Origin of the sequence: Roseicyclus sp. (assembly GCF_018402035.1) — a bacterium.
Lineage (GTDB): Bacteria > Pseudomonadota > Alphaproteobacteria > Rhodobacterales > Rhodobacteraceae > Roseicyclus.
The window spans coordinates 113,581-228,923 of sequence record NZ_JAGYJN010000005.1; the positions used below are offsets into that span (position 1 = coordinate 113,581).

The 115,343-nt window shown below is 61.6% G+C and carries 103 protein-coding genes, 2 tRNA genes and 3 pseudogenes (1 of these 108 running past the window's edge); 60 read left to right on the forward strand and 48 right to left on the reverse strand.

Going from position 1 to position 115,343, the window contains the following annotated elements; all coding sequences use genetic code 11:
• The 3 genes in view from mrdA to KG698_RS10050 are tightly spaced (at most 18 nt apart) and all read left to right on the forward strand, a layout consistent with a single transcriptional unit that may run on beyond the window.
• A protein-coding gene (gene mrdA, locus KG698_RS10040) for a penicillin-binding protein 2 (protein WP_213685435.1) crosses the window boundary here: on the forward strand, positions 1-405 show its 3' portion. The gene continues 1,548 nt to the left of window position 1, outside the view; the window shows 405 of its 1,953 coding nt (coding positions 1,549-1,953); its start codon lies beyond the left edge, outside the window; it ends in the stop codon at positions 403-405.
• Positions 402-1,541, forward strand: a complete 1,140-nt coding sequence (rodA, locus tag KG698_RS10045) for a rod shape-determining protein RodA (protein WP_213685436.1) — start codon at positions 402-404, stop codon at positions 1,539-1,541. Before mrdA ends, rodA begins: the two co-directional genes overlap by 4 nt.
• Positions 1,542-1,559: 18 nt before the next feature.
• Positions 1,560-2,495 carry a glyoxylate/hydroxypyruvate reductase A gene (locus KG698_RS10050; protein ID WP_213685437.1) on the forward strand — a complete coding sequence of 312 codons (936 nt, stop codon included), beginning with the start codon at positions 1,560-1,562 and terminating at the stop codon, positions 2,493-2,495.
• A 59-nt stretch (positions 2,496-2,554) separates the two neighbouring features.
• Here the strand turns inward: KG698_RS10050 and KG698_RS10055 are convergent, their stop codons facing one another.
• The gene (locus tag KG698_RS10055) at positions 2,555-3,346 is read right to left on the reverse strand and encodes an SseB family protein (protein ID WP_213685548.1); all 792 of its coding nucleotides are present in this window, start codon (positions 3,344-3,346) and stop codon (positions 2,555-2,557) included.
• 253 nt (positions 3,347-3,599) lie between these two features.
• On the opposite strand from KG698_RS10055, the gene KG698_RS10060 reads away from it, so the two are divergent.
• From KG698_RS10060 to KG698_RS10085, 6 genes are all read left to right on the forward strand, one after another.
• Positions 3,600-4,262, forward strand: coding sequence for an ABC transporter ATP-binding protein (locus KG698_RS10060; protein ID WP_213685438.1), 663 nt, complete (start codon positions 3,600-3,602; stop codon positions 4,260-4,262).
• Positions 4,237-5,961, forward strand: a complete 1,725-nt coding sequence (locus KG698_RS10065; RefSeq protein ID WP_213685439.1) for a capsule biosynthesis protein — start codon at positions 4,237-4,239, stop codon at positions 5,959-5,961. The genes KG698_RS10060 and KG698_RS10065 overlap by 26 nt, the downstream gene beginning before the upstream one ends.
• A 30-nt stretch (positions 5,962-5,991) precedes the next feature.
• On the forward strand, positions 5,992-6,825 hold the full coding sequence (kdsA, locus tag KG698_RS10070) for a 3-deoxy-8-phosphooctulonate synthase (protein WP_213685440.1): 834 nt from the start codon (positions 5,992-5,994) through the stop codon (positions 6,823-6,825).
• A gap of 92 nt (positions 6,826-6,917) precedes the next feature.
• Positions 6,918-6,992, forward strand: a tRNA-Gln gene (locus tag KG698_RS10075).
• 167 nt (positions 6,993-7,159) lie between these two features.
• Complete coding sequence (locus KG698_RS10080; protein WP_213685441.1) at positions 7,160-10,324, forward strand: glycosyltransferase; 3,165 nt, start codon at positions 7,160-7,162, stop codon at positions 10,322-10,324.
• Positions 10,325-10,329: 5 nt separating this feature from the next.
• Positions 10,330-11,016 carry a sulfotransferase family 2 domain-containing protein gene (locus KG698_RS10085; RefSeq protein WP_300983588.1) on the forward strand — a complete coding sequence of 229 codons (687 nt, stop codon included), beginning with the start codon at positions 10,330-10,332 and terminating at the stop codon, positions 11,014-11,016.
• 28 nt (positions 11,017-11,044) lie between these two features.
• Here the strand turns inward: KG698_RS10085 and KG698_RS10090 are convergent, their stop codons facing one another.
• From KG698_RS10090 to glpD, 7 genes and pseudogenes are all read right to left on the reverse strand, one after another.
• Entirely contained in the window at positions 11,045-12,070 is a 1,026-nt protein-coding gene (locus KG698_RS10090; RefSeq protein ID WP_300983518.1) for a class I SAM-dependent methyltransferase, read from the reverse strand.
• Positions 12,051-12,146, reverse strand: a pseudogene (locus tag KG698_RS10095) (hypothetical protein); the annotation flags it as partial. The pseudogene KG698_RS10095 and the gene KG698_RS10090, both read right to left, overlap by 20 nt.
• Before the next feature lie 369 nt (positions 12,147-12,515).
• A complete protein-coding gene (locus KG698_RS10100) occupies positions 12,516-13,943 on the reverse strand; it encodes a mannose-1-phosphate guanylyltransferase/mannose-6-phosphate isomerase (protein ID WP_213685444.1) in 1,428 nt (475 codons plus the stop codon).
• A 124-nt stretch (positions 13,944-14,067) separates the two neighbouring features.
• A complete protein-coding gene (locus KG698_RS10105) occupies positions 14,068-16,233 on the reverse strand; it encodes a tetratricopeptide repeat protein (protein ID WP_213685445.1) in 2,166 nt (721 codons plus the stop codon).
• Positions 16,234-16,296: 63 nt separating this feature from the next.
• On the reverse strand, positions 16,297-17,145 hold the full coding sequence (locus tag KG698_RS10110) for a carbon-nitrogen hydrolase family protein (protein ID WP_213685446.1): 849 nt from the start codon (positions 17,143-17,145) through the stop codon (positions 16,297-16,299).
• Positions 17,142-18,644: a glycerol kinase GlpK gene (glpK, locus tag KG698_RS10115; protein WP_213685447.1), complete on the reverse strand. Its 1,503-nt coding sequence runs from the start codon at positions 18,642-18,644 to the stop codon at positions 17,142-17,144. Before glpK ends, KG698_RS10110 begins: the two co-directional genes overlap by 4 nt.
• A gap of 55 nt (positions 18,645-18,699) precedes the next feature.
• A complete protein-coding gene (gene glpD / locus KG698_RS10120) occupies positions 18,700-20,247 on the reverse strand; it encodes a glycerol-3-phosphate dehydrogenase (RefSeq protein WP_213685448.1) in 1,548 nt (515 codons plus the stop codon).
• Positions 20,248-20,320: 73 nt separating this feature from the next.
• Here glpD and KG698_RS10125 point away from each other — a divergent pair, with 73 nt between their 5' ends.
• Entirely contained in the window at positions 20,321-21,121 is an 801-nt protein-coding gene (locus tag KG698_RS10125) for a DeoR/GlpR family DNA-binding transcription regulator (RefSeq protein ID WP_300983521.1), read from the forward strand.
• Here KG698_RS10125 and KG698_RS10130 read toward each other — a convergent pair.
• Positions 21,096-21,791, reverse strand: coding sequence for an arylesterase (locus KG698_RS10130; protein WP_213685449.1), 696 nt, complete (start codon positions 21,789-21,791; stop codon positions 21,096-21,098). The genes KG698_RS10125 and KG698_RS10130 overlap by 26 nt on opposite strands.
• Here KG698_RS10130 and KG698_RS10135 point away from each other — a divergent pair.
• From KG698_RS10135 to KG698_RS10230, 20 genes are all read left to right on the forward strand, one after another.
• Positions 21,790-22,485 carry an ABC transporter ATP-binding protein gene (locus KG698_RS10135; protein WP_213685450.1) on the forward strand — a complete coding sequence of 232 codons (696 nt, stop codon included), beginning with the start codon at positions 21,790-21,792 and terminating at the stop codon, positions 22,483-22,485. The two genes, KG698_RS10130 and KG698_RS10135, sit on opposite strands and share 2 nt — an antisense overlap.
• Positions 22,482-25,007, forward strand: a complete 2,526-nt coding sequence (locus KG698_RS10140) for an FtsX-like permease family protein (RefSeq protein WP_213685451.1) — start codon at positions 22,482-22,484, stop codon at positions 25,005-25,007. The genes KG698_RS10135 and KG698_RS10140 overlap by 4 nt, the downstream gene beginning before the upstream one ends.
• A 62-nt stretch (positions 25,008-25,069) precedes the next feature.
• Positions 25,070-25,867, forward strand: coding sequence for a metallophosphoesterase family protein (locus tag KG698_RS10145; RefSeq protein WP_213685452.1), 798 nt, complete (start codon positions 25,070-25,072; stop codon positions 25,865-25,867).
• Positions 25,868-26,350: 483 nt separating this feature from the next.
• Positions 26,351-29,221: a monovalent cation/H+ antiporter subunit A gene (locus KG698_RS10150; protein WP_213685453.1), complete on the forward strand. Its 2,871-nt coding sequence runs from the start codon at positions 26,351-26,353 to the stop codon at positions 29,219-29,221.
• Position 29,222: 1 nt separating this feature from the next.
• Positions 29,223-29,654 (forward strand): Na+/H+ antiporter subunit C, encoded by a 432-nt coding sequence (locus KG698_RS10155; RefSeq protein ID WP_213685454.1) that lies wholly within the window; start codon positions 29,223-29,225, stop codon positions 29,652-29,654.
• A complete protein-coding gene (locus KG698_RS10160; RefSeq protein ID WP_213685455.1) occupies positions 29,651-31,216 on the forward strand; it encodes a monovalent cation/H+ antiporter subunit D in 1,566 nt (521 codons plus the stop codon). The genes KG698_RS10155 and KG698_RS10160 overlap by 4 nt, the downstream gene beginning before the upstream one ends.
• Positions 31,216-31,707 carry a Na+/H+ antiporter subunit E gene (locus KG698_RS10165; protein WP_213685456.1) on the forward strand — a complete coding sequence of 164 codons (492 nt, stop codon included), beginning with the start codon at positions 31,216-31,218 and terminating at the stop codon, positions 31,705-31,707. The genes KG698_RS10160 and KG698_RS10165 overlap by 1 nt, the downstream gene beginning before the upstream one ends.
• The gene (locus tag KG698_RS10170; protein ID WP_213685457.1) at positions 31,704-31,973 is read left to right on the forward strand and encodes a K+/H+ antiporter subunit F; all 270 of its coding nucleotides are present in this window, start codon (positions 31,704-31,706) and stop codon (positions 31,971-31,973) included. The genes KG698_RS10165 and KG698_RS10170 overlap by 4 nt, the downstream gene beginning before the upstream one ends.
• 9 nt (positions 31,974-31,982) lie before the next feature.
• The gene (locus KG698_RS10175) at positions 31,983-32,381 is read left to right on the forward strand and encodes a Na+/H+ antiporter subunit G (protein ID WP_213685458.1); all 399 of its coding nucleotides are present in this window, start codon (positions 31,983-31,985) and stop codon (positions 32,379-32,381) included.
• Positions 32,382-32,763: 382 nt separating this feature from the next.
• Complete coding sequence (locus tag KG698_RS10180; RefSeq protein ID WP_213685459.1) at positions 32,764-33,702, forward strand: hydrogen peroxide-inducible genes activator; 939 nt, start codon at positions 32,764-32,766, stop codon at positions 33,700-33,702.
• Between the two features lie 45 nt (positions 33,703-33,747).
• Complete coding sequence (locus KG698_RS10185) at positions 33,748-34,458, forward strand: Ldh family oxidoreductase (RefSeq protein WP_213685460.1); 711 nt, start codon at positions 33,748-33,750, stop codon at positions 34,456-34,458.
• Complete coding sequence (locus KG698_RS10190; RefSeq protein ID WP_213685461.1) at positions 34,458-35,456, forward strand: LysR family transcriptional regulator; 999 nt, start codon at positions 34,458-34,460, stop codon at positions 35,454-35,456. Before KG698_RS10185 ends, KG698_RS10190 begins: the two co-directional genes overlap by 1 nt.
• Before the next feature lie 383 nt (positions 35,457-35,839).
• A complete protein-coding gene (gene acs, locus KG698_RS10195; RefSeq protein ID WP_213685462.1) occupies positions 35,840-37,789 on the forward strand; it encodes an acetate--CoA ligase in 1,950 nt (649 codons plus the stop codon).
• An 8-nt stretch (positions 37,790-37,797) separates the two neighbouring features.
• Positions 37,798-38,487, forward strand: a complete 690-nt coding sequence (locus KG698_RS10200; RefSeq protein WP_213685463.1) for an adenylate kinase — start codon at positions 37,798-37,800, stop codon at positions 38,485-38,487.
• A 93-nt stretch (positions 38,488-38,580) separates the two neighbouring features.
• Positions 38,581-38,835 carry a DUF4212 domain-containing protein gene (locus tag KG698_RS10205; RefSeq protein ID WP_213685464.1) on the forward strand — a complete coding sequence of 85 codons (255 nt, stop codon included), beginning with the start codon at positions 38,581-38,583 and terminating at the stop codon, positions 38,833-38,835.
• A gap of 15 nt (positions 38,836-38,850) precedes the next feature.
• Complete coding sequence (locus KG698_RS10210; RefSeq protein ID WP_213685465.1) at positions 38,851-40,620, forward strand: sodium:solute symporter family protein; 1,770 nt, start codon at positions 38,851-38,853, stop codon at positions 40,618-40,620.
• 105 nt (positions 40,621-40,725) lie between these two features.
• Positions 40,726-42,540: a DUF294 nucleotidyltransferase-like domain-containing protein gene (locus KG698_RS10215; RefSeq protein WP_213685466.1), complete on the forward strand. Its 1,815-nt coding sequence runs from the start codon at positions 40,726-40,728 to the stop codon at positions 42,538-42,540.
• A 16-nt stretch (positions 42,541-42,556) separates the two neighbouring features.
• Complete coding sequence (locus tag KG698_RS10220) at positions 42,557-43,090, forward strand: hypothetical protein (protein WP_213685467.1); 534 nt, start codon at positions 42,557-42,559, stop codon at positions 43,088-43,090.
• Positions 43,091-43,119: 29 nt separating this feature from the next.
• Positions 43,120-45,126, forward strand: a complete 2,007-nt coding sequence (locus KG698_RS10225) for an exonuclease domain-containing protein (RefSeq protein WP_213685468.1) — start codon at positions 43,120-43,122, stop codon at positions 45,124-45,126.
• Between the two features lie 49 nt (positions 45,127-45,175).
• On the forward strand, positions 45,176-45,868 hold the full coding sequence (locus tag KG698_RS10230) for a GntR family transcriptional regulator (protein ID WP_213685469.1): 693 nt from the start codon (positions 45,176-45,178) through the stop codon (positions 45,866-45,868).
• Between the two features lie 105 nt (positions 45,869-45,973).
• Here the strand turns inward: KG698_RS10230 and KG698_RS10235 are convergent, their stop codons facing one another.
• Together KG698_RS10235 and KG698_RS10240 are read right to left on the reverse strand one after the other, a co-directional pair.
• On the reverse strand, positions 45,974-47,422 hold the full coding sequence (locus KG698_RS10235; RefSeq protein WP_213685470.1) for an NAD-dependent succinate-semialdehyde dehydrogenase: 1,449 nt from the start codon (positions 47,420-47,422) through the stop codon (positions 45,974-45,976).
• A complete protein-coding gene (locus KG698_RS10240) occupies positions 47,419-48,411 on the reverse strand; it encodes a glyceraldehyde 3-phosphate dehydrogenase NAD-binding domain-containing protein (protein ID WP_213685471.1) in 993 nt (330 codons plus the stop codon). The genes KG698_RS10235 and KG698_RS10240 overlap by 4 nt, the downstream gene beginning before the upstream one ends.
• 114 nt (positions 48,412-48,525) lie before the next feature.
• On the opposite strand from KG698_RS10240, the gene KG698_RS10245 reads away from it, so the two are divergent.
• Positions 48,526-50,769, forward strand: a complete 2,244-nt coding sequence (locus KG698_RS10245; protein WP_213685472.1) for a molybdopterin-dependent oxidoreductase — start codon at positions 48,526-48,528, stop codon at positions 50,767-50,769.
• A gap of 93 nt (positions 50,770-50,862) precedes the next feature.
• Here KG698_RS10245 and KG698_RS10250 read toward each other — a convergent pair whose 3' ends face one another.
• Positions 50,863-51,789, reverse strand: a complete 927-nt coding sequence (locus KG698_RS10250; RefSeq protein WP_213685473.1) for an aminotransferase class IV — start codon at positions 51,787-51,789, stop codon at positions 50,863-50,865.
• A 129-nt stretch (positions 51,790-51,918) separates the two neighbouring features.
• Here KG698_RS10250 and KG698_RS10255 point away from each other — a divergent pair, with 129 nt between their 5' ends.
• The 3 genes from KG698_RS10255 to KG698_RS10265 all read left to right on the forward strand — a co-directional run bounded on the left by KG698_RS10255 (position 51,919) and on the right by KG698_RS10265 (position 55,439).
• Positions 51,919-52,236, forward strand: coding sequence for a DUF6522 family protein (locus KG698_RS10255; RefSeq protein ID WP_300983542.1), 318 nt, complete (start codon positions 51,919-51,921; stop codon positions 52,234-52,236).
• Between the two features lie 54 nt (positions 52,237-52,290).
• Positions 52,291-53,502, forward strand: coding sequence for a chromate efflux transporter (gene chrA, locus KG698_RS10260; RefSeq protein WP_213685474.1), 1,212 nt, complete (start codon positions 52,291-52,293; stop codon positions 53,500-53,502).
• Positions 53,503-53,864: 362 nt separating this feature from the next.
• The gene (locus tag KG698_RS10265) at positions 53,865-55,439 is read left to right on the forward strand and encodes a hypothetical protein (protein WP_213685475.1); all 1,575 of its coding nucleotides are present in this window, start codon (positions 53,865-53,867) and stop codon (positions 55,437-55,439) included.
• On the opposite strand, the gene KG698_RS10270 is transcribed toward KG698_RS10265, so the two are convergent.
• Positions 55,440-56,714 (reverse strand): CaiB/BaiF CoA-transferase family protein, encoded by a 1,275-nt coding sequence (locus tag KG698_RS10270; protein WP_213685476.1) that lies wholly within the window; start codon positions 56,712-56,714, stop codon positions 55,440-55,442.
• Positions 56,715-57,070: 356 nt separating this feature from the next.
• On the opposite strand from KG698_RS10270, the gene KG698_RS10275 reads away from it, so the two are divergent.
• On the forward strand, positions 57,071-57,652 hold the full coding sequence (locus KG698_RS10275) for a hypothetical protein (RefSeq protein WP_213685477.1): 582 nt from the start codon (positions 57,071-57,073) through the stop codon (positions 57,650-57,652).
• On the opposite strand, the gene KG698_RS10280 is transcribed toward KG698_RS10275, so the two are convergent.
• Complete coding sequence (locus KG698_RS10280; RefSeq protein WP_213685478.1) at positions 57,632-57,898, reverse strand: hypothetical protein; 267 nt, start codon at positions 57,896-57,898, stop codon at positions 57,632-57,634. The two genes, KG698_RS10275 and KG698_RS10280, sit on opposite strands and share 21 nt — an antisense overlap.
• 207 nt (positions 57,899-58,105) lie before the next feature.
• Here KG698_RS10280 and KG698_RS10285 point away from each other — a divergent pair, with 207 nt between their 5' ends.
• Together KG698_RS10285 and KG698_RS10290 are read left to right on the forward strand one after the other, a co-directional pair.
• A complete protein-coding gene (locus tag KG698_RS10285) occupies positions 58,106-59,071 on the forward strand; it encodes a pectin acetylesterase-family hydrolase (protein ID WP_213685479.1) in 966 nt (321 codons plus the stop codon).
• Between the two features lie 21 nt (positions 59,072-59,092).
• Positions 59,093-60,541 carry a VCBS repeat-containing protein gene (locus KG698_RS10290; RefSeq protein ID WP_213685480.1) on the forward strand — a complete coding sequence of 483 codons (1,449 nt, stop codon included), beginning with the start codon at positions 59,093-59,095 and terminating at the stop codon, positions 60,539-60,541.
• 446 nt (positions 60,542-60,987) lie between these two features.
• Here the strand turns inward: KG698_RS10290 and KG698_RS10295 are convergent.
• Together KG698_RS10295 and KG698_RS10300 are read right to left on the reverse strand one after the other, a co-directional pair.
• A tRNA-Met gene (locus tag KG698_RS10295) sits at positions 60,988-61,064 on the reverse strand.
• 265 nt (positions 61,065-61,329) lie between these two features.
• Positions 61,330-61,809, reverse strand: coding sequence for an Lrp/AsnC family transcriptional regulator (locus KG698_RS10300; RefSeq protein WP_213685481.1), 480 nt, complete (start codon positions 61,807-61,809; stop codon positions 61,330-61,332).
• A 117-nt stretch (positions 61,810-61,926) separates the two neighbouring features.
• Between KG698_RS10300 and ald the strand changes: the two genes are divergently transcribed.
• Entirely contained in the window at positions 61,927-63,045 is a 1,119-nt protein-coding gene (gene ald, locus KG698_RS10305) for an alanine dehydrogenase (protein WP_213685482.1), read from the forward strand.
• Positions 63,046-63,098: 53 nt separating this feature from the next.
• Here the strand turns inward: ald and mscL are convergent, their stop codons facing one another.
• The 9 genes and pseudogenes from mscL to pyk all read right to left on the reverse strand — a co-directional run bounded on the left by mscL (position 63,099) and on the right by pyk (position 71,096).
• Positions 63,099-63,524: a large conductance mechanosensitive channel protein MscL gene (gene mscL / locus KG698_RS10310; protein ID WP_213685483.1), complete on the reverse strand. Its 426-nt coding sequence runs from the start codon at positions 63,522-63,524 to the stop codon at positions 63,099-63,101.
• Positions 63,525-63,752: 228 nt separating this feature from the next.
• Positions 63,753-66,162, reverse strand: a pseudogene (gene pheT / locus KG698_RS10315) (phenylalanine--tRNA ligase subunit beta).
• A gap of 42 nt (positions 66,163-66,204) precedes the next feature.
• Positions 66,205-67,269 carry a phenylalanine--tRNA ligase subunit alpha gene (gene pheS, locus KG698_RS10320; RefSeq protein ID WP_213685551.1) on the reverse strand — a complete coding sequence of 355 codons (1,065 nt, stop codon included), beginning with the start codon at positions 67,267-67,269 and terminating at the stop codon, positions 66,205-66,207.
• 81 nt (positions 67,270-67,350) lie between these two features.
• Positions 67,351-68,082 carry a class I SAM-dependent methyltransferase gene (locus KG698_RS10325; RefSeq protein WP_213685484.1) on the reverse strand — a complete coding sequence of 244 codons (732 nt, stop codon included), beginning with the start codon at positions 68,080-68,082 and terminating at the stop codon, positions 67,351-67,353.
• Positions 68,083-68,160: 78 nt separating this feature from the next.
• Positions 68,161-68,520, reverse strand: coding sequence for a 50S ribosomal protein L20 (gene rplT, locus KG698_RS10330; protein ID WP_213685485.1), 360 nt, complete (start codon positions 68,518-68,520; stop codon positions 68,161-68,163).
• Between the two features lie 12 nt (positions 68,521-68,532).
• Positions 68,533-68,733 (reverse strand): 50S ribosomal protein L35, encoded by a 201-nt coding sequence (gene rpmI, locus KG698_RS10335; protein ID WP_213685486.1) that lies wholly within the window; start codon positions 68,731-68,733, stop codon positions 68,533-68,535.
• 123 nt (positions 68,734-68,856) lie between these two features.
• Positions 68,857-69,417, reverse strand: a complete 561-nt coding sequence (locus tag KG698_RS10340) for a hypothetical protein (protein ID WP_213685487.1) — start codon at positions 69,415-69,417, stop codon at positions 68,857-68,859.
• The gene (locus KG698_RS10345; protein WP_213685488.1) at positions 69,418-69,651 is read right to left on the reverse strand and encodes a hypothetical protein; all 234 of its coding nucleotides are present in this window, start codon (positions 69,649-69,651) and stop codon (positions 69,418-69,420) included.
• Positions 69,648-71,096 (reverse strand): pyruvate kinase, encoded by a 1,449-nt coding sequence (pyk, locus tag KG698_RS10350; protein WP_213685489.1) that lies wholly within the window; start codon positions 71,094-71,096, stop codon positions 69,648-69,650. The genes KG698_RS10345 and pyk overlap by 4 nt, the downstream gene beginning before the upstream one ends.
• Before the next feature lie 200 nt (positions 71,097-71,296).
• Here pyk and KG698_RS10355 point away from each other — a divergent pair, with 200 nt between their 5' ends.
• The 3 genes from KG698_RS10355 to KG698_RS10365 are packed head-to-tail and all read left to right on the forward strand — an operon-like array spanning position 71,297 to position 73,020.
• The gene (locus KG698_RS10355) at positions 71,297-72,034 is read left to right on the forward strand and encodes an N-formylglutamate amidohydrolase (protein WP_213685490.1); all 738 of its coding nucleotides are present in this window, start codon (positions 71,297-71,299) and stop codon (positions 72,032-72,034) included.
• Between the two features lie 24 nt (positions 72,035-72,058).
• Positions 72,059-72,355, forward strand: a complete 297-nt coding sequence (locus KG698_RS10360) for a DUF1244 domain-containing protein (protein ID WP_213685491.1) — start codon at positions 72,059-72,061, stop codon at positions 72,353-72,355.
• On the forward strand, positions 72,352-73,020 hold the full coding sequence (locus KG698_RS10365) for a pseudouridine synthase (RefSeq protein ID WP_213685492.1): 669 nt from the start codon (positions 72,352-72,354) through the stop codon (positions 73,018-73,020). The genes KG698_RS10360 and KG698_RS10365 overlap by 4 nt, the downstream gene beginning before the upstream one ends.
• Here the strand turns inward: KG698_RS10365 and KG698_RS10370 are convergent.
• The 6 genes from KG698_RS10370 to rpsO form a co-directional block, all read right to left on the reverse strand.
• Complete coding sequence (locus KG698_RS10370; protein ID WP_300983551.1) at positions 72,938-73,732, reverse strand: hypothetical protein; 795 nt, start codon at positions 73,730-73,732, stop codon at positions 72,938-72,940. The genes KG698_RS10365 and KG698_RS10370 overlap by 83 nt on opposite strands.
• A gap of 91 nt (positions 73,733-73,823) precedes the next feature.
• Positions 73,824-75,257 (reverse strand): aldehyde dehydrogenase family protein, encoded by a 1,434-nt coding sequence (locus tag KG698_RS10375; RefSeq protein WP_213685493.1) that lies wholly within the window; start codon positions 75,255-75,257, stop codon positions 73,824-73,826.
• Positions 75,258-75,366: 109 nt separating this feature from the next.
• Positions 75,367-75,993, reverse strand: a complete 627-nt coding sequence (locus KG698_RS10380; RefSeq protein WP_213685494.1) for a L,D-transpeptidase — start codon at positions 75,991-75,993, stop codon at positions 75,367-75,369.
• A gap of 90 nt (positions 75,994-76,083) precedes the next feature.
• Positions 76,084-76,404 carry a hypothetical protein gene (locus KG698_RS10385; RefSeq protein WP_213685495.1) on the reverse strand — a complete coding sequence of 107 codons (321 nt, stop codon included), beginning with the start codon at positions 76,402-76,404 and terminating at the stop codon, positions 76,084-76,086.
• 40 nt (positions 76,405-76,444) lie between these two features.
• Positions 76,445-78,583, reverse strand: coding sequence for a polyribonucleotide nucleotidyltransferase (gene pnp / locus KG698_RS10390; protein ID WP_213685496.1), 2,139 nt, complete (start codon positions 78,581-78,583; stop codon positions 76,445-76,447).
• Between the two features lie 262 nt (positions 78,584-78,845).
• Positions 78,846-79,115, reverse strand: a complete 270-nt coding sequence (rpsO, locus tag KG698_RS10395; RefSeq protein WP_213685497.1) for a 30S ribosomal protein S15 — start codon at positions 79,113-79,115, stop codon at positions 78,846-78,848.
• A 411-nt stretch (positions 79,116-79,526) separates the two neighbouring features.
• Between rpsO and KG698_RS10400 the strand changes: the two genes are divergently transcribed.
• The gene (locus KG698_RS10400) at positions 79,527-80,648 is read left to right on the forward strand and encodes a calcium-binding protein (protein WP_213685498.1); all 1,122 of its coding nucleotides are present in this window, start codon (positions 79,527-79,529) and stop codon (positions 80,646-80,648) included.
• A 9-nt stretch (positions 80,649-80,657) separates the two neighbouring features.
• Here the strand turns inward: KG698_RS10400 and KG698_RS10405 are convergent, their stop codons facing one another.
• The 5 genes from KG698_RS10405 to rbfA are packed head-to-tail and all read right to left on the reverse strand — an operon-like array spanning position 80,658 to position 84,213.
• On the reverse strand, positions 80,658-81,551 hold the full coding sequence (locus tag KG698_RS10405; protein WP_300983557.1) for an alpha/beta hydrolase: 894 nt from the start codon (positions 81,549-81,551) through the stop codon (positions 80,658-80,660).
• The gene (locus KG698_RS10410; RefSeq protein ID WP_213685500.1) at positions 81,538-82,062 is read right to left on the reverse strand and encodes a DUF1643 domain-containing protein; all 525 of its coding nucleotides are present in this window, start codon (positions 82,060-82,062) and stop codon (positions 81,538-81,540) included. Before KG698_RS10410 ends, KG698_RS10405 begins: the two co-directional genes overlap by 14 nt.
• 43 nt (positions 82,063-82,105) lie before the next feature.
• Positions 82,106-83,011, reverse strand: a complete 906-nt coding sequence (gene truB, locus KG698_RS10415) for a tRNA pseudouridine(55) synthase TruB (RefSeq protein WP_213685501.1) — start codon at positions 83,009-83,011, stop codon at positions 82,106-82,108.
• Between the two features lie 33 nt (positions 83,012-83,044).
• Positions 83,045-83,800 (reverse strand): phosphodiester glycosidase family protein, encoded by a 756-nt coding sequence (locus tag KG698_RS10420; protein ID WP_213685502.1) that lies wholly within the window; start codon positions 83,798-83,800, stop codon positions 83,045-83,047.
• Complete coding sequence (rbfA, locus tag KG698_RS10425) at positions 83,797-84,213, reverse strand: 30S ribosome-binding factor RbfA (protein ID WP_213685503.1); 417 nt, start codon at positions 84,211-84,213, stop codon at positions 83,797-83,799. Before rbfA ends, KG698_RS10420 begins: the two co-directional genes overlap by 4 nt.
• Before the next feature lie 119 nt (positions 84,214-84,332).
• On the opposite strand from rbfA, the gene dapB reads away from it, so the two are divergent.
• Both dapB and KG698_RS10435 read left to right on the forward strand, forming a co-directional pair.
• The gene (gene dapB / locus KG698_RS10430; protein WP_213685504.1) at positions 84,333-85,145 is read left to right on the forward strand and encodes a 4-hydroxy-tetrahydrodipicolinate reductase; all 813 of its coding nucleotides are present in this window, start codon (positions 84,333-84,335) and stop codon (positions 85,143-85,145) included.
• A 74-nt stretch (positions 85,146-85,219) separates the two neighbouring features.
• On the forward strand, positions 85,220-85,594 hold the full coding sequence (locus KG698_RS10435; RefSeq protein WP_213685505.1) for a dihydrodipicolinate reductase: 375 nt from the start codon (positions 85,220-85,222) through the stop codon (positions 85,592-85,594).
• Positions 85,595-85,603: 9 nt separating this feature from the next.
• Here KG698_RS10435 and KG698_RS10440 read toward each other — a convergent pair whose 3' ends face one another.
• The gene (locus KG698_RS10440; RefSeq protein ID WP_213685506.1) at positions 85,604-85,795 is read right to left on the reverse strand and encodes a DUF1674 domain-containing protein; all 192 of its coding nucleotides are present in this window, start codon (positions 85,793-85,795) and stop codon (positions 85,604-85,606) included.
• An 80-nt stretch (positions 85,796-85,875) separates the two neighbouring features.
• Here KG698_RS10440 and KG698_RS10445 point away from each other — a divergent pair, with 80 nt between their 5' ends.
• The 9 genes and pseudogenes from KG698_RS10445 (at position 85,876) to KG698_RS10490 (ending at position 97,771) form a co-directional block, all read left to right on the forward strand.
• A complete protein-coding gene (locus KG698_RS10445; protein ID WP_213685507.1) occupies positions 85,876-87,126 on the forward strand; it encodes an RsmB/NOP family class I SAM-dependent RNA methyltransferase in 1,251 nt (416 codons plus the stop codon).
• A gap of 578 nt (positions 87,127-87,704) precedes the next feature.
• A pseudogene (locus tag KG698_RS10455) lies at positions 87,705-88,937 on the forward strand (heparinase II/III family protein).
• Positions 88,938-88,953: 16 nt separating this feature from the next.
• Entirely contained in the window at positions 88,954-90,537 is a 1,584-nt protein-coding gene (purH, locus tag KG698_RS10460) for a bifunctional phosphoribosylaminoimidazolecarboxamide formyltransferase/IMP cyclohydrolase (RefSeq protein WP_213685510.1), read from the forward strand.
• Positions 90,538-90,600: 63 nt separating this feature from the next.
• Positions 90,601-91,101: a signal peptidase II gene (gene lspA / locus KG698_RS10465; RefSeq protein WP_213685511.1), complete on the forward strand. Its 501-nt coding sequence runs from the start codon at positions 90,601-90,603 to the stop codon at positions 91,099-91,101.
• Between the two features lie 30 nt (positions 91,102-91,131).
• The gene (locus KG698_RS10470; protein ID WP_300983562.1) at positions 91,132-91,665 is read left to right on the forward strand and encodes a DUF3035 domain-containing protein; all 534 of its coding nucleotides are present in this window, start codon (positions 91,132-91,134) and stop codon (positions 91,663-91,665) included.
• 87 nt (positions 91,666-91,752) lie between these two features.
• Complete coding sequence (locus KG698_RS10475; RefSeq protein WP_213685512.1) at positions 91,753-93,102, forward strand: pitrilysin family protein; 1,350 nt, start codon at positions 91,753-91,755, stop codon at positions 93,100-93,102.
• On the forward strand, positions 93,099-94,412 hold the full coding sequence (locus KG698_RS10480; RefSeq protein WP_213685513.1) for a pitrilysin family protein: 1,314 nt from the start codon (positions 93,099-93,101) through the stop codon (positions 94,410-94,412). The genes KG698_RS10475 and KG698_RS10480 overlap by 4 nt, the downstream gene beginning before the upstream one ends.
• Positions 94,413-94,459: 47 nt before the next feature.
• Positions 94,460-96,280: a DNA mismatch repair endonuclease MutL gene (gene mutL / locus KG698_RS10485; protein ID WP_213685514.1), complete on the forward strand. Its 1,821-nt coding sequence runs from the start codon at positions 94,460-94,462 to the stop codon at positions 96,278-96,280.
• A gap of 3 nt (positions 96,281-96,283) precedes the next feature.
• Complete coding sequence (locus KG698_RS10490) at positions 96,284-97,771, forward strand: DNA recombination protein RmuC (RefSeq protein ID WP_300983565.1); 1,488 nt, start codon at positions 96,284-96,286, stop codon at positions 97,769-97,771.
• 77 nt (positions 97,772-97,848) lie between these two features.
• Here the strand turns inward: KG698_RS10490 and KG698_RS10495 are convergent, their stop codons facing one another.
• A complete protein-coding gene (locus KG698_RS10495) occupies positions 97,849-99,027 on the reverse strand; it encodes an acetyl-CoA C-acyltransferase (RefSeq protein WP_213685554.1) in 1,179 nt (392 codons plus the stop codon).
• An 84-nt stretch (positions 99,028-99,111) separates the two neighbouring features.
• Between KG698_RS10495 and KG698_RS10500 the strand changes: the two genes are divergently transcribed.
• The 4 genes from KG698_RS10500 (at position 99,112) to KG698_RS10515 (ending at position 102,169) form a co-directional block, all read left to right on the forward strand.
• Positions 99,112-99,468 (forward strand): STAS domain-containing protein, encoded by a 357-nt coding sequence (locus KG698_RS10500; protein ID WP_213685515.1) that lies wholly within the window; start codon positions 99,112-99,114, stop codon positions 99,466-99,468.
• Positions 99,465-99,944 carry an ATP-binding protein gene (locus tag KG698_RS10505; RefSeq protein WP_213685516.1) on the forward strand — a complete coding sequence of 160 codons (480 nt, stop codon included), beginning with the start codon at positions 99,465-99,467 and terminating at the stop codon, positions 99,942-99,944. The genes KG698_RS10500 and KG698_RS10505 overlap by 4 nt, the downstream gene beginning before the upstream one ends.
• A 257-nt stretch (positions 99,945-100,201) precedes the next feature.
• Positions 100,202-101,785, forward strand: coding sequence for a gamma-glutamyltransferase family protein (locus tag KG698_RS10510; RefSeq protein WP_213685517.1), 1,584 nt, complete (start codon positions 100,202-100,204; stop codon positions 101,783-101,785).
• 3 nt (positions 101,786-101,788) lie between these two features.
• Positions 101,789-102,169, forward strand: coding sequence for a rhodanese-like domain-containing protein (locus KG698_RS10515; RefSeq protein ID WP_213685518.1), 381 nt, complete (start codon positions 101,789-101,791; stop codon positions 102,167-102,169).
• Positions 102,170-102,180: 11 nt separating this feature from the next.
• Here the strand turns inward: KG698_RS10515 and hspQ are convergent, their stop codons facing one another.
• The gene (hspQ, locus tag KG698_RS10520) at positions 102,181-102,507 is read right to left on the reverse strand and encodes a heat shock protein HspQ (protein ID WP_213685519.1); all 327 of its coding nucleotides are present in this window, start codon (positions 102,505-102,507) and stop codon (positions 102,181-102,183) included.
• Between the two features lie 86 nt (positions 102,508-102,593).
• On the opposite strand from hspQ, the gene KG698_RS10525 reads away from it, so the two are divergent.
• Positions 102,594-103,475 (forward strand): AEC family transporter, encoded by an 882-nt coding sequence (locus KG698_RS10525; protein ID WP_213685520.1) that lies wholly within the window; start codon positions 102,594-102,596, stop codon positions 103,473-103,475.
• 87 nt (positions 103,476-103,562) lie between these two features.
• The gene (locus KG698_RS10530) at positions 103,563-104,153 is read left to right on the forward strand and encodes a lytic transglycosylase (protein ID WP_213685521.1); all 591 of its coding nucleotides are present in this window, start codon (positions 103,563-103,565) and stop codon (positions 104,151-104,153) included.
• Between the two features lie 13 nt (positions 104,154-104,166).
• Here KG698_RS10530 and KG698_RS10535 read toward each other — a convergent pair whose 3' ends face one another.
• The 4 genes from KG698_RS10535 to KG698_RS10550 form a co-directional block, all read right to left on the reverse strand.
• Positions 104,167-104,763, reverse strand: a complete 597-nt coding sequence (locus KG698_RS10535; protein WP_213685522.1) for an outer membrane lipoprotein carrier protein LolA — start codon at positions 104,761-104,763, stop codon at positions 104,167-104,169.
• 62 nt (positions 104,764-104,825) lie between these two features.
• Positions 104,826-107,720 (reverse strand): DNA translocase FtsK, encoded by a 2,895-nt coding sequence (locus KG698_RS10540; protein WP_213685523.1) that lies wholly within the window; start codon positions 107,718-107,720, stop codon positions 104,826-104,828.
• A gap of 12 nt (positions 107,721-107,732) precedes the next feature.
• Positions 107,733-108,917 carry an aminotransferase class I/II-fold pyridoxal phosphate-dependent enzyme gene (locus KG698_RS10545; RefSeq protein WP_213685524.1) on the reverse strand — a complete coding sequence of 395 codons (1,185 nt, stop codon included), beginning with the start codon at positions 108,915-108,917 and terminating at the stop codon, positions 107,733-107,735.
• Between the two features lie 106 nt (positions 108,918-109,023).
• On the reverse strand, positions 109,024-110,373 hold the full coding sequence (locus tag KG698_RS10550; RefSeq protein ID WP_213685525.1) for an amidase: 1,350 nt from the start codon (positions 110,371-110,373) through the stop codon (positions 109,024-109,026).
• An 87-nt stretch (positions 110,374-110,460) separates the two neighbouring features.
• Here KG698_RS10550 and KG698_RS10555 point away from each other — a divergent pair, with 87 nt between their 5' ends.
• The gene (locus KG698_RS10555; protein WP_213685526.1) at positions 110,461-111,684 is read left to right on the forward strand and encodes an FAD-dependent monooxygenase; all 1,224 of its coding nucleotides are present in this window, start codon (positions 110,461-110,463) and stop codon (positions 111,682-111,684) included.
• Between the two features lie 35 nt (positions 111,685-111,719).
• Here the strand turns inward: KG698_RS10555 and KG698_RS10560 are convergent, their stop codons facing one another.
• From KG698_RS10560 to KG698_RS10580, 5 genes are all read right to left on the reverse strand, one after another.
• On the reverse strand, positions 111,720-111,872 hold the full coding sequence (locus tag KG698_RS10560; RefSeq protein WP_213685555.1) for a Trm112 family protein: 153 nt from the start codon (positions 111,870-111,872) through the stop codon (positions 111,720-111,722).
• Positions 111,873-111,901: 29 nt separating this feature from the next.
• Positions 111,902-112,546: an LON peptidase substrate-binding domain-containing protein gene (locus KG698_RS10565; protein ID WP_213685527.1), complete on the reverse strand. Its 645-nt coding sequence runs from the start codon at positions 112,544-112,546 to the stop codon at positions 111,902-111,904.
• A 27-nt stretch (positions 112,547-112,573) separates the two neighbouring features.
• On the reverse strand, positions 112,574-113,500 hold the full coding sequence (locus KG698_RS10570; protein ID WP_213685528.1) for a co-chaperone YbbN: 927 nt from the start codon (positions 113,498-113,500) through the stop codon (positions 112,574-112,576).
• 69 nt (positions 113,501-113,569) lie between these two features.
• A complete protein-coding gene (locus tag KG698_RS10575) occupies positions 113,570-114,358 on the reverse strand; it encodes an exodeoxyribonuclease III (protein ID WP_213685529.1) in 789 nt (262 codons plus the stop codon).
• A gap of 181 nt (positions 114,359-114,539) precedes the next feature.
• Complete coding sequence (locus KG698_RS10580) at positions 114,540-115,226, reverse strand: response regulator transcription factor (RefSeq protein WP_213685530.1); 687 nt, start codon at positions 115,224-115,226, stop codon at positions 114,540-114,542.
• Positions 115,227-115,343 lie beyond the last annotated feature (117 nt).

Below are 115,343 nucleotides of genomic sequence, written 5' to 3' on the forward strand. Positions count from 1 at the left end.
GGCACCGCTTATGCCAGCCGGGTTGAGGTGGCCGATTACGCCATCGCGGGCAAAACAGGCACCAGCCAAGTGCGCAATATCACCGCCGCCGAACGGGCCTCGGGTGTGATCTCGAATGCCGATCTGCCTTGGGAACGGCGCGACCATGCGCTTTATGTGGGCTACGCGCCCTATGACAACCCACGCTACGCCTGTTCGGTCATCGTCGAACATGGTGGCGGCGGCTCGGCCGTGGCCGCGCCCATCGCGCGCGATATCTTGCTGCGCGCACAATTGGGCGAGGTGCCCCCCGCGTCGCTTTATCCCGCCAACCAACGCCCCGACATCGAACGTATGCATCGCGAATTGCCGATCTTGCGCACACCGCCCGCCCCCACGGGCCGCACGGTGCGGAGCCAAGCATGAGCTTTCTTGAATATAATGTGAAGTTCACGCCAACCGGCTGGCGCAAGATCTTGTATCTCAACTGGCCCTTGATCGTTTTGCTGATCGCAGTGGCGGGTGTGGGTTTCTTGATGCTCACCTCGGTGGCGGGTGGCCGCATCTCGCGTTGGGCCGAACCACAGATGGAGCGTTTCGCCCTTGGCTTTGTCTTGATGCTGATTGTCGCGATGGTGCCGATCTGGTTTTGGCGCAACGTCTCGGCCCTAGCCTTTGGCCTATCGGTGCTTTTGTTGCTTTTCGTGGAGTTTTTCGGCGCAGTCGGCATGGGTGCGCAGCGCTGGATCGATCTGGGTTTCATGCGGCTGCAACCCTCCGAGTTGACCAAGATCACCCTCGTGATGGTTCTGGCCGCCTATTACGATTGGCTGGATGTGACCAAGAAATCGCACCCGCTCTATGTGCTGATCCCGCTTCTGGTAATCGCCCTGCCCGTCGCGCTGACCTTGCGCCAACCCGATCTTGGCACGGCCTTGTTGCTCTTGATCGGCGGCGGTGCGGTGATGTTTCTGGCAGGCGTGCATTGGGCCTATTTCGCAGGTGTCATCGCATTGGGCGTGGGGGCGGTCTTTGCCGTTTTTACCTCGCGCGGGACCGGTTGGCAGCTGTTGCAAGATTATCAGTATCGCCGGATCGACACCTTTTTGAACCCGTCCAATGACCCGCTTGGCGCGGGCTATCACATCACACAAAGCCAGATCGCGCTGGGATCAGGCGGCTGGACAGGGCGCGGTTTCATGGAAGGGACGCAAAGCCGGCTGAACTTCTTGCCCGAGAAACATACCGATTTCATCTTCACCACCTTGGCCGAGGAATTCGGCTTTGTCGGCGCATCCTCTTTGCTGGTGCTCTATCTCTTGATCCTTGTGTTTTGCATCGTGATCGCACTGTCCACGCGCGACCGGTTTGCTGCACTTTTGGTGATGGGGATCGCGGTCGCCTTTTTCCTGTATTTCGCGGTCAACATGGCGATGGTGATGGGCTTGGCCCCGGTCGTCGGCGTGCCACTGCCGCTGGTCAGCTATGGCGGATCGGCGATGCTTGTGTTGATGATTGCCTTCGGGCTGGTGCAATCGGCCCATATCCATCGCCCGCGCTAACCACAGACAGGAGGCCCCATGCCCACCATCCTTTTCGCCGCCAAATCCGAGCGGTGGAGCACTTATGAGCCCCATCTGCGTACTGCCCTTGGCGAAAATGGCCTTGGTCATGCTCATCTGACGATTGAGGCCGATCCGGGCGATGTCGATTATATCATCTATGCCCCGAATTCCGGCCTGACCGATTTCACCCCTTACACAAGGCTCAAGGCGGTGTTGAATCTTTGGGCCGGGGTTGAGGATGTGGTGGGCAACGCCACGCTCAAGGTGCCATTGGCGCGGATGGTCGATGAGGGTCTGACCGAAGGTATGGTGGAATATGTCACGGGCCATGTCCTGCGCCACCATCTGGGGATGGATACACATATCCACGGCCAAGATGGGCGCTGGCGCGACGACAGCACGCCGCCCTTGGCGCGCGACCGCAGTGTTGCGGTGCTGGGTTTGGGGGTTCTGGGCACAGCTTGCGCACAAGCGCTGGCGGCGCTGAACTTCCCAACTCACGGCTGGTCGCGCAGCGCGAAATCTATCCCCGGCGTGACCTGCCATCATGGTACCGATGGGCTGGCGGATGCCTTGCGCGCCGCACAGATCGTGGTGCTGCTCTTGCCAAACACCCCCGCCACCGACAGCACGCTTAACGCACAAAGCCTTTCACTTTTGCCCAAGGGCGCGGTGATCGTGAACCCCGGTCGCGGGGCGCTTATCGACGATGACGCATTGCTTGCAGCGCTTGATCGCGGCCATATCGGCCATGCCACGCTTGACACGTTCCGCATCGAACCGCTGCCTGCCGACCATCGCTACTGGTCGCATCCGCGCGTGACTGTCACGCCCCATATCGCCTCGGCCACGCGGCCCGCATCGGCGGCGCGCACGCTGGTGCGCAATATCAAGCGCTGCGAGGCGGGCGAGGCGCTTCACCATCTGGTCGATCGCAATCTGGGCTACTGATGCGCAACCGCAAAAAGGCGCCGCAAGGATCGCGCCCATGGGTGCGCGACGCGCCGCCCCTAGCGCAGGCGCGGCGGCTTTTGCGGGTCCATCCCGGGTGCGGTTGGCGCGCTTGGCGCGGCTTGCGGTAGGCTGGGCAGATCAAAGCGCAAACCCACCCGCGCCAAACGCGCGGCGACCGGATCGGCCGCGCGGAAAAAGCCCACATCCAAACTTCCCGCCGCGATCCCAGAAAAGGTCAAGGCGGCGCTGACGGCACGCGCAAGCGCGGGTTCCGCCCCCGGCAGCGGATCGACAAAAGCCATCAAATGCCCACGCCGCCCACCGCGATAGGTGGTGGCGACCAAATAGGCCAAGCGCGCCATGCCACCGGCCGCCGCCAGCCGCGCATCAAGCGCGCTCAAAAGCGCTTCGGGAAGGCCACTTGGCGCAGTGATTTCCTCGGGGTGTTCCTCGACCTCCTCCGGGGCATCGGCAAGCGTCGCGGCCAGCCACGCGACCGAGGCAGCCTCGATCAAGATCGACGAGGGGGCCACGCCCAGATTGACCCCAAGCCCGATGGCTTGGCCCGCCAACATCTCGGCCAACCGCCGCCCCGAAAGCGCGGCATAGGGTGCTTGGCTGCCCACGAATTCGGCCAGCCGCTCCTCGCGGTCGAAGACGAGGACGAAATTCTGCCCTTCGACCGGAAAGACCTGCGGGCGGATACGTTCGCCCTCGGCCTCGGCTTCAAGCAGCAAGAACAATTCTGACCCGGCAAGCCGGTCGTAAAAACGCAATCGGGCCGCGTCATCGGCGGGTGCTGCCTCCATCTCGGCATGGGCGTGATCCAAGGGTGTCATGTCTGCGATACCTCCGCGCTCCGCGCAAAAAAGCCTGCCGCCCACTGCGCGGGTGCAGATCGACGACATAGACCTTTGCCCGCATGGCCAAAAGCATCAATTGACCGAAAAATGCGCGCACTGCAGCGCGCGCGCGGTGGGATTGGACATAATCCCGCCCCAAATCCCCGCTAGAGCTGCTATTGTAGACAAAGACGACAAGATCATCCCATGATCGGCGACACGGCGAAAGAGTAGCCAGTAGTAAGCAGCAGGCGCGTAAATGTTGGAATTCGCTGAGGTATCGAAATCCTTTTGGACAGGCGAGCGGCGCAAGGTGATCCTTGATCGCGCCTCTTTCCGTGTCGAGCTTGGAACTTCGCTGGGTATCCTTGCGCCTAATGGGGCGGGCAAGACCACATTGATCAAAATGATGGCGGGGCTGGAGAAACCCGATGAAGGGCGCATTTATCGCGATGCGCGCATCTCGTTTCCGCTGGGCTTCATGGGTGGCGTGATCAGCCGGCTGTCAGCTTGCGAGAATGCCCGCTACATCGCCCAGCTTTACGGGCTTGATTCCGACTATGTCGAGGCCTTCTGCCGCTGGGTTTGCGATATCGAGGAATATTTCGACATGCCCGTCGGCACCTATTCGGCCGGGATGCGGGCCCGGTTCAACTTTTCCCTGCTGTTGGCGCTGGATTTCGACATCTACCTGATCGACGAAGGCATGCCGATGACGACCGATACGGAATTCAACCGCCGCGCGGGCAGCATCCTGGCCGACCGATTGAAACATGCGACCGTGGTGATCGTGTCTCACCAGGCGCAAACGCTCGAGAAATTCGTACGCCGGGCTGCGGTGTTATGCGACGGGCAATTACACGCGTTCGACACGCTCGAAGAGGCGAAACAGCTTTATGACTACCAAACCCAAGGTGCGTAAATTCCGCATTCGCCGCAATGATGGCATGCGCGGCCTGATCGAAGATGACGTTGCCCAAACCCCGGCGACGGCCACGCCGCGCGTGGCAGAGCATGCGCCAACAGCCGAAGAGTTGATGGCCACCCCCACCCATATCGAGGATGGATTTGGCGATTTGGCGATGCCGGGGTCAGTGGCCGCCGCCCAAGCCGCGGCGACCACGCTGGCGCAGGCGCAGGCCGAGCAACATGCCGCAAACCCCGCTGAACAAGCCGAGCGTGATATCGCCGCGATCCGGGCCGAAGGGCTGACCGGCCGCCAATTGCGCATGGCGCGCCGTGTCGCGCAGAAAAACGGGTTGAGCCCGACATCGGATTTTGACGCTGTCAGATTGCTGCGCGCCCGCGGGCTTGATCCTTTCGCGACGTCAAACATGCTCGACATGGTCGTCCCCACCGCCCGCGGCGAGGAAGCGGGTGCTGCACCCAACACGCTTCCGGCGACGACCCGGCCGATACAGCCACCCGCCAATCCCGCCGCACCGCGCCCGCTTGGCAATGATGATCGCGCAGCCGAGATCATGAAGATCCAGCGCGATATCGCACGCCGCCGCCGCCGGCGGTTGGTGCTGTTGGCGACGCGCCTGTCACTGTTCGTGCTTTTGCCGACCTTGCTGGTCGCCTTTTACTATTACCGCGTCGCGACGCCGCTTTACGCCACCAATACGGAATTCGTGATTCAAAAGGCCGAGAGCGGCGGCACAAGCGCTGGTGGTGGGCTTGGCGGGCTATTGGGCGGTTCCAGCTTTGCAACCGTACAAGAAAGCATCGTAGTACAAAGCTATCTTGAAAGCCGTGAGGCCATGCTGCGGCTGGATGAAGAGCTGAGTTTCCGCGCCCATTTCTCGGCCGCGCACATGGACCCGCTGATCAGGCTTGAGCCCGACGCCGCGATCGAGTCGGTCTATTCGACCTATCGTAATCAACTGACCATCGGTTACGACCCGACCGAAGGCGTCATCAAGCTCGAGATGTTGGCCTCTGATCCCTTTACCAGCCAAGCCTTTTCCGAAGCGTTGATCCGCTACGCCGAAGAGCGCGTTGACCAGATGAGCCAACGCCTACGCGAAGACCAAATGGCCGGCGCGCGCGAAAGCTACGAAGATGCCGAGCGCCGGGTGAGCGAGGCACAGGCCCGTGTGCTGGAACTCCAAGAACGGCGCGGCGTGCTCTCGGCTGATGCCGAGGTGTCGGCGGTCTTTTCCCAGATCGCGACCTTCGAGCTTGAAGCGCAGCAAGAACGCCTGAGGCTGGCCGAGATCATGGCCGCCCGCAGCCCGAACGCAACCCGTGTCGAGATTGCGCAAAACAACATCGCGCGGCTTGAAACCCTGATTGCGCAATTGCGCAGCAGCCTGACAGAGACGCAAACAGACGGTGCATCGCTGGCGCGGATTCAATCCGAGTTGGTGATCGCGCAAGCCGATTTGGAAACGCGTCAAATGATGCTGGCCCAAGCGTTGCAACAGCTTGAAACCGCCCGGATCGAGGCTAATCGGCAAACGCTTTACCTGTCGATGGGTGTGTTTCCCGTGCCGCCAGACCGGGCCGCCTATCCGCGCGCATTCGAGAATACGCTGCTTGCCTTCCTCGTGTTTTCGGGCATTTACCTGATGGTGTCGATGACCGCATCGATCCTCAGGGAACAGGTCAGCTCTTGACCGCGCGCCCAAACCAAAACGGGAGAGCCCATGCAGATCGTGCAAACAGGCCGCTTGGCCATTGGCAATGACCGCCCGCTGGCGGTAATCGCAGGGCCATGCCAGCTTGAAAGCCGCGCGCACGCGCTGATGATCGCGCGCGCCATGGCCGAGGCTTGCGACAAGGCGGGCGCGGGCTTTGTGTTCAAGGGCAGCTATGACAAGGCCAACCGCACCAGCCTATCGGGCGTGCGTGGCCTTGGTATGGACGAGGGACTGCAAGTGCTGGCCGATGTGAAGGCAGAGCTTGGCTGCCCGGTGCTGACCGATGTGCATGGGGCCGATCACTGCGCGCCGGTGGCGGCTGTCTGCGACATCATCCAAATCCCGGCCTTCTTGTGCCGCCAGACCGATCTTTTGCTGGCCGCAGGCGAGACAGGGGCGGTGATCAACGTGAAAAAGGGCCAGTTCCTTGCCCCTTGGGACATGCCCAATGTCGTGGCCAAGATCGAATCGACCGGCAACCGGCAGATCCTTTTGACCGAACGTGGCACGAGTTTTGGCTACAACACGCTTGTCACGGACATGCGCGCGCTGCCCGAGATGATGAAAACGGGCTATCCCGTGATCATGGACGCCACTCATTCCGTGCAACAGCCCGGCGGCCAAGGCGGCAGTTCGGGCGGCCAGCGCGAGTTTGCCCCGGTGATGGCACGCGCGGCGGTATCGCTGGGAATCGCCGGTGTTTTCATCGAAACCCATGAAGACCCCGACCGCGCGCCATCGGATGGGCCGAACATGATTCCACTGGCGCAAATGCCCGCGTTGGTGGCGGGGCTGATGAAATTCGACCAATTGGCCAAGGCCGATCCCATCCGCCTGTGAACGAGGCGCAATCAGCCCGCAAAGCGACGTCAGAATTGTCGAAACGGGGTCTTGATCCCTCGCCGCGCACGGCGTAACTAGCGCGGCACGGTTGGGGTGTAGCCAAGTGGTAAGGCAACGGTTTTTGGTACCGCGTACCGTAGGTTCGAATCCTACCACCCCAGCCAGTTTCAATCAGCTTCACCACGACATATGGCCGGCCCCTTTGGGCGGCTAGGCTTTGCGTATCGCCCATGCAGCCAGCCATCCCTTGGGGGGTTGACTTGGCGCGGCACCTCCGGTCCAAAGATATCATCTTTCGTGGAGATTTTATCTTTTGATGAAGCTATCGAAAATGGTGCAGAGCGCCGTTCTGGTGAAGAACGAGTTGCTGATCCAAGCAAGCGACACCGCACTTGCCGATGGGCTTGTGGTGGAAGCGCAGGGCCAGATGATCGCGATGACCCCCGTCGCCGAAGATGACGGCCGATTGGCTGATCTGCCCTTTCGCCGCGTGTTCAGCTATCCGGACGGGCCACTACACCTGACCGAACGCATGCCCGATAGCACCAGTGCCACCTTCAATTCCGAGGGGCATATCAATTTGCTGCCCGATTGGGCGCTCGATAATGGCCAGACGGTTCAAATTCGGGTCGACGGAACCAATCAACCGCATCTGATCGATATCGAGCATCCGCTGACCCTTCCTGCCGTTGATCAAGCCCTCAACTTCGAGGCCTATGTTGCCGCGCATCGCTGCCGGGCATGCCTGGTGGTGCATTTCATCCCCGCCAAGGGCGGCAAAACGGAACAGATCGAGGTCAAGATCGACCCTGCGCGCTTGGGCGGCCATTTGGTTGATGGCTATCAAAAAGTGAGCATTCCAGTCCCGCGCAAAATGTCAGGCCTGCGGGTGGCGATGCAGATCAAATATGACGGCTATCATTCGGATGGTACGGACAATTACCCTTATGTCTTCATTGCCAATGCCCAGATCGCCAGCCCCAATATGGCCGACAACAGCCTGCAACCGCGCCAACAGGTCATCGGCAGCGCGCATGCAACCAGCGAACCTTGGTATCGCGCCTATATCCCGCTTTTTCACAGTGCCGCCGATCCGCCGATTACCCTCAAGCTCGGCAAGGAAAGCAAAACCGTTTTCCCGCCGATCGCAGGACAGATCAAACTGATCGATGACTACGGTCATTCCTTGGTACTCAAAGCCGACACGCCACGCAGCGTGATGCTTTTCGTCAATGGCGCAGCGGTGCATGAAGCCCATATTCGCAGCGATGACACGCTTGTCCGCTTGCCCATGCAATGCCTGCGCGGCGAGATCATTGAGGTCTCGATCCGCGATCTTTCCGGAAGCCAGATCTTTCTATCGCTTCCGGTGCTGGCCCCCCGGCTTTTGACCCCCCATGAGGTCATGGTGCGCGAGACGCGCGCACCGTTCCCGACCGAATTAACCATCCGCGCCAATCATCGGTATCGCGCAGCGCGGGCGCATCTGGCCAATCCCATCGCGGGGCTGGATGCCACCTCCATCGGCACCGCATTTGCGACGCTTGATCAGACCTATGAGACGCTCAAGCTCAGGCCCATCGCGTTTCCAAAGGTCGAGAACCCGACCGTCAGCGTGATCATCCCCGCCCATAACAAGGTCGAGGTGACATATTACGGGCTTTGCGCGCTTTTGGCGGCGCATAACGCAACCCCGTTCGAGGTGATCTTGGTCGATGACGCCTCGACCGACGCGACCGCCGAGATCGAGACAATCGTGTCGGGGATCACCGTCATCCGCAATACCGAGCCGCAGCGCTTTATCCGTGCCTGCAATGCCGGTGTGGCGGTGGCGCGCGGCACCTATGTCGTGCTGCTCAACAATGACACCGAACCGACCATTGGCTGGATCGACGCGCTTTGCGAGGCCTTCGCGCGCTTTGACAATGTGGGCCTTGTGGGGTCCAAGCTGCTGTACCCTGACGGCAAGCTGCAAGAGGCCGGCGGCATCATCTGGGGCAGTGGCAACCCTTGGAACTACGGCAACCGCGCCAACCCTTGGGAGCCGCGCTTTTGCTACGCGCGTCAGGCCGATTACCTGTCAGGTGCCGCGATGATGACGACCAAGGCGATCTGGGATCAGCTGGGCGGTCTGTCCGATTACCTTGAGCCGATGTATTTCGAAGATACCGATTTCGCCTTCAAGGTGCGCGAGGCGGGCTATACCACGTGGTTCGTCCCCTCCTCCATCGTCTATCACTTCGAAGGGATGACCAGCGGCACCGATACCTCGTCCGGCTTCAAAAGCTATCAAGAGGTCAACCGCCCCAAGTTCAAACGCCGCTGGGCGCGTGACTATGCCGGTTTCGGCCGTGAAGGGCATGAACCCGATCTTGAGAAGGATCGCGGCATCATCGGGCGCGTCTTGTTCATCGACTACACCACCCCGCGCGAGGATCGCGATGCCGGCTCCTACGCCGCCCATCGCGAGATCGAGCTGGTGCAATCGCTGGGCTACAAAGTCACCTTCCTGCCCCAGAACCTTGCCCATTTCGGAAGCCAAACCGACGTCTTGCAAGATAGCGGGGTCGAGGTAATCACCGCCCCCTTCTACCTGTCGGTGCCCGAATTCATCGAGAAACGCGGCGCAGAATTCGATGCCGTCTACATCACGCGCTACTACGTCGCCCAAGACAGCATCCCGCATATCCGCAAGGCCAATCCATCGGCGCGGATCATCCTGAACAATGCCGATCTGCACTTCTTGCGCGAATTGCGGGCAGCCCTCAGCGCCGATGACAGCGCGCGGCTTGCCACCATGCGCCGGGTCCGCGACGAAGAGCTTGAGATGATGCGCAACGCCGATCTGGTGCTGAGCTATAACGAGGTGGAACACGCCGTCATCGCCTCGCATACCGATGGCAAGGTGCGCGTCATGACCTGCCCTTGGGTCGTCGATATCCCGGCCAGCGTGCCGCCGCTCACCGATCGCGCGGGGCTGTCTTTCCTCGGTAGCTTCAACCACCACCCCAATGCCGAAGGGCTGCGCTGGTTCGCGGCCAATGTCATGCCCCGGCTCAAGGGGGCGCATCTGTCGATCTATGGCGCGGGCATGGGGCCGGATATCAAGGCGCTGTCCTCTGACATGATCGACCCGGTGGGCTATATCGACACGGTGGCCGATGCCTATGACAAACACCGCATCTTCATCGCACCGCTGCTGTCGGGGGCGGGGATCAAGGGCAAGGTGCTGGGCGCCATCGCGCATGGCATCCCTTGCGTGCTGACCCCCGTCGCGGCCGAGGGGACGGGGCTACGCCACGGCCATGACTGCCTGATCGCGGAGACGCCACAAGACTGGGCCGAGGCGATTGCCCGCCTCTCGCAAGACGACGCGCTCTGGTCCGCCATGTCAGGGGCCGCCCGCAGCTACGCCGCCGAGCGCTTCTCCTTCACCGCTGGCCGGGCCAAGATGAAAGCCGCCTTCGAGGCGCTGGATATGTTTGGGGCGGTGTGAGCGCGATGATCATTAATCAAACATATGGATTTACATTCATCCACATTCCAAAGTCGGCAGGGACGAGTGTCACACAGTTTCTAGCACCGCTGAATGGTCCGTTTGATCTAGAGATCGGTGGAACAGCATTTGGTGAGGAGATCCAGTCAGCGTATACGCGCCGCCACAAGCTACGAAAGCATTCAACGCTGAGCGAAGCTCAAGGTGCCATAAAAACAGCGCGGGCATCGGGTGAGATGTTCACATTCACTTTTGTGCGAAACCCTTATGACAGATTATCATCCGCGTTTTCGTTCTTGCGGAGATGGGAGGAGTACAATCCAGAATTACTCAAGATCATGAAGGGTTTTTCTAGTTTCCAAGAATTCATAGCATCTGGGATTTACGCTAAGATACCCGGCCCTGATGGTATGTTCAGAAATCAATGTGAGTGGCTAAAGATTAATGGAGAAGTTCCAAATCAGATGTATTGCTTTCGCATCGAAGACGCAGAAGAAGCCATCCAAGAGATTAAGTATAAACTCGAAAGGCGCGGCGCAGACATTAGTTTGCTAGGCACCACTCTGCCACACAAAAATAGCTCACAAAGTCAGCGCATCGAAGATATCGAGTTATCGAGTAAGCAACGATCATTAATTGTAGATCATTATGCTGAAGACTTCAGAAGTTTCGGTTATGTTCCTTTGAAATAGATTTTGAAATTGCATACCATTGCACAATCTAATCATCAGTCAATCGGACACAACTCTCAGGCGTGCGATCTAGCCAAACCTGCCCCCGCAACTTACGTTTCGAAAAATAAGCGACCATCTGGGTGGGCGTTATTTTCTTGTTGTCAATTAACTCATCATTAATTTTCTGAATCCCATCAACGAAATGTGTGTCTTCCTCCACTTTCGATGAATAGTTTGGCCCATATGCCCTGTTGATGAATCTCTCAACTATACCTCCAAAGGCATAGAAGTGTGAATATCCAAATCGTTCATTTATCAATGGAAGTATATCCTGACTTCTCGTCCCCTCAAAACCCCATTTGGAGAAATCAATATTTGGAAATTCCGCAGAATTTTCACCATTTCTACAGTTTAGTTTGTATCTTTCAGGCATTTCAGACCAAATTTTATCGACCACAGTTTTTGCTTCAGGCCAACACTGATGGCCATTCTTTCCAATCATGTCGCGAGTCATGAGAAGCCCATCATCCTTCAAGCTTGCATGGCAAGAATCAAGAAGTTGCTCCAAATTTATAATATGATGAAGCACTTGGTTTGCGATAATGAGATCAAACTTTGACGATGCGAACGATTTGTTTACATCAACACTTTTGAAAGAAACAATTTTTGAAACGCCAAGGGAACTTGCCTTATTCTTTGCTTTACTTACAAGTTCATTTGATAATTCAAATCCGACGATTTTGACATTTCTTATATTTCTTTCATGAAGCAGTTTCGCCAAGGCATTCTCTACTTCACCATCACCTGAACCAATACTTGCCACTGTCACACGTTTATTATTTTCGGCTGCGGCAAGAATTGGATTAAGATAGAACGTATAGCCGCCTGAGTAACCAAGTAACTCTTGAATTCGGGGGGCAAGATATTTGGATGACCACCAATTTACAATCTCTGGCAAAGCTGAAAAATTCGCCAGGCCTTCAAAGTGGCGCCTTTCTCCAGACACTCTCTTCTCATAATCCTTATTTTCACTTACTTGCGTCTCCATCCCCTCACCCTCTCCCATATCCATCCTCATACCGCACGATATCGTCCTCGCCCAAATAGCCGCCCGTCTGCACCTTGATCAGCACCATGGGCAGTTTGCCGCGCTGTAGGTCTCGGTCACATACTCCGCGACCTCGGCTGGAAAGGTCATCTCGGGCCGTTTCATCTCTACACTCACACCCCTTACCCCTTACCAAACCCACCCCGAACCCGGTGGTAAACGCGTTCCCCCGCCCCGCCCCGCGTGGCGCGGCGTGTAGCTACGCATGCACTACGGATAAACGACGGAATGTTGACACCGTTTTCCGACAGGAATCCGCCACCCTCACCCTCTCCCATATCCATCCTCATACCGCACGATGTCGTCCCCCCGCCGAACCCCGCCCCGCGTGGCGCGGCGCGTATGTACGCATGCTGTACGGATGTACGACGGGGAGTGTACACCGTTCCCGACAGGGATGGGCCGCTCATCACCCTCTCCCATATCCATCCTCATACCGCACGATATCGTCCTCGCCCAAATAGCCGCCCGTCTGCACCTCGATCAGGACCATTGGCAATTTCCCAGGGTTTTCAAGCCGATGGGTCACCCCCAGCGGGATGTAGATCGAGCTATTCTCGGACATCAGCCGCGTCTCACCGTCCACCGTCACCCGCGCGGTGCCTTGCACCACCACCCAATGCTCGGCCCGATGGTGGTGACTTTGCAAGCTAAGGCTCGCACCTGGATTCACATGAATGCGTTTAACCTGAAACCGCGGACCAAGGGCGAGGCTTTCGAACCACCCCCAAGGGCGGTGATCCTTGGGAAAGGTCGCGGCCTGTGACGCGCCGTTTTGCTTAAGATGCGCCACCGCCGCGCGCAAATCCTGCGCCCGGTGCATCGGGGCCACCAGCACCGCATCGGGCATGGCGACCGCGATCATATCCTCTAGCCCCAGCCCGATCAGCACTTGCCCCGGCGCTTCGGCGCGCAAAAGCGTGTTGGTGCAGTCGATCCCATGCGCCGGGCCGCTCTTGGCGAGCCCCTGCGCATCGGGTTCCATCACGCGCCAGACCGTCTCCCAGCCGCCAAGGTCGGACCAGCCGCCGTCGAATGGCACCACGCGCAGGTCGCGGCTTTGCTCCATCACCGCGTAGTCGATCGAGATATCGGCCGCCCCCGCCCAAGGCCCCTCGGCCAGCCGCAAAAAGCCCAGATCGGCGGTGGCTTGGTCCAGCGCAAGGCGCACCGGGTCGATCAGCGCGGGGGCATGGGTTTCAAAGCCCGCGATCAGCGCATCGGCCCGCGCCAAGAACAGCCCCGCGTTCCACAGGTAGCGCCCATCGGCCAGCATCGCCTCGGCACGCGCGCGGTCGGGTTTCTCGACAAAGCGGTTGAGCGTGATCGCCCCCCCGCCGTTGTCATCGCCCAGTTCCAGATAGCCGTAACCCGTTTCGGGCCGGTCGGGGCGGATGCCAAAGGTGACGATGGCCCCTGCCTCGGCCGCTTTGCTCGCCTGTGCGATGGCGCTGCGAAAGGCCGCGATGTCGCCCACCACATGATCGGATGGCGCGATCAAGACCACCGCCCCCGGATCACCCGCCACGATATGCAACAGCGCCGCCAGAACGGCCGGTGCCGTGTTGCGCGGGGCCGGTTCCAGCAAGACGGCGGCGGGGCTTACCCCGATCTCGTCAAGTTGCTGGGTCACGATGAAGCGGAAATCATTGCCGGTCACCACAACGGGCGGTGCAAAATCCGGCCCGCTGAGCCGCCGCACCGATGCTTGGAACAGGCTTTCCGCCCCAATCAGCGGCGAGAACTGCTTGGGGTAGCTGCGCCGCGACAAGGGCCACAACCGCGTGCCCGACCCGCCGCAGAGCAAAACGGGGGTGATGTGTTGCGATGTCGCCATGGCATACGCCCCGTACTATTCACGCGCGGCGCATCATCGCCCCGCTCGCCCCGACAAAAGCCGAATTCACGAAAGATGTAAACACTTCGCTTTTGCTGATATTCACACGCTTTATATTTTTGCGTCACTGGGCGATTGGGCCATAGGGATGCAGGTAGCGGCGCAAGATCTGTTCAGATGAAACAGGCGCAATATGCGCCCCAAGCGCGCCTTCAGCATGGCAGCGCGCCGCCGCGCGTGTCAAAAGGCCCGGCCCCGTCTTGAACCAGCGATGCTCATTCTCACGCGCCAAACAAGCGTTGATCGCCATCTCAAGCGCCAAGGCGATGACATTATGGCCGGGTGGGGCGATGATCACATCTGTCATCACTGCCCCCACCTCATCGCGGAAAAAGCGGGTGGAGCCCTGTTGATCCAGCCAGCGGGCGACATCATCCCCCGGCCATTGCGGCGCGCCCAGCGCAACACCGCCGCGCACAAGCAGCAGGCCGTAGCGCAAAAGATCGGCCTTTTGGTCGGGCGCAGTAACCGTGCGATAGGCCAGCGCGCTGCGCGATCCGTGGTGTTTGGCAAACCATGCGGCCCCGTCGTCAAGGCTTGCGGCCTCGATGACAAAGCCCGTGCGCTTGGCCCAGGCTGCGACAAGGCGCTGATCATCGACCGCCTCGGGGTCAAGGCCCGGCCAAACAAGATGGATGATGCGCGGCAGGGCGGGGTTGGGGGATAGATGTTCATCATCACCAAGCGACGCCACCACCGGCCGCGCGCGCAGGAAATAATCACCAACCAGCGCTGCGCTTGCCGCTGGGTCATCGACACCGCTCTCCGGCGTCACGGCTGCAAGGATACGCGCCTCGTTCAGCAAAGACCCCAGCCATGTGGCGCGCGGTTGGTGGATCAGGGCATGTTCCAGCTTCCCCTCATCGCCGCGCAGCTGCGCCAAGCATGCCTCGGCCGCGGCCAGATCGCCGCACAGCAGATGGGCCTTGATCATGACGCTCAAGGGCTGAACCTCTTGTGCTATAAGGCAGATATCGCGCAGCAAATCATCGCGCCCCATGCGCAGGGCCGACGTCAGCCGGTGGCCCATAACTGCGTCTGCATCTTGCGTCGCCCCGATCCGTGCAAGCAGGCGCGGCACAAGTGCCGCCTGTCCCGCGCAATGCAGCGCGTCACAGGTCAGTTGCATGATCACCGCATCATCCGGCCAGTGCAGGGCGCAAAACCACAGATACCGCGCCGCGTGCGCCCCGCATCCTGCGTAAAGCAAAACGCGCCCCAGACGCTCTGCCGCCTCTTGGTCGCGCCGCGCGACCGGGCTTTGGCGGATCAGTTCAAGCGCGGCGCGCGGACCATGGCGCAGCAAGCAATGCTCGATGGTAAAGGCGCGTTCTTCGGTCACGGACCAAGCGGAGCGATCAAACCCTTTCGCCATCTGATCGGCCAAGGTCAGATCGCCCGCATCAATGGCCTGCGCCACATCCGCAAGCGCGCGGTACCATGGCACATGGGTCACCGTGATGGTCGGTGCGGGGCTGGCTTGCGCAAGCGCATGGCGGAGCGCTGCGTATTCATCGCCAAGGCCCGGATCATCCGGCGCTGTTGCACAGACCATGGCGGCATCCGAAATTTGGCCCAAACGCAGATAGGCTTGCGCGGCGCGCAGCCTGATTTCCCCGTGCGTGGGATGCTGGTCAAGCGCAGCCATAGCCGCCGCAGTTGCACCTGCATCATCGCCATGGGCCAGCCGCGCCTCGATCTGGGCAAGAAGCGCTAGGGCGTGATTGGGCTGCACCGCCAATAGCGCATTGCAAAGTGGCGCGGCATCACCCACCCGTTGCGCGCTGCGCAACAGGCCGATCGCATAGGCGAGTTCGTCAACCTCGGTCGGGATCTGACCCAGCGGATCAAGAAAGGCGATGGCCGCCGCCGCCCCCTCGGCCTGTTCGACGGCCTCGGCCGTCTTGCGCCGGATCAGCGCCGCATCGGGCAGATGCAGCATCGCGGCGCGCCCGGCGTCAACGGCGGCATGCGCATCACCACGCGCCAACGCCAGCTCGATCAAGCCGATCCATGCCCAGAAATGCTGCGGCGTCTCAGACACGATATCGCGATAGAGGTCTTCGGCCATGGCGCTGTGATTGGTTTGGGCAAGGCCACCGGCCACGCCGAAACGCAACGCGGCAAGCCAGCCCTCCTCGCCCTTGGCGCGCCCGAGCCATTGGGCAAGATCGACAAGGGCCGTTGCGACCTCGGCCAAATCCGCCTTGCCATCGTCACCATTTTCCACAGCGTTACCCCTTACTCGGTAGGGATAGTGCCGTCATACGTGCAGGCGATCAATCGCCGCTTTTCAACCGATCTGCGCGGGGTCGAACCAATCGGGTGGGCGCACGCCCCATGCGGGGATCTGCGCCCTTGCCCGCGCCACAGCACCCAGATCAAGGTCGATCAGCCGGATCGCGGGCGCACCCTCGCCCAGATCGGCCAGCACCTCACCCCAAGGGCCAACAGCCAGCGCATGGCCATAGGTTTGGCGCCCATCGGCGTGATGGCCTGCTTGGGCGGCGGCCAAAACGAAGGCGCCGGTTTCAATCGCGCGGGCGCGCAAGAGCACCTCCCAATGGGCTTGTCCGGTCGGCACGGTGAAGGCCGAGGGGATGAACATCAGTACCGCGCCCGCCTGAGCATAGGCGCGGTAGAGATAGGGGAAACGCAGGTCGTAGCAGATCGACAGCCCGAATGGGCCCCAAGGGGTTTGGGCGAGGGTCGCGCGGGTTCCCGGCGCGAAGCGTTTGGATTCGCCGATGGGGGCTTGGCCCTCCAGCGCCACATCGAAAAGGTGGATCTTGTCGTATTCGGCTACGATCCCGCCCGTGGCATCGATCAAGGTGGCGTGGTTCAGAAACCGCCCATCGGGGCCGCGCACAGGCGTTGATCCGGTATGAATCCATAGCCCATGCCGGGCCGCCAGGTCGCGACAAGCGGCGATGAAGGGGTCATCTTCGGCCGCCACGACCTGTTTCGCCGATGTCTCGGGGTTGCGGTTCATGAGCCCCGCCACCTCGGGCAGGGCCAAAAGCTCTGCGCCGCCTGCCGCCGCCTCGGCGGCCAATGCGCTGACGGTCGCGATATTGGCCTCATGCGTGTCGGCCGAACACATCTGGGCTAAGGCAACGCGCAAGGTGGGGCTTTGGGTCATGGGCGGCTCAACGTGCGGGAGACAGCGTCTTTCCAACCGGCATAGCGGCTTTCGCGGGTCTTGGCCTCCATCCCCGGCGCGAAATTGCGATCCAGCGCCCAAATGGCGGCAAAGCCCGCCGCATCGGGATAAACCCCCGCGCGCATCCCCGCCAACCACGCCGCGCCAAGGGCGGTCGTCTCCAGCACCTTCGGGCGATCGACAGGGGCGCCAAGGATGTCGGCCAGAAACTGCATCGTCCAATCCGACGCGCTCATCCCCCCATCAACGCGCAGGGTGGCGGCATCCAGCGCGCGCCCTGTCTCGGCCTGCCAATCAGCGGCCATCGCCTCCCACAGGTCGCGGGTCTGGTGGCCCACGCTTTCAAGGGCGGCGCGGGCGAATTCGGCGGGGCCGGAATTGCGGGCAAGGCCAAAGATCGCGCCGCGACAGTCGGGGTCCCAATAGGGTGCACCAAGCCCGGTGAAGGCGGGCACAAGGTAAAGCTCTTGGGTGGGGTCGGCGGCTTCCGCCAAGCCTTGCGTCTGGGGCACATGATCGATGATCCCCAGCCCGTCGCGCAGCCATTGCACCACGGCGCCTGCGATGAAGATCGACCCCTCCAGCGCATAGGTGGGTTTTCCATCGAGCTGATAGGCGATGGTCCCCAGCATCCTGTTCTGTGAGCGGACCAGCGTCTCACCGGTATTGAGCAGCGCGAAACAGCCCGTGCCATAGGTCGATTTAATCATGCCGGGCTGGAAACAGGCCTGCCCGATGGTGGCGGCCTGTTGATCGCCCGCCACGCCCAGAATGGGGATCGCGCCGCCCAGAAGCGCGGGCTCGGTCATGCCGTAATTGGCGGCGCAATCGCGCACCTCGGGCAGGAGCGCCATGGGGATATCCAGCAGCGCGCAGATCTCCGCATCCCAGCAGCCCTCGCGGATATTATACAAGATCGTGCGTGAGGCGTTGGTGGCATCGGTCGCATGCACGGCACCAACTGTCAGCTTCCAGATCAGCCAGCTGTCGATGGTGCCAAAGGCCAGCTCGCCCGCCTCTGCCCGGGCGCGCGCACCTGCGATGTGATCCAAAAGCCAAGCCAGCTTGGTGCCCGAGAAATAGGGGTCGAGCAAAAGCCCGGTCTTTTCCTGCATCATCGCCTCGTGCCCCTCGGCCTTGAGGCGCGCGCAAAGATCGGCGGTGCGGCGATCTTGCCAGACAATGGCGTTATGCAAGGGTTTGCCCGTGGCGCGATCCCACAGCACGACAGTTTCGCGCTGGTTGGTGATGCCGATGGCCGCGATATCGCGGGCGCTCAGCCCACCCTTGGCCATCGCCGCACGACAGGTGGCCAAGACGGATCGCCAGATGTCTTCAGGGTCATGTTCGACCCAGCCCGAGGCCGGGTAGATCTGCGGGAATTCTTCTTGCGACGATGCGCCGGGGGCAAGGGAGGCGTCGAACAAGATCGCCCGGCTTGATGTTGTGCCTTGATCAATGGCCAGAATATGCGTCATCGCCGCCCCTTCCCTTTGTCGCCGCTAGCCTATCGCGTGGCGCGCGACCTGCAAGTCACTGTGCCGCCATGAAGCCGTCGATCGCGGCAATCTGATCGGCACCCAGCCTGAGGCCCAGCTTGCTGCGCCGCCACACGACATCTTGGGCCGTGCGCGCATATTCATGCGTCATGAGCCAGCGCAATTCTGCCTCGGTCAGCGTCGCGCCAAAATCTTGGCCCAGATCGGCGGCGGATGTTGCATCGCCCAAGATCAACCGCGCCTCAGTGCCATAGGCGCGGATCAGCCGTGTGGCCCAGCCTTGGGTCAAGAATGGGTAGCGGTCCAGCAAATCAGCAATCAAGCGGTCCACCCCATCCACAGGGAAATCCCCGCCGGGCAGGGACACACCGGCCGTCCAATGCGCGCGCCGACCGGGAAAATGAGGTTTGAGCTTGTCCCACGCATCTTCGGCCAGCTTGCGATAGGTGGTGATCTTGCCGCCGAAGATGTTGAGCAGCACGGGCCCGTTTTCATCCAGCGACAGCACATAGTCGCGCGTCGCCGCCGTGGCAGAGGTCGCTCCGTCATCATAAAGCGGGCGCACGCCGGAATAGGTCCAGACCACATCAGCTTGGGTGAGCTGCGTCTTGAGATACTGGTTGGCAAAAGCGATCAGGTAATCGCGCTCAACCTCGGTGCAATGCGCGGCCAGCGGATCGCCCTGATGATCGGCATCGGTTGTGCCGATCAAGGTGAAATCGTTCTCATAAGGGATGGCAAAGATGACCCGCCCATCGGCCCCTTGGAGAAAATACGCTTTGTCATGCTGTGCCACGCGCGGGACGACAATATGGCTGCCACGCACAAGGCGCACGGCCTCGCGGCTGTTTTGGCGGATCACGCCTTGGACAACATCGGCGACCCAAGGCCCGGCGGCATTGACCAGCGCGCGCGCTGTCACCACCTCGGCCAGGCCATCACGCTCCAGCGTCACTTGCCAATGATCGCCAGCACGGCTTGCTGCAATCACCTTGGTCCGCGTCAGGATACGCGCGCCCCGCGCTTCGGCATCGCGGGCGTTGAGGACGACAAGGCGCGCATCCTCGACCCAGCAATCGGAGTATTCATAGGCTTTGACAAACCGATCCTGCAGCGCCGCGCCCTCGGCCGTGCCTTGCAGCTGCAGTGTCTTGGTGCCGGGCAAAATCTTGCGCCCACCCAAATGGTCATAAAGGAACAGCCCCAGCCGGATCAGCCAATCGGGCCTGCGCCCACGCAACCAAGGCATGAGCGCGCCCAACAGCCGCGAGGTCGGCGTTTTGCTATCAAAGCGCATCTCAGGCGAGAGCGGCAGCACGAACCGCATGGGCCAGCTGATATGCGGCATGGCGCGCAGCAGCGTTTCGCGCTCGGCCAGCGCATGGCGCACCAGCGAAAACTCGAAGAACTCCAGATAGCGCAAGCCGCCATGGAACAGCTTGGTCGAGGCCGAGGAGGTGGCGCCGCCGAGATCGCCCATTTCGGCCAGACACACCGAGAGACCGCGCCCCGCCGCATCGCGCGCGATGCCGCAGCCGTTGATGCCACCGCCGATGATGAACAGATCGTATTGCGCGGCCATCGCGACTCCTTTGCCCAACACGGTGCATCACAGGGGCAGTCTTTTTCACTCCATGTTCGTTTTGTCAATTTTCATGTTCGCTTTTATTCGTTATCCATCGGCCATGCGCCTTAGCCCCCGCCAGTCGGATATCCTTGATCTTGCCCGCCAGATGGGTCGTGTTGGTGTGGATGATCTGGCCACGGGCTTTGGTGTTACCGTTCAAACGATCCGGCGCGATCTGTCCGAGCTCTGCGATGCGGGGCTATTGGCGCGCACCCATGGCGGCGCGATGCTGCCCTCGGGTGTGACCAATATCGCCTATGCCGAACGTCGCCGCCTTTCGGCCGATGCGAAAGAGGCGATTGGGCGCGCCACTGCCGCGCTGATCCCGCAAGGTGCCTCGCTCTTTCTCAACATCGGCACAACGACCGAAGCCGTGGCGCGCGCGCTGATCGACACGCCCAACCTGATGGTGGTGACCAACAATCTCAACGTGGCGCAGATCATGGCCAGCCACCCGACAGCCGAGGTGATCCTCACAGGGGGCCGCCTGCGCCGGGCCGATGGCGGGCTGACGGGCGATATGGCGGTCGAGACCATTCGCCAATTCAAGGTCGATGTCGCCGTAATCGGTGGCTCGGCCTTGGATGAGGAGGGCGACATTCTCGATTTCGACCCGGACGAGGTGCGCGTCTCGCGCGCGATCTTGTCGCAGGCGCGCGCGGCGATACTGGTGGCTGATTATGGCAAACTGGCGCGCGCGGCCCCGGTACGCATCGCCAATCTGCGCGATCTGGATCGTTGGATCACCGACGCACCGCCACCCGCACGCTTGCGCGATCTTTGTGACGCAGCGGGCACGGCAATCACGATTGCGGCAGACCCGCGATAAGCTTTTCCACGACGGGTCCAAGGGCGGACACGATCAGCGCCACACCAGCGGCATTGGGATGGATACCATCGGCTTGCATATAAGCGGCCAGCGCCGCGCGCGGGTCAGCTTCGGCTGCATCGGTGAGCGGGCCAAGAAAGCTTTCGGCATGCAGCGCGCCATATTGCGCGGCAAGCTCTGGATAGATGGCGTCAAAATCGGCTTTGAACTCTGGCCCGTAATTGCCGGGTGCCTCCATCCCGACCAGCAAAACCGGCACCCCGGCGGCCTTGGCGGCTTGCAATATCCCCTCCAGATTGGCGCGGCTGGCCTCGGGCGGCAGGCCGCGCAACAGGTCATTGCCCCCCAACGCCACGATCAGCGCATCGACATCGGGGCTAAGCGTCCAGCCGATCCGGGCAAGCCCGCCTGCCGTCGTATCACCCGACACACCGGCATTGATCATCGCGACCCCATGGCCGCGCGCGGCAAGCCAGCCCTGCAATTGCGGCACAAACCCTTCTTCCTGCACCAGACCGTAACCTTGGGTCAGGCTATCGCCCAAGGCTGCAATCGTGACCGTGTCCGCGCGCACTGGGGCTGCAAGCAACACCGCCAACATCAACGCCTTGCCCATCAGGCCCAAGGCCCCATATGCGATAGACCAAAGTAAACCGAGGCGTTCAGTCATGGCCGATCCTGTCTTTTCCCTTGTCGATGCCCGCCTCTCGCTTGATGGCAATGCCGGGCCTGTCGATATCTTGCACGGCATCACGCTTGAAATCCATGCCGGTGAAACCGTGGGGCTGACGGGGCCATCTGGATCAGGCAAATCTTCGCTCCTTATGCTGATGGGCGGGCTGGAACGCGCGACCGGCGGCAAGGTCATGGCATTGGGCCATGATCTGACCGCGATGAACGAAGACCAGCTTGCCCGCTTTCGTCGGGATCATATGGGCGTGGTGTTCCAATCCTTCCACCTGATCCCGACAATGACCGCGCTGGAAAACGTGGCGACACCCTTGGAACTGGCGGGTCATCGCGATGCCTTTGATCGCGCGGCCGCGGACCTTGAGGCGGTGGGGCTGGCCCATCGCGCCGATCATTACCCCAGTCAGCTTTCCGGCGGCGAGCAGCAGCGCGTGGCACTGGCGCGTGCCGCCGCACCCCGCCCGCGTATCTTGTTGGCCGATGAGCCGACCGGCAATCTTGATGGTGCCAATGGGCAGGCGATCATCGACATGCTTTTTGGCCTGCGCGACCGGCACGGGGCGACCTTGGTCTTGGTCACCCATGCCCCGGAACTGGCCGCGCGCTGTGACCGCGAACTGCGATTGCGCGATGGGCGCTTGCTGGGCGCGGTGATGCAGGACGCCGCGCAATGATCATCGCTTGGCGGATCGCGCGCCGCGAATTGCGCGGGGGCTTGCGGGATTTTCGGATTTTTCTGGCCTGTCTGGCCTTGGGCGTTGCAGCAATTGCCGCCGTCGGCTCTGTGCGCGCGGCGATCCAATCCGGGCTGACCCGCGAAGGGGCGACAATCCTTGGCGGTGATGCCGAGATGAGCTTTACCTACCGTTTCGCCGATGCCGCCGAGCGCGCCTTTATGGCGGGGATCGCCACACGCGTATCGGAAACCGTCGATTTCCGCTCGATGGTCGTGATCGACCGCGACGGCGTGACCGAGCGCGGCCTGACACAGGTGCGCGGGGTTGATGCAGCCTATCCGCTTTACGGCAGGGTCGTGCTTGACCCAGCCATCCCCTTGGCCGAGGCGCTGGCCACGACCGACAGGCCCGGTGCGGTGATGGACAGGTTGTTGATCGACCGGCTGGCGCTTGAAATCGGCGATGTGTTCCGGCTTGGCACGCAGGAGTTTGAATTGCGCGCCGTGCTTGTGGGTGAACCCGACAGCGCTTCGGGCGGTTTCGCGCTTGGCCCGCGCAGCATCGTGAGCTTGTCTGGGCTGGCAGGGGCGGGTTTGCTGGCACCCGGCACGCTTTATGACAGCCAATACCGGCTTGCCTTGCCCCCCGGCAGCGATCTGGCCAGCCTGCAACAGACCGCGCGCGCGCAGTTCGAAGAGACGGGCCTGCGCTGGCGCGACAGCCGCAATGGCGCGCCGGGGGTGCAAGCCTTTGTCGATCGCATCGGTGCCTTTTTGGTTCTGGTGGGGCTGGCCGGGCTGGCCGTGGGTGGTGTCGGCGTCGCATCGGCGGTGCGCGCCTATCTGGAGGGCAAGGTCGAGACCATCGCAACGCTCAAGACCTTGGGGGCCGAGGGGCGGATCATCTTTGCCGCTTACTTCATGCAGATCGGCCTTTTGACGCTGCTTGGTTTGGCCATGGGGCTTGTCTTGGGCGCGGCGCTGCCACTGATCTTTGCGCCGATCATCGCGGCGCAACTGCCGCTGCCTATCGCCTTTGCCATCTATCCCGGCCCCTTGGCCGAGGCCGCATTCTACGGCGCGCTGACCGCGCTGATCTTTACGCTTTGGCCGTTGGCGCGCACCGAAACCCTGCGCGCCGCCGCTCTTTACCGCGATGCATCCGGGTCAAGGCGGCACTGGCCCCGGCCCCTCTGGCTGGTCATCATCGCCTGTCTCACCTTGGCCCTTATCGGTGCTGCGACGCTTTTGTCGGGCATCCCGCGCTTGGCCTTGGGCACGGCGGGTGGGATCATCGGCGCGCTCATCGTGCTTTCGGTCGCGGCAGTGTTGATCCGGCGCGCGGCGCGGCGGATGTCACGCGCGGGCATGATGCGCGGGCGCACCGCGTTGCGCATGGGATTGGGTGCGGTGGGCCTGCCGGGGTCGGAAACCACAAGCGTGGTCTTGTCGCTTGGCTTGGGGCTGACGGTGCTGGCCGCCGTGGGCCAGATCGATGCCAATCTGCGCGCCGCCATCCAGCGCGACCTGCCGACGGTCGCACCGACCTATTTCTTTGTCGATATTCAACCTGATCAGCTTCAACCCTTTCTGGACCGGGTGACAGGCGACCCCGCCGTCAGCCGCGTGGATACCGCACCGATGCTGAGGGGCATCATTACCCGCATCAACGGCCAGCGCGCGCAAGATGTGGCGGGCGATCACTGGGTGATCCAAGGCGACCGGGGCGTGACCTATACAACGACGGCACCGCCACCCGAAGAGATCGTGGCAGGCGCATGGTGGCCCGATGATTACGCGGGGCCGCCGCTGGTGGCCTTTGCCGCCGAGGAAGCCGCCGAGATCGGGCTGACTATTGGTGACAGTTTGACCGTCAACATTCTTGGCCGCGATATCACGGCCGAGATTGTCGCCCTGCGCGAGGTAAGTTTTGAGAATGCGGGCATCGGCTTTGTGCTGACCTTGTCGCAAAACGCCTTGGCGGGCGCGCCCCATACCCATATCGCCACCGTCTATGCCGAAGAGGCGGCCGAGGCTGCGATCTTGCGCGATGTCGCCGGGGCCGCGCCCAATATCACAGCGATCCGCGTGCGCGACGCGCTGGACCAAGTTGCAAATGCACTCGCAAGCCTTGCGGCGGCGACCTCCTATGGCGCGGCTGCCACCTTGGTGACAGGGTTTATCGTGTTGATCGGCGCGGCGGCGGCGGGCGAGCGCGGGCGCATCTTTGAGGCGGCGGTGATGAAAACGCTAGGCGCGACGCGCGGGGGTATCTTGGCCTCGTTTGCGATCCGTGCGGCGCTGATGGGGTTGGCGGCGGGAACCGTAGCGATCTTGGCCGGTGCTTTGGGCGGATGGGCGGTGATGACGCTTGTCATGGACAGCAGCTACCGGTTCGAGCCGATCTCGGCCTTGGCCATCATCGGCGGCGGGGTCTTGGCAACATTGCTTGCAGGCTTGGCCTATGCATGGCGGCCATTGGCGGCGCGTCCCGCGCGGGTGTTGCGCGCGCGCGACTGATCGGGGCCAAGGCAGACAAGGCGCTTGCCATTATGCGCCGGAGGGGCCACCTGACCTGCAAGATGATCACACAGCTTCGTACCATTTTCGGGCGCAAAGGCAGCCAAACCGCCAGCGCGCCCCCCGCGCCCGATCTGCCGCGCCCAAGCACGCCGACCTATGTCGTCGGTGATGTGCATGGGCGTGCGGATCTGTTGGAATTGATGCTGGAATTGATCGACGCCCATATCGGCGGCACCGGCGGCCAAGACCCGCGCTTGGTGTTCGTGGGCGATTACATCGACCACGGTCCCGACAGCGCCCGGGTTTTGACGCGCTTGCAGGAATTGTCGCAAGATTTCCCCGATAACGTGGTCTGCTTGATGGGCAATCACGAACGCATGCTGCTTGATACGCTCAGTGACCCCGCCCTGCGCGGCCCACGCTGGCTGCGCGAAGGGGGGGCAGCGACGCTGGCAAGCTACGGCATCGACCCCGCGCTATTGGTCGAAAGCGCCACGCCCGCGCTATGGGCAAAGACCAGCGAAGAATTGGCGCAAGCCATCGGGCCAGAACTTCAAGATTGGCTGGCCGCTTGCCCGCTCAGCTGGCACTCGGGCAATCTATGGGCAGTGCATGCCGGTGCCGACCCGACCCGCCCGATGACCGAGCAAACAGCCCGCGTGCAGCTTTGGGGCCATCCCGAGTTCGACAGCATGCTGCGCGGCGATGATGCTTGGGTCGCGCATGGCCATGTGGTGCGCGATGCGCCCATGGTCCGCGAAGGGCGGATCAGCCTCGACACCGGGGCATGGATGACCGGGAAACTCAGCTGCATCGCGATCCAGCCCGATGGCAGCTATAATTTCTTGCAGACCTGACAGGACAAATTGATCGGTCCTTGGGCTTTATGATGGGTCCTTGGGCTTTGTGTCAGTAAACCAGACCAAGCGCCCGGCCAGGTTGTGCCGCGACCGCGCGCCGTGCGTAGGGAAATTTCGGCAAGCTTTGCACCGATTTAAATTAAAACCTCTTGAACTGACGGCCTTGTCGGGCAATCTTTACCCGTAAGCATGATTAGCGTGGGTCGTGTCGGATAAAGAAGGGTGCGTGCGTACCCATAACAAAGGGAGTGGGCCGTGATAGCGGTGACCGAAAGGCCAAGAGACTGCAAGCGGCGCCCCCCGCAGCTTTTCCGCAGCTTTCAAGGCGGGGAGGCTGATCGGAACGGGGCATATGCCCTGCGGGCATGAATGCTTGTGTCCCACAGCAGACCTCGCGCGGCCTAGCCGACGACAAATTCGCATAACGCCACCCCCGCGAATTTCGAAACATCCAAAATTCCTGACCCAGCGGAGCCGAGCATGTTCTCTGAAAACGGCCTGTTACCGATCATCGCGATCTTGCCATTCCTGGGCGCACTTGTTCCGGGATTGATGATTCGCGCTGGACGCAACGCCTGCGCGAGCTTTACCGCCATTCCCACCGTGTTGGCCTTGGTGTTATTGGCCAGCTTGGCACCGGGCGTGATGAGTGGCACCGTCTACCGCGCCGAGATCACCTGGCTTCCACAGCTGCAACTCTCGGCCAGTTTTTTCTTGGACGGCTTGGGGCTTTTGTTCGCTTTCATGATCCTTGGCGTGGGGCTGCTTATCACGCTTTACGCGCGCTTTTACCTGTCCAGCAAAGACCCGATGGGGCAATTCTATACATATCTTCTCTTGTTCCAAGGCGCGATGCTGGGCATCGTTCTTTCAGATAACATTCTGCTTTTGTTGATTTTCTGGGAACTGACGTCGCTATCTTCATTCTTGTTGATCGGATATTGGAAGCATCTTCCCGAAGGCCGCCAAGGCGCTCGCATGGCATTGACCGTAACCGGCGCGGGCGGATTGGCGATGATCGGGGGGATGTTGATCCTTGGCGAGATCGTGGGAAGTTACCAGCTGACCGATATTCTGGCCGCTGGCGACCAGATCAAGGCAAGCGCTTGGTACGCACCGGCGGTCATCTTGATCTTGCTTGGGGCCTTCACGAAATCCGCACAATTCCCGTTCCACTTCTGGCTACCCCATGCCATGGCCGCGCCGACGCCTGTTTCGGCCTACCTGCATTCGGCGACCATGGTGAAGGCGGGCGTTTTCTTGATGGCGCGCATGTGGCCTGCGCTGGCCGGAACGGAGCTTTGGTTCTACGTCGTGGCCAGCGTTGGATTGGTCACAATGGTGCTTGGTGCGGTCATCGCGCTGTTCAAGGACGACCTCAAGGCGCTGCTGGCCTTTTCGACGGTCTCGCACCTGGGGCTGCTGACCATGCTTTTGGGCTTTGGCACGCCAGAGGCGGCGATTGCCGCAGTTTTTCACATCATCAACCACCTGACCTTCAAGGCGGCACTGTTCATGACGGCCGGCATTGTCGATCATGAAACTGGAACACGCGATATCAAGCGACTGGGCGGACTTGCCAAGGTGATGCCGATCACGGCGGCAATCGGGACGGTTGCAGCGCTATCGATGGCTGGCTTTCCACTTTTCAATGGCTTCTTGTCGAAAGAAGCCATGCTGCACGAGGCCTCTCACACGACTTGGTGGGAAAACCCTTGGATCGTCGGGGCATTGGCCACCTTGGGCGCGCTGTTCTCGGTCGCCTATAGCTTGCGCTTCATCTTTCATGTATTCGCAGGACCGGTGCGCGACGACTATCCGGCCAAACCACATGATCCCGGTTTCGGCATGTGGGCGGCCCCTGCCTTCTTATGTGTCTTCGTGATCGCCATCGGGGTTGCACCCTTCCTTGCCACGCCGGTGGTCAAGATGGCGGCAGAGGCCGTAACTGGCGAGGATCTCTCATTCTATCTCAAGATCTGGCATGGGGTGAATACCGCGCTGCTGATGTCGGTTGCAGCGATCATCGGCGGGGTGATCCTGCTTGTAGCGCACCGGCCATTGGAGCGACTTTGGGCCACGATGCCGCGCCCCGAGGCCAAGACGATTTTCGACAGCCTGATCACGACGACCCAGCAGGTGATGCGCTGGCTGACGGGCATGCTGCACCAAGGAGCGATCAGCCGTTATCTTGCGATCTTTGTCGCTGCCACCGTCGTTTTGGGCCTGATTGCCTTTTCTGGGGGCGCGATGGGCCCCGCGACCCGCGACCTGACCCCGGTTCCGCCCGTGGCCTTCGTGGGCTGGATGTTGCTGATGGCAGCGGTGGCGATGGTCGTTCTTTTCCACCGGATGCGGTTTCGGGCGCTGGTGGTGATCGGGGTCATTGGCTTGATGATCTCGGTAGGTTTCGTTTACCTTTCGGCTCCTGATCTTGCCCTGACGCAAATCTCAGTCGAGACGGTCACGATCTTGCTGTTGCTATTGGCGCTGCATTTCTTGCCCAAACAAAGCCCACATGAAAGCGGGCCGGCACGACGGGCAGGCGACGCAACCCTTGCCGTCATGGCCGGGGTCGCGGTGGCAGCCTTGGCTTACAGTTTCATGATGCGGGATTTCTCGACGATTTCCGACTACTACCTCGCCAATTCCAAATCCGGCGGCGGCGGCACGAATGTCGTCAACGTGATCCTTGTGGATTTCCGCGGCTACGACACCTACGGCGAGATCATCGTGCTGGGGATCGCGGGCTTGTGTATCTTCGCGTTGATGGAAGCGCTTTTGAACGGTCCGGCGGGAAGAAAGCTGCGCAAGGCAGAGTTTGGGCCTGACCGCTCTCGCGATCGGCACCCGCTGATGATGGTGGTTGCTACACGGGTGATGTTGCCCATCGCGCTGATGGTCGGCGTCTATATCTTCTTGCGCGGGCACAACCAACCGGGCGGCGGTTTCGTTGCCGGGTTGATCTTCTCGATCGCGCTGCTGATGCAATACATGGCCAGCGGCTTTGCATGGACGACGCGGCGACAGAGGATCGAATACCATTCGCTGATCGGCTTTGGCGTGGTCATCGCAGGCCTCACAGGTGTGGGGTCATGGTTGGCAGGGCGCCCGTTTCTCACGTCCAATTTCGGCTATTTCGAGATTCCGCCAATCGAGGAGTTCGAACTGGCGACCGCCATGCTATTCGATCTGGGGGTTTTCTTATGCGTGCTTGGGGCGGTGATGCTGATTCTGTACAGCCTCTCGCGACTGGCCCGGCATGCCGGCGAAACCGTCAATAACGAACCGATAGACTATGATCCAAGCCGCTCGGTGCAGGCATCGTCCAGCACGGGAAAGGGGGCCTGAAATGGAGCTACTTGTTGCAAGCGCTGTTGGCGCCCTGACGGCGGGTGGGGTCTACCTCATGTTGCGGCTGAGGGCGTTTGCGGTGATCCTAGGCTTGGCGCTGCTGTCTTACGCGGTAAATATTTTCTTGTTCTCGACAGGGCGGCTGGCGGTGGCCAAGCCGCCGGTCCTTGACGGCTACACCGTCAGCGATTTCGGCGCCTACACCGATCCGCTGCCGCAAGCGCTGGTGCTAACCGCCATCGTGATCAGTTTTGGCATGACCGCCGTTTTGGTCATGTTCGCCCTTGGCGCCTATCTTGAGGCCGGCGACGACAAGATCGATATGGATGGGCCCGATCAGCCCGACCGCCAGATCGCTGCGACGACCCCGCAAGGCTCGGAGAGCGATGGCATAACATTCGGCTTCGAACCAAGGGAGCGGGACGCATGAACCATTGGATCATCGCCCCTGTCATCTTGCCAGCGCTGCTGGCACCGCTGATCGCGTTCGTGATGCGGCACGACATCGTCTTGGCCCGGGCAGCCTCGAGTGTGGGAACACTCGCGTTGCTGGCCATTTCGGTCGGCCTGACGATCATGGCCGCCAATGGCGGCGTTCACGTCTACTATCTTGGCAACTGGCCTGCGCCTTTTGGCATCGTCTTGGTTTTGGATCGGCTGTCAGCGCTGATGGTACTGTTGACGGCGCTTCTTGCGGTGATCGTGCTTTTTCATGCCATTGCGACCGGGTGGGACAAACGCGGCAACCATTTTCACGCGCTGTTTCAGTTCCAGTTGATGGGCATCTGCGGCGCGTTCCTGACCGGCGACGCCTTTAACCTGTTCGTATTCTTCGAGGTCTTGCTGATCGCGTCCTACGGTTTGATGGTCCATGCGGGCGGCAAGGTCCGGCTGCAGGCGGGGTTGCAATATGTGGTGATGAACCTTGTCGGCTCGACGCTGTTCTTGTTCGCCTTGGGCACGCTGTACGCCTCGACCGGAACGCTGAACATCGCTGACCTGATCGTCAAGGTGCAAGAAAGCAACGCCGGTGACGATGGCTTGATCCGGGTGGCGGCGATGTTGCTTTTGATCGTCTTTGGGGTCAAGGCGGCCTTGGTGCCGCTGCATTTCTGGTTGCCCGCGACCTATGCAAATGCGCCCGCGCCGGTCGCGGCTCTGTTTGCGATCATGACCAAGGTTGGTGCCTATGCGATCATTCGTATCCATGGGATGGCCTTCGGACCTGAAAACCCCGCAACCGGCAGCTTGATCTCGGATTGGCTCTTTGTGTTGGCGCTGGTGACGACGGCCGTCGGCGCAATCGGGGTATTTGGGGCGCGGCGCTTGGGATCACTGCTGTCTTATGCGGTGATCGGCTCGATGGGGACGCTGCTGCTGGCGGTATCGGCGTTCGACCCATACGCCATTACCACCGCGCTATATTATCTTGTCCATTCGACCTTCGCGGCAGCGGCACTGTTCTTGCTGGCCGACCTGATCATCGCACGGCGCGGCAACGACTGGCTTGGTGTCCAACCTGCTACGGTACAAAATGGGTTGTTCGCGGCGCTTTTCTTCGCCGGGGCGATCGCAATGGCCGGGATGCCCCCGCTTTCAGGCTTTCTGGGCAAGCTGATGATCTTGGACGCGCTGCGGTCGCCGGAAGTGATCGGTTGGGCCTGGACAGCGATCTTGTTGGGATCTTTGCTGACGATCTTGGGCTTTGCCCAAGCAGGCAGCGGGCTGTTCTGGAAATCGACCGCCAGTACGCCGTCCGACATGGGCAAGGCTGCCGACGCGCCGGGCGATCAGGCAAAGTCTGATACTGACCGCCTCGCCACGACAGCGCTTGCCATCGCGCCCAGCATGATAGCGCTTTGCGTGCTTGCTGCGCTGACGGTCATGGCGGGCCCGGTGACGACCTACCTTGAGGCGACTTCAGCCCAACTTCATGACAGTTCGAACTACGTCGACGCCGTCCTCAATGGCAATTCACGGGAGGAAAAGTAATGCTGCGCAAACTTGTCCCGCATCCCTTCCTTGCGGTGAGCTTGGCCTGTGTCTGGCTGGCGCTTGTCAACAAGATCACGCTGGGCAACATCATCTTGGGTGGTTTTCTCGGGTTGGTGATCGCGCTGATAACGGCACCTTATTGGCCGGGCAAACCCCGCGTGCGTGACCCTTTCAAGGTCGTTGGTTTCGTTTTCTTGGTGATGTGGGACATCGTTGTTGCCAATGTCCAGATCGCGCTGATCATCTTGTTCAAGCCAACAGACAAGCTGAAATCAGCTTGGATCACGGTTCCGTTGGAATTGACGTCACCCGAAGCGATTACCGTCTTGGCTGGCACGATCACCATGACACCCGGCACGGTGTCGGCGACGCTTTCTTCCTGCGGCCGGGCCATTCTGGTGCATGCGTTGCACACTGACGATCCGATCGCGGTGCGCGACGATATCAAATCCCGCTACGAAAAGCGTTTGTTGGAGATATTCTCATGATCACCTATGCGTTGGTGTTCGCCATGGCTTGTATCGGCCTTGGCTTGCTGATGAACCTTTGGTTGTTGGTCCGAGGTCCGGGCAGGGCTGATCGGGTCTTGGCACTCGATACGATGGTGATCAATGTCGTCGCCTTGCTTATACTTTACGGCATTCGCCAAGGAACGGGCGTCTATTTCGAAGCCTCGATGCTGATCGCCATGGTCGGCTTTGTCTCGACCGTCGCATATTGCCGCTTCATCTTGCGCGGCGACATCATCGAATAGGGGGCTGCCATGCTGGTAGAGATCGTTGTCTGTGTCTTTTTGGTCATCGGGGCCCTTTTCGGCTTGGTCGGCAGTTTTGGCTTGCTCAAGCTTCAAGACACCATGCAGCGCTTGCATGCGCCGACCAAGGCCACAACATTGGGCATTGGTGGGGTGCTGATCGCCTCGATGCTGTATTTCTTGCTGATAAAAGACAGTTTCTCGTTCCATGAGTTGATGATCACCTTGTTCTTGTTCCTGACGGCGCCAATTTCCGCGAATTTCTTGGCACAGACCCATATCTCGCTGCGGATGAAACAATCCGACCTGCCCGAAAGCGGAGGCGCATATGGCTGGTCGCTGTTCGACGACCCACCCGTAATGGAAAAGCCGTCAGAACCGGCCGCGCCAACCCAAGCGCCGCATTGACCGCCCACCGGGCGATGGTTCCGATACCGCGCACTGAGCCGCCCGATGTGTCCGCTCATCCGGGGCGGGAACACCCCTGCCAAGGCGGCATATCGGGCACGGCCACGTTCCGATAAAGGGGATGTGCAAGCCCAAGGCTGTATCAGATGCGCCGCGGCGGTTGACGGCAAATGCCGCCGCGGCGCATCCGATGTGAAAACTTCCCCGATCCGTGAACACTGGAAGGGACAACCACCAGCTCGGGTCAGTTTTCGGCGGCGTCACGCGCGTGCCCACGTCGCGCCGCACCAATCGCTTGGTCAGGCAAAGCTAGACCGCAGGCAGCATAGGAAAAAGATAGAATTCTATTGATCTGCGATTGGAAAAACCTATTCCTTCCAGCATGGCTTCATCCGTTCTGCCCATCACCCTGCGCCAGATGCGATATCTCATCGCTTTGGAAGAGACCCACCACTTCCGCGAAGCAGCGGAAAGCTGCGGTATTTCGCAGCCATCGCTATCGGTCCAGATCAAGACAATGGAGGATACACTCGGCCTGGTCTTGGTCGAACGCGGCCGCGGGCCGGTACGCCTGACCTTGGCTGGCCGCGAAGTCGCGCGGCGCGCGCGCGAGATTTTGGACGCCGCCCAAGGGATCTTGGATCTTTCGGTCACGTTGAAATCGGGGCTGGGTGGCACGATCCGCCTTGGCACCTCGGCCACGCTTGGTCCCTATCTGATGCCCCATGTCGTCAGCGATCTGCGCGTCAGCCATCCCGATCTGCGCCTTTATATCCGCGAGGCGGCACCGCGCGATCTCCAGCGCGAATTGCATGATGGGGTGCATGACCTGATCTTGACGCAATTGCCCGTCTCGGGCGCGACGCTTTCGCATGCGCGGCTTTTTCGGGAACCCTTGGCCGTCGCCATGCCAGCTGGTCATCCGCTGGCCGCACGCGAGACGCTCGACAATGACGATCTGGCCGACAAGACCATCTTGTCGCTTTCGCCTGCCTATGCGCTTTACGATATGATCTCGGCGCTTTGCGTGGAAACCGGGGCGCATCTATCGCGCGAGTATGAAGGCACATCGCTTGACGCACTGCGCCAAATGGTTGCGATGAACATGGGGCTGACATTTCTTCCCGCGCTTTACGTCGAAAGCGAGATCCAAGGGCGCGCGCGCGATGTGATTGTGCGGCCCTTTCGCGGTCGGCGCTTTGCGCGCTCGATTGGCTTAATTTGGCGGTCGTCATCCGGTGCTGGCCCGGCCTATGAACGCTTGGCTGCTGCAATTCGCGACACGGCACGCAGATTTCCCCAGCTTGTTATCGAAGCATGACGCTGTGGCATTGACGGGTGGCGGGACGGGGGCAAGACTAGACCCATGACCGAATTCCTTAGCCTTGCCGATCTGCGCGCCTTGGCGCGCGACTGCCTGACCAGAGCGGGCGCGCCCGAGAGTGTGGCGCGCGCGGTCGCCGCCGAAGTCGCCGCCGCCGAAGCCGCGGGTGAGCGCGCAAACGGGATCGAGGCGCTGCTGCGCGATATCCGTCTGATGCGCTATGGGCGCTTGCTGGCCGCAACGCAGGCACAGCTGATCCGCGCGCGACCGGGTTTCATGCGGCTTGATGCGCAGCATGGCTTTGCCGCCGCCGCGCTGTCGGGGGTGATGTCCGATCTTGCCGGGGTTGCCCGTGCGCAAGGAATTGCCGCCCTCAGGCTGGAACAAAGCAGCGATCCGGGCGGTATGATCTGCGCCACCGCCGCTTTGGGGGAACGGGGTCTGGCGGTCTTGGCTTTCGGCCCCGATGGTCCGGGCCGGATCGGACACCCCGACCTTTCGGGTCCAGCCCTGCTGCCTGCGCCACCGCGCACGGCGCTTAACCTGCTATTTCCCGAAATGGGCCATGGCCAACCAGCCGATAGCCCAATCGGGGGGTTGGTCGGCCATTTGGGCTGGCTCGTGGTGCTTGATGCAAGCTTTGCCGGCGATAGCTTTGCCAGCGCCGCGATCTGGGATCTTGCGACACCACCGAAAACCGCAGCTTCGATTGCCTGCTCGGCCGAGTTGCTCGAACAGATTGTGAGCGCGTGATGGGGGATATCTTGCTCAAAGGGGTCACGCTGCGCGGGCTCGAGGTGTTTGAAACACTGGCCCATACCGGATCGGTCGCCGTCACGGCCGAGCGCTTGGGAATGAGCGCACCCGCCGTCTCGCAGCAATTGCGCAATCTCAGCACGGCTTTGGGTGTCGAACTGGTCGATCATTCCCGCAGGCCCATGGTGTTGACCTCGGCGGGGCGGCTGTTTCTGGCACGCGCCGAGACCGCGCTACAAGCCCTTCGCGCGGGTCAACGCGGGCTGAGCATGCTGGATTTGTCCGAACTCTCGGCGCTGTCCATGGGCGTGATCGAGGATTTCGAGAACGAAGTGACACCGCATCTGGCGGCCGATTTGGCCGAGGCGATGACACAATGCGCCTTTCGGCTGGTGACAGGTGCCAGCCATGCCTTGCAAGGCCAGATCGCCCGGCGCGAGCTTGATATCGCGATCTGTGCGGCCAGTAGCCCCGGCCCCAGCGCGGCGATTACGCATCCGCTGATCGATGATCCCTATATTCTTGCGGTGCCACGCGGCACGGATGTATCGGGCGGCCTTGAAGCACTGTCGCATCTTACCTTTTTGCGCCGCGACCCGGATCAGGTGATGGGCCGCCAGATCGAGCGCTACATCGCGGCGGCGGGATTGCGCCTGCCGCATCGCTTCGAGATGGACTCGAACCAATCGATCTCGGCCTTGGTCGCGGGTGGCAATAGTTGGACCATCACCACTCCCCTAAGCCTTTTGCGTGCGGGCCGATTTGCGGGCGATATCGATCCGCACCCCCTGCCCGGACCCGCGATATCGCGAAGGATCGTGCTTTATGCCACGGGTGATTGGACCGGCCCCATTCCCGCGCGCATCGCGGACCGCGCAAGAGAATTGATCGAAGAGCATTTCGCCGCGCCGGGGCGGCTGAAAATGCCATGGCTCAACGACAGTTTCCGGCCACTGGTTCCTGATGACATCACACAACCAGAGATTGAGTTGTAAATATATTTACTCTTTCTGCACTGCGCAGATGAATTGGTTTACATAAAAGCGCAGCCTTCCGAGACAGTTGTTCTCGAATGTGAGGCGACCTGTCATCTTCCCGACATAATCTTGCGCGCACGCAAAACGTGTGTTGCAGGTCACGCGCCAAAGGGCAGCACGCCATCGATCGGAGGGAGGTCATCGTGACCCGATCGGCGGCTATGCCCAAAACAGTGGCGCAGCTTGTGGGAGGCTGACCAAATTTCGTGGCCCTGATGCAAGGGCAATTGGGCGTCCCCTGCGGCAATCGCAGGCGCCGACAACGTTGTTAACATCCGCGTCCCCGTTTCCAAATCGCGCTTCCATGACGAAGCTTCACGACACAAGACCCTGATGGAGAGATGACCTTGGCCACCACGACGAAACCCGGTCCAGCGCTGCTGCAAAACCCGCATGTCGATGCTGCGAAATATGACGCCATGTACGCCGCATCCATTGCAGACCCCGAGGCATTTTGGGGCGAACACGGCAAGCGGATCGATTGGATCAAGCCCTACACCAAGGTCAAAGATACCTCTTTCGCCAAAGATGACCTGCATATCCGCTGGTATGAGGACGGCACGCTGAACGTCGCGGCCAATTGCATCGACCGCCATCTGGCGACACGCGGCGATCAAACGGCGATCATTTTCGAGCCGGATGAACCGACCGATCCCGCGCTTCACATCACCTATAACGAATTGGCCGACCATGTCGGGCGCTTTGCCAATGTGCTGAAGGGTCTGGGCATCCAAAAGGGCGACCGCGTCGTCATCTACATGCCGATGATCCCCGAGGCCGCCTATGCGATGCTGGCCTGTGCGCGGATCGGCGCGATCCATTCCATCGTTTTCGCGGGCTTTTCGCCCGATGCGCTGTCGGCGCGGATCAATGGCTGCGATGCCAAGCTGGTCATCACCTCGGACGGTGCGCCGCGCGGCGGCCGGGTGACCGACCTCAAGGATAATGTGAACAAGGCGCTTCTGCATTGCCCCGACACGGTGCAATGCCTTGTGGTCAAGCGCACTGGCCAACAGGTCGCTTGGGTCGAGGCCCGCGATCATTGGTATGACGCGCTGGCCGCCAACGTCGCGACCGACTGCCCCGCCGAGGAAATGAACGCCGAAGACCCGCTGTTCATCCTCTATACCTCGGGCTCGACCGGTCAGCCCAAGGGGGTGGTGCACACCACCGGTGGCTACCTGGTCTATGCATCGATGACCCATGAGATCACCTTTGACTACAAGGAAGGCGATGTGTTTTGGTGCACTGCCGATGTGGGTTGGGTCACGGGCCACAGCTATATCGTCTATGGACCGCTGGCCAATGGCGCCACCACCTTGATGTTCGAGGGCGTGCCGACCTATCCCGATGCGGGCCGTTTCTGGGCCGTGTGCGACCGCCACAAGGTCAGCCAGTTCTACACCGCCCCCACCGCCATCCGCGCGCTGATGGGCAAGGGGCCGGATTACGTCACGAAATATGACCTTTCATCGCTCAGGCTTTTGGGTTCGGTTGGCGAGCCGATCAACCCCGAGGCATGGAATTGGTACAACGAACATGTTGGCCGTGGCCGCTGCCCCATCGTGGACACCTGGTGGCAGACAGAGACGGGCGGGCATATGATGACACCGCTGCCGGGTGCGCATGAGTTGAAACCCGGCGCGGCGCAAAAGCCCTTCTTCGGGGTCAAGCCCTTGGTGCTGGACGCCACAAGCGGCGCGATCATCGAGGGCAATGGCGTTGAGGGTGTCTTGGTTTTGGCCGATAGCTGGCCGGGCCAGATGCGCACCGTCTGGGGCGATCATGACCGCTTTTACAAAACCTATTTCGGGGATTACGCCGGTTACTATTTCACCGGCGACGGCTGCCGCCGGGACGAGGAAGGCGATTACTGGATCACCGGTCGCGTCGATGATGTGATCAACGTCTCGGGCCACCGGATGGGCACCGCCGAGGTGGAAAGCGCGCTCGTCGCCCATGAAACCGTGAGCGAGGCCGCCGTGGTGGGCTATCCGCACCCGATCAAGGGACAGGGCATCTATTGCTACGTCACCTTGATGGCCGATGAGACACCCACTGATGCGCTGAAGAAGACGCTGAGCGATTGGGTCCGCAACGAGATTGGCCCCATCGCCAAGCCCGATGTCATTCAATGGGCGCCCGGCCTGCCCAAGACGCGCTCGGGCAAGATCATGCGCCGCATCCTGCGCAAGATCGCCGAGAATGATTTCGGAAGCTTGGGCGACATCTCCACGCTGGCCGATCCGTCGGTCGTCGATGATTTGATCGCGAACCGCGCCAAGGAATGACTGAAAAGATGACCGACAGCTCGACCAAAACGCGCCCCGTGAACCTGATCTTGCTCGGCCCCCCGGGGGCGGGCAAGGGCACGCAAGCGCGGATGCTGCAAGACCGCTTTGGTCTTGTGCAGCTTTCGACAGGCGATCTTTTGCGCGGCGCGGTTGCTGCCGGCACCGAGGCTGGGCTTGCCGCAAAGGCTGTGATGGCCGCCGGTGGGTTGGTCTCGGACGCGATCGTTTTGGCCGTTCTCAAGGACCGGCTCGATCACGCCGATGTGGTGGCGGGCACCATCTTGGATGGCTTCCCGCGCACCGCCGTTCAGGCCAAGGCGCTGGATGATCTTTTGGCCGAACGCGGCCAGCGGATCGATGCCGCCATCAGCCTTGCGGTCGATGATGCGGCGATGGTGGCCCGCGTGGCGGGGCGCTATACCTGCGGCGGCTGTGGCGAGGGGTATCACGACCAGTTCAAACAGCCCAAGACAGCCGGGCAATGCGACAAGTGCGGGTCAACCAACATGACCCGCCGCGCCGATGACAACGCCGAAACCGTTGGCGCGCGGCTTGCGGCGTATCACGCGCAAACCGCGCCCTTGATCGATTATTACCGCGCCCGCGGCGTGCTGACCGAGGTGCCCGCCATGGGCGAGATCGGTGAGATCGCAGGTGCGCTAGACGCAATCGTGAGCGCGCTCACGACGCAATAAGGAATTCGGTGTCGCCCGAAAGGAATGGGGCGGCATCGGACGGACCGGGCGGGACAAGAGAACCCGACCGGCACAACTCGAAGGGAGTAAGTAATGGCCGAAAACAACAATGCGTATTGGTCAGCGAACATCCGTCTGGTCACCATCTGTTTGGTGATCTGGGCGCTGTGCTCGTATGGCTTCGCGATTCTTCTTCGCCCGATGCTTTCCGGCATCGCGGTGGGTGGCACAGATCTGGGCTTTTGGTTTGCCCAGCAAGGATCAATCCTCGTCTTTCTTGCGCTGATCTTCTTCTACGCCTGGCGTATGAACAAGCTCGACAAAGAATTTGGCGTGGACGAGCAGTAAGGGACGGACGGAAACATGGATCAGTTTACCCTTAACCTGCTGGTGGTCGGCGCATCGTTCGCCCTCTACATCGGCATCGCGATCTGGGCCCGCGCGGGCACCACATCTGAATTCTACGCTGCTGGCCAGGGCGTGAACCCGGTCATCAACGGCATGGCAACCGCGGCTGACTGGATGTCGGCGGCATCGTTCATCTCGATGGCGGGTCTGATCGCCTTCGTGGGCTACAACAACTCGACCTTCTTGATGGGTTGGACCGGCGGCTACGTGCTGATGGCCATGCTTCTGGCACCCTATCTGCGCAAGTTCGGCAAGTACACGGTTCCCGAATTCGTGGGCGACCGCTACTACTCCACCTCGGCACGCGTCGTGGCGGTGATCTGCCTGCTGGTGATCTCGATTACCTACGTGATCGGTCAGATGACCGGCGCAGGCGTGGCTTTCTCGCGCTTCTTGGAAGTCTCGTCGACCCAAGGTCTGTTGATCGCCTCGACGGTCGTGTTCATCTACGCCGTTCTCGGCGGCATGAAGGGCATCACCTACACGCAGGTGGCACAATACATCGTGTTGATCGTCGCCTACACGATCCCCGCGGTCTTCATCTCGCTGCAATTGACCGGCAACCCGATCCCGGGCCTTGGTCTGTTCTCGACGATGCCCTCGACTGGCGAGCCGCTTCTGGTGACGCTCAACGGTCTTTTGACCGATCTGGGCTTCAACGCATACACCACCGGCTCCAAGCCTTGGCTGATGGCGCTGTTCACACTCTCGCTGATGATCGGTACTGCCGGTCTGCCGCATGTGATCATCCGCTTCTTCACCGTTCCCAAGGTTGCTGACGCACGTTGGTCGGCTGGTTGGGCACTGGTCTTCATCTCGCTTTTGTACCTGACGGCACCTGCCGTGGGCGCAATGGCCCGCTTGAACATCATGACCACCATGTGGCCCAATGGCGTCGAAGGCGAACCCGTTGCGCAGGCTGATCTGCCGAACTGGTTCCAGACTTGGTCGGCAACCGGCCTTCTGGGCGTCGAAGACAAGAATGGCGACGGCCTGATCCAGTACTACAACGAGAACAGCCCTGCGATGCAGGAAATGGCTGCAGCTCGTGGCTGGACCGGCAACGAACTGGTCCGTTTCAACCAGGACATCCTTGTTCTGGCGAACCCGGAAATCGCACAGCTTCCGGGCTGGGTGATCGCGCTGATCGCTGCTGGCGGTTTGGCGGCAGCACTTTCGACCGCAGCAGGTCTGTTGTTGGCCATCTCCTCGGCCATCAGCCACGATCTGATCAAGTCGGTGTTCAACCCGAACATCTCGGAAAAGGCTGAACTGTTCTGGGCACGCGTCTCGATGGCCTTTGCTATCGCGCTGGCGACCTATCTCGGGATCAAACCACCGGGCTTTGCGGCACAGGTTGTGGCACTGGCCTTTGGTCTTGCCGCGGCAACGCTCTTCCCGACGCTGATGATGGGGATCTTCTCCAAGCGCATGAACGCGCCTGGGGCGACCTTGGGGATGGTTGCCGGTCTCGTCGTGACCTGCGCCTATCTCTTCACCTATCTGGGCTTTGCGTTCATCCCCGGCACCAACTTGCTGGCCAACAACGCAGACAACTGGCTGTTCGGCATCCCGCCGACACATTTCGGCCCGATCGGTGCATTGATCAACTTCGCCGTCGCTTACGCGGTGTCGAGCGTCACTGCACCCCCGCCGAAGCACATCCAGGATCTGGTCGAGTCGGTCCGCATTCCGCGCGGCGCTGGCGCGGCTCTGGCCAAGTGATGGTCTGACCATAGGGCGGGGCCTGCGACAAAGCGGGCTCTGTTCAAAACAGCGGCGCATCCCGACAGATCGGGGTGCGCCTTTTTTCGCCGGGGGGGCCATTTGATGACCACCGACATCGCACAAACACTTGCCACGACGCATCCCTATGATGTCTTGCCCGAGGAGGTGCGCGCAGAGCTGGCGCGCGAGATCGCCATCGTCGAGATCGCGACAGGCCAGCGCGTCTATGCCAAAGGCGACGTGCTGACCCATCTTTACCTGATCTTGTCGGGTCGGATCGACATCACCGATGAAGGGGGTGAGATCCTCTCGATCCTTGGGCCGCGCAATTCCTTTGGCGAGCGCGGCTTGATGAAAGATGGGCGCGGTGCCGTGACAGCCCAAGCCGCCGAGGCCAGTAGGCTTTTGGCGATTCCGGCGGCGGTGTTTCACAAGCTGGTCAAAGACCATCCGCGCGTCTTGCGCTTTTTCGACCGCACCCGGCCCGCGGCCGCGCGCAAACAAGATATCACCACCATGGCGTTGTCCGATCTGATGACGCATGCGCCGCTGACCTGTCGCCCCGAGACACAGCTGATCGAGGCCGCGCGCCAGATGCGCGAACTGGGCGTGTCCTGCATCATCGCGACCGAGGGTGAGACCGTGCGCGGTATCCTGACCACAGGCGACATCACCGCGCGCGCCGTGGCCGAGGGGTGCCCACCAGAGACCCCCGTCGCACAGGTCATGACACCCGATCCTATGACGCTTCCGCCAACGGCCCTTGTGGCCGATGTGCTGCATGCGATGATCGAGCGCAAAATCACCCATATGCCGGTGGTCGCGGCTGGCCGCTTGGTCGGTATCCTGACCCAGACGGATTTGACCCGGTTCCAAGCAACCTCATCTGCGGCGCTGATCCGCGAGATTGCCGCCGCCAAAGACCGCACCACGCTTGCGCGCATCGTGGCACGCATTCCCGATTTGCTGGTGCAACTGGTGGGCGGGCAGAACCCGCATCAAACCGTCACGCGCCTGATCACCGATATTGCCGATGCCACCACGCGCCGCCTTTTGACGCTGGCCGAGGCAAAACTTGGCCCGCCACCCGTGCCTTATCTGTGGCTCGCCTGCGGTAGCCAAGGCAGGCAAGAGCAAACCGGCGTCAGCGATCAAGACAACTGCCTGATCCTCGACGATGCCGTGACCCCGCCCGACGACGCCTATTTCGCGGCATTGGCCAAATTCGTCAGCGATGGGTTGGACGAGGCAGGCTATTTCTACTGCCCCGGCGACATGATGGCGACCAACATCAAATGGCGCCAACCGCTGCGGGTCTGGCGTGACTATTTCCGCCGCTGGATCGCCGTCCCGAACCCCGAGGCACAGATGCTTTCCTCGGTCATGTTCGACCTGCGCCCCATCGGCGGGCATATGGCGCTTTTTGACGATCTTCAGGCCGAGACATTACAAGCGGCGGCCAAGAATTCGATCTTCATGGCGCATCTGGTGTCGAACTCGCTCAAGCATCAGCCGCCCTTGGGTCTGTTTCGCGGCTTTGCCACGGTGCGCTCGGGCGAGCATAAGAACACCATCGACCTCAAGCACAATGGTGTCGTCCCGGTCGTCGATCTGGGCCGCATCTATGCGCTGACAGGACAATTGCCTGTTGCCAATACCCGCGCGCGCATCCTTGCCGCGATCGAGGCGGGTGCAGTATCAGCAACCGGCGGGCGCGACCTGCGCGATGCATACGACATGATCGCCGACACACGGCTTGCCCATCAAGCCGCCCAAATCCGGCGCGGTGAGAAGCCCGATAATTTCATGGCCCCCGCCGATCTCAGCGATTTCGAGCGCAGCCATCTGCGCGATGCTTTCGTGGTGGTCAAAACAATGCAGAATGCCGCCACCGCTGGCCGTGGCTATCTCAGCTGAAAGGTAAAGGACGACAATGTTTTGGACCCTCGTCACTGTCATCATCGCGGGCTTTGCAGGCGGCGGTATCGGGTTGGTGTTGCGCCACCTGACGCGTAACCGCTTGCCCAAGGGGATTATCCCGGTCTGTGCCGGTCTTGCGATGATCCTTGCCACCATCGGGCAGGAATATGGCTGGTACAATGGCGTGCGCAGCACAATGGCCGACGATCTGGTCGTGATCAGCAAGCGTGAGCAGCAAAACTGGTACCAACCATGGACCTTCGTGCAACCTTGGGTGCGCGGCTTTATCTCCTTTTCACCCTCAGAGACGGTCGAGACTGCCGAAGGCTCGGGCCTTTTTGCGGTACAGCTACGCCTGCAAGAGCGCTGGCAGCCACAGATGGTGCGCCCCGCACTCTTTGATTGCGCCGGTGCGCGCTGGACCGATCTGAACGCCAGTATGGTCTTTGACGCCGTCGGTCATCCGGTGGCAGCGATCTGGCGCGAAGAGGCGCGCGAGGATGTGATTTTCGCCAGCGTCTGCGCATCCCACGGCAGCGGCGGCTGATCCGCACGGCCCGAAAGGGGGGCAAGTCCATGTTGAGCCGATTATCCCTACGCCTGCGGATCTTTCTGTTCTTTGCCCTCTTGGCCTTTGGCGGTGCAGCGCTGGTAATCGCGGGGTTGGTCGTCGGCTATACGCGCCTGGGCGAGGTGCATGCGCTCAGCGCCTTCATCATCGCGGGGCTGATCGCGGTTTTTGCCATTGGCGGCCTCACGGTCTGGGTCTGGGTCTTGTTCGATGAACATGTCGCACGGCCGGTTGAACGCTTGGCCGCCGATCTGCGCGCGCGCGCCCATTCCGATGTCGATGAAGGGATCGATCATGGCATCGCGCGCTACCTTGGCGATCTGGCCCCTGCAGCCGATGCGGTCGCCGCCAACCTCTCCGAAACCCGCAATGCCATGGCCATGGCCGTGGGGCGCGAAACCGCCCGCCTCAATGCCGAGAAAACCCGGCTCGAGGCGCTCTTGGCCGAGATCCCCGATGGGGTAATGTTCTGCACCGGCAACCATATGATCGCGCTTTACAACGGGCGCTGCCGCGAGATCTTGCATAATGATCCGGCGCTGGGTTTAGGCAGGCCCGTGGCCGGCCTTGTGCGGATGGGGCCGATCCACCAAGCCTATGGGCGTCTGGTGACACAATCCGGCCGCGAGGGGACAGATATCTTGGTCACCACAAGGCAAGGTGCCCAACTGTTGGAGGCGCGGCTGCGCCTTGTCGATCTGGCCGGGCAAGACGCCGCAGCACCCGGCTATGTGCTGACGCTGCGCGATGTCACCGCCGATCTCAAGATCGGGGCCGAGCGCGCGCATCTCTTGAACCGCCTGTTGGAAACGCTGGAACACATTCTGCCCGATCTGCCCGAGAGCGCGGCCAAAACGACGCTCTCCGCGCTGGTACAAGATACCGCCACGCGCAAAGCCGCCACAGACACCGCGTGGTGGCCGATGGAAGCACTGGGGGCCAACGATCTGGGCGCGGCCTTGCAAGCGCGCCTAGACCGCAAGGCTGTGGCGCTACACCCTGATCTCGACGGCACAGAATTGCGCTGCGACGGGTTTGCGATCACCCGCATGCTGGAACGCCTCGCGCTCGCATGGGCGGAAACCGGGGCGCGCGATCTGGTCCTGACACTGGCATCGCGTGGCCCGGAACAGGCGGTCCTCAGCCTCGAGGCGGCGGGCGCGCCGCCCGATCCCGCGCGTCTGGCACAATGGCTGGACGCGCCGCTTTCACCGGGGCTATCGGGGTTTGATGGCCGGGATGTGCTGCTTAGCCATGGCACGATGATCGGGATCGAACCCGCAGGGCCCGGTCGCCACGCGCTGCGCCTATCCCTTGATCTGGCCACACCGCGCCCCATCGGGCCAAGCCGCATGGTGATGTATGATTTCGACCTGTTGCATGCAGCCATTCCCGAGGCCTTGGCCAAGGCCCCGCTGACATCGCTCAGCTACGTGGTCTTTGATACTGAGACCACGGGGCTGAACCCGCAAAGCGACGAGATTTGCCAGATCGCCGCCCTGCGCTTGGTCAATGGCAAGATCGTGGCGGGCGAACGCTTTGACATGCTGGTCAATCCCGGCCGCAACATCCCTGCATCCGCCACGGCGGTGCACCACATCACCAACGCAATGGTGGCCGATGCCCCCGATGTGGGCGCGGCACTGGCCCGCTTTCACGCCTTTGCCAAAGGATCTGTCTTGGTCGCCCATAACGCGCCCTTCGACATGAGCTTTCTGCGCCGCCGCGAGGGCCAGATCGGCGCGCGCTTCGATCAACCGATCCTCGACACCGTGCTCTGCTCGGCGGTGCTCTATGGCCAATCAGCCGAGCATACCCTTGATGCGCTTTGCGCGCGGCTGCATGTCCAAATCCCGGCCGAGGCGCGCCACACAGCCATCGGCGATGCCATCGCGACGGCCGAGGCGTTTCGCAAGATGATCCCGATGCTTGAGGCGGCAGAACTGCCCAATTTGGAGGCATTGATCAAAGCCTTCGACCGCCATCGCCGGTTAATCGAACATCTGAATTGACCCAACCACCCCTGCCCGACCAGCTTCAGACAAAAGGATAGTGACGATCATGGCGCGTGTTCCGCTCTACAAAGCCACCGAAACCGAGATGATCCGCCGGATAAAGGCCGGTGAATGGGCCGTTGGCCTGCGCCTGCCCAATGAGTTCGGACTGGCCGAGGAATTCGGCGTCAGCCAAGGCACGATGCGGCGCGCCTTGATCACGCTAGAGGGGTTGGGGCTCTTGGCACGCAAACCGGGTCGCGGCACCGTTGTTTGCGCACCTGCAGCGGCCCAAGACCATCAGGAGAATTCGGTACCCGCGCCACAACTGCGCGATGCCAGCGGCGCGCCCGTGATCTTGGATGTTTACCGCGCCCGCAGCGCCACACGCGGCGCGGATGATGAGGAACTGGCCCTATTCGGCACCACGCGCCTTGCCACGCTCGAACGCATTTTTCACCGCAACGGCCAGCGCGCCGCCCGCGATCTTGTCACAATCCCCGAGGCGCTCTTACCCGTCATCGACGAAGATGCCGGTCCCGATCTTGCCGAACTTCTACAAGATGCGGGGCTGGTTGTCGCGCATATCGAGGAAGATATCACCGCCGCCGTGACGACGATGAGCGCCTCCGTCGCGCTAGCTTGCGATCGCTATACCGCGCTTTTGGTGCTGACCCGCATCGCCCGCGACGCAAAGGGCAACCCCATCGCCCGCCAAAGGCTGCAACTGATCGCCGATGGCATGCGCTACGGCGCGTAACCTTTCATCAAGGTTCACGCGCCCCTGCCCATCTTTGCTTTTCAAATACTCCCGCCGGAGGCCCCCGCCGCACGCAACATGCGGCAGCGGCCCGAACAGCGCGGGTCAGATTCCATCAATACAGACATACTTGGTATCGAGATAATCCTCGAGGCCTTGGCTGCCGCCTTCTTTGCCAAGACCCGATTCCTTGACCCCGCCAAACGGCGCCTCGACGGTCGTGATCAGCCCCGAATTAATGCCGATCATGCCGTAAGCCAGCCGCGCATTCAGCCGAAAGGCACGGCCCAGATCGCGGGTATAGGCATAAGATGCCAGCCCGAATTCGGTGGCATTGGCCATGGCGATCACCTCTTCTTCGGTCTCAAAACGGAAGACAGGCGCAAGCGGGCCGAAAATCTCTTCGCGCGCAAAGGCCATGTCCTGCGTCGCCCCGGTCAGCACTGTCGGCTGAAAGAACGTGCCGCCCAGCTGGTGGCGCGACCCGCCCAGCACGACTGTCGCGCCCTTGGCCTTGGCGTCATCCAGCAATTCCTCGACCTTGGCGACCGCGCTTGCATCGATCAGCGGGCCTTGGGCCACACCTGCCTCGCGGCCATCGCCGACCTTCAGGGCGCGGGTTCTCTCGACCAGCTTGGCGACAAAGGCGTCATGCACGCCTGCCTGCACATAGATGCGATTGGCACAGACGCAGGTTTGGCCAGAATTGCGATACTTCGAGACAATCGCACCCTCAACCGCCGCATCAAGATCGGCGTCGTCGAACACGATAAAGGGCGCGTTGCCGCCCAACTCCATCGAGACCTTCTTGACCGTATCAGCCGAGGCGCGGATCAACTCCTTGCCGACCTCGGTCGACCCGGTAAAGGTCACTTTGCGCACCTCGGAGCGTTCCATCATCGCCCCTGCAATCGCGCGCGCCGATCCCGTGACGATGTTCACCACGCCCGAAGGATAGCCGACCTGTTCGGCGAGGGCCGCCCATGCCAGCCCCGAATAGGGCGTCGCCGTAGCGGGTTTGGCCACGACGGTGCAACCCACGGCCAGCGCTGGCGCGATCTTGCGCGCCAGCATGGACGAGGGGAAATTCCACGGCGTGATCATGCCCACCACGCCCACCGGGTGCTTGGTCACAAGGATGCGGCGGCCATTGACACCTGCGGGTACGATCTCGCCCTTGGCGCGGCGCGCCTCTTCGGCGAACCAGCGCACATATTGCGCGCCGATGGCAATCTCTCCCTTCGCTTCGGCCAAGGGTTTGCCCATCTCGATGGTCAAAAGCTCGGCCAGCGCAGCTTGATTGTCCATCAACGCATCATGCAGCTTCCACAAAAGCCCCACGCGGCTCATCAGGTCCATCGCCGAGAAGGCCGGATAGGCCGACGAGGCCGCGTCGATCGCGCGGTGGGTTTCCGCCGCGCCGCTAGCGGGAACCGTGCCGATCACCGCGCCCGTGGCGGGGTTCGTCACATCGATGGTCTTAGCGCTATCGGCCCCCACCCATGCGCCACCGATAAAATTGGCCTGACGCAGCCATGTTTGCCAATCGCTCATCGCATCGCTCCCATCTTGCGGGCCAGATCCAGCATCCGGCAGGAAAAGCCCCATTCATTGTCGTACCAGCCAAAGACGCGCAGCATGCCGCCCTTGGCGCGTTTGATCTCCGGTCCCTGCACGATCACCGATTCGGGGCGCGCACGCAGATCAGTAGACACCAGCGTTTGACCTGTGAAACCCACGATCGGCCCCGCGCGGTCGCGGAAAAAGCCCACGGCCTCCTCGGCCTGCGGCCGCTGTCGGGTGATCACGGCCAGATCAACACAAGAGACCGAGGCCACCGGCACCCGCACCGCCGAGCCGGTGATCCGCCCCGCCAGATGGGGCAGCACCACATCAACAAGCGTGGCCGCACTGGTTGTCGTCGGCACCATGCTGAGCGCTGCGGCGCGGCTTCGCGCGAAATCATCGCCCATCGGCTGATCGACCGTGGGCTGGCTGCCCGTGTAGCAATGCACCGTGGTCAACAGCGCACTTTCCAAGCCCCATTCCGCGTCGATCATTGCGGCCAAGGGGGCCACCGCATTGGTGGTGCAAGATGCATTCGACACGATCCGATGGACAGGCATCAGCGCGGCATCATTGGCACCCAGCACCACGGTTACATCCGCCTCCGGCGATGGGCCCGAGACAAGCACCCGCCCCGCACCAGCGGTGATGCCCGCTTCTGCGAAACTCCGGGTGCGGGCAAGGCCCGTGCACTCCATCACCACATCAATGCCAGACAGGTCCAAAAGCGCCAGATCGGGCACTTGGGTAAAGGGCAAGCTGCGCGCGCCGATCCTTAAAACACCCTCGCCCGCCGTGACCTCCTCAGACCAAGGGCCAAAGACGCTGTCATATTGGAACAGATAGGCACAGGTTTTCAGCGGCGCGATATCGTTGAGCGCCACGATCTCGATCTCGGGCCAGCCGCCTCCCAGCCACGCGCGCAGGACCGACCGCCCGATGCGCCCGAACCCGTTGATTGCCACCTTGATGGTCATGCTGGCCCCCCCGCCTGTTGCGCAAGTGATGCCGCCCGCCGCCGCCCGGCGCAAGGGGGCCATTCCCCCGCCGCGGGCCGCGCGCTAGGATACGCCGAAAAGCGGGGGTGGCACATGGACGGCAACAATCGACAAAGGCGCGTGACCTCAAGCCATTGGGGCGCCTTCGAGGTCGAGACCGAAGGGGATCGGATCATCGCGACCCATCCCTTTGGCCCAGATCCATCACCCCCCGCGATCCCTGCCATCCTACCTGCGGCGGTGCATCACCCCTCGCGGGTGGCGCGGCCATCGGTGCGCCGCGCATGGCTTGCAACCCGCGATCGCGCGGGCCGGGGCGATGGCGATTACATCACCCCCCCATGGGATGAAGCGCTTGATATTGCCGCAGCTGAGATCGACCGCATCCGCAAGGCGCATGGCAACAGTGCCATTTATGGCGGCTCTTACGGCTGGGCGTCCGCCGGGCGGTTCCACCATGCCCAAGGACAAGTGCATCGCTTTCTCAACATGATCGGCGGCTATGTGGCGAGTTTCGGAAGCTATTCCACCGGCTGCGCGCAATCGATCATGCCCCATGTCTTTGGCGAGAATTTCCTGACGCTGACCTATGAGGTGCAAGACAGCTACGCCACGATTGCCGCGCATACCGAAACGCTGGTCATGTTCGGGGGGATCAACCCCAAGAACTCCATGGTCTCGATGGGCGGCATCACCGAGCATCACACCGGCGGATGGTTCGACCGCTTCGCCGCCAGCGGCGTGACGCGCATCAACATCGGCCCGCAGCGGACGGATGCGCCCGAGGGCTGCGACTGGCTTCCCTGCCGCCCCGGCTCGGACACCGCGCTGATGCTGGCGCTTGCCCATGTGCTGGAGGCCGAAGGGCTGGCCGATCACGCATTCCTTGATCGCTACACCACGGGCTATGACCGCTTTCGCCCCTATCTGATGGGCGAGACAGATGGCACGCCCAAATCCCCGGAATGGGCCGCGTCGCTGACGGGCATCAGCCCGGAAAAGACACGCGCCCTTGCCCGCCGCATGGCCACGACCCGCACGCTGATCACGGTGGCATGGTCGCTGCAACGCGCCGAGCATGGCGAACAACCCTATTGGATGTCGGCGGTGCTGGCCGCAATGCTGGGCCAGATCGGCCTGCCCGGCGGCGGCGTGGGTTACGGCTATGGTGCCATCGGCGGCATCGGCAAGGATTTCAAACCCATCGGCGGCATGACCCTGCCGCAGGGGGGCAACCGCGTGGCCGATGTCATCCCGGTGGCGCGCGTGGCCGACATGCTTTTGCACCCCAATGAGCCTTACGACTTTAACGGCGCGCGCCGCATCTATCCCGACATCCGGCTGGTCTATTGGGCGGGCGGCAATCCCTTCCACCATCACCAAGACCTGAACCGGTTGCATCAGGCATGGCTGCAACCTGAAACCATCATCGTGAACGAGCCGTGGTGGACCGCAACCGCCCAGCGCGCCGATATCGTCTTTCCCGCCACCACACCCTATGAGCGCGAGGATATCGGGCGCAGTCCGCTGGACGATTACCTGTTCCACATGCCGCAACTGATCGCCCCCGTGGGCCAAGCACGCGACGATTACGCGATCTTTTCAGGGCTGGCCATGCGCCTCGGCCTGGGCGATGCTTTTACCGAGGGGCGCGATCCGGCGGCTTGGATCGCCCATCTTTACGCAGGGCTAGAGGCGCGCGGGGCAGAGGCGGGCGTGGCGGTGCCAAGTCTTGACGCTTTGCGCGCGATGAATTGGGTCAAGCTCGAGATCGCGGCAGAAGAACAGCCCAAGCCCGTTCTGCGCCGCTTTCGTGCCGACCCGGAGGGCGCACCGCTCAAGACCCCATCAGGCAAGATCGAGATCTTCTCGGCCATCATTGACAGCTTTGGCTATGACGACTGCCCCGGCCACCCGGTCTGGTTGCCGCCAAAGGAATGGCCGGGGGCCGCAAGCAAGGCCGCACCCTTGCATCTTGTCTCACCGCAACCGGGCGACAAGCTGCACTCGCAACTCGAGGCGGCATTGGCCGATCTCGATGGCGCGCGGCCCGAGACCATTCTTATACATGAAGATGATGCAGCACCCCGAGGGATCACCACGGGCGATCTGGTGCGGGTGTTCAACGCACGCGGCGCTGTGCGCGCGCGGGCGCGGGTGACGGGCGATATTCTGGCCGGTGTCGTGGCCTTGCCCACGGGCGCGTGGTTTGGTCCACCGGGCCAGAACATGGATGCAAACGGCAACCCCAATGTGCTGACGCGCGATGTGGGCACCTCGCGCTTGGGCCAAGGAACAAGCGCACACTCGGCGCTGGTCGAGGTACACAAGCTATAGGGGGCGCAAAACTGCAGTTTTGCGCACGGGAAATCTGCAGATTTCCGTTTGGGAAAACCCGGGTTTTCCCCTACGTTTTCCTCGAGGAAAACGCTACCCTCGCGCCGCCACATACTCCGCGACCGCCTGCTTGTAGAGCGCCTGTATCCGCGCCGTCACGGGGCGCGATCCATCGCCCACCGGCTTGCCATCGATCGAGGCCACCGGCGTCTGCGCGCCAAAGGTGCCGGTCAAAAACGCCTCTTCTGCGCCCGCAACCTCGAACAGCGAATAGTTCCGCTCAAACACCGGTATGCCATCGGCGCGGCACAGGTCGATCACCTTTTGGCGCGTGACGCCGTTCATGCAATAATCCCCCGTCGAGGTCCAAACCTCGCCCCGGCGCACGATGAAGAAATTGCAGGCATTCGTCGTGTTCACGAAGCCATGCGGATCAAGCATCAAGGCCTCATCCGCGCCCGCCTGTTCAGCCTGAAGGCAGGCCAGAACGCAGTTGAGCTTGGAGTGAGAGTTGTATTTCGCATCTTGGCTCATCGGCAGGCCGCGCACCTGCGGCACGGTCGCAAGCCTTATGCCCGCGCCCTGTAGCCGGTCCACGGGCTTGGAATGTTCCATGATGATCACCAGCGTCGGACCAGACCGCGACAGCGACGGGTGCTGGAAGGGCCGCACCTTAACGCCGCGGGTCAGCATCAGGCGGCAATGTACATCCGTGACCATCCCATTGGCGCGCCGCGTCCTCTCGAGCGCCTCGAAAATGCCCGCGCGGTCCATGCCGACATCAAGGCTGACAGCTTTGCAACTGTCAAAGAAGCGGTCCATGTGTTCGTCGAAAAAGGCCCAGACGCCGTCGTAAAGGCGCATCCCCTCCCACATGCCGTCGCCCAACAGGAAACCGCTGTCATAGACCGAGACCGTCGCCTCGGCGCGTGGCTTCAGCGCGCCGTTGATGTAGATCAGGATATCGGCATTGCGCGGATCTTCGAGGGCGTCATGGGTGGTGGCGTGATCGGTGTGCATCGGTTGCCCCTTAGCTCTGTCGCGACTGTGGTGCCCCGCACGGGGGCCGTGGTCAAGATCAACGCCCTTGCCTTGTGGCGAACCAAAGGACGAGGCATCCTATGCAGATTGCCGATCACCATGGGGGCCATGATGCAAGACACAGGCATAAACCAAGCCGAAGATCCCGCAGGGCGAGAGCGTCTGACGCGCGAAGATGGCCGCTTTGTCATCCCGGCTGCGTTGATCGCCACGCGCTTTGGGCTGATCCCCAGCATGGTGCCCGCGTTGATGCGGACAGGGCAGATCACAAGCCAGACCGAAATGGGCACCGAGGCCGACGCTGGGCGGTGGCGGCTGACGCTTTATCATGGAGATCATGCGCTGCGCCTGACGGTGGATGAGGCAGGGGTGATCTTGCACCAAACCCGCTTTGCCGCACCGCGCCGTGCGTTGTCACCGCGGTGACATGGCCCACGGTCACACAGGGCACCAGATGAACCAGAAGATGCACGAGCGCAGATGCCTGACCACGCCGATCAACATGCACACCCCAAGGCAAGCCCGACCGAGGTTTTTGCCGTATTCCTGAAACTTGGGCTCACATCTTTTGGCGGCCCAATCGCGCATCTGGGCTATTTCCGCACAGAGTTCGTGGAACGTCGCCGCTGGCTTGATGATGCGGCCTATGCCGATCTGGTTGCGCTGTGCCAGTTCTTGCCCGGTCCTGCGTCCAGCCAAGTGGGCTTTGCGCTGGGGTTGATGCGGGCGGGCGGGCTTGGGGCGGTTGCGGCCTTCATCGGGTTTACACTGCCCTCTGCGCTGCTGCTCTTGGCCTTTGCCCAGATCATGCCGCTGCTGTCCGGACCATTGGCCATGGGGGCGATTGCGGGGCTCAAGATCGTGGCGGTGGCCATCGTGGCCCAAGCGGTATTGGGCATGGCGCGTAGCCTGTGCCCAGACGGCATCCGCGCGGGTATCGCGGTTGGTGCCGTGGTTTGCTTGGCCGCTTTTCCCGGTGTTTGGGGCATGTTGGGGGCCATCGCGCTGGGGGCTATGGCCGGGGCCGCACTGATCCGGCCCGAGATCGGCGCGGCAAGTTCAACACCCGCCATCGCCGTGACGAAGGGGCAAAGCATCGGCGCGCTGATTGCCTTTGTCGGCATGATCGCGCTTTTGCCGCTCTTGGCCGATCTATCGCAGCTTTTTGCCATGCTCGATGGCTTTGTGCGGGCGGGGGCTTTGGTCTTTGGGGGCGGCCATGTCGTCTTGCCCCTGCTCGAGGCCGAGACGGTCGCGCGGGGCTGGGTCAGCACCGATGACTTCCTCGCGGGCTACGCTGCGGCGCAGGCGGTGCCGGGGCCGCTTTTCACCTTTGCGACCTATCTGGGCGCAGTACCGGGGCCAGCGCCCAATGGTTTGGCCGGCGCACTCATCGCCAGCCTTGCCATCTTTGCCCCCGGCTTTCTCATCTTGATCGCGGCCCTGCCCTATTGGGCAAAGTTACGCAGCTTGCCTTCGGCCCAAGCGTTGATGCGGGGGGCCAACGCCGCCGTTGTCGGCGTTCTGGGTGCTGCACTTTATGATCCGGTTTTTTCATCGGCAATTGATGGGCTGGGTGATCTGGCCTTGGCGCTGGCCTGTTTTGTCATGCTGATCGCATGGCGCATGCCACCATGGCTGGTGGTCTTGATCGGGGCGATCGCTGGTGCGGGATTGGCCTTGGTCGGCTAGCTTGCCCAACGCGACCAAAGCAGGATTGCGCCGATTGCACAGACGAACAGCCAAAGGCAGATGCCGCAGATATACCACAAATCGCGATCTGGCCCGGTGGGGGCCCAAAAGATGCTTTCATTTTGCATGGTGTGATCGTATCTTAACAAAAGATTAAAATTACTCGAAAGATGCAAATCGAAACGAGTATGAATGAGGTGAAAGCGCCCTTCGCCGGGAAAAATCGCGGCAATGGGCGTTACAGTGCAGGTCAATGACGCGTTCAGGGCGCTATATTTTCGCATGGCGACGGGCATTGCCCGTAGCGCTTTTGCGTATAAACGCCCTCACAAGCCGGCTTGATCCTGGACAGGGTTGAGAATGTGAGCGGTTCCATGCGTATTTTGGCCAATATTTCTTTCACCGAAACAACGGTGACATGCATCCCCATCGCGCCCGCGCTTGCTTCCTATCGCGAGCAATTAGCCCTTAACGATGGCGCGCTTGAGTTTCGCTTGCGGCTTTTTGCGGCGCGGATACGGGGCGATGCGCCATCGGTCAGTGTCGCGATTTCGGTCCCGCGCGCATGCGTGATGCAGGCCCAAACCGGCCCGCACCCTTTTGGCGATATCCCTGAGGGGGATTTGCATATCTTCACGTCCAATGGCGATGCAGCGGCCCTGCCCGTTGCCGTCGAACGCTGTGTTTGCGACGCGGTCGCGGCCTTTGCGCGTGCCTATGGCATGGAACCCGTCGCGATCATCGTGCCGCAAGACGGGCCTTTCGCGGATATCACAATGCCCATTGGCACGGCCGTGCCCGATCACCAAGATCATGAGCAAGACGCACCGCCCAGCAGCCTCGCGACAAGCGCGCTGGCAATGCCCCCCGCCCTTCAACGCGAATTGCAAAAACGCCAACAACAAGAGGCCCGCAAAGCCGCGCGCGCGCAGAAAAGCTGGGCGCGAGACGCCCTTTTGAGTTTGTCGCCTTTTTCCCCGATCCCCGCCTTGCTCAGCGACCCGCAAGACGACAGCGCGCAGGACGCGACCAGCGCAGCGGTTTGCGTGGTGCCGATCACCCCGCCTGCACCGCAGGAAAATGCGCCCGCCCAGATTGCACCCACTCATCGCCAATCATGGCCGCGGCGTAGGCGGGCGGCCATGATGCTTGGCACGGCAGCCTCTATCGCCGCGCTGCTTGGTGGCATGGTTTTCTGGCCCGCCACACAACAGGCCGCGACCGTGGCCATTTCACCCGAGGCAGCACAGATACCCGAGGCCAGCAGCACCACCTTGCCGGATATCGTGATGAGTTCGACCTCTTTGGCAGGCGAGACTGCGCGCGCCACGGATAGGCCGACACCGCCTGTCACCCTAGATCGCGCACCGCAGCCGACGACCGCACCGCAGTTGCCCAGCCTTGATGCCTGGGACTTTGCGCCAGTGCGCATGGCCGGGATCGCGCAAGATGGCGGGCCACCGCGCTATGCGGCCACCTTTCCGATGGAGCCCGCGATATCACAGATCATGCCGCCGCGTATTCCGGGCCGGATCTTGAATAATCGGGGCAGCTTTGCAGCGTTTGAGCGCAACACCGCTACAAACCCGGCGCTGCCGCCTGCCGCACACTCGCCAACAACGGCGCTTGGGCCACAAAGCACGCGGCGCCCAATCGCGCGCCCTGCCGCCTTTTTGTCAGGACGCAGCGCCCCATCACCGGCCGCGCCCCAAACCACGGCGGCGGCCGATCCACAAGGGCCGGTGCCCGGTTTACGCCTTGTGGCCATCGTCGAAACCGAAGGAGAGCGCCAAGCCATCGTGCAAATCGGCCCCAATCGTCGCGCTCGCGTTGTCGCGGGCTCGGCGACACAGAACTGGCAAGTCGTGGAAATCAAGGCCGACGGGCTCGTCTTGCGCGTGGACGGTCAGGCGCAACTGGTACCAATCGGCCTATGATCACACAGCCGTTTCATCCTCGGGTGGGGCGGCGATCACACCTTTGGCCATAAGCGCGGCCAGATCCAGCGCTTTCCCGGCCAAAAGCCCGGTCAAAACCGCGATTGTGTCATGACCGAGCCGTGGCGCTGCGGTGGGCGGAATGGCGGGCGTCAACGATAGCTTGAGCGGCGAGGCGACACCGGCCAGATGATGCCCATCAGGTGTGCGCGGTGCCGTGCGCATGCCGCGCGCCTGCACATGCGGGTCGGCAAAGACGCGGCCAATATCGTTGATCGGCCCTGCGGGCACCTTGGCACCGTTCAAGGCCGCGATCCACGCATCCAGACTACGCCCCGCGATCAACCGTTCCAGCTCTGGGATCAGCGTATCGCGGTGCCTGACCCGGGCGGGATTGGTCGCATAACGCGGATCAAGCGCCAATTCCGGGGCACCCGCCACGGCACAAAAGCGCGCGAATTGCCCGTCATTGCCGACAGCCAAGATGATATGCCCATCCGATGTCGGAAAGACTTGGTATGGCACGATGGTGGGATGGGCATTGCCCATCCGCACAGGGGGCGTGCCGGTGGCCAAGAAATTCGTCGCCTGATTGGCCAGCGTTGCGACCTGCACATCCAACAGCGACATGTCGATATGTTGCCCCTGCCCCGTGGCATCGCGGTGGCGCAGCGCCGACAAAATCCCGATGACCGCGTAAAGCCCGGTCAACAGATCGGTCAGCGCAACCCCGGTTTTCATCGGCTCAGCGCCCGGCGTGCCATCGGCCTGGCCCGTCACGCTCATCATGCCGCCCATGCCTTGGACAAGGAAATCATACCCGGCCTGATCGGCATAGGGGCCGGTCTGGCCAAAACCAGTGATCGAGCAATACACAAGGTCGGGCTTGATCGCGCTCAGGCTTGCATAGTCGAGGCCATATTTGGCCAGACCGCCAACCTTGAAATTTTCGACCACGACATCGGCCTGTGCGGCCAGCGCGCGCACAAGGCGTTGCCCATCGGGATGGGCGATATCGACCGCGACCGATTTCTTGCCCCGATTGGCCGCATGGAAATAGGCCGCGCCATGATCGCGCCCGGCATCGTCGATCATGTTGGGTGGCCCCCAAGCGCGGGTATCGTCGCCCTCGCCGGGGCGTTCGATCTTGATTACCTCGGCCCCCATGTCGGCCAAGACCTGCGTCGCCCAAGGCCCGGCAAGGATACGGGTCAGATCAAGGATCCGCAGCCCGCTCAACGCTGCGCGCTGTGGTATTGTCGCTGCATCAGCCATGCCCACCCCTTCATCTCGCCCAACCCATCGGCGCGACGCTATCGGGTGGCGAGATCAAGGTAAAGCAGGCGACAGATGTCGCGCACAGGTCAGGATCAATGAGGGGGATGGTAGCGGAGGAGGGACTCGAACCCCCGACACGCGGATTATGATATCGTGTTTGAAAAAGTTCAGCTGTCAACCGTACGCCGTGACAATCAAACAATGGAGATCTTTTTCGGCCACAGGTACCCTGCTATGGTGCGAGAGCTAACGATCGCAGTAAGCTGCCAAACACTTATGGCGAAAAATTGCGCACAACCACCAAATGAGCAAGTAATAAAATAACGCATCTTTAATAACTTACAGGGTAAAAGATGAGCTCACAGCTTACAGGGCATTTAATCAACATATCGTTCGTAACGATAGGTTATATATTGTCTATGATTTTAGTGCAAGCGGTAATTGTTCCAGCGCAACAACTATATTTACCTGCCATCACAACCTTCGCCGCCCTTATCTTTCCGCTTCATGGGGTAAGAGTAATTTCGGCATGGCTGTTTGGGGGATGGTCAGTACTTTATCTTTTTGTTGCAAACTGCATTATGCATATAGTTCTTACGCCAAATGCTGAATTTACATTAAATTCATTTTATGCTTGGTGCTTAGTTAGCAGCGTCGCGTGGCTTACTTTTGAAATTTTGCGGATAAGTGGCTTTAACTTATATGAAAAGAATCAAAAGATTTCGGCAATGACCTGGCGTCATCTTATGTTGATTGCGTTTTTATCTTCAATTATTAATTCATTGGGACATAATATTATTTTTGCAAGAGAGATATTGCCTGAAAATAGTTTCGGCACAATCCTAGCCTTCATGATTGGAGACACGTTAGGAACGTTCTTGTGTTTCTTTGGTCTCATGCTCGTACTGCGTATGTTACGAAGACTTGAATATTAGTCTATAGAGACCGCGTTCACGCCCAATCTGTTTTTCAACAAAGTGCTTTTCTCGCAATGATCGTAATGCACGGAAAAACGTGCCGTGTGACATCCCTTGTACAAGGGGATGACAACGCAACTGATCGCTTTCAAACGCATTATTAGAGTCTTGAATGTCAATAATTGCCGCGAGCACGTCTCGTTCTTCTTGCTTTAAAGAATCGATACCTAAATCAGCCTCCATCATTACGAGAAGCTTCTTCAACTTCAGAAACGCCTGGAAATTTGATGACATAGAAGCCTCTGGCCCACCGGTCGCAGGTTAGCGAAGCTATCAGTCAGGATCAATGGATAGTTCTAAGCATCCTCGACTTGACTCTTGACTGAAGTACCAATTTGGCACAAATTGTTACCAAGCTGGTACTTATGAGCTCGAATCAGAGACGAATACAACTGCCCTGGAGGGTTCAGAATGCGATTGTTTACAACTATCTTCCTCATCTGCGTCGGCCTTTCCTCAGCGGCAAATGCTCGCCTCGTCACAACGCAAAGTGAGGGCGCCATATGCAATGATGGAAAGCAGGCCACATTTATTGTCTCTGAAGCACAATCAGAGGATTGGTTAGTGTACTTTGAAGGAGGCGGGGTAGCCACTTCACCGGACTCCTACAGAAACCGCGACAGCAGATGGAAAACACCTCAACGTGACGGGAGTTATGGGCTTAGCATACCCCTAGTACATGACTTTAAGCAGAAAGGCTTTAATGTCGTAGTAATTCCTTACTGCTCGAGCGATCTCTTTCAGGGTGCCCATACTAATATTGTCGACGGAAAAGAGGTATTTTTTCACGGCAGAAAAATTGTTGAAGATGTCTTTGCACAATTAAATGCTGAATTCACATCGTCAGATACCTTGGTGTTTGCTGGCCATTCTGCTGGCGCTATAGCACTTGGATTTAATTCAGATTTGATAAGTAGGTACTCAACTTCGAAAGTCATCGTCGATAGCTTCTGGCTGGATACTGAGTCAAGGAGAGAGCGTGAACGGTGGACGACGGGTCCTTGGGTCGAGATAAACAAATTTGTATACGGCAATATGCCAGCGCATTGTACGGGGCACTGGTCGAGATGCTTCCCTCAGCGCACCAAATTCCAATCAATGAATATTTCCGAAGTTTTCCCCATCTGGAATATCGGAGATCCCTATATCCGTGGCGATACAAACGCGGTAAAGAGAAGTATCGTAAGTGACATAGAGCACTATGGCGCAGGCTTCTCAATCGATGCAGCTGCACTTAAAGTTGAAGGGTTTGAGAGATGGGGTCATGTCGTGGTTGCCAACCAACACTACACACAAGAATTCGATGGAATCACTATAAAAATGCTTATTGAAAATTGGTTGTCCGGAAGCGGCACATCACATTTTATCAAGCATTAAACGAATAACGGATTAATAGCAATGAGAGGCTTGCCCCTAAATATTTTGGCAGCATCATCTTCAATCCTATTACTTTCGGGTTGCCAGACAACGTCAGCGAATGCGCCTACTACAGATGGTCCGCCCATAGAAGCGCAGTCAGCTATTCCAGATGGGGAAGCGTTACAACGCTATATGGTCGGCGAAAGTGCCAGAGAATTTATCAGTGTCAGGAGTCCAGTTATTGAGGAAAATTACTGGTATGGGGCACGACAGTTAGTCGGGGATTTCAACAGTGACGGGTACGCAGATTACCTTCTTACAGGAGTTTCTAGGTCTCGCCAACACAATCCAGATGGTCCGCATCTGCATAAGCCTATTCTATTATTCGGAACCGCTCAAAGGGGACGTTTCGAAGATCGTTCAGAACTACTGCTGAATCCTGATGGTAATCAAATCGGTATTATAAACAAGCCACTGATAGCAGACTTCAATGGTGATGGGGTTCCAGATTTTTTCCTCCCTGATACGTCTTGGGGGCACGGTGCTGACACGAAAAACATTGTGTATCCGTCTTATTATCTTTCACAGGAAGACGGTACTTGGATTGATTTGGGCCTCAGAATACGAAGGGTAACAAGCGAGTTTGGGCATGGTGGCGCTGTGGGTGATATCGATAATGATGGTGATACTGACGTTGTTCAAACTGGCAGAGGTGACAAAGTTATTTGCTTTATAAACGATGGCAGAGGTAACCTAGCACAACGAACTTGTGGTAACGGCAAACTCCAACATTCTATTGCACTTGGTGATTGGGATGGCGATGGCGATCTAGATATGATGACGACATGGGACACAATGTTTGAATCACAGCCTCCAGACCAAGGGCATGCTCCTAGGAACATGCGGGGTGAGTGGTTGTGGTATAATGACGGGCGTGGCAATTTTACTCCCAGAACACGAATTCCTGACCTTGGAAACTGTTGGAACAATCATCCATATCTATGGTCATACGACATTGATAACGATGGCGACCATGACGTGATAGCTACAGTAACGCAGACAAATTATGCATATGCTGCCTTCCGAATACTAGAGAACCAGAATGGAAATTTCACTTCACATTTCTATCCGATCCTCGAAGAGAAGCATTTGACTGCGAATATGACAAACGGATGGCAATTTGCTCGCGACTTTGAAGTAGGCGATGACTGTCGTTTGTACGTTAATGGCGAGTTTGATAAATGGCTAGAGGGACACATTCTCAATGGTCATACAACGATGATTAGATATACCGATGTCGATAAAGATGGCCACCGCGACATTGTAATCATGAGTGATGACTGGAGTCAGCCAAATGATGACCGAACCATGGGATCATACCTTAAAGGAAATGGTCGGGCGGATGGATTTCGCCTAGTGACAAGAACAAGTGATGATCCACTAGGCAACCCCGTTCGGTTTTATGGCGCCACAAGGATTGCTCGTTAGGAATACTTTCACTGATTTTTAGCTTATCTAATTCGACTATAATATAAACGAAGAAATTTGAATCTTTTGAATTGCGTCCATAATTTCAAGGTGTTTTGGCAATACACGTCTTTTGTTCTTTCAGACTCGTTTTCAACAAGAGGGAAGTTTCTGGATAGAAGTTTAGAAACGGTCAGGGGTTTGAACTCAAAACTTCCCGATTATGAGTAGCGCTATAAAAACATTCAGACAATCAACACCCAGTACCCATCACTATCTCACCTTATTTGTCGCGCCCAAAACGCTGTCAACAAACTGTCCGGCACACACTGTTCCAAACACAGTGTTCACCACAGTGATTCTCCCCAAAATCCCGCCCCACAGCAGCAAAAAAACTGTGCTACCGGTGTGCTACGCAGAAACTGCGTCAACCGAAAACCTAGTTGATTGATTTTATTGGGAAACTTTGGTAGCGGAGGAGGGACTCGAACCCCCGACACGCGGATTATGATTCCGCTGCTCTAACCAACTGAGCTACTCCGCCGTAAGCGCGCTGGAGGTATGATAAGCATCCCGCCCCGTCAACAACAAAAACCCGCGGGCGGGCGCAACAGGGCGCGCTGCATGGACTGGGCGCATCGCGGCGCTGCTCCTGCACTGACCAACCACGCCACGCATGCCCAATGGCACTGGCCACAACCGGGCTAATCCCGCGCATTGCGGCCATCATATGCGGCCCTTCGCGGTCAGGTAATCATGCCCTTGCTGATGCGCCTCTCCGTGGCATCGCGTGCAAGATCATCGGCATCTCACAGCGGCAGCGCCGTTGTTTTGAACACGGTCTTGAGGGCAAAGCTTGACTGCATCTGCGCAATCCCCGGAAGCCGCGCCAAATACTGGCGATGGATGCGGGCGAAATCCTCGCTATCGCGGGCAACGACCTTGAGCAGGTAATCGGCCGTGCCCGCCATCAGGTGGCACTCCAGCACATCGGGCACACGCGCCACGGCCTTCTCAAAGGCATCCAACACCTCATCAGCCTGTCCCGAGAGCCGGATTTCCACAAAGACCGTGGTCACCCGTGCCACCGCCCGCGGGTTCAAAAGCGCGACATAGTCACGGATCACACCCGCCTGTTCCAGCCGCTGCACGCGCCGATGACAGGCCGAGGGCGAGAGATGCACCCGCTCACTCAACTCGCCGTTGGTCATGCGGCCATTGCGCTGCAAGGCCCGCAAGATCGCAAGATCCATCTCGTCTAGCGCATCATTATCGCGATTATTTTGCATGATTTAGACGGTTACTCAGGAAATTGTTGTGAATACTATGCGTTATTCAGGCAAAAGATCAAAGCAATTCCATCAGCGCTGGCGCATCATCTGGGCAAGGATGCAAAGGAGCTTTCCATGCTGATCGGCTGCCCCAAGGAAATCAAACCGCAAGAATACCGCGTCGGGCTGACGCCTGCTGCCGCACGTGAGGCCATCGCCCATGGCCATAGCGTCATCATCGAAACCGGTGCCGGTCTTGGCGCGGGCTTTGATGACGCCGCCTATCAGGCCGTCGGTGCCCAGATCGTGGCAAATGCAGAGGCGGTTTTTGCCCAAGCCGCGATGGTGGTGAAGGTCAAAGAACCCCAAGCCAGCGAACGCGCGCGGCTGCGTGACGGTCAGATCTTGTTCACCTATCTGCATTTGGCCCCCGATCCCGACCAGACGCGCGATCTTTTGGCCAGTGGCGTGACGGCCATCGCCTATGAGACCGTGACCGATGCAGGCGGCGGCCTACCGCTTTTGGCCCCCATGTCCGAGGTGGCGGGCCGCTTGGCCCCACAGGTGGGCGCTTGGGCGCTGCACAAGGCCAATGGCGGGCGTGGCGTGCTACTCGGCGGCGTGCCCGGTGTCGGCCCGGCCGAGGTGGTGGTGATCGGCGGCGGTGTCGTCGGCACACAGGCCGCGCGCGTCGCCGCAGGCATGGGGGCGGATGTCACGGTGCTTGATCGCGCGCTGCCCCGGCTGCGCTATCTCGATGATGTCTATCGCGGCGCGTTCAAGACACGCTATGCCAGCACGGATGCCATGGCCGAGTTGATCACGCGGGCCGATATGGTGATCGGCGCGGTGCTGATCCCCGGTGCCGCCGCGCCCAAGCTGATCAGCCGCGCCCAGCTGTCCACGATGAAGCCCGGCGCGGTCATCGTCGATGTCGCCATCGATCAAGGCGGCTGTTTCGAGACATCGCGCGCCACAACCCATCAAGACCCGATCTACGAGGTGGATGGCATCGTGCATTACTGCGTCGCCAATATGCCCGGCGCCGTGGCGCGCAGCGCGACCATCGCGCTTGGCAATGCCACCATGCCCTTCATGCTTGCCTTGGCCAACAAAGGCTGGCGTCAAGCCTGCGCCGATGATGCCCATCTTGCGGCAGGGTTGAACACACATGCCGGTCAGTTGACCAATGCCGCTGTCGGTGTGGCCTTACATTTGCCCAGCGTGACGCCCACCGCGATCATCGCGGGTTAGAGCATGAAAAAGGCCCGCCCCAATGGGCGGGCCTTACAGCTTGCGCGCGGCAATCAGCCCTTTTTCAGCGCGTCACGGATCTCCAGCAAAACCTCCAACTCGGTCGGACCGGCGGGGGCGGCTGGTGCTTCGGCTTCTTTCTTGACCGCCGCTTCCTTGATCCGGTTGACCATTTTGACCAGCATGAACACGACAAAGGCGATGATCAGGAAATTGATCACGGCCATGACGAATTTGCCAATCGCAAAGACCGGCGCGCCCGCGTCTGTCGCGGCGGTAAGCGAGGGGTAGCTTTCGCCGTTCAGCGCATAGAACCAGCCGGAAAAGTCGATCCCACCGGTGACTAGCGCGATGATCGGGTTGATCAGATCACCCACAAGCGACGACACAATCGCCGTGAAAGCCGCCCCGATGATGATACCCACAGCCATGTCCACGACATTGCCGCGCGCGATGAAATCTTTGAACTCGTTGATCATTTGGTCGTCCCACCTGTTACATTTACATGCGCCCGGGATGTGTCCGCACGCCCGGCAGCGCGCGCGCAAATGACCTCAAAGTTTTTTCAATCGCAAGAAATGATCGCTGCGATTTTCTTTTTTTGTCCCAGTGTCACCATCGCAACGCGGGGCGATGGCCAAAATAACCATAGCCCGAATTTTCGTACGAAAATTCAGGCCGTGCGATTATTCGTACGAATAATCGCTTCAGCCGCGCAGCGTGCCGCCCGAGGCCTTGGTCACCTTATCCACGACTTTGGCGGCCACGGCCTCGATCTCATCTTCGGTCAGGGTGCGATCGCGGGGCTGCAACCGCACGCTTAGCGCGATGGATTTGCGCCCTTCACCCAGCGATCCGCCGATGAACTCGTCAAAGACGCGCACATCCGTGATCAGCGCCTTATCGGCACCTGCAGCGGCATTGACCAAGATAGCTGCCTCAACACCCGCCTCGACGACAAAGGCAAAGTCGCGCTCGACCGCCTGATACTCGGCCATCTCGACCGCGCCACGGCTGGCACCTGCGGATTTCGGCATCGGGATCTCTGCGGCATAGATGGTAAAGGCCATGGCTGGCCCTTTTACATCCATCGCCTTGAGCACCTTGGGATGCAATTCGCCAAAGACCGCAAGGCGTTTTTGCGGGCCAAGGCACAAGATCCCATGCCGCCCCGGGTGCCACCAGCCCGGCGCACCGCGCAAGATCTGCATCTTGGCAGGCGCGCCCATGGCAGCAAGGATCGCCTCGGCATCAGCCTTGATGTCATAACACATCGACCGCGCGGCGGGTGCCATGCGGATCGCGCGGTGCCGTGTGGCCGACCAACAGCCCTGCGACCTGGAGATGTTGCTCGCCCGGCTCGCCGCCGTGAAAGGCATGGCCCACCTCGCAGAGTGCAAGATCCATCATGCCGCGCGCTTGGTTGCGCGCCGCAGCTTGCAAGAGCCCCGGCAAAAGATCGGGGCGCATATGGCTCAGATCGGCTGAGATCGGGTTTTCCAGCATCACATCATCGCTGCCACCGCCGAAGAGCTGGGCCGCCGCACGGTCGATGAAGGAATAGGTGACGCATTCATTATAGCCCAAGGCCGCCGCGGTGCGCCGCCCGATCCGCTCACGCGATTGCGCAGGTGTCAGCACGGGCTTGGGCACACCTGCCGTGGCACGCGGCAGGGGCTTGGGCTCCAGCTTGGTGAGCGAGGAGATGCGCGCCACCTCTTCGACCAGATCGGCCTCGCCCTGCACATCGCGCCGCCAGGACGGCACCCAAACCTCAAGCATGTCGCCGCTTCCGGTGGCCGAAAAGCCAAGGCTGGTCAGGATGCGCGCCTGTTCGGCCTTGGGAATATCCATCCCCACAAGCGAGATGACGCGCTTGGTATCAAGGCTATAGCTGCGCGCGGTCTTGGGCGCGGCTCCTGCCTCGACCAGCTCCGAGGCTTCGCCACCGCACAGATCAAGGATCATCCGCGTCGCGGCCTCTAGCCCCGGCAAGGTATAGTCCGGGTCCACGCCGCGCTCGAAGCGGTAGCGCGCGTCGGAATGGATCTTCAGATCGCGCCCGGTAAAGGCCGTATGGATCGGGTCCCAATAGGCACTCTCCAAGAACACCGTCACCGTCTCTTCGGTGCAGCCGGTGTCTTCGCCACCCATGATGCCTGCAAGGCTTTCGGGGCCGCGATCATCGGAGATCAGCGTGTGGCCCGCGCGCATCGTGTAGGTCTTGCCATCCAGCGCCAACAGCGCCTCGCCACCTGTGGCGCGGTGCACGCGCAGACCGCCTTGCATCTTGTCCACATCGAAGACATGCAGCGGGCGGTTCATGTCATAGGTGAAGAAATTCGTCACATCGACCAGCGCCGAGATGGGGCGCAACCCGATGGCGCGCAGCCGATCTTGCAGCCATGCGGGGCTGGGGCCGTTTTTCACGCCACGGATCACGCGGCCCGCGAAATGGGGGGCGACGTCCAGCGTGTCGGCATCGATGGTGACAGACACCGGGCAGGGAAAACTGCCCGCCACGGGCTGTGGATCATGGGGTTTGAGTGTGCCCAAGCCGCGCGCGGCCAGATCACGCGCAATGCCGTGGATACCAAGCGCATCTTGACGGTTGGGCGTAATCGCAATCTCGATCACCGGATCGACCTTGGCCGGATCATGGGCGGCCAGCCAATCGGTGAACTTTTGCCCGACAGCGCCGGAGGGCAGTTCGATAATCCCGCCATGCTCGTCCGACAGTTCCAACTCGCGTTCCGAGGCCATCATGCCATGGCTTTCAACACCGCGGATCTTGCCCACGGCTAGCGTGGTATCGATGCCCGGCACATAATCGCCGGGCTTGGCCAGAACCACCGTGATGCCAGCGCGCGCATTGGGCGCGCCGCAGACGATCTGTTTCACGCCCTCGTCGGTTTCGACCATGCAGACGCGCAGCCGATCCGCATCGGGGTGCTGCTCAGCCGATTGGATGCGCGCGATGGTAAAGGGCGCAAGACGGGCCGCGCGATCCTCCACGCCTTCGACCTCAAGGCCCAGATCGGTCAGCGCCTCGGTGATCGCGTCAAGCGTCGCCTCTGTTTCCAGATGCTCTTTCAGCCAGGAGAGGGTGAATTTCATCGCTTCATTCCTAATGTGTCGGCAGCGTGGGGGCGGTCAGGCTCAAACGCCGGCATGCACCGCCGGCATCTGCAGCGCGGCAAACCCGTAGTGCCTCAACCAGCGCAAATCTGAGTCGAAGAACGCGCGCAGATCGGGGATGCCGTATTTCAGCATCGCGATGCGGTCGATGCCCATGCCGAAGGCGAACCCCTGCCATTCGTTCGGGTCGATCCCGCCTGCTTGCAGCACTTTCGGGTGCACCATGCCCGAGCCCAGAACCTCGAGCCAGTCATTGCCTTCGCCCACCTTCACGGTGCCGCCTTCCCATGAGCACTGGATATCGACCTCGGCGGAGGGTTCGGTGAAGGGGAAATGCGAGGCGCGGAAGCGGGTGCGCACATTAGTGCCGAAATAGGCGGAGAAGAACGATTCCAGCACCCATTTCAGATTGGCCATCGAGATATCGCGGTCAATCGCCAACCCTTCGACCTGATGGAACATCGGCGTGTGGGTCTGGTCGTAATCGGCGCGATAGACGCGGCCCGGCGCGATCACGCGGGTGGGGGCGCCATGGGCCTCCATATAGCGGATCTGCACGGGGCTGGTGTGGGTGCGCAGCACATGGGGCGGGCGGTCGTCACCGGGCGCGCGATGGGTGTAGAAGGTATCCATCTCGGCCCGCGCGGGGTGGTGGCCGGGAATGTTGAGCGCATCGAAATTGTAAAAATCGGTCTCGATCTGCGGCCCTTCGGCCACGGCGAACCCCATGTCGGCGAAAATCGCGGTCACTTCTTCGGTCACTTGAGAAACGGGATGGATCGTCCCCTGACGGCGGTGGCGCGCGGGCAGGGTCACATCCAGCCATTCGGCGCGCAGCCGCTCATCAAGTGCGGCGTCGCCCAATGCTGCTTTCTTCGCGGCCAGCGCGGTGGTCACTTCGTCTTTCAGCGCGTTTAGCGCGGGGCCAGCGACTTGGCGTTCCTCGGGCGACATCGCCCCCAATTCGCGCATGCGCAGGCTGATGTCACCCTTTTTACCAAGGGCCGCCACGCGCAGATCTTCGAGCGTGGTCTCATCGCTGGCCGCACCGATGCGCCCCAGCCAATCCGATTTCAGCTGATCCAAACTGTCCATGATCCGCGCCTTTTGCCCGTCAATTCCGCGCCCTCACCTATCACGGAAGGCCGCGATTGCAAGCCGCAGGGCCTAGGTTCCGTCCTTGCCCGCAAAGGCGGATTTGCGCCCCCGGATCTCAAGCGCGCGGCGCGAGCGCGTGACCTTGCCGTTTTGGGCATAGATCGTTGTGGGCGGCATGGTCTTTGTGCGCTTTTCGGCCACCACGATACTGTCGTAGCAGCGGATGGAATGAAGTTCCTTGGCGATGGGATCAAAGGGAAACAGCGCGTCTTGATCGGTGTACCAGCTATGCATCCGGTCGATCATGCGCTTGGCATATTCGATAAAGCTTGCCTCGTTGCGGTAGCCGCCGCCGAAACCCGGCCAGTAAGATGTGTGGCAATCCTCGACCAGATAAAGCCCGCCCTCGGCCAGATGCGGCCAGAGGTTTTCATAGCTGGCGATCTGATGGGCGCAGACATGGCTGCCATCATCCAAAATCACATCGAACGGCCCGTGTTTCGCGGCAATATCGGCCAGAAAGGCCGGATCGGCTTGATTGCCGATCTCCACGCTGGTGCCGGGGATTTCCAGCGCTTTGCAGGCCGGGTCGATATCGATGAAGGTCAGCCGCGCCTGATCGCCGAAAAACCCCTTCCACATCGGGATGGAGCCGCCGCGAAACACCCCGATTTCAAGAAATGAGATCGGGCGGCCACGAAACCGCGTCAACTCGCGGGTATAGACGTCGAAATAATGCGCCCATTTGCTGAGCAGGCGCTCATCGGTGGTCTTGAGATAATCGGAAAAGAAATCGGCCATACGCACGCGCCCTACACAAAGAATAACCCCCGCCGGACCATCGCCCAGCGGGGGTTTGAATTCAAGCTTGGCTACGCCTCAAAGTGCGGCGCGGGCCTGTGCGACGATGGCACCGAAAGCCTCGGGCTCATGGATCGCCAGATCGGCCAGAACCTTGCGGTCAACCTCGATCCCGGCAAGCGCCAGACCGTTGATGAAACGCGAATAGGTCATCTGTTCGTCGAATGCGCGAACGGCGGCGTTGATGCGCTGAATCCACAGCGCGCGGAACTGCCGCTTGCGGACTTTACGGTCGCGGGTTGCATACTGGTTGGCCTTATCGACAGCCTGCGTCGCGGTGCGGAAGCTGCGCGAACGGGCGCCATAATAGCCTTTGGCCGCGTCAAGAACCTTCTTGTGGCGGCGATGGGTAACGGTTCCACCTTTGGTGCGGGACATTTTGCGGCCTCCTCAGCGGTCGTAGGGCATGTAGGTCTTGACGATCTTCGCGTCCTGTTCGGACAAAGTCGTCGTCCCACGCGCGTTGCGGATGAACTTGGTCGTCCGCTTGATCATCCCGTGCCGCTTGCCGGCCTGTGCCGCCACCACCTTGCCGGTGCCAGTCACCTTAAAGCGCTTTTTGGCGCTCGATTTCGTCTTCATCTTCGGCATTTTCGTCTCCTGTCTTCTAGAGAGCTTCGGGCGCGACTCGGCATGCCGTTTTGGCCGGCCGCACCGTTGGAGGCCGTCGCATACAGCCAAAGCGCGGGGCTGTCCAGCACCTCGCGCGGGGATTCACATCAAGGGCGGGTTGCCGGGCGCTGCGGTAAAGACGCGGATGTAATCCCCCGGCGATGATCCGGCCCACAGCAGAAACAGGCGATGCGGATCATCCGGGTCAATCCAAACCTCGTCGCCTGTCTCAAGACCGCGCAACTCCGGGCTGACATAGCGCACGGCGGTGCCCGCCAAATCATCAGAGGCCGCAAGCGTCGCCTGCCGCGTCGCCACCCCAAGGATCGGCGCATCAAAGACGACATAGGCGAACTGGCTGCTCTGGATACTGTCGAAAAAGACGTAGTGGCTGGCCAGTTCCGTGCCGATGGGCAAGACACCCTCGGGCATGCCGCCGATATCGACGACAAGGGGCCGGGAAAGCGTGATCATCTGCGCCTCGTCAAAGGCATAGAGATTGTCATCGTCGAAATGATCATGCCCCACGGCAAAAGGCTGGCTTGCATCAAGCACAACAAACCGGCCCTGCCCCGATTGCTGCAAGATCCCCCCATCGCGAATGGCCCCCGATCCCGGCCCTGCACTGGCCAGAACCAAGGCCATCGAAAGCATGGCGCGCATCTAGTTCAGCACCATCGCCGCAACATGGATAAACGCCATCGGCAGATCATGGGGGCCAAGCCCGCCGGGGATGACCGACAGATGCAAGAACCCCAAGATCACCACCCCGATGATGAGCGCTGCAAAAGCGGGCCACGACCAGATACGGTTCACCCAGCCCGCCACCAAGGATGCCGTCGCAAGCAGCACCACAAGCACGGCGATGACGATTAAGATGTTCGGATCAATACTCACTCAGGGTCCGCTGCATAGATCAATCGTTCTTCGCATGGTGCCACGCGCAAGATGTTCGTGGAACCCTGCACATTGAACGGCACACCGGCGGTCACGATGATCTGATCGGCCTCGGTCGCGTGGCCCCCTTCGCGCGCGATACGCGCCGCCGAGATGACCGCCCCCTTGAAGCGGTTCACCTCGCCCGTGACATAGCAATGGCACCCCCAAGTCAGGCACATCCGCCGCGCCACGCCAACCAAGGGCGTCAGGGCCAAGATCGGCACCTGTGGGCGTTCCCGTGCAACCAATGCGGCGGTGTTGCCCGATTGGGTGAAACAGCAGATCGCCTTGATATCCACGGTTTCCGCGATCTCGCGCGCGGCCAAGACAATGGCATCCGCCGTTGTGACACGCGCAACATTGCGCGAGGCGGCCATGATGGAGGTGTAATTCGAGTCGTTCTCGACCTCGAGCGCGACGTTGTTCATCGTCTGAACCGCCTCGATCGGATAGGCGCCCGCCGCCGATTCCGCGCTCAGCATCACGGCATCGGCCCCCTCGTAAAGGGCGGTGGCCACATCCGACACTTCGGCGCGGGTCGGCATCGGACTTTCGATCATCGATTCCAACATCTGGGTCGCCACGATCACGGGCTTGGCGGCCGCGCGGCATTTGCGGACCAACCGCTTTTGGATCGGCGGAACGTTTTGCACGGGCAACTCTACACCCAGATCACCACGCGCAACCATGATCCCGTCCGAGACGGCCAAGATCTCGTCAAAGGCGGTGACTGCGGCCGGTTTCTCGATCTTGGACAGGATTGCAGCGCGACCGCGGGCGAGTTCGCGCGCCTCATGCACATCGGCGGCGCGCTGCACAAAGGACAGCGCCAGCCAATCGACGCCCAGCGCACAGACAAATTCCAGATCGGCACGGTCTTTTTCACTCAGCGCCGCCAAGGGCAGCACGACATCGGGCACGTTCACGCCCTTGCGGTTGGAGACCGGGCCACCCGCGATCACCGTGCAATCGGCGAAATCGGCACCACAGGCATCAACACGCAGCCGCACCTTGCCATCATTGACCAACAGCCGCGCGCCCGGTTCAAGGGCTGCGAAAATCTCGGGATGGGGCAGGTTCACCCGGCTCTCGCTGCCCGGCGTCTTATCAAGATCAAAGCGGAAGGAGGCGCCGTTTTTCAGCACATGCCCCTCGTCATCGGCAAAGACGCCGCAGCGGAGCTTGGGGCCTTGCAGATCGGCCAGAATGGCGATGGGGCGGCCAACATCGGCCTCGACCTTGCGGATCGCGGCGTGGCGCGCGGCAATCTCGGCATGGCCGCCGTGGGACATGTTGAGGCGGAACACATCCGCGCCTGCATCGTAAAGCTTGCGGATCATATGTTCGCCATCCGATGCCGGGCCAAGTGTTGCCACGATCTTGACATTGCGGTCGCGTTTCATCGATCGGCTCCTTTTCATCCGCTATCCGGTCGGCCATCGCGGGGTGGCCTTGACCAATGTGTTAGCGCAAACATGCGCGTCTTTATTGCTCTATGGCGCAATTCCGGCACGCCGACAACAGACATGCGCGCGACCACTGGCCAAGCCTGCGCGAAAGTCCTATTTCCGCCCCCAATCAACCTCAGGGATGCGACAAGGACATGACGCCAGCCTATCAGATCGAGGGCGAGGATCGCCCGGGGCGCTGGGTGGTGACATGCGATCACGCCTCAAACCGCGTGCCCGAAACCGTGGCGGGTGGCGATCTGGGCCTGCCGCCCGAAGATATGGCGCGCCACATCGCCTATGATATCGGCGCGGCCGGACTGGCGCGTGCTTTGGGGGCGGCACTCGATAGCCCGGTGATCTTGTCCGATTTCTCGCGCCTCGTGATCGACCCGAACCGGGGCGAGGATGATCCGACGCTGTGCATGAAGATCTACGACGGCTCGATCATTCCCGCCAACAGGCACGCCGATACGGCCGAGGTCGAGCGGCGGCTGGCATTGTTTCACCGCCCCTATCATGATGCCTTGGCGGGGCTTCTTGCGCGCCGCGTGGGCCCGGCAATCTTGGCAATCCATTCCTTCACCCCGCAGCTCAAGGGGCGCGCGCCGCGCCCTTGGCATGTGGGGGTGCTTTATGCAGGTGACACGCGCTTGGCCTATCCGCTTTTGGCACAACTGCGCGCCGCAGGTGATATCTGTGTCGGCGATAATGAGCCCTATAGCGGGCATCTGCCCGGTGACGCGCTCGACCGGCACGGGGTACAGCCCGGTCTGCCCCATGTGCTGATCGAATTGCGCAATGATCTGATCACATCACCGCAACAGCAGCGCGATTGGGGAAATCGTTTAGCACCGATGCTTGACGCGGCACGCAAGAATGCCGAGGTCTGAGCCAACCACAGGGAGAGAGAGACCATGGACGACACCACCCGCACCGAACTTGAAGCCGCCGCCTTTCGCCGCCTGCTTGCTCATTTGAACGGCCGCGCGGATGTGCAAAATATCGACATGATGAACCTGACCGGGTTTTGCCGCAACTGCCTAAGCCGCTGGTACCAAGAGGCTGGGGCCGAGCGTGGCATCGCCATCGATAAAGAGGCTGCGCGCGAAGTGGTCTATGGCATGCCCTATGACGACTGGAAAGCGCTGCACCAGACCGAGGCGAGCGCCGCGCAAGCAGCCGCTTTCGAACAATCGAAACCCGACCATTGACCGACGCCAACCCCAACCCGGCCTTCGATTACGCACCACCCGATACACCGCTCGACATCATCCATGTCGATGCGGGCATCATCGTGGTCAACAAGCCCGCCGGGCTTTTGTCGGTGCCGGGCAAGGCGGCGCATCTGACCGATTGCCTGATGGAACGGGTGCAGGCGGCCTTTCCAACGGCGCTTTTGGTGCATCGCCTCGATATGGACACATCGGGGGTGATGGTCTTTGCACTTACCCCGCATGCGCAGCGCCACCTGAACCTGCAATTCGAAAAACGACAGATGAAAAAGACCTATGTCGCCCGCGTCTGGGGCACGGTCGCCGCCGAAGAAGGCGAGATCGACTTGCCGCTTTGCGTCGATTGGCCAAACCGCCCGCGCCAGCATGTGAACTGGGAGATTGGCAAACCCGCCCAGACATCGTGGCGGCGCATGCGGATCGAGGATGGCACCACACGGATGCGGCTATACCCCAAAACGGGCAGGTCGCATCAACTCCGCGTGCATATGCTGGAAATCGGCCATCCGATCTTGGGCGATCCCTTCTACGCCACGGGGGCCGCGCGCGCATACCCGCGCCTTATGCTCCACGCCGAAAGCCTGAAGCTACGGCACCCGGACGGCGGGATGGGGATGGTGTTTCGTGCGCCGGTGCCGTTTTAAGCGTGGCTGCATGCGCGGCAAGCCATAGCACATCAAGATCGGCCAAGGCGCTTGCATCGAAACGCGCGGCCTCTTGCCAGTAACGCCCCGAGGGGACGACATAATTCAACGCAGCCTCGCGCGCCTTGGCGGTGCCAATGGCGGTTGCATCGGGCAGCAATGGCGCGGCGTCGGCCAATTCATCCAAGCCCGCGCGCGGAAAGACCAAGCGGCTGTCCTGCATCGATAGGTTCACACAGGCGCAACCCTGTTCGGCGGCCAAAAGCTGTAGCCGCGCGGCCTTGGCCTCGAGGCTTTGGAGCGTGATATCGGCACGCAACGGGTCAGCGGTGCCAGTGCCGTAGAAATGCGTGCGCCCCGTCGCGGCATAGACCATATCGCAGCCGAAAAATGCCATCACGCGGGGGCGAAGCGCGCCAAGCGCCCAGTAACCGGCGGTAAAGGCCATCGTGCCGCCCGCGTAAACGAACCCGCCATAGGCGTTCTGGATCGGCACATAATCATCGGCCACGATCCGTGATTGGCCGGGGGCCAGTGTCGTGGGGCGATGCTCTGGCGGAAAATCCTCGGGGTGGATCGAGACATCCCAATCGGGGCGCAGGCGCCATGCATTGTTGATCGCCACGATCTGATCAAAGACCGCCCTGTCCCAGCCACGCACCGCCACAGCAGCGGGGCCGCTGCCCAAGATCAAAACGATTGGGCCTATCATGCGCGTTCCTTCCGTCATCTGGCCCTAAGATAGGCGGCCAAGACGACAGGACCACGACAATTTCCGCAACGCGGCGAAAACCGCGCTTGGGTCAGTCCCAATCGCTGACGGTTTTCACCTCGAGGAATTCATGAATACCCCAGACACCGCCCTCGCGGCCGCTGCCCGATTGCTTCATGCCGCCAAAGGGCGAACCCTTGCCAAAGCCCTTGCCGTTGCATTCCACCATGCCAGAGCGGAGCCGCCGCGCCACCCGGCGCAGACGGTCCTTGTCGGTGGTCTGGATGTAATTGGTCAGGCCGTATTCCGTATCATTGGCCATCGCGATGGCCTCTTGCTCGGTATCGAAGGGGGTGATCGACAAGACGGGGCCGAAAATCTCTTCGCGGTAGATGGTCATGTCGGGCGTTACATCGGCAAAGACCGTGGGGCGCACGAAATAACCGCGGTTCAGATGCTCGGGACGACCGGTGCCGCCTGCAACAAGCCGCGCGCCTTCGTCGATACCGATCTGGATCAGAGCTTGGATCTTGTCGAATTGCATTTCGGACACGACAGGGCCAATCCCGCGCCCCTCTTGATGGGCAGGGATGACCGGGGTTTCCGCAGCCGCCTTGGCGGCGATTTCTACGGCGGCCTCATAGCGGTCGCGCTGCACCAGCATGCGGGTCGGCGCGTTGCACGATTGCCCCGAATTGCCAAAACACCGCGCCACGCCGCGCTTGACCGCTTTGTCATCGGCGTCGGAAAAGATGATATTCGCGCCCTTGCCGCCCAGCTCCAAACTGACACGCTTGATCGTATCGGCCGCCGCCTTGGAGATCAGCCGCCCCGCCCGCGTCGAGCCGGTAAAGCTGACCATATCCACATCCGCATGCACCGATAGCTGGCTACCCACACCCGGCCCGTCGCCATTCACAAGGTTGAACACCCCCGGCGGCAGGCCCGCCGCATCGACGATCTCGGCAAAGACCAAGCCCGATAGCGGCGAGATTTCCGAGGGTTTCAGCACCATGGTGCAGCCCGCCAAAAGTGCCGGTGCCACCTTGAGCGCGATCTGGTTCATCGGCCAGTTCCACGGTGTGATCAGGGCGACCACACCGATGGGTTCATGAAAGATCCGCTCGCCCGGCGCATGGGGGCCAAGGGGGCGTTCCCAATCCATCTCGCGCGCGGCGGCAAGAAAAGCCTCGAAATGCCAATCGCCCGAAGTCACCTGTTGCTGGCGCGACCAATCGATGGGTGCGCCCATCTCGGCGGTGATGGCTTGGGCCATGTCCTCAGAGCGCTCAAGATAGGCCGCCAAAAGACGCTCTAGCGCGGCGATACGCGCAGCGACCGGCGTCGCGGCCCAGCCATCGAACGCCCGGCGCGCAGCGGCAACGGCGGCATCTGTATCGGCCTGATCGCCGATGGAAATCGTGGCGCAGACCTCTTCGGTCGAGGGATCGATCACATCAAGATCACGCGGCTTGGCCGGGGCAACCCAGCGCCCGTCGATGTAGAAATGGCGGCTATGTTCCATGGCTGATCCTCCGAAAGGTTTGGCGCAAACCTGTCACCGACCCGCCCGCGCCGCAAGCCGAACCCCCGACACTCCATGGCCCAAAGGCGACCAGCGTTGCGTCAGCGCCCTAGCTTTGCGGATAAAGGAACGCCGTCACACCGGTCTCAACATTCTCATAAAGGTCGATGACATGGGCATTGACCATACGCACACAGCCAGACGAGGCCGAGGTGCCGATCGACCATGGCTGCGGCGTGCCGTGGATGCGCAGATAGGTGTCGCGCGACCCCTCGTAGAGGTAAAAGGCGCGCGCGCCCAAGGGGTTTTCCGGCCCGCCCGGCACACCGCTGGCAAAGGGGCCGTAAACCTCGGGCTCGCGCGCGATCATGCTTGCCGTGGGCGTCCATGATGGCCATTCGGCCTTGCGGCCAATCCGGAATGTTCCGGGGATATAAAGGCCGGGCCGCCCAATCGCCACGCCATAGCGCATCGCGCTGCCATCGGTGCCGATATGGTAAAGATAGCGCGCGCGCGCATCGACATGAATATCGCCTGCACGAAGCCCTGCTTTGTGCTCGACCCGTGTCGGCATGAAACGCGGATGCAGACCCCAAGGGTTATTGGCATTGGGGTCAGGATCGGGGCGCGTGACCTGCGCATCGAAACCGACGCCATCTTGCGCCGATATCGGACGGGCGATGGCCGCCGAGAACAGCGACGCAGAGCTGATGATGAAATGTCGGCGCGTCAGCATGACCGCACCCCCTTTTGCACAGTCGAGAATCGTCTTGAAAATCTTGTCACTTTTGCGGCCTGCCGCGCCTGTGGACAAGTGCCAACAACGTCACGTTTTGGTCAGCGCGCCGTGCAAAATGCCCCTTTGCCCGCAGCGCGGCAAAAACGTGTGGGAAAGCAAGATAAATGAAACTGCAAACAAATCATTACCGGCGGCTCTCAGGCACCCTTTGGCACTTGCCGCCGATGAACCTTTGCCGAGGGAACACCAGCCATGGATCAGATTAATATTCAGAGCCTTGGCAGCAGACGCGTGCATGTCCTCGCTTGGGACGATGAACAACAGTGGTTCGGGCCGCACCCCTTGGGGCAGCTCCGGGGGCGCTTTGCGTTTTGACGCCCCGCAGACAAACGAAAAAGGCGCGCCCAAAGCTGGACGCGCCCGATCTTTACCGATTGCGCAAAGCGGCTTATTCCGCCGTTTCTTCGCCCTGCTCGGCCATTTCCTTGCCGGTGGCCTGATCGACCATCTTCATGGCCAGACGCACCTTGCCGCGATCGTCAAAGCCCAAGAGCTTGACCCAAACCTCTTGCCCTTCTTTCAGAACATCGGAGGGGTGGTTCAAACGGCGGCTTTCGATCTGGGACACATGGACCAGACCGTCACGCTTGCCAAAGAAGTTCACGAAGGCGCCGAAATCGACGATCTTCACGACCTTACCCTTGTACACACCGCCAACCTCGGGCTCGGCCACGATCGAATAGATCATGTCATAGGCCTTTTGGATGGCTTCGGCATTGGGGCTTGCGATCTTGATGATGCCATCGTCGTTGATATCGACCTTGGCACCCGACAGCTCGACGATCTCGCGGATCACCTTGCCGCCCGAGCCGATCACTTCGCGGATCTTGTCGGTCGGGATCTGCATCGTCTCAATGCGCGGTGCATGGATCGAGAACTCGCCCGGTGCCGTCATCGCCTTGGCCATTTCGCCAAGGATGTGCAGGCGGCCCGCCTTGGCTTGGGCCAATGCGGTTTTCATGATCTCAGGCGTGATGCCCGCAACCTTGATATCCATCTGGAGCGAGGTGATGCCAGCTTCGGTGCCTGCGACCTTGAAATCCATGTCGCCGAGGTGATCCTCGTCGCCAAGAATATCGGTCAAGATACCGTAAGAGCCGTCATCTTCCAGCACGAGGCCCATGGCCACACCGGCAACCGGCGCTTTCAGTGGCACGCCCGCATCCATCATCGACAGCGACCCGCCACAGACCGACGCCATGGAGGAAGAGCCGTTCGATTCCGTGATCTCGGAGACGATGCGGATCGTGTAGGGGAAATCGGTCGCCGCAGGCAAAACCGCCTGCAACGCGCGCCAAGCGAGCTTGCCATGGCCGATCTCACGACGACCGGGTGAACCCACGCGGCCAACCTCGCCCACCGAATAGGGGGGGAAGTTGTAATGCAGCAAGAAGTTGGATTTGAAATTGCCATGCAGCGCGTCGATGAACTGTTCATCATCGCCGGTGCCCAGCGTGGTGACGACCAGACCTTGGGTCTCGCCACGGGTGAACAGCGCCGAACCATGCGTCCGAGGTAGAACGCTGGTCTGACAATCAATGGCCCGCACCGCATCAAGCGCACGACCATCGATCCGGCGGCCATGCTTGACGACATCGGAGCGCATGACCATCGACTCGAGCTTTTTCAGCGCCGAACCCAGATCGGGATCTGCAAGCTGCTCTTCGCTGAGCGTGGCTTTGATCGCCTCTTTGGCGGCAGCAACAGCGGCCACGCGCTCTTGCTTGTCGGTGATGGCATAGGCTTTGCGCATCGCGGCTTCGCCGGCTGCTTTGACCACATCGTAAAGCGCCGCGTAATCGGGCGGTGCGAAATCAAAGGGCTCTTTGGCAGCATCTTCGGCCAAGGCGACGATCAGGTCGATCACCGGCTGGATCTGTGCATGGGCAAAAGTGACCGCGCCCAGCATCTCGTCTTCGGTCAGCTCATAGGCCTCGGACTCGACCATCATGACCGCGTCTTTGGTCCCTGCGACAACCAGATCGAGACGCTGCTCGGGGTTGTTGCGCAAATCCTGCATGTCATCGACGGTCGGGTTCAGCACATATTCGCCATCGACAAAGCCCACGCGGCAACCCGCGATCGGCCCCATGAAGGGCACACCCGAAATCGTCAGCGCCGCCGACGCCGCGATCATCGCGACAACATCGGGATCATTGACCAGATCATGGCTCAACACCGTGCACATCACGAGCACTTCGTTCTTGAAGCCCGGCACAAACAGCGGGCGGATCGGACGGTCGATCAAGCGCGCGGTCAGCGTCTCTTTCTCGGTCGGACGCGCTTCGCGCTTGAAAAAGCCACCGGGAACCTTGCCCGCGGCATAGTATTTCTCTTGGTAATGGACCGTCAGCGGAAAGAAATCCTGCCCCGGCTTGACCTGACGTGCATAGGTCACATTGGCCATGACGGAGGTTTCGCCATATGTGGCGATGACCGAACCATCGGCTTGGCGTGCAACACGCCCCGTTTCCAGTGTGAGCGTCTCTTCGCCCCACTGAATGCTTTTCGTCGTGATATTGAACATATATCGTTTCCTATCGGGGAGCTCTCCCGGCCCCTGCCGGGTCTCCCATACCTATGGCGGCCCCATTGCCGCCGACCCCCTTATCATGTCATGCGCCGGGGTCAGGGCGTCACGTCTCAGATGGCCGCCGCATAGCGTGTTTTGACCGCTTTGCAAAGCGAATTAGGCCCAGTGCGCGCCACACCATCGCAGGGCCAAAACGCAAACGACCCGCGCAATGGTTATGCGCGGGTCGCCAATCTCATCGTTCTGCGTGTTCGCCTTAGCGGCGGATGCCCAGACGGCCGATCAGTGTCGTATAGCGGGCCTCGTCCTTGGACTTCACATAGTCCAAAAGCTTGCGGCGCTGTGCGACCATCATAAGAAGGCCACGACGCGAGTGGTTGTCCTTCTTATGGGTCTTGAAATGCTCGGTCAGCGTGGTGATGCGGCTGGTCAGGATCGCAACCTGAACCTCGGGCGAACCGGTGTCGCCTTCCTTGGTCGCGAACTCGGTCATCAAACGCTGCTTTTCTTCAACAGTAATCGACATCGGGGTCTCCTGTTCTAAGGGTGATGGCACAAGCCGGGATGTCGTCCAGCAGGGCCCGTGGAGGCGACCCACGCCATGACGGCGCGGATGCGGGGCTATAGGCCGGGCGCGTCGGCTTGGAAAGAGGGGCTTTGCGCCAATCGGATAAAATGCGCTGAAACCTACCCATCGTTGGGCCAAAAAAGCCACAATACCGGCCAAATTGCAGGGTGTAATGCCGAAGGATGGTCAGGCAGGGTTCAAATTGAGAGAAACTCGGGCAATAGTTCCACGCGACGTTTGATTGCGAATCACGCTGCTTGTTCCTTTGCGCAACATGCAAAGGTGCCGCGATCAACGCCTGTCAGAAGGCAGTCCAAGGCGCAGCAAGCGCCAACAAGTCACGAGTTTTTGCGTAACGAGGTATGGACGATGCTGGCGGCTGGTGGGTTACTTATCCTTGCGGCGATGGGTTATGCCTTTGGCGGCATGATCACGGATGGCACGGCACCTTTGGATGGGCCGCCTAATGATGCCCCACCCGAGCAAGACGATGTCGATGCAATCGCACAGGGCGCACTCCCCCCATCGCTGGCCGATCTTTTCCGTATCGGGGTCGCGCCGGTCACGGCATTCGGCGGCGATGGCGATGACAGTCTGACGGGCGGCATGGGCGATGATACGCTCTCGGGCGGGCCGGGCGATGACACGCTTGATGGCTACGCCGGGGATGATCTGCTTGATGGCGGTACCGGCGATGATGTGCTGCGCGGGCGCGAGGGGATGGATAGCCTTTTGGGTGGCGGCGGCGATGACGCAATCACCGGCGGGCCGGGTGCCGATCTGATCGAAGGCGGGGAAGATGATGACGCGCTTTTCGGCAATGAAGGCAATGACACCATCCTTGGCCAAGGTGGCGCGGATGAGATCTATGGCGACGAAGGTGATGACAGCCTAGACGGCGGCGACGGCACCGATTTCCTCGTCGGCGGGGATGGCAATGATACGCTCTCGGGCGGCGCTGGTGGCGATCTGCTGTTCGGAAGCGACGGGGATGATCACCTCTCGGGCGGCGATGGCGACGATTTTCTTCAGGGCGGCTTTGGCGCTGACACGCTGTTGGGCGGTGCGGGCAATGACCGGCTTGATGGCACCTTTACGGCAGGCGACAGTATCTTTGGCCCCTATGACGAGGATCGCGGCGATCTGCTTGATGGTGGCGATGGCGATGACGTCATCATCATCGGTGCGCAAGATATCGCCACAGGCGGTGCCGGTCAGGACAGGTTTGTCACCGGCAGCTTCATCGAAATGGCCGCGCTGGCCGGGCATGTCACCGACTTTGACCCCACGCAGGATGTGATCGAAGTGATGTTCGACCCCGATGCGACACCTGATCCGGTGATCACCGTGACGGATTTCGCCGATGGCAGCGGGGCCAGTATCTTGTTCAACGGCGAAATAATCCTGACAGTCGCGGGCGCACAGGGGCTTGATCCGGCGGCGATCATCCTGCGCCCCGTGGACCTAGACACAACGGCGGAAACCGCCTGACCCGCCTTTTCAGCCCAAGAAATGCGGCAGCATGTGATCCAGCACCGCATCGGGTGCTTCTTCCATCGCGAAATGGCCGCACCCTTGGATGCACGCACCGCTGACAGTTTCGGCCCAAGCCCGCCAGATCGCCAAGGGATCGCCGGTGCGCGCCGGAAAACCGCGCGCGGCCCAAAGGAAATGCAAAGGTGCCGTGATCTTGCGCCCAGCTGCGCGGTCCGCCTCATCCAGTTCACGGTCAAGCCCGGCCCCAGCGCGATAATCGGCGCACATCGCGGCGATCCGCGCAGGATCGGCCGCTTGGCGCAGATAGCTGTCCATCGCCGCGGGCGCGAAAGCCGCAAGATCACCTGACAGCGACCAACTGGCCAAGGTGCGGGCGATATAGCCCGGCCCATCGGCGTTGATCAGCATCTCGGGCAGTGGCGCAGGCTGCGCAAGAAAGGTCCAGTGATAGGCGCGCAAGGCCAGTTCACGATCCCACGCACGCCAGAAATCAGCCGTCGGCACGATCTCGATAATGCCCAGCCGCAAAACCCGCTCAGGATGATCAAGCGCCAAACGATAGGTCACCCGCGCGCCACGATCATGGCCCATGACATGCGCCCGTGCCAAGCCCAGCGCATCCATCAGCCCAATGATATCGCGCGCCATTTCGCGCTTGGAATAGGTGGTGTGGCCCGCATCATCGGGCGGTGCCTCACTCTCGCCATAGCCGCGCAGATCGGGAATGATCACATCGAAATGCTGCGCCAAGCGGGGCGCTATCCGATGCCAAGTCATATGGTTTTGCGGATAGCCATGCAGCAAGATCAGCGCAGGCCCCGCGCCACCCCGATGCACCGAAAGCGTGACGCCATTCGTGGCCACACGTGACTGGCGAAAGCCTTCAATACCCGACAAGATCGCCCTCCCATCTTTGGGGTTGAACCGCATAGCCGATGTAAAGCGGATGCTTGGGATGGCCGGCTTGGCTTAGCCCAAGATGAAACAACGCTGCCCCCGCGTCGCGCAGCATCGCCGCGACCTGCACCCCGCGATCGAGATGGCCACCATGCGTGCCCCATGCACAGATGACTTGGTCGGCCCAAGGGACCGCGGCCAAGATCGCCGCGTCATTGTCAGGCCCGACCGGATCGGCAGCGCGGCGCATCTCGCGCGGGTCGGTGGCGCGATAGGCAAAGATGTTGAGCACGCGAAACGCCCCGAACCCCAGCGCGCGCGCGCGCCGTTCACAGCGTTCGACCGTCGGGTCGTTCTGCACCTCGGTCGCGGTCGAGGGGTTGAGCATCACGAAAAGCGCCCTGCCCCCCTCGGGGTTCCAAACGCGGGTCAGCGTGTAGCGATAGGCTTCGCAATCGGAATACGCAGCAACCGAGTGCGCATCGCCCTTGATGTGGTGGCGGGTGATCATGGGGCGGTTATGCCGTCAAATCAGCCCAAGGAAAACCGAAAGCTCACAGGTTGAAGACCCGCTCTGGATGCACCTCACCCGCGCGCAGGCGACCGATGGCCAAGGGCTGGCCCGCGTAGCTGACCCACACCAGATCGCCATAGCTGGCCGCACCCGGCAAAACCTGTCCGGGGTTGCCGTTCTTCAGCCGCGCGGCCCCCGCATCGGTTGCACAAAGCATCGGCAATTCGCCCAAGGCCAAGGCCACAGGCTTGAGCAGCGCGTCGATCTCGGGGCTTTGGGCCAAGGCTTCGACTTGGTCCATGCTCACCGCATCCTCGATATCAAAGGGGCCAACCCATGTGCGGCGCAGATAAAGCACATGGCCCAAACAGCCCAAGACCTGCCCTAGATCGCGCGCGATTGACCGCACATAACCGCCCGAGCCACAGACGAAATGCAGATCGGCATGATCGGCATCGGGCATGCCCATCAGTTCCAGCGCATCGACATGCAGATCGCGCGCCGCCAGATCCATGGTCTCACCACCGCGCGCGATATCATAGGCGCGCGCGCCATCGATTTTTACCGCCGAGAATTGCGGCGGCACCTGCCGGATATCGCCGATAAATTGCGGCAGGGCGGCACGGATCGCGGCCTCGGTCGGGCGCAGGGGCGATGTCGCGATCACATCACCCGCCGCATCATCGGTCGTGGTGGCCGATCCCCAGCGCGCGCGAAACTCATATCCCTTCAACGCCTCGCCCAAATAGGCGATGGTTTTTGTCGCCTCGCCCAGCGCGACGGGCAGCATGCCTGTCGCATCAGGATCAAGCGTGCCGGCGTGGCCTGCCTTTTTCGCGCCAAAGGCCCAGCGGATCTTGTTGACCACGCTGGTCGAGGTGATGCCCGCAGGCTTGTCAACCAAGAGCCAGCCGGAAACTTCACGCCCCTTGCGATTGCGCCCCATTGTCAGACCCTCACCTGTGGAAAGACCGGCGGGCTATCCGCCCGAAGGCCCGGCGTCAATCGCCGCATCAATGACCGTCCCGATGATCGGCCCGACAGGCAGGCCAATATCGGCCCGCCCGATCCCCGGCGCATAAAGCCGCGAGACGCGCCCATCGAAATAAAGCGCCTGCGCAAGGCCCAGATGATCGCGGAAAAACCGCGCGAAATGGTGAAAATTGACCGGCGCGTCCGAGATCACCAGATGCACGATTTGGCCCGTCGCATCCACGCCCACACCATTGCGCAGATTGCGGCTGTCGCTGTCGGGCAAAAAGCGCGGATGCAACGCCCCATCGATCACCAGCATCGGCCCCGATTGCGTCGCATCCCGGCAAGGGGGCGGCGCGGCGGCAAAGGCGCGGCTTTCGATGATCTGCGCGCGCGCCTGCGTCAGACACAGCACCCCATTGGGCAAAAGCCCGAAATTGCCCGGCCCTGCCCGCGTAACGATGCGCATCTGCGCGACACCGTCTTCGATATAAAGGCCCACGGGCGCACGGTCCGGGTGAAACATCCCGGCATTCATCGCCACGCCCAAGCGCTTGCCCGGTGCCAATGCGGCGTCGATGGGCGCAAAGCCGCCATAGATGGCACCGGCCTGATCACGCAGAAACAACCGCAGCTCGGTTTGCGCCAAATCGATCCGGCAGGTGGTAAAGGGTGCGCCATCAAACGCCACTTGCGTGCAGGCCAGCGCGTTGATTGGGGCAAGCCATAAGGCCGCGATGATGGCCAGCGCGCGCATCATTCGTGATCCTCCGCCTCGCCCCCTTCGATATCGCGCATGACATCTTCGCGGGCAAACAGGGCGCGTGTCTCATCCATCCGGTCAAAGGTCTCGTCGATCACGAAACGCAGATCGGGTGCATATTTCAACGTCATCTCGCGCATGATCTCGCGGCGCAATTCACCACGGTTGCGCTTGAGCGCTTGGATCGCATCCTCGCGCCGCGCCCCGCCCAGCGGCATGACATAGACGGTCGCGATCTTGAGGTCGGGCGATGTGCGCACCTCGCCCACGGTGATCGACATCGCGTTCAACTCGGGGTCATGCACATCGCCACGCGCCAACACGGCGGACAAGGTGCGCCGGATCAACTCGCCTACGCGCAACTGTCGCTGCGAGGGGCCTGCGCCCTCGGAATGCCGGTTCTTTGCCATGCTACTGCCTGTGCTGTTCAATCCCGCACTTATGGGATGGCGGGCCTTGTCGCAAGCGACGGCTTTGCCAAAGCGCATCTATCCGCTATCAGCGGCCACGACAGACGGAGGGATGTGACATGGCCGACAGTGTCGGGATCGCAGTGATGGGTGCCTCGGGGCGCATGGGGCAAATGCTGGTCGATACGATTGCAGCAAGCGACAAGGCGCATCTGATGGGCGCAACCGAGCGGCCCGGTCACGCTTGGATCGGCCGCGATCTGGGCGAGGCGATGGGCCGCGCGGCCCTTGGCGTGATCGTTCAACAAGACCCGCTCGAGGTGATCGTCAAGGCACAAGCCGTGATCGATTTCACCACACCCGCCGCGACGCTGGCCCATGCGCAACTGACCGCACAGGCGCGCTGTGTGCATGTGATCGGCACCACGGGGCTGAGTGCGGGCGATATCACGGCCCTTGATGCCGCCGCCCGCCATGGCGTGATCGTGCGTGCCGGAAACATGAGCCTTGGCGTGAACCTTCTGGCGCGTCTGACCCAGCAGGTCGCCCGCGCCCTTGATGCCGATTTCGATATCGAGATCGTCGAGGCCCATCACCGCCACAAGGTCGATGCCCCCTCGGGCACCGCGCTCATGCTGGGCGAGGCCGCGGCCAAGGGGCGCGGCGTGGCGCTCAGCGATGTCACCGACAGCGGGCGCGACGGGATCACCGGGGAACGCCGGCGCGGCGATATCGGTTTCAGCGCAATCCGCGGCGGCGATATCGTGGGCGAGCATGATGTGATCTTTGCCGCCGCAGGCGAACGGATCATCCTGCGCCATGTCGCCACCGACCGCGCGATCTTTGCGCGCGGCGCGCTGAAGGCGGCACTTTGGGGCCAAGACAAGGCACCGGGACATTACGACATGATGGATGTTTTGGGCTTGGCATAAATCCGCCGAACGCTTGAATTCCAGCGTTCGGTTTCTAGCTCGCTCATCATGTACCGTGCATCCGAGAGCGTAGCATGATCCGCCAATTCACGATCCTTGCGATTGCCGGGCTGGGCCTTGGCCTGATCGCCCCACCGCGCGCCGCGCAGGCCGAGGAGTTTCGCGTGGTCGACAGCGATGCGCGCTTTGTCTCGCTCATCGAAGGGCGCGAATTGCGTAGGCTGGGTATCCGGCTGACCGTCACCCCCACGGGCGAGATCGAAGGCCGCGCCTTTGGCGGGCCTGTCACCGGGCAGTGGCGCTGGGAAAACGGCTATTTCTGCCGCGACCTATTCTGGAACGACACCGAACTTGGGTATAACTGTCAATTGGTGCAAGAAAACGGCGCGACGATCCGTTTCACATCCGACCAAGGGGCGGGCATGTTCGCCGATCTGACGCTGCAATAGGGGCCGGCGTCAGAAATCGATGGCGATGCCCTTTTTCTCCCAATCGCCATAGCGCACAGGCTCGGGGCCATCACGCCCGCCAAGCTCGGGCGGCAGCGTAACCTCTTTGGCCGCTTTGCGGCGCGCATCGGCCTCGGCCAAGGCACGTTGGGCGGCAGGTGGCAGATGCGAGGTATCGCTTGCCTGTGTGTCATCGCTCATATCGGAAATCCCACGGACATTCTTGTCGTTCGCTCAGTGGTGATATACGCCCCTGATCCTCTGGAACAAGGGAAAGACGCATGAGCCATGGGGCAAGACAAGCAGCGCTGCGCGCACTGGACGCGGTGCTGCGCGAACGGCGGATGCTGGCGCATCTGCCCGGCGACGGGCGTCTTGCACCCGGCGATCAGGCGCGCGCGGCCCGCCTTGTCGCGCTGACTTTGCGCCATCTCGAACCGCTCGATGCCTGCCTTGCTGCTTATCTGGACCGCAAGCCGCAACCGGCCGTCTTGGCGATCTTGCGGCTGGCCGCTTGCGAATTGCTGATCACCGGGGAAGATGCACATGGCGTGGTCGATAGCGCCGTCACCATCGCCAAACAGCAAAAGCCGACCGCCCGCAGCGCAGGGATGATCAATGCCGTGCTGCGCAAACTGGCAATCGAAGGGGCCGAGCGTTTCGCCGCCCAGCCCACGCAGCGCCTTCCGGGGTGGATCGGCGGGCCGATCAAGAAACGCTGGGGCGCCGAGGTCTTGCGCGCGATCGAGGCCGCGCATCTGCCGCTGCCGCCCATCGACCTGACCATGAAGCCGGGCATTACCCCTGACTTGCCACAGGCCGTGCGCCTTCCTACGGGAAGCCTGCGCATGCCGCCCGGCACTCAGATCAGCGCATTGCCGGGCTATGCCGAGGGTGATTTTTGGGTGCAAGATGCCGCCGCCGCCCTGCCCGTGCGCCTTTTGAGTAATGTCGCGGGGGCGCGCGTGCTCGATCTTTGCGCGGCACCGGGCGGCAAGACCATGCAGCTTGCCGCCGCCGGGGCGGATGTCACGGCGCTGGATATCTCGGTGTCGCGGATGGGGCGGGTGTCCGAAAACCTTGCCCGCACCGGGCTTGTCGCCAAGCTTGTCACCGAAGATGCGCTTGCCCATCACGACGCGCTTTACGACGCGATCTTGCTTGATGCACCTTGCACGGCCAGTGGCACGATCCGCCGCCATCCCGATCTGGCCCATGCCAAACGCTGGACCGAGGTCGAGCCGCTGACCCGGCTGCAAATGCAACTCATCGATCATGCGCTGACGCTTTTGGCACCGGGCGGGCGGTTGGTGTTTTGCACCTGTTCGCTTTTGCCGGTCGAGGGCGAGCATCAAGTGACCGCCGCGCTCAAGCGGCATGGCGATCTGCGGGTGATCCCCGCCGATGCGGTGGCCTTGGGCGGGGACATATCTTGGCAAAGCCCCGAGGGTGGGCTGCGCCTGCGCCCCGATTTCTGGCCCGATCTGGGCGGAATAGATGGGTTTTACGCCGCCGTCTTGACCCGCGCGTGACACGGGCCGACAGCGACCCTATCCTTGGCCCAAGCCCCAAAGCGCGCAGCACATCCCCCATGTCAGACAGCCCAGAGTTCAGCGCCGCGATGCCACCCGCAAGGGGCCGCAGGCGCATGGCCGACCGGCTGGCAGTCTGGCGCGCTGGTATCGCAGGGCCGCGCGTCACGGGCTTTGTCTGGCAGCCTTTGCCGGAATTCACCGGCTCCGAGCAACAGGGCAAGCGCTTGGTCGCGGGCGATCTGTGCTTTGCTGGGCATAGCGTCACGCTGGCCGGGCGCACGCCTTGGCAGATCACGGCCGCCCCCGATGCCTTTATCGACGCGCTGCATGGGTTTGCGTGGCTTGCTGATTTGGCGATCTTGCCCGACGGCGCGGGGCTTGCGACCGCGCGCGCTTGGCTATCGGATTGGCTGGCGCGCGATGGGCGCGGGCGCGGTCCGGGCTGGTCACTTGCGCTTGTGGCAAAGCGGCAGATCGCGATGATCACCCATGCCGGTTTCTTGGCGAAAGCCGTAGCGCCTGAGGACAAGCAGCGCCTTTTGTCGGCCCTTGGGCGGCAAGGCGGGGTGTTGCAGATGCGCGCATCAAACGCGGCGCAGGGCCTATCGCGGATCGAAGTACTCAGCGCACTGGTCTATTCCGCCCTGACGCTGGGGGGCATGCAAAGCGCGCTCAACCCCGCGTTACGCGCAATGGCGCAGGCTTGTGCCGAAGATTTCGATGCAAGCGGCGCGATTGCCGCGCGCAACCCCGCCACGCTTTTGGCAATGCTGACCCATCTGACGGGGGTTGCGGCCCTCCTCAAGCAGACGGGCAAGCCCGCCGATCCCGCGATCGACACCGCCATTGCGCGGATCGCACCCACCTTGCGCAGCCTACGCCATGCCGATGGCGGCTTGGTGCGGATGCATGGTGGCGGGCGCGGCGCGCCGGGATTGCTCGACAGCACCCTTGCGCGCGCCAACCAGCGGCCCAGCCGGATCAAGGGGCTGGCGATGGGATATGCCCGTTTGGATGGGCGGCGCGTCTCCTTGATCGTTGATGCGGCACCGCCGCTTTTGGGGCCGGGCAGCCATGCAGCGCATGCCGCGACACTGGCGTTCGAACTGGTCTCGGGGCGCGCACCCGTCATCGTATCGGCAGGTTCGGCACAGGGCTTTGGCCCGCAATGGTAGCGCAGCGCGCGCGCCACGGCCAGCCACTCGACCCTTTCGCTGATGGGCTATGCCAGCGCGCGGCTGGCGCGTGGCGCAACACGCGGCAATCACCTACCGCAAGATTTCGTATCCGGCCCGCAGATCGTCGAAACGCAGCAATCCGCGATGAAAACCGCCGAGGCGATCTCGCTCAGCCATGATGGCTGGCGGCGCACACATGGGCTGGTGCATTTGCGCGCGCTGCAACTGGCCCATGACGGAAGCTTGCTGCGCGGCGAGGATGGCTTGGCCGCAATGACCGCCACTGATCGGGCAACGCTGGACCGGGTGCTTGCGCGCTTGCCCGGTGGCCTACGCTTTGCGGTGCGGTTTCACCTGCACCCCGATGCGGTGGCCAAGATCGATATGGGCGGCACGGCGGTCTCCATCCAACTGCCCAACCGCGAGACTTGGGTATTTCGCTATATTGGCGAGGCGGTTCTGAGCCTTGCGCCGTCGGTCTATCTTGACGAAGAGCGCATGCGCCCGCGCGCGACAAAACAAATCGTTCTCTCTGCCGCGCTGAGCGGCTATGGCAGCGCGGTGAGCTGGACATTGGCCCGTCCCGTGGGGCTTTTGCCCGCGCCGGGCGACGACGCATTTGAAGACTGAAAAGGACCACGCCCTGATGACCCATCTGCCGATACGCCGCGCGCTGATCTCTGTTTCCGACAAGACCGGGCTGATCGAATTCGCCACGGCGCTGGCGGCGCGCGGGGTGGCCTTGCTGTCCACGGGTGGCACGGCCCGCGCACTGCGCGATGCGGGGCTTGCGGTCAAGGATGTCTCCGAGGTGACGGGCTTTCCCGAGATGATGGATGGCCGGGTCAAGACGCTGCACCCGATGGTGCATGGCGGGCTTTTGGCGCTGCGCGACAACCCCGACCATCTGGCCGCGATGGAGGCCCATGGGATCGATGCAATCGATCTGTTGGTGGTGAACCTTTACCCCTTCGAGGCGACCGTCGCATCGGGGGCGGATGTCGATGACTGTATCGAGAATATCGATATCGGCGGCCCCGCGATGATCCGCGCGGCGGCTAAGAACCACGCCTTTGTCACCGTTGTCGTCGATACCGAGGATTACGCCGATCTGCTGGCCGAGCTTGCGGCCCATGACGGCACCAGCCTTGGCTTTCGCCAGCGCATGGCGCGCACCGCCTATGCGCGCACCGCGGCCTATGATGCGGCGGTCTCGACTTGGATGGCAGCCGCGCATGGCGACGCCACACCCCGCCGCCGCGCCTTTGCGGGCGTGCTGAAACAGACCATGCGCTATGGCGAGAACCCGCACCAAACGGCGGCCTTCTACATCGATGGTAGCGCGCGGCCCGGCGTGGCGACAGCCGTGCAGCATCAGGGCAAGGAGTTGAGCTATAACAACATCAACGACACCGACGCAGCATTCGAGCTGGTGGCCGAATTCGCGCCCGAGGATGGGCCGGCCTGTGCGATCATCAAGCACGCCAACCCCTGCGGTGTGGCGCGCGGCGCGTCACTGATCGCGGCCTATCAAAAAGCCTTTGATTGCGACCGCACCAGCGCCTTTGGCGGGATCGTGGCGCTGAACATGGCGCTGGATGGGGCCACCGCCGAAGAGATCGTGAAAATCTTCACCGAGGTGGTGATCGCCCCCGATGCCGATGCCGATGCGCGTGCGATCTTTGCCGCGAAAAAGAACCTGCGCCTGTTGACCACCGGTGCGCTGCCCGATCCGCGCGCACAAATCTTGACCTATAAACAGGTGGCGGGCGGGCTTTTGGTGCAAGACAAGGATACCGGGCAGATCGACCCGGATGAGTTGCGCGTCGTCACCAAGCGCGCGCCAAGTCGCGCAGAGCTGGCCGATCTCCGCTTTGCATGGACCGTGGCCAAGCATGTGAAATCCAACGCGATCATCTATGCAAAGGACGGCGCGACCGTCGGCATTGGCGCGGGCCAGATGAGCCGGGTGGACAGCTCGACCATCGCCGCGCTGAAGGCCGCGCGCATGGGGGCCGAGCTTGGCCTGCCCGACACGCCCGCCAAGGGGTCGGTCGTGGCGTCCGATGCCTTCTTTCCCTTTGCCGACGGCCTAATGGCCGCAGCCAAGGCAGGGGCTACCGCGATCATCCAACCCGGCGGCTCGATGCGCGACGACGAGGTGATCGCAGCCGCCGATGCCGCAGGGCTTGCCATGATCTTTACCGGCATGCGTCATTTCCGGCATTGAGGGGCAAGGGGCTATGGTGCGCCTGAAGGCACAACCGACATCGCCCGAAACACGCGAGGGGCCATGAAGCTTTTAACGATTTCCGCCGCGATCTGGTTCGCGCTCGACCAAATCTCGAAATACATCGTGGTGCATGCGATGGGCCTGATCGAGCGTGGCGTGATCGAGGTGGCACCACCCTTTCTGACCTTCAAGATGGGCTGGAACACGGGCATCAATTTCGGCCTCATGTCAGGTGGGCCGGATGTGATGCGCTGGGTCTTGATCGTGCTGGCGCTTGGCATCTGCGCATGGCTCGTGTGGTGGGCGCGTCACGGGCTGACGCGGCCCATCGCGCTTTTGTCGGCGGGTGCGATCATCGGCGGGGCGCTGGGAAATACCATCGACCGGGTGATCTACGGGGCGGTTGCCGATTTCTTGAACATGTCATGTTGCGGGATCAACAATCCCTTCGCCTTCAATGTTGCCGATATCGGCATCTTTGCGGGTGCCTTTGGCTTGCTGATCTTTGCCAATGACAGCAAGATGGCCAAAGACGAAAAGATCGACGGTGACGGGGCCTGAGAATTAGGCTAGACCCCAGCCCCAAGGAAGATGAAGGACCGTTTCATGCCGCGCCTATTCTCAAGCCTGACGCTTTGTGCCGCGCTTGTGGTTTTGGCCGCATGCGGCGGGGGTGATCCGCGGCTGATGAATATCCGCAACACCGAGGCCGGACCGGATGAGTTTTCGATCCTGCCCGCAAATCCCATCGTAGTTCCCGATGATCTTAGCGCGCTGCCCCCGCCCACGCCGGGCGGCACCAACCGCACCGATCCCGACCCCGAGGGTGACGCGATCCGCGCATTGGGCGGCGATCCCTCGGGTGGCACGCGGCAAGCGGGCGATCTCGCGCAATATGCCGCGCGCTTTGGCGTCAGCCCCGATATCCGCACGGTTCTGGCCGCCGAGGATCTGGACTTCCGCAGCCGAAATACAGGGCTGTTCCTTGAACGTCTGTTCAACACCAATGTCTATTTCAGCGCCTATCGCGAGATGTCCTTGGATCGCTACGCCGAGTTGGAGCGCCTGCGCCGCGCCGGTGTGCGCACACCCGCCGCACCGCCCGAAGGTCTCGTGATCGAGTAAGCCCACTCACGGCTGCGTCAGCAGCGGTTGATGCGGCCGCGCGCAGGGTTATCTATGCGCCAACCCTACCACATCGGGAGACGTTTTATGCTGCATCGGCTTGCGCTGGCCCTCGGGCTGACATTGACCCCGGTTATGGCACCTGCTGCCGGTGATGTCGTCGAGTTCTTTCTCGACAATGGCATGCAGGTAGTGGTGATCGCCGATGATCGCGCGCCGGCCGTGACCCATATGGTCTGGTACCGCGTGGGCGCCGCAGATGAGCCGCCGGGCCAATCGGGCATCGCGCATTTCGTCGAGCATTTGATGTTCAAGGCCACCGATGACATGGCATCGGGTGAATTCAGCAAAGTGGTCGCCGCCAATGGCGGTTCTGACAACGCTTTTACCTCGTGGGATTATACCGGCTACTTCCAGCGCATCGCGGCCGATCGGCTTGGCCTGATGATGCAGATGGAGGCCGACCGCATGCGCGATATTATCTTTGATCCGGTCGAGGTGGCGACGGAACGCTCGGTCATCCTTGAAGAACGCGCCCAGCGCACTGATAGCTCGGCCGGGGCGCTCTTTAACGAACAGATGCGCGCGACCTTGTTCTTGAACCACCCTTACGGCGTGCCGATCATCGGTTGGCGTCACGAGATGGAGGCGCTTTCGCGCGATGATGCGCAAGCGTTTCACGACATGTGGTATCACCCCAACAATGCGATCTTGGTTGTCGCAGGCGATGTGACCGCCGAGGACGTGCGCGCGCTGGCCGAAGAACATTACGGGCCGATCCCCGCCTCCCCGTCCTTGCCAGCACGCGCGCGCCCGACCGAGCCGCCCCATATCGCCAACCGCCGGGTCAGTTTCACCGATGAACGCGTCGCCAACCCCTATGTCTCGATCCAGATGCTCGCCCCCGTGCGCGAACCGGGCAATCAGGCCGAGGCAGCGGCCCTTGTCATTCTGGCCGAGCTTTTGGGCGGCGGCGGTCAGACCTCGCTTTTGGCGCGTCGCCTACAGGTGGAAGAGGAACGCTCGCTCTTTGCGGCGGCCTATTACGATAGCACCAGCCTTGATCCATCGGGCTTTAGCCTTGTGAACGTGCCGGTCCCCGGCCTTTCGCTGGAGGAGGCCGAGGCCGATCTGTGGCGGATCATCGATGATTTCTTGTCCCAAGGCATCGACGCCGATCATTTCGCGCGCATCAAGTTCCAGATCGCGGCCAGCGAAATCTATGAAGAGGACAGCACCCAAGGGCTTGCACGGCGCTGGGGGATGGAACTCACCATGGGGCTTGGCATTGCTGATATCGAAAGCTGGCCCGATATTCTGGCCGCCGTCACGCCAGAGGATGTGATGAATGCCGCCCGCAGCCTTTTGACCGATCCCGTCCATGTGACAGGGCATTTGATGCGGCCCGCCGTGGCCAATGCGGAGATAAGCCAATGATCAAGCCCCTCATCGTGGCGGCCTTTGCCGCACTCTTCGCATTGCCCGCCACCGCGACCATCGAGATCGAAGATGTGACATCGCCCGGCGGTATCTCGGCATGGTTGGTCGAAGACCGCTCCATCCCCTTTGTCGCGCTGGAGTTCTGGTTTATCGGCGGTGCAACGCTTGACGCCCCAGAGGCGCGCGGTGCCACCCATCTGATGATGGGCCTCTTGGAAGAAGGCGCAGGCGATCTGAACGCGCAAGACTACGCCGCCGCCGTCGAAGGCTTGGCCGCCGGTTTCTCGTTCGAGAGCTACCGTGATGCCGTCGTGGTCAGCGCGCGGATGCTGAGCCAGAACCGTGATACCGCCGCCGATCTGTTGCGCGCGGCCATCAGCACGCCGCGCTTTGATCAAGATGCCATCGAACGCGTGCGCGCGCAGGTCTTGGCCATCATCCAATCCAATGCGCGCGACCCAGAGGAGATCGCCGCCGCGACCTTTAACACGCTGGCCTACGGCGATCACCCCTACGCCTTTGCACAAGAAGGCACGGCCGAAAGCGTGGCCGCCCTCAGCCGTGATGATATCCTCACCGCCCATCGCGCGGCGCTGACCCGTGGCCGTGTCGTCGTCGGTGCTGCAGGCGATATCAGTGCCGCCGAGCTTGGCCAGTTGATCGACCACATCCTTGGCGATCTACCGGCCGAGGCCCCGCCGCGCCCCGGCCCCGCCGATTTCGCCCTGACAGGGGGGATCACGGTGGTGGATTTCCCAAGCCCGCAATCGGTGGCGTTTTTCGGCCATGCAGGCATCGAACGTGACGATCCCGATTTCTTCGCCGCCTTTGTGCTGAACCAGATACTTGGCGGCAGCGGCTTTCGCTCGCGGCTGATGAGCGAAGTGCGCGAAAAGCGCGGCCTGACCTATGGTATCGGTAGTTTCCTCTCCTTGGCCGATCTATCGCCGGGCATGCTGGGGCAGTTTTCATCCTCCAACGATCTGGTGGGCCAAGCCATCGATGTGGTGAAAGCGCAATGGGCCGATCTGGCCACCAATGGCGTCACGCAAGAAGAACGCGATGCCGCGATCCGCTACATGACCGGGGAATACCCGCTGCGCTTTGACGGCAACGCCACCATCGCGGGCATCTTGGCCGCGATGCAATCCGATGAGATCCCCGTCGATTACGTCACCAACCGCAACGCCTATGTCGAGGCCGTGACACTTGAAGATCTGCGCCGCGTGGCGGCCCGGCTGTTGCGCCCGGATGATTTGCATTTCGTCGTTGTCGGCCAGCCCGAAGGGTTATCCCCCGGAAACTGACCCGTGGGCCTTGGCCCGACTCATGGGCGCATGCTAGGTTTTGGGGTATGTCGCTTGATGACCCCAAAATAAGCCGTCCCATCATCCGCCAATTGGATGAAACCGCGATCAACCGGATCGCGGCGGGCGAGGTTGTGGAGCGCCCCGCCTCCGCCGTCAAAGAACTGGTCGAGAACGCGCTTGATGCCGGTGCCACGCGCGTGCTGATCGAGGTGGCCCACGGCGGCAAGTCGCTCATCCGCGTCAGCGACGATGGCTGCGGCATGGGGCCGGATGACATACCGCTTGCGCTGTCGCGCCATGCCACATCCAAGATCGACGGCAGTGATCTTTTGAATATCCAAAGCTTTGGCTTTCGCGGCGAGGCGCTGCCATCGCTCGGTGCCGTGGGGCGGCTCAAGATCACCAGCCGTATCGCAGGGCAAGAGGGGCATGAGATCGCCGTCAATGGCGGCGTGACCGAGGGGCTGCGCCCCGCTGCCCTCTCGCGCGGGACCATCGTGGAATTGCGCGATCTGTTCTTTGCCACACCCGCGCGGCTGAAATTCCTGCGCAGCGACCGGGCCGAGATGCAGGCGATCACCGATGTCGTCCGCCGCCTTGCCATGGCCGAACCCGCCGTTGGCTTTACGCTCAAGGACATGACCGATGCGGGGCGCGTGGTGCTGCGCGCCGATCCCGAAAGCGGCGATTTGTTCGATGCGCTGGCGGGGCGTTTGCGCGGGCTTTTGGGGCGCGATTTCATCGACAATGCGCTGATGATCGACGCCGAACGCGATGGGCTTTGCTTGCGCGGTTATGCGGGCCTTCCCACCGCATCGCGCGGCGCGGCGGTGGCGCAGTTTTTCTTCGTCAACGGCCGGCCAGTGCGCGACAAGCAACTCTATGGCGCACTCAGGGCGGGCTACATGGATGTGCTGGCACGCGACCGGCACCCGGCGGCGGCGCTGTTTCTCGACTGCCCGCCCGCGCGGGTGGATGTGAACGTTCACCCCGCCAAGGCCGAGGTGCGCTTTCGCGACCCCGATCTGGTGCGCGGGCTTGTCGTCTCGGCCTTGCGCCATGCGCTGGCGGGTGCGGGGCCGCAAAGCGCCACAACCATCGGCGACGGCATGCTAGGCGCGTTCCAGCCCGAGGCGGCCACGCCGCGCATCTACCAGATGGACCGCCCCAGCCAGACAAGCCTGATCCGCGCCCGCGATTGGCAAGCCCCGCATCTGGCCGAAGCGCCCGCCCCCTGGACCCCTTCCGCCCGCGTCGAAGAGGGGGCAGCGCCCCCCGAAGAGACCGCCCGCCCCTTGGGTGCCGCCCGCGCGCAACTCCATGAAAACTACATCATCGCTCAGACCGAAAGCGGCATGGTGATTGTCGATGCTCATGCCGCCCATGAACGGCTGGTTTATGAACGCCTCAAGCGCCAGATGAATGAGACCGGGATCGCGCGCCAAGCGGCTCTGATCCCCGAGATCGTCACGCTAGGCGCGGATGCCGAGCGCCTCATCGCCCACGCCGATGATCTGGCCACCCTTGGGCTGATCATCGAACCCTTCGGCCCCGGCACCATCGCCGTGCGTGAAACCCCGGCCCTTTTGGGCACCGTCGCGGTTGCGCCGCTCCTGCGCGACATTCTCGACCAGATCGACGATCTGGGCCGGTCCGAGGCGTTGCGCGCGCGGCTTGACGCGGTTCTCTCGCGCATCGCTTGTCACGGATCGGTGCGCACCGGTCGCCGGATGAGCGCCGAGGAAATGAACGCCCTTCTGCGCGAGATGGAGGTGACGCCGAAATCGGGCCAATGCAACCATGGGCGGCCCACCTTCGTCACGCTGGCGCTAGCCGATATCGAAAAACTCTTTGGGCGGAGCTGAGCCATGGAAAACGCGCCACTCTTCGCCCTTCTCGACGGCTTCGCCGCCGATCTGCGCGCCTCCTCCCCCTTCGGCGCGGGTGTCGACCCGCTGCCCGCCTATCTGATCTTGGCGCTTCTGGCGGTGGTGGCGCTGATCATCGCACTCATCAGGCGCGGCGCGCGGCTGAAACGGGCCGAGGCCGGGCTGGCCGAGATGGAGGGCCTGCGCCGCCAGATCGCCGTGGGCGAGGCGCGCGCCGAGCGCCTGCCCCTGCTCGAACACGCCCTGACCGAGGCGCGCGAGGAACGCGACGGGCTTTTGGGTGCACTCAATCAGGCCGAGGCAAAGCTCGAGACCGTTGAGCGCAGCCACACCGCCCGGCTCGAGGAATTGCGCGGGTTGAACGAGGCGCTGCAGGGCAAGTTCAAGACGCTTGCCAATGAGGTGCTCGAGGGCAACTCCAAAGCTTTTCTCGACCGCGTTACCGAACGTTTCGCCACCCACACTGAGACCGCAAAGTTGGAGCTGGACGCGCGCCAGAAAGCAATCGACGGGATGGTCAAACCGCTTAGCGAAAAGCTGGGGGCGTTCGACACCATCCTGCGCGAGATGGAGAAACACCGCACCGACGCCTATGGCGCGATCCGCGAACAGGTGGAGCATCTGAAACTTGGCCAAGCCCAGCTCTCGGGCGAGACGCGGAAACTGGTGCAGGCCTTGCGCGCACCCAAAACACGCGGACGCTGGGGCGAGATGCAGCTGCGCCAAGTGTTTGAGCTTAGCGGCATGGCCGAGCATGTCGATTTCGAGACAGAAGCGACCATGCGGACCGATGACGGGCTTCAGCGGCCTGACGCCATCGTGCGCATGCCGGGGGGGCGGTCACTGGTCATCGACGCCAAGACCTCGCTCGATGGCTATCTCGATGCTTTGGAGGCTGACACGCCCGAGGCGCGCGATATCGCCATCACACGCCATGCGCGGCAGGTGGCCGATCATGTGCGGCTTTTGTCATCCAAGAAATACCACGACCTTTTAGCAGACACGCCCGATTTCGTGGTGATGTTCATCCCCGGCGATGTCTTCCTGTCAGCGGCCGTCGAAAGCGACCCCGCGCTTTTGGAACGCGCGATGCAGTCGCGCGTGGTCATCGCCACCCCCTCGACCCTGATCGCATTGCTCAGGACCATCGCCTTTGGCTGGCAGCAAGAGGCGATTGCCGAAAACGCCGTGACCATCCACCGCGAGGCCAAAGAGCTTTATGGTCGCCTCGCCGTTTTCGCCGCCAATCTGCAAAGGGTTGGCGTGGCGCTGAACCGCTCGGTCGACAGCTACAACAAGGCGATGGGCTCGCTCGAGGCACGCGTGCTGCCCTCAGCCCGCAAGCTTGAGGCGATGCAGGTGGTGCAAACCCCCGCGCCCGAATTGCAAGACGCGCCAAGGGTGGAACTGGTGCCGCGACGGCTGACGGCGGCGGAGCTGCTCACCTCGGACGACAGCGAGGACTGAGGGGGCGCAAAACACCTGTTTTGCGCACGTGAGAACGCAAGTTTTCCTGTGCGTTTTCCAAGTGGAAAACGCACCCCTCACACCCGTTCTATCGCGATCGCCGTGCCTTCGCCGCCACCGATGCAGATCGCGGCGACCCCGCGCTTCAACCCGTGCCGTTCCAGCGCATTGAGCAGCGTCACCATGATCCGCGCGCCCGATGCACCGATGGGATGGCCCAGCGCACAGGCCCCGCCATGAATGTTCATCTTTTCGCGCGCCACGCCCATCTCGCGCATGAAGGCCATGGGCACCACCGCAAAGGCCTCGTTCACCTCCCACAGATCGACATCATCGACCGACCACCCCAGCCGGTCCAATAGCTTACGCGCCGCCGGGATGGGCGCGGTCGCGAACAACCCCGGTTCTTGCGCATGCGACGCATGGCCCAGCACCCGCGCGCGGACCCGCAGCCCGTGCCCCTCGGCCACATCGCGACGCGCCATGACCAAGGCCGCAGCCCCATCCGAGATGGACGAGGAATTGGCCGCCGTCACTGTCCCGTCCTTGCGAAAGGCGGGCTTCAAGGTCGGGATCTTCTCGGGCCGTGCATTGCCGGGCTGTTCATCGGTGGTGACGGTGACCTCACCCTTGCGGGTCGTGACGGTGACGGGCGTGACCTCGGCCGCGAAGGCCCCGCTTGCGATGGCCTTCAGCGCATTTTCAAGCGAGCCCAGCGCATAGTCATCCTGCGCCGCGCGCGTGAACTGGAACGCTTGCGCGCAATCTTCGGCGAATGTGCCCATCAGCCGGCCCCGATCATAGGCATCTTCAAGCCCGTCGAGGAACATGTGATCTTGCGCTTGCGCATGACCCATCCGCGCGCCGCCGCGCATTGCGGGCAAAAGATAGGGGGCGTTCGACATCGATTCCATGCCGCCCGCCACGATGACATCCGCCCGACCCAGTGCCAGCGCATCGCATGCAAACATCGCGGCCTTCATCCCCGAGCCGCACATTTTGTTGAGCGTGGTGGCCGGCACCTCCTTGGGCAATCCAGCCTTGAACCCCGCTTGCCGCGCCGGTGCCTGCCCTTGCCCTGCGGGCAGGACGCACCCCATCAACAGCTCATCCACCAAAGCCGGGGCAACACCGGCATCAGCCAGCGCCGCAGCAATCGCCGCGCCCCCCAGATCGGCCGCCGTGGCACCGCTCAGCGTGCCTTGAAAGCCGCCCATCGGCGTGCGCGCCGCCCCTGCGATCACCACCTCTTGCATCATTGCCTCTCCCCGCAGTCGCGCTCACCGATTGGTAAGGATTTCGCCTTATTGCGAACCGGACATCCGAGTGGAGAATATGCCATGAACATGAGTTTCGAAAGCCGCAGCATGCTGGGCATTCTCACGGTCGCTGAAAACCGGATCGACGCCAGTGTCGCCATCGCCTTCAAGGATCGGTTTCGCGATCTTGTCGCGGGGCATGACGGTGATGTCATCCTTGATCTTGGACAGGTTGCTTTCATCGATTCCAGCGGGCTGGGCGCCATCGTTGCCGCGCGTAAATTGCTGGGCGGTGCGCGCAAACTGATTTTGGCCGGGCTGACACCCGCCGTGAACAAGGTCATGACGCTGACCCGCATGCATATGGTCTTTCCCATTCATGCCAATACTGAAACGGCCGTGGCGGCGCAGATCGACACCGCACAGGCCGCGCAATGATCGCCACAGCGCGGGGCGCGGCGGGGCCGCGTGGCTTGATCAGCCTGCATTTTCCCGCCCAAGATGTCGCGGTGCGCGCCGCGCTGCTTAAGGTCGACGCCCATTTGCGCAGCCTAGGGATCGACGATGATCTGTGCGACCGCACACAGATCGCGCTGGCCGAGGCTTGCAATAACATCGCCGAACACGCCTATGCGCAGGTTTACAGCGATGATCCCAGCATCACGCTGGATATCGCCTGCGACAGGGGCGGCATCCAAGTCACGATACGCGACAAGGGCGGACCAATGCCCGAGGGGCAATTGCCCGGCCCCGACCTTCCGCCGCTCGATCTTGATGATCCTTATCTTCTGCCAGAGGGCGGGTTTGGCTGGCCCATCCTGCGCAGCATGGCACGCGCGCTCAGCCTGTCGCGCTGTAATGGCCAAAACATTTTGCGCTTCCGCCTGCCTGCTACTGACAATCCGGCAAACTAGGGCTTTGTGCCATCTGAATGCCAAATTCTCTCCGCATTGCCGCCAAGTTTCTGGGCAAAAACGGCGCTGTAGCTGCGAAGGCTTCCCTCGGCGTCGCGTATCATAGCCCCCACCCAGTGCGCGGCGTCGAGGACTTGCAGCCACCACTGCCCCGGTATTCACACCGTCACGGCCGCAGTTCCCGCTCGCTTCCCCTTGCCCTCGCCGCCGCCCCGGTTAGGTTGCGCGTCAACCGCTGCACGAGGGAGGGACACATCATGCGCGACTTTCATCACCCCGGCCGATCCGCCGCTTTCGCCGAAAACGGCATGTGCGCCACATCGCACCCGATTGCGGCACAGGCCGCCGTCGAAATCCTGAAAGCGGGCGGCAATGCCGTTGATGCCGCTATTGCGGGCGCTGTGCTTTTGGGCCTGTGCGAACCGGCGATGACCGGGATCGGCGGCGATTGTTTTGCGCTGATCAAACCGGCGGGCAGCGAAGATATCATCGCGATCAACGGATCGGGCCGCGCGCCTGCCGCCCTCTCGGCCGAGGCGCTGCGCGAAAAGGGTCACAGCAAGATGCCCGTCTTCGGCGACCCCGCCGCTGTGACGATCCCCGGCGCAATCGATGCCTTTTGCCAATTATCGCAAGACCATGGCAAGCTTGGCCTCGATGCTGTGCTCGCCCCCACCATCCGCTACGCCGAGGCGGGCGTGCCCGTCGCGCCGCGCGCGGGCTTCGACTGGCTGCATCACCATGACAATATGAACGCCACCGCGCGGCGTTTCTACCTGATCGACGACGCGCCGCCGCGCGTGGGCCAGTTGTTCCGCCACCCCCAGCAGGCCGAGGTGTTGCGCCGCGTCGCCACCCAAGGCCGCGCCGGTTTCTACGAGGGCGAAGTGGCCGAGGATATGGTCGCCTCGCTCCGCGCCTTGGGCGGTGTCCACACGCTCGAGGATTTCGCCAATACGCGCAGCAGCTATGGCACGCCGGTCAGCGGCAATTACAAGGGCATCGAACTGGTCGAGCATCCGCCAAACGGCCAAGGTGCGACCGCGATCCTTTTGGCCAATATCTTGGCCGAGTTCGACCTGCCGTCGATGGAACCTTTCGGCACCATGCGCGCCCATATCGAGGCAGAGGCGACGAAACTCGCCTATGATGCGCGCGAGCGTTTCGTGGCCGATATGGATCACATGACGCGGCTGGCCCATATGCTTGACCCGGCCACCGCCAAGAAACTGGCAGCCCTGATCGACCCCACCCGCTGCATCGACAACCCCCGCACATTGAGTGCCGAGGCGCACAAGGAAACCATCTATATCACTGTCGTCGACAGCGACCGCATGGCCGTGTCGTTGATCTATTCGGTGTTCAAGGATTTCGGCTCTGGCATTGCCTCCGACAAGTTCGGTGTCTTGTTCCAGAACCGTGGCGCGGGCTTCACACTGGAAGCAGGCCACCCGAACGAGGCGGCGGGCGGCAAGCGCCCCATGCACACGATCATCCCCGCGATGCTCAAGCAAAACGGGCGCGTGATCATGCCCTTTGGCGTGATGGGCGGCCAGTATCAGGCCACCGGCCACGCGCGGATGCTGACCAATATGGTCGACTACGGCCTTGGCCCGCAGGAAATGATCGACGCGCCGCGCTGTTTCAGCGAGTTCGGCGAGATGAAGGTCGAGAAAGGCTATAGCGACAAGGTGCGCCAAGAACTCAGCGATTTGGGCCATGCCGTTTCCACCCCCGATGTCGGCATTGGCGGGGCGCAGGCGATCCGCATTCACCATGAACTCGGCACGCTCGAGGGTGGGTCTGACCCGCGTAAAGACGGCATCGCGCTGGGCTATTGAGCGATGGCAATCACACCCGTCAAAGATATGGTGATGGCCGCGAAAGCGGCTATCACCTCGCTCTCGACCGAGGCCGCCGCCGCTGAAGTGGCGCATGGTCAGGCCGTTTTCGTCGATATCCGCGACCCGCGCGAGTTAGAGCGCGAGGGCAAGCTGCCCGGTGCCATCCACGCGCCGCGCGGCATGCTAGAATTTTGGGTCGACCCCGCCAGCCCCTACCACAAAGAGGCGCTGGCAACCGACAAGCGGTTGATCCTTGTCTGCGCAGGTGCGTGGCGCTCAGCCTTGGCGACCAAGGCGCTACAGGATATGGGGCTAGAAAACGTGGCCGAGATGGAGGGCGGCTTTTCCGCCTGGAAAGCCGAGGGGCGGCCCATCGACTGACCCGGCACGGGTCAGTTCAGCTGAAACTCCAGCGGATAGCGCCCATCGCGGAACTCGCCGAACAGATCGGGCAGGTCGGGGTGATCGACCGGCTCGCCGCTGTCGTCTGGCACAAGGTTCTGCTCCGAGACATAGGCGACATAATAGGTCTGATCGTTCTCAGCCAGCAGGTGGTAAAAGGGCTGTTCTTTCGCCGGGCGCGCCTCTTCGGGGATGGCGGCATACCACTCATCGGTATTGGCAAATTGCGGATCGATATCAAAAATCACACCCCGAAACGGGTGTTTACGGTGGCGAACCACCTGACCGAGACCGTATTTTGCCGTGCTTTTCAGCATGTGGCTGAACCCCCTTGAACACGCTTCCTATCGCGCGCATGGGGGGATTGTCCATGAGTCGCGCAATCGCAGGAAGGAAACAGATTGTGGAAATCGCCCTGACTGTGCTTGCAATCGTGGCCCCTGTTTTCCTTTTGGGCAGTGCCGGTTTTGTCTGGGCCAAGGCGGGTTACGACTATCCAACCGCCTTTGTCACCCGCATCGCGATGACGCTGGCGGTGCCTTGCCTGATCTTCACCGCGCTGATGCAGGCCGATATCGCCCTCTCGACATTGGGCGCGCTGACCTTGGCCAGCCTATTGGCCTATGTCGCGGTCATCGCGCTGAGTTGGGGGGTGGTGGCCGTGCTGCGCCTTGACCGCGCGGCCTATGTCGCGCCGCTGGCCTTTGGCAATACCGGCAATCTGGGCCTGCCCTTGGCCTTGTTCGCTTTTGGTGAAACAGGCTTGGGGCTGGCCGTGGTGGTGTTTGCGGTGATGGCGATCTTGACCTTCACCATTGGGCTTTGGCTGGTGGCCGGCGGCACCTCGCCCGCCCGGATGCTGCGCGAGCCGATGCTATGGGCGACGCTCTTGGGTGGGCTGTTTCTTACCATGGGATGGGAAACGCCCGAATGGCTGACCCGTTCGCTCAGCTTGATGGGCCAGATGGCCATTCCCTTGATGCTGGTCACGCTGGGCGTGGCGGTCGCGCGGCTCAAGGCGGGGCGGATCGGGCGCGCGCTGTGGCTGTCATCGGCCAAGCTCGCCCTTGGTCTGGTCGCAGGCGTCATTGCAGGGCGCGCCTTCGACCTCGACCCCGTGGCCTTTGGCGTCTTGGTCTTGCAAATGGCGACACCGGTGGCCGTGACATCCTACCTTTTGGCGGAACGCTATGACGCCGATCCCGATGCGGTTGCGGGGCTAGTGATGGTCTCGACCTTGATGTCGGTGGCGACACTTCCCATCACCTTGTCATTTCTTCTTTAGACAGCCCAAAGGCCGCATTCACAAAACGGTTCATTTCGGTTACAGTGGAAGCAATAGAACCGGAAAATTCGGGCACGAGCAGGCATCATGGAACGACGGGTATTCATCACGGGCGGGCTCGCCCTATTTCTGGCTGGCTGTGGATCAAGCGGGGCACGGAACAGCGCGCCGCGCAACCTCGACAATGCCTGCCTTTTGGCCGCCGAGCGGCCGCATTACCTGCGCGCGATGCAACGGACCGAACGCCGCTGGGGCGTGCCCGTGCATGTGCAAATGGCGACCTTTCACCAAGAAAGTAGTTTCATCGGCAACGCACGCCCACCGCGCCGCTACGCCTTTGGCTTTATCCCAAGGGGGCGGGTCAGCTCGGCCTATGGTTATAGCCAAGCCCTTGACGGGACATGGGATGATTACCGTGCCGCCACGGGGCGGCGTAGCGCACGGCGCACGGATATCGATGACGCCGCCGATTTCATGGGCTGGTATATGAACCGCACGCGCGAACGCAATGGCGTGGCGCTGACAGATGCGCGCAACCAATACCTTGCCTATCACGAAGGGCATACCGGCTTTGCGCGCGGCAGCCACAACTCAAAGCAGTGGTTGCTAAATGTTGCCGACCGCGTCGCAAGCCGTGCCGCCATGTATCAAAGGCAATTGAGCAGCTGCCGCACCTAGAACGCGTCACGCTCTAATCGCGCGTGCGATCTGAAATCTCTTGGGTGATGTTGAACAAGGAGGCGGGCAAACGCCCCCCCTGCACCATCGCCCCCAGCACAAGCGTGGTCTGCGCACCGCTATTGTCGGTGATGATCCATTGCCGCAATTCGACGGGATTATCGGTAAAGATAAGCTCGATGGTGCCAATCTCGGGGCGATTTGGGTCTTGCGCCGTGACACGCGTGGCGATGCCGTCAAACATATGCCCCACAACCTTACCCGAAGCGGCCAGATCGACATTGCGCGCCAAGATCAGGTTCAGCGGCGTTTGCGCCAGCGGATATTGCTCGGGCGGCGTATTCGAGCGGCCATCGAAAATCGCCACTTGCTGGCCACCGGCAATCACGACCAATTCGTCACCGGCGTAATCGAAACGCATCCGGCCGGGGCGATGCAAATAGATTTCGCCCGTCGCAACCGTGCCATCGGCATTGATCTGGGTAAAACTCCCCTCGGCGGTCGTCAGCCCATTCAGATAGGCCGACAAGGCATCAAGCGACACAAGATCGGCGCGCGCGGGCATCGCGGCGGCAAGGCTAAGGGCAAGGCAAACCAACAAGCGTTTCATGAGCCCAAGATAAGCCTTTCCACTGGCCCATAAAGGGCAAACGCACCGCGATCACGTAAGCGTCAATCTTGCTCCGGCACCAAGATCTCGCGCTTGCCGACATGGTTGGCGGTGCTGACCAGCCCCGCATCCTCCATCTGTTCGACCAGACGCGCGGCCTTGTTGTAACCCACGCCCAGCTTGCGCTGGATGTAAGAGGTCGAACATTTCCGATCCTTGATCACAATCGCCACGGCCTGATCATAAAGCGCATCTTCGCCATCGGTATTGCCGCCGGTGTTCAGGCCCAGAACCGCGTCAATATCGCTTTCGCGATCGTCATCTGGGCCTTCCAGCACGCTCGAGGCATATTCCGGCGGCCCAAAGGATTTCAGATGGCGCACGATCTCCTCGACCTCTTCGTCGCGGACAAAGGGGCCGTGGACGCGGGTGATCTTGGCACCACCCGCCATGTAAAGCATGTCGCCCATGCCCAATAGCTGCTCGGCACCCTGTTCACCAAGGATGGTGCGGCTGTCGATTTTGGATGTCACGTGGAAGGAAATCCGCGTCGGGAAGTTCGCCTTGATCGTGCCGGTGATCACATCGACCGAGGGGCGCTGGGTGGCCATGATCAGGTGAATACCGCTTGCGCGCGCCATCTGGGCCAAACGCTGGATACAAGCCTCGATCTCTTTGCCTGCGACCATCATCAGATCGGCCATCTCGTCGACGATAACGACGATATAGGGCATGGTCACGGGCTGGAATTCCTCGGTCTCGAACACCGGATCGCCCGTTTCGTCATCAAAGCCGGTCTGGTAGGTGCGCTTGAACATCTCGCCCTTGGCCAGCGCCTCGCGGACGCGGCCATTATAGCCGTCGATGTTGCGCACGCCCATTTTGGACATTTTGCGATAGCGCTCTTCCATCTCGCCCACGACCCATTTCAGCGCCACAACCGCTTTCTTCGGGTCGGTCACCACCGGGCTGAGCAGATGCGGAATGCCGTCATAGACGGAAAGTTCCAGCATCTTGGGGTCGATCATGATCATCCGGCATTCTTCGGGCGAAAGCTTGTAAAGCAAGCTCAGGATCATGGTGTTGATCGCCACCGATTTGCCCGAACCGGTCGTGCCCGCGATCAGCAGATGGGGCATTTTCGCAAGGTTGGCGATGACCGGGTCGCCGCCGATATCCTTGCCCAAGGCCAGCGGAAGCCGCTGATTGCCGTCGCCAAAGCTGCGGTGGCTCAACAATTCGCGCAACAGCACCTTTTCGCGGTGTTCATTGGGCAATTCGATCCCGATGACCGAACGGCCCGGCACGGTCGAGACACGCGCGGAAAGCGCCGACATCGAGCGCGCGATATCATCGGCCAAACCGATCACACGGCTGGCCTTCAGGCCCGGCGCGGGTTCCAACTCGTACATCGTGACCACGGGGCCGGGGCGAACGCTGACGATCTCGCCCTTCACGCCGTAATCATCCAGCACCGATTCCAGCATCCGGGCGTTTTCTTCCAGCGCTTCATCGCTCAGATGCGGGCGCTGGATCTGGACCGTATCGGGGTTTTCCAACAGGGCAAGCGACGGCGGCTCATAAGCGGCATCCGCCTTGGCCTGTAAAGGCAGCGAGGGCTGCGCATCGGCCATCGCCTGTTTCGAAGGCGTCGGCTTGCGCGTCAGCGCACGCTGCATCACGCGGCGCTGCAACTCGGTCTGCGGCAGCGCAGGCGCGGGGCCACGCGCTAGGGGCGCAGACGCGATCAACTCGCTTGGATCATGGTCATCATCGATGAACATATTATCATCGACATCATCCATCAGTTCGGGCGCGGGCGCGGCGTTGCGCGCAACCAGCGGCGGCTCGACCCGATGCGCGGCGGTCAGGGGCGGCTCGGCCCTGATCACCGGCTGTCCTGCGGCGGCGGCACCAGCGGCCAAGATGCCCGCCCCAACAGGCAGTGCCGCCATGCGACGCTGTGGGGTCTCGACCGGGGGCGGCGGGCCACGGCGCATACGGTCGCGGATCACATCGCTGATGCGGGCGCGAATACGCTCTTGCTCGGCGCTGCTTTGCGCCGGCTCTTCCACGGCGAAATCATGTTCATCGGCCTCGGCGCTGCGCGCAAGCAAGCTTGGCATGCGGCCCAATATCCCACCTGCCCGGCGCACCTTTGTCGGCGCAATCTCTGTCTGCGGCTGTGCGGCAAGCGGCTGGATAGCGCGCGGCGCGGGCGCTTGCATCATGCTGTGGGCGGCAAGCCCCGCCTCGCGGCGTTCTTGGCGCAGACGGGCAAGTTCACCGGCAGCACGACCCGCACCATTGCCCGCATTGCGCAACCCACCCGAGACGACCGCGCCAAGCGCCACAAGTCCCAGCAAAAAGTAGCGCAGCCCCAGGCGTAACTCTGCACGATCAACACCCATGACAAAGCCCGCCATCAGCATGCAAAGCACAAAGGCCAAAGCGGCGACCAGTTTCAGCCCCAGCTGCGGGGCCATCGGCAAAGCGTTCAACAGCGCGCCCACGACCGTGTCACCAAACAAGCCGCCAAGGCCAAAGCTATGCACCCAAGCCTGCGAGGGTGTCAGGCTCGCGGCATAGATCGCGGCCAGCGCAACGGCGATGGGCAAAAAGGCGATGCGCCCCAACACGCGGTCATGGCGGTTGCTGCGCAAGAACCGCATACCCCAAACACCCGAAGCAATCGGCAAAACCACCGCGCCATAGCCCATGATCATGATCAAGATCGCCGCAACCGACGCCCCAACATGGCCCAAAAGGTTTTGTGGCACCGCATCGGTGGCCGCCATGAAATGCGGATCATCCGGCGCATAAGACCACAACATCGCCGCAAGCGCCGCACCAAGGCCCAACAGGGCGAAACCAAGCGCTTTTTGCCCAAAACGCATCAGCATCTCATGCGTCTGATCATCGAGAAGGGGGTCACGCTGTCTGGTCTGATAGGCCATCTTCGTTCGTCCTCATTCGCCGTAAAGGCATGACCGCAACCGGGTCAGCCCATCGCGCATTTCATCTTCGGGCGCGACCATCGCCACGCGCAGCCTGTCGGCGCCGGGGGTCACACCATCAACCTCGCGGGCAAGATACGCGCCGGGCAAAACCCGCACGCCTGTCTCACGCCACAGCTTCACCGCCGCCGCCTCGCCATCGGCGACGGGCAGCCACAAAAAGAACCCCGCTTGCGGCGGGCTATAGCCGGGCACATCGCCAAAGATCTCGTCGGCAATGGCGTATTTCGCGCGGTAAAGCGCGCGGTTTTCCACGACATGGGCCTCGTCGCTCCATGCGCGCGTCGCCACGGCCTGCAGCGGCAGGGGAAGCGGCGCGCCTGCGTAATTGCGAAGCTGCTTCATCCGCGCGATGCTTTCCGGCCCACCGGCAGCAAAGCCCGACCGCAACCCCGGCATGTTCGAGCGTTTGGACAGCGAGTGGAAAATCACCACCCGCTCGGGATGCGCGCCCATCTGGGCCGCGATCTCAAGCGCGCCGGGCGGGGGCGTGTCGCGATACAACTCGGAATAACATTCATCGGCGAAAATCTGGAAATCATAGCGCTCGGCCAGCGCGATCAGATCACGCCACCAGCCCGCATCGGCCACGGCCCCTTGCGGGTTGGCGGGCGAACACAGGTAGGCGATGCTGACCCGCTCCAAGATCTCGGGCGGTAGGCTGGCGTAATCGGGCAGATCACCCGTCGCAGCGGTGGCCGCCACATAGACGGGTTCCGCCCCCACGGCCAAGGCCGCCACGGCATAGACCTGATAAAACGGGTTGGGCATCAAGACGACAGGCACCTTGCCACCCTTGGTTTCCGGGCAAAGCGCAAGACAGGCGTTGAACAACCCCTCGCGCGTGCCGTTCAGGGGCAGGACTTGGCGGTCTGCACTGACATTCACGCCATAGCGCCGCGCAATCCATGCCGCGATCGCGGTCTGCAATTCCGGCGTGCCGTCATTGGCGGGGTAGCGCCCGATCCCCTCAAGACTATCGGCAATGACATCGCCGACCCAAGCCGGAAAGGGATGGCGCGGCTCGCCGATGGTCATATGCACGACGGGGCCACCCGGCGCATGCACATCGAGAAGCTTCCGCAAACGCGGAAACGCATATTCGGGCAGGTTCGAGAACCGCTCGGGAAACGCCATAGGACTGCCTCAATATCGGGGTCATGTCGCCCCGTTTGAAGACAAGCTACAGCGTCCCGGCCCTGCGGTCCAGAAAAAGCAGCGCGATATCACGCGGCTGTGGCCTTCAGGTCAACGCCGCCTCGGCCGCCGCCCCCAAACGCAAGAGCCGCTCATCACCCATGGCTGCACCCAGCATCATCAAACCGCATGATGGCACAGCGGTGGGCAAGCTCAAACCGCACAGCCCCATGAGATTACCCACACGCGTATTGCGCAGCGTAAGCAGGTTCTCGGTGACATAGAAATCGGGATCTTTCATCAACCGGTCCACATCGGGCGGCAGATTGGGCACAGTGGGCAGCAAGACCGCGTCATAGCCCGCGGTCGCGCGCGCCCAAACCGCGCGCAATTCATGAAGCCGCCGCCACGCCGCAACATAATCGGGCGCGCTGAAATCCTTACCGCCCCGGAAACGTTCAAGAATACGGGAATACATCTTTTCGGGTGCCGCTTCGATCACATCGCGCCATGTGCCATAGCCCTCGGTCGCAAAGAGCGCGGGCGAGAGGCCCATCGCCTCTTCGATCCCGGCCACCGTGCCGCTTTCAACCCGTGCGCCCGCATGGGCCAGCGCCTCGACCGCGGTGAAAAAGGCCCTGCGCGGCCCATCGCGGACATCGCTTGCATAGGGTTCAAGCACCAAGAAACGAACACCCTTCAGCGACGCACCGCGCAGATCGGCGGGCTTGCCCCCCTCCATCACCGCCAAAAGCTGGGCGCAATCCTCGACCGTGCGGCAGAGCGGGCCGACCGTGTCAAAGCTTTCGGCCAAAGGCACGACACCTTTTAGGCTCAGCCGCCCATGGGTGGTTTTCAGCCCCACCAGATCATTCCACGCCGCCGGAACACGCACCGACCCGCCGGTGTCAGACCCAATCCCCGCCGCCGCCAGACCAAAGGCGACCGAAGCCGCCGCCCCCGAGGATGAGCCGCCCGGTGCCAATGCCGGATCATTCACATTGGGCGGTGTGCCGGGGCGCGGATCGATATTGCCACCATAGGCGGGGTTCACCCCAAGCCCCGCAAAGGCCAGCTCTGACATATGTGTTTTGCCCAAACAGACCGTCCCGGCCTGCGTCGCGCGTTGTAACACGGCCGCATCAGCCTCAGGGATGCGCCCCGCAAGCAGCATGGAGCCTGCCTCGGTCACGATACCGGCGGTATCGAACAGGTCTTTCCAACTGATCGGCACACCGTCAAGCAAGCCGCGCCGAAATCCTGATTTGGCCCTTTTGCGCGCGCCCTCAGCCTCGGCCAAGGCGCGTTCGCGGGTCATGCGCACATAGATGCGCGACCCGAATTCATGCGCGCTTGCCGCATCCAAAAACGCCTCGGTCAGCGCGACAGGGTCGATCTTGCCCGCGCCGATCCCGCGCCCAAGGTCACTTGCGCTTTGCCTCAACCAATCTGACATGCTCTCACCCCTGCCCATGTTGTCGCGGGCAAGGCTACATGCGGCGCAAGGCATGGACAATCCCGCAGCGCGACCCATAGTCGGGGTATGAAGCATGATACGGATATCTTGATCGTCGGCGGCGGGCTGAATGGGTGCTGCCTTGCACTGGCTTGCGCGCAGGCCGGGCTTTCCAGCATCGTGATCGACGCCCTGCCAGTCAAGGCGCGCGCCGATGTCGGCTTCGACGGGCGCTCCTATGCGCTGGCGCTGGCATCGGTCAGGATGCTTTCCGCGCTGGCGCTGTGGGATGATCTGGCCGACCATGCCCAGCCGATCTTGCAGATCAAAGCCTCTGACGGGCGGGCGGGCGAAGGGGCCGCGCCCTTCTTCCTGCATTTCGACAGCGCCGAGTTAGAAGAAGGCCCAATGGGCCATATGCTCGAAGATCGCTATCTGCGCCGCGCTTTGTTAGCGGCGATGGAGGCGCATCCTTCGATCACCCACCGCCCCGATACCACCGTCATCGCGCAGACGACCGAGGGGCAGGCAAGTGTAAGCCTCGCCGATGGCACCATTTTGACCGGGCGCATCTTGATCGGGGCCGATGGCCGCCGCTCGGCCACGGCCATGCGCGCGGGGATCAAGCGGACGGGCTGGGAATACGGCCAGACCGCGCTGGTGACAGCGATTGCGCATGAATTGCCCCATCACGGGATCGCGCATCAATTCTTCATGCCGCCGGGGCCATTGGCGATCTTGCCATTGACCGGCAACCGTTCGTCCATCGTCTGGTCCGAACGCGCGCAAGATGCCAAGCGCCTGATGGCCGCCGATGACGCGGCCTTCCTTGCGCATCTGCGGCCACGTTTCGGGGATTTTCTGGGCGAGATCGCACTGACGGGCCAGCGCCACAGCTACCCGCTGGGCCTCAGCATCGCCAATGCTTTCGTGGCCGAGCGCTTGGCGCTGGTCGGTGACGCCGCCCATGGTATTCACCCGATTGCGGGCCAAGGTCTGAACCTTGGGCTGCGCGATATCGCGGCGCTGGCCGAGGTGCTGGCCGATGCGACGCGCCGTGGCGAAGATATCGCCTCCCCCTTGGTCTTGGAGCGCTACCAAACATGGCGCCGCTTCGACACTGCCGCCTTGGCTGTCACGACCGATGGGGTGAACCGCCTGTTTTCCAACGATAACCCCGCACTCAGGGCGATCCGCGATATCGGCATGGCGGCGGTGAGCGCCATCCCAGCGCTGCGCCGGGGCTTCATGCGGCAGGCCGCCGGGCTTACGGGCGATCTGCCACGGCTGCTGCAAGGGCGCGCGCTCTAGGCGGCGATGCGCGTTCCGGCGCACCATCCGCCACTCTACTCCAACGCACGCGCCTCGGACTCGAGCATAATCGGAATACCGCCCCGGATCGGATAGGCCAGATTGGCCGCTTTCGAGATCAGCTCTTGGCGGTCCGCATCATAGCTCAGCGGCGCATGGGTGATCGGGCACACCAAGGCCTCCAGCATGCGGCGCTCGATGGTGACGCCATCGTCGCTCACTGCATCATCTCTTCGGTCGTGCCGCCGCGCAGGGCAAACTCGATCAAAGTGACCAAAGTCTCGCGCCGCGTGGTCAGCGATGGTGCCTCAAGCAGGGCTTGCTTTTCCTCGGGGTCAAAGGGGCAGAGCATCGAAAGCGAGTTGATCATCAACTCATCCTCCGCCTCTTTCAGGCTGCTCCAATCGGTCGAAAGCGACAGCGCCTCGAAATAGCGGCCCAGCAAATCCAAAAAGCGGGTGCGGTCAAAACCGCGATCAACCTCGGTCGGGCCAAGATCGGCGGCAAAGCCATCCCATGAGACATCGCAGCGCCGATAGGGGGTGAACCCCCCCACCTCTTGGCGGATACGAAAGCGCGACATGCCCGACAGTGTGATCAGGTAGCGCCCATCCTCGGTTTCCGAAAACTGCGTCACCCGGCCCGCGCAACCGATGCTGTGCAACCGCTTTTCGTCCGAGCCCGGCACCTCGCGCGATTGCACCATCCCGATCAGGCGATGTGGCGTCTTGAGCGCGTCATCCAGCATCGCCAGATAGCGCGGCTCAAAGATATGCAGCGGCAGCCGTGCGCGCGGCAGCAACAGCGCACCGGGCAGCGGAAACACCGCGATGGTTTCGGGTAGGTCGGCAAAAGACATCATGGGCAACGAACTAGCCCCCCGCGCGGCTTAGGCAAAGATCAGCGACGACAATTTCCGACGACCGTTCAAGGCAATGGGATCTTGTGGCTTGAGCGCATCGAAAATGGTGAAGAGCTGCGTTTTGGCCGCGCCATCATTCCATTCGCGATCCCGGCGGAATAGCTCGAGAAGCTGATCAACCGCCTCTTGCACCTGACCGGCCGCATGCAGCGCCGTGGCATAGTCAAAGCGTGCTTGATGATCCTTCGGGTCTGCCTCAACCGCTGCTTGCAACTCTCCCAAGGGGCCAACATCGGCGGCTTGGCGGGCCAGCGCGATCTGGGCGCGCACCGCCTCAAGCTCGGGTGAGGTGGCGATGGCATCGGGGGCAAGGTTCAAGATATTTTCGGCCTGATCGATCTGACCCAAGGCCAGATGTGCCCGCGCAAGACCGCTTGTGGCGGCGACATTCTCCGGCTCTTCTCCGAGGATAGCGGCAAAGGTCTGGGCGGCATCATCAATCGCACCCTCGGCCAACATCTGCTCGGCGGCCTCGATTGCCTCGGCCAGCCCATCATCACCGACAAGGGCGGTCAGGCGCGCGATGAAGTCCTTGATCTGCCCTTGCGGCACGGCCCCTTGGAACATATCGACCGGGCGGCCCTGATAAAAGGCGACAACCGTCGGGATGGATTGCAGCGGCAAGCCCTGTTGGGCCAAGGCGGCCGCAAGGCGCTGTTCGCGGTCAACATCGATCTTGACCATCTTGACCTTGCCCTTGGCCGCAGTCACGGCCGCCTCGAGCATGGGCCCAAGCGTTTTGCACGGGCCGCACCATGTGGCCCAGAAATCGACGATCACCGGCACATCGGCGCTGCCATCGATCACATCGGCCATAAACGTCGCCTCGGTGCCATCCTTGATCAGGTTGGCCGCCCCTGCAGCAGCGTTTTGTGTTTGTCCCAACTCCAGCATCGCATATCTCCGTCACAGCTGCGCGCGTTCACGCCCTATATGCGGTCACATGTGCCGCGCGCCAAGGCCTCAAAGGTCGAATGTCGCAAAGACCGGCACATGATCGGATGGCCGCTCCCATCCGCGGGCGGCGCGCAAGATGCGGCTGCCATGCGCGGCATTAGCGATATCGCGGCTGGCCCAGATATGATCAAGGCGGCGACCGCGATCCGCACTGTCCCAATCCTGCGCCCGATAGGACCACCAGCTATAAAGCGGGCCTTGCGGAATATCGGCGCGGGTCACATCGACCCAGCCGCCTGCCTCTTGCGCCGCGTCCAGATGGTCAACCTCGATGGGTGTGTGGCTGACCACCTTCAAAAGCTGTTTGTGGTTCCACACATCATCCTCGCGGGGGGCGATATTCAGATCACCCACCAAGATCGATTTGCCCTGTGGATCAGACCCGAACCAATCGCGCATCTCGGTCAGGAAATCGAGCTTGTGGCCGAATTTCTCGTTGATCATGCGGTCGGGCTCATCGCCGCCTGCTGGCACATAGAGATTGTGGATCGTCACCCCATTCTCCAGCCGGGCCGCGACATGACGCGCATCGCCCTTGGCACAGAAATCGCGCTGCCCGGCATCGGCAAGCGGCAGCCGCGAGATGATCGCCACGCCGTTATACCCTTTTTGCCCGCGCGCCACGATATGGGGATAGCCCAACGCGGCAAAGACCTCGGCGGGGATCTTATCGACGGGGGATTTGCATTCTTGCAAGCACAGCACATCAGGGGCTTCTTCGGTCAAAAGCTTGCCCACCAGATCGGCGCGCAGCCGGACGGAATTGATGTTCCAAGTCGCAAGGGTAAAGGGCATGGCGCGCGCTCCGCTGATCTTATCGGCTGTGGCATGGGTCTAATCGGCCAAGCCCCGGATGGCCAGCGCAGAGCGCAAAAGAAAGGCCCGAACCATCGGTCCGGGCCAGTCTCACAGGGAGGTAATATCATCAGAGTGACGCGCAACCGCTGGCTGCACCTTGATCTGGATCAAACCCGCGTCACGCCACCAGCCGGTAGCCGCCGCTTTCCGTCACCAAAAGGCGCACATTGGCCGGGTCGGGTTCGATCTTTTGGCGCAGGCGGTAGATATGCGTCTCCAGCGTGTGGGTCGTGACACCCGCATTATATCCCCAGACCTCGTGCAACAGCACCTCACGCGCGACCACACCATCTTGGGCGCGGTACAGATATTTCAGGATATTCGTCTCTTTCTCGGTCAGGCGGATTTTCTTGGCATCCTCCGTCTCCAAAAGCTTCATCGCGGGCTTGAAGGTATAGGGGCCAAGCTGGAACACCGCATCCTCGGATTGCTCATGCTGGCGCAGCTGCGCACGGATGCGCGCCAAAAGCACCGGAAAGCGAAACGGCTTGGTCACGTAATCATTGGCCCCTGCATCAAGGCCCAAGATCGTGTCAGAATCGGTATCATGTCCGGTCAGCATCAAGATCGGGCATTTCACACCCTGCTTGCGCATCAAGCGGCACAATTCGCGCCCGTCCGTATCGGGCAGGCCCACATCAAGGATCACCAGATCATAAAGCGCCTCACGCGCGCGGGTCATGCCATCGGCACCTGTCGCGGCCTCGAAGACGTCGAAATCCTCGGTCATCACAAGCTGTTCGCTCAACGCCTCGCGCAGGTCATCATCATCATCGACCAGCAGGATTTTCTTCAACGTCGCCATGGAAAGCTCCTTTCTCACGCCCTGTGATCAAGCTTGGCAAGTTGACAGGCTTTGACAAGCGTTTGACATGCAATCTCACGCCGACGTGTCGTGATCAGGGGAAATGTTTCAAATCCT

What these genes read in the sequence shown, in the direction of transcription:
- rodA (WP_213685436.1), top strand. Translation starts at nt 402, where the DNA reads ATGAGCTTTCTTGAATATAATGTGAAGTTCACGCCAACCGGCTGGCGC.
- KG698_RS10050 (WP_213685437.1), top strand. Translation starts at nt 1,560, where the DNA reads ATGCCCACCATCCTTTTCGCCGCCAAATCCGAGCGGTGGAGCACTTAT.
- KG698_RS10060 (WP_213685438.1), top strand. Translation starts at nt 3,600, where the DNA reads ATGTTGGAATTCGCTGAGGTATCGAAATCCTTTTGGACAGGCGAGCGG.
- KG698_RS10065 (WP_213685439.1), top strand. Translation starts at nt 4,237, where the DNA reads ATGACTACCAAACCCAAGGTGCGTAAATTCCGCATTCGCCGCAATGAT.
- kdsA (WP_213685440.1), top strand. Translation starts at nt 5,992, where the DNA reads ATGCAGATCGTGCAAACAGGCCGCTTGGCCATTGGCAATGACCGCCCG.
- KG698_RS10080 (WP_213685441.1), top strand. Translation starts at nt 7,160, where the DNA reads ATGGTGCAGAGCGCCGTTCTGGTGAAGAACGAGTTGCTGATCCAAGCA.
- KG698_RS10085 (WP_300983588.1), top strand. Translation starts at nt 10,330, where the DNA reads ATGATCATTAATCAAACATATGGATTTACATTCATCCACATTCCAAAG.
- KG698_RS10090 (WP_300983518.1), bottom strand. Translation starts at nt 12,070, where the DNA reads ATGGATATGGGAGAGGGTGAGGGGATGGAGACGCAAGTAAGTGAAAAT.
- KG698_RS10100 (WP_213685444.1), bottom strand. Translation starts at nt 13,943, where the DNA reads ATGGCGACATCGCAACACATCACCCCCGTTTTGCTCTGCGGCGGGTCG.
- KG698_RS10110 (WP_213685446.1), bottom strand. Translation starts at nt 17,145, where the DNA reads ATGACCCAAAGCCCCACCTTGCGCGTTGCCTTAGCCCAGATGTGTTCG.
- glpK (WP_213685447.1), bottom strand. Translation starts at nt 18,644, where the DNA reads ATGACGCATATTCTGGCCATTGATCAAGGCACAACATCAAGCCGGGCG.
- glpD (WP_213685448.1), bottom strand. Translation starts at nt 20,247, where the DNA reads ATGGCCGCGCAATACGATCTGTTCATCATCGGCGGTGGCATCAACGGC.
- KG698_RS10125 (WP_300983521.1), top strand. Translation starts at nt 20,321, where the DNA reads ATGTTCGCTTTTATTCGTTATCCATCGGCCATGCGCCTTAGCCCCCGC.
- KG698_RS10135 (WP_213685450.1), top strand. Translation starts at nt 21,790, where the DNA reads ATGGCCGATCCTGTCTTTTCCCTTGTCGATGCCCGCCTCTCGCTTGAT.
- KG698_RS10130 (WP_213685449.1), bottom strand. Translation starts at nt 21,791, where the DNA reads ATGACTGAACGCCTCGGTTTACTTTGGTCTATCGCATATGGGGCCTTG.
- KG698_RS10140 (WP_213685451.1), top strand. Translation starts at nt 22,482, where the DNA reads ATGATCATCGCTTGGCGGATCGCGCGCCGCGAATTGCGCGGGGGCTTG.
- KG698_RS10145 (WP_213685452.1), top strand. Translation starts at nt 25,070, where the DNA reads ATGATCACACAGCTTCGTACCATTTTCGGGCGCAAAGGCAGCCAAACC.
- KG698_RS10150 (WP_213685453.1), top strand. Translation starts at nt 26,351, where the DNA reads ATGTTCTCTGAAAACGGCCTGTTACCGATCATCGCGATCTTGCCATTC.
- KG698_RS10155 (WP_213685454.1), top strand. Translation starts at nt 29,223, where the DNA reads ATGGAGCTACTTGTTGCAAGCGCTGTTGGCGCCCTGACGGCGGGTGGG.
- KG698_RS10160 (WP_213685455.1), top strand. Translation starts at nt 29,651, where the DNA reads ATGAACCATTGGATCATCGCCCCTGTCATCTTGCCAGCGCTGCTGGCA.
- KG698_RS10165 (WP_213685456.1), top strand. Translation starts at nt 31,216, where the DNA reads ATGCTGCGCAAACTTGTCCCGCATCCCTTCCTTGCGGTGAGCTTGGCC.
- KG698_RS10170 (WP_213685457.1), top strand. Translation starts at nt 31,704, where the DNA reads ATGATCACCTATGCGTTGGTGTTCGCCATGGCTTGTATCGGCCTTGGC.
- KG698_RS10175 (WP_213685458.1), top strand. Translation starts at nt 31,983, where the DNA reads ATGCTGGTAGAGATCGTTGTCTGTGTCTTTTTGGTCATCGGGGCCCTT.
- KG698_RS10180 (WP_213685459.1), top strand. Translation starts at nt 32,764, where the DNA reads ATGGCTTCATCCGTTCTGCCCATCACCCTGCGCCAGATGCGATATCTC.
- KG698_RS10185 (WP_213685460.1), top strand. Translation starts at nt 33,748, where the DNA reads ATGACCGAATTCCTTAGCCTTGCCGATCTGCGCGCCTTGGCGCGCGAC.
- KG698_RS10190 (WP_213685461.1), top strand. Translation starts at nt 34,458, where the DNA reads ATGGGGGATATCTTGCTCAAAGGGGTCACGCTGCGCGGGCTCGAGGTG.
- acs (WP_213685462.1), top strand. Translation starts at nt 35,840, where the DNA reads ATGACCTTGGCCACCACGACGAAACCCGGTCCAGCGCTGCTGCAAAAC.
- KG698_RS10200 (WP_213685463.1), top strand. Translation starts at nt 37,798, where the DNA reads ATGACCGACAGCTCGACCAAAACGCGCCCCGTGAACCTGATCTTGCTC.
- KG698_RS10205 (WP_213685464.1), top strand. Translation starts at nt 38,581, where the DNA reads ATGGCCGAAAACAACAATGCGTATTGGTCAGCGAACATCCGTCTGGTC.
- KG698_RS10210 (WP_213685465.1), top strand. Translation starts at nt 38,851, where the DNA reads ATGGATCAGTTTACCCTTAACCTGCTGGTGGTCGGCGCATCGTTCGCC.
- KG698_RS10215 (WP_213685466.1), top strand. Translation starts at nt 40,726, where the DNA reads ATGACCACCGACATCGCACAAACACTTGCCACGACGCATCCCTATGAT.
- KG698_RS10220 (WP_213685467.1), top strand. Translation starts at nt 42,557, where the DNA reads ATGTTTTGGACCCTCGTCACTGTCATCATCGCGGGCTTTGCAGGCGGC.
- KG698_RS10225 (WP_213685468.1), top strand. Translation starts at nt 43,120, where the DNA reads ATGTTGAGCCGATTATCCCTACGCCTGCGGATCTTTCTGTTCTTTGCC.
- KG698_RS10230 (WP_213685469.1), top strand. Translation starts at nt 45,176, where the DNA reads ATGGCGCGTGTTCCGCTCTACAAAGCCACCGAAACCGAGATGATCCGC.
- KG698_RS10235 (WP_213685470.1), bottom strand. Translation starts at nt 47,422, where the DNA reads ATGAGCGATTGGCAAACATGGCTGCGTCAGGCCAATTTTATCGGTGGC.
- KG698_RS10240 (WP_213685471.1), bottom strand. Translation starts at nt 48,411, where the DNA reads ATGACCATCAAGGTGGCAATCAACGGGTTCGGGCGCATCGGGCGGTCG.
- KG698_RS10245 (WP_213685472.1), top strand. Translation starts at nt 48,526, where the DNA reads ATGGACGGCAACAATCGACAAAGGCGCGTGACCTCAAGCCATTGGGGC.
- KG698_RS10250 (WP_213685473.1), bottom strand. Translation starts at nt 51,789, where the DNA reads ATGCACACCGATCACGCCACCACCCATGACGCCCTCGAAGATCCGCGC.
- KG698_RS10255 (WP_300983542.1), top strand. Translation starts at nt 51,919, where the DNA reads ATGATGCAAGACACAGGCATAAACCAAGCCGAAGATCCCGCAGGGCGA.
- chrA (WP_213685474.1), top strand. Translation starts at nt 52,291, where the DNA reads ATGCCTGACCACGCCGATCAACATGCACACCCCAAGGCAAGCCCGACC.
- KG698_RS10270 (WP_213685476.1), bottom strand. Translation starts at nt 56,714, where the DNA reads ATGGCTGATGCAGCGACAATACCACAGCGCGCAGCGTTGAGCGGGCTG.
- KG698_RS10275 (WP_213685477.1), top strand. Translation starts at nt 57,071, where the DNA reads ATGAGCTCACAGCTTACAGGGCATTTAATCAACATATCGTTCGTAACG.
- KG698_RS10285 (WP_213685479.1), top strand. Translation starts at nt 58,106, where the DNA reads ATGCGATTGTTTACAACTATCTTCCTCATCTGCGTCGGCCTTTCCTCA.
- KG698_RS10290 (WP_213685480.1), top strand. Translation starts at nt 59,093, where the DNA reads ATGAGAGGCTTGCCCCTAAATATTTTGGCAGCATCATCTTCAATCCTA.
- KG698_RS10300 (WP_213685481.1), bottom strand. Translation starts at nt 61,809, where the DNA reads ATGCAAAATAATCGCGATAATGATGCGCTAGACGAGATGGATCTTGCG.
- ald (WP_213685482.1), top strand. Translation starts at nt 61,927, where the DNA reads ATGCTGATCGGCTGCCCCAAGGAAATCAAACCGCAAGAATACCGCGTC.
- mscL (WP_213685483.1), bottom strand. Translation starts at nt 63,524, where the DNA reads ATGATCAACGAGTTCAAAGATTTCATCGCGCGCGGCAATGTCGTGGAC.
- KG698_RS10325 (WP_213685484.1), bottom strand. Translation starts at nt 68,082, where the DNA reads ATGGCCGATTTCTTTTCCGATTATCTCAAGACCACCGATGAGCGCCTG.
- rplT (WP_213685485.1), bottom strand. Translation starts at nt 68,520, where the DNA reads ATGTCCCGCACCAAAGGTGGAACCGTTACCCATCGCCGCCACAAGAAG.
- rpmI (WP_213685486.1), bottom strand. Translation starts at nt 68,733, where the DNA reads ATGCCGAAGATGAAGACGAAATCGAGCGCCAAAAAGCGCTTTAAGGTG.
- KG698_RS10340 (WP_213685487.1), bottom strand. Translation starts at nt 69,417, where the DNA reads ATGCGCGCCATGCTTTCGATGGCCTTGGTTCTGGCCAGTGCAGGGCCG.
- pyk (WP_213685489.1), bottom strand. Translation starts at nt 71,096, where the DNA reads ATGAAACGCGACCGCAATGTCAAGATCGTGGCAACACTTGGCCCGGCA.
- KG698_RS10355 (WP_213685490.1), top strand. Translation starts at nt 71,297, where the DNA reads ATGACGCCAGCCTATCAGATCGAGGGCGAGGATCGCCCGGGGCGCTGG.
- KG698_RS10360 (WP_213685491.1), top strand. Translation starts at nt 72,059, where the DNA reads ATGGACGACACCACCCGCACCGAACTTGAAGCCGCCGCCTTTCGCCGC.
- KG698_RS10370 (WP_300983551.1), bottom strand. Translation starts at nt 73,732, where the DNA reads ATGATAGGCCCAATCGTTTTGATCTTGGGCAGCGGCCCCGCTGCTGTG.
- KG698_RS10375 (WP_213685493.1), bottom strand. Translation starts at nt 75,257, where the DNA reads ATGGAACATAGCCGCCATTTCTACATCGACGGGCGCTGGGTTGCCCCG.
- KG698_RS10380 (WP_213685494.1), bottom strand. Translation starts at nt 75,993, where the DNA reads ATGCTGACGCGCCGACATTTCATCATCAGCTCTGCGTCGCTGTTCTCG.
- pnp (WP_213685496.1), bottom strand. Translation starts at nt 78,583, where the DNA reads ATGTTCAATATCACGACGAAAAGCATTCAGTGGGGCGAAGAGACGCTC.
- rpsO (WP_213685497.1), bottom strand. Translation starts at nt 79,115, where the DNA reads ATGTCGATTACTGTTGAAGAAAAGCAGCGTTTGATGACCGAGTTCGCG.
- KG698_RS10400 (WP_213685498.1), top strand. Translation starts at nt 79,527, where the DNA reads ATGCTGGCGGCTGGTGGGTTACTTATCCTTGCGGCGATGGGTTATGCC.
- KG698_RS10410 (WP_213685500.1), bottom strand. Translation starts at nt 82,062, where the DNA reads ATGATCACCCGCCACCACATCAAGGGCGATGCGCACTCGGTTGCTGCG.
- truB (WP_213685501.1), bottom strand. Translation starts at nt 83,011, where the DNA reads ATGGGGCGCAATCGCAAGGGGCGTGAAGTTTCCGGCTGGCTCTTGGTT.
- KG698_RS10420 (WP_213685502.1), bottom strand. Translation starts at nt 83,800, where the DNA reads ATGATGCGCGCGCTGGCCATCATCGCGGCCTTATGGCTTGCCCCAATC.
- rbfA (WP_213685503.1), bottom strand. Translation starts at nt 84,213, where the DNA reads ATGGCAAAGAACCGGCATTCCGAGGGCGCAGGCCCCTCGCAGCGACAG.
- dapB (WP_213685504.1), top strand. Translation starts at nt 84,333, where the DNA reads ATGGCCGACAGTGTCGGGATCGCAGTGATGGGTGCCTCGGGGCGCATG.
- KG698_RS10435 (WP_213685505.1), top strand. Translation starts at nt 85,220, where the DNA reads ATGATCCGCCAATTCACGATCCTTGCGATTGCCGGGCTGGGCCTTGGC.
- KG698_RS10440 (WP_213685506.1), bottom strand. Translation starts at nt 85,795, where the DNA reads ATGAGCGATGACACACAGGCAAGCGATACCTCGCATCTGCCACCTGCC.
- KG698_RS10445 (WP_213685507.1), top strand. Translation starts at nt 85,876, where the DNA reads ATGAGCCATGGGGCAAGACAAGCAGCGCTGCGCGCACTGGACGCGGTG.
- purH (WP_213685510.1), top strand. Translation starts at nt 88,954, where the DNA reads ATGACCCATCTGCCGATACGCCGCGCGCTGATCTCTGTTTCCGACAAG.
- lspA (WP_213685511.1), top strand. Translation starts at nt 90,601, where the DNA reads ATGAAGCTTTTAACGATTTCCGCCGCGATCTGGTTCGCGCTCGACCAA.
- KG698_RS10470 (WP_300983562.1), top strand. Translation starts at nt 91,132, where the DNA reads ATGAAGGACCGTTTCATGCCGCGCCTATTCTCAAGCCTGACGCTTTGT.
- KG698_RS10475 (WP_213685512.1), top strand. Translation starts at nt 91,753, where the DNA reads ATGCTGCATCGGCTTGCGCTGGCCCTCGGGCTGACATTGACCCCGGTT.
- KG698_RS10480 (WP_213685513.1), top strand. Translation starts at nt 93,099, where the DNA reads ATGATCAAGCCCCTCATCGTGGCGGCCTTTGCCGCACTCTTCGCATTG.
- mutL (WP_213685514.1), top strand. Translation starts at nt 94,460, where the DNA reads ATGTCGCTTGATGACCCCAAAATAAGCCGTCCCATCATCCGCCAATTG.
- KG698_RS10490 (WP_300983565.1), top strand. Translation starts at nt 96,284, where the DNA reads ATGGAAAACGCGCCACTCTTCGCCCTTCTCGACGGCTTCGCCGCCGAT.
- KG698_RS10495 (WP_213685554.1), bottom strand. Translation starts at nt 99,027, where the DNA reads ATGCAAGAGGTGGTGATCGCAGGGGCGGCGCGCACGCCGATGGGCGGC.
- KG698_RS10500 (WP_213685515.1), top strand. Translation starts at nt 99,112, where the DNA reads ATGAACATGAGTTTCGAAAGCCGCAGCATGCTGGGCATTCTCACGGTC.
- KG698_RS10505 (WP_213685516.1), top strand. Translation starts at nt 99,465, where the DNA reads ATGATCGCCACAGCGCGGGGCGCGGCGGGGCCGCGTGGCTTGATCAGC.
- KG698_RS10510 (WP_213685517.1), top strand. Translation starts at nt 100,202, where the DNA reads ATGCGCGACTTTCATCACCCCGGCCGATCCGCCGCTTTCGCCGAAAAC.
- KG698_RS10515 (WP_213685518.1), top strand. Translation starts at nt 101,789, where the DNA reads ATGGCAATCACACCCGTCAAAGATATGGTGATGGCCGCGAAAGCGGCT.
- hspQ (WP_213685519.1), bottom strand. Translation starts at nt 102,507, where the DNA reads ATGCTGAAAAGCACGGCAAAATACGGTCTCGGTCAGGTGGTTCGCCAC.
- KG698_RS10530 (WP_213685521.1), top strand. Translation starts at nt 103,563, where the DNA reads ATGGAACGACGGGTATTCATCACGGGCGGGCTCGCCCTATTTCTGGCT.
- KG698_RS10535 (WP_213685522.1), bottom strand. Translation starts at nt 104,763, where the DNA reads ATGAAACGCTTGTTGGTTTGCCTTGCCCTTAGCCTTGCCGCCGCGATG.
- KG698_RS10540 (WP_213685523.1), bottom strand. Translation starts at nt 107,720, where the DNA reads ATGGCCTATCAGACCAGACAGCGTGACCCCCTTCTCGATGATCAGACG.
- KG698_RS10545 (WP_213685524.1), bottom strand. Translation starts at nt 108,917, where the DNA reads ATGGCGTTTCCCGAGCGGTTCTCGAACCTGCCCGAATATGCGTTTCCG.
- KG698_RS10550 (WP_213685525.1), bottom strand. Translation starts at nt 110,373, where the DNA reads ATGTCAGATTGGTTGAGGCAAAGCGCAAGTGACCTTGGGCGCGGGATC.
- KG698_RS10555 (WP_213685526.1), top strand. Translation starts at nt 110,461, where the DNA reads ATGAAGCATGATACGGATATCTTGATCGTCGGCGGCGGGCTGAATGGG.
- KG698_RS10560 (WP_213685555.1), bottom strand. Translation starts at nt 111,872, where the DNA reads ATGCTGGAGGCCTTGGTGTGCCCGATCACCCATGCGCCGCTGAGCTAT.
- KG698_RS10565 (WP_213685527.1), bottom strand. Translation starts at nt 112,546, where the DNA reads ATGATGTCTTTTGCCGACCTACCCGAAACCATCGCGGTGTTTCCGCTG.
- KG698_RS10570 (WP_213685528.1), bottom strand. Translation starts at nt 113,500, where the DNA reads ATGCTGGAGTTGGGACAAACACAAAACGCTGCTGCAGGGGCGGCCAAC.
- KG698_RS10575 (WP_213685529.1), bottom strand. Translation starts at nt 114,358, where the DNA reads ATGCCCTTTACCCTTGCGACTTGGAACATCAATTCCGTCCGGCTGCGC.
- KG698_RS10580 (WP_213685530.1), bottom strand. Translation starts at nt 115,226, where the DNA reads ATGGCGACGTTGAAGAAAATCCTGCTGGTCGATGATGATGATGACCTG.